At 46.8% G+C, this 115,343-nt stretch carries 104 protein-coding genes, 1 other RNA gene and 1 other annotated feature (2 of these 106 cut by a window edge); of the genes, 8 read left to right on the forward strand and 97 right to left on the reverse strand.

The window, feature by feature from the left end; translation table 11 throughout:
• The 8 genes from WFI24_RS14495 to pyrR all read right to left on the reverse strand — a co-directional run.
• Positions 1 to 243, reverse strand: partial view of an ABC transporter ATP-binding protein gene (locus tag WFI24_RS14495; protein WP_336761829.1) — the 5' end (the start) only. It extends 705 nt beyond the left edge of the window; 243 of the gene's 948 nt are visible here — the first part of the coding sequence; its start codon is at positions 241 to 243; the stop codon falls past the left edge of the window.
• A gap of 271 nt (positions 244 to 514) precedes the next feature.
• Positions 515 to 1,156 (reverse strand): orotate phosphoribosyltransferase, encoded by a 642-nt coding sequence (pyrE, locus tag WFI24_RS14500; RefSeq protein ID WP_336761831.1) that lies wholly within the window; start codon positions 1,154 to 1,156, stop codon positions 515 to 517.
• On the reverse strand, positions 1,153 to 1,893 hold the full coding sequence (pyrF, locus tag WFI24_RS14505; protein ID WP_336761833.1) for an orotidine-5'-phosphate decarboxylase: 741 nt from the start codon (positions 1,891 to 1,893) through the stop codon (positions 1,153 to 1,155). Before pyrF ends, pyrE begins: the two co-directional genes overlap by 4 nt.
• A 103-nt stretch (positions 1,894 to 1,996) precedes the next feature.
• Positions 1,997 to 5,215, reverse strand: coding sequence for a carbamoyl-phosphate synthase large subunit (carB, locus tag WFI24_RS14510; protein WP_145323137.1), 3,219 nt, complete (start codon positions 5,213 to 5,215; stop codon positions 1,997 to 1,999).
• A 1-nt stretch (position 5,216) separates the two neighbouring features.
• The gene (gene carA / locus WFI24_RS14515) at positions 5,217 to 6,359 is read right to left on the reverse strand and encodes a glutamine-hydrolyzing carbamoyl-phosphate synthase small subunit (protein ID WP_336761835.1); all 1,143 of its coding nucleotides are present in this window, start codon (positions 6,357 to 6,359) and stop codon (positions 5,217 to 5,219) included.
• Positions 6,360 to 6,763: 404 nt separating this feature from the next.
• On the reverse strand, positions 6,764 to 8,068 hold the full coding sequence (locus tag WFI24_RS14520) for a dihydroorotase (RefSeq protein ID WP_336761837.1): 1,305 nt from the start codon (positions 8,066 to 8,068) through the stop codon (positions 6,764 to 6,766).
• Positions 8,069 to 8,194: 126 nt separating this feature from the next.
• Complete coding sequence (locus WFI24_RS14525) at positions 8,195 to 9,106, reverse strand: aspartate carbamoyltransferase catalytic subunit (protein WP_336762241.1); 912 nt, start codon at positions 9,104 to 9,106, stop codon at positions 8,195 to 8,197.
• The gene (pyrR, locus tag WFI24_RS14530; protein ID WP_017687330.1) at positions 9,106 to 9,669 is read right to left on the reverse strand and encodes a bifunctional pyr operon transcriptional regulator/uracil phosphoribosyltransferase PyrR; all 564 of its coding nucleotides are present in this window, start codon (positions 9,667 to 9,669) and stop codon (positions 9,106 to 9,108) included. The genes WFI24_RS14525 and pyrR overlap by 1 nt, the downstream gene beginning before the upstream one ends.
• A 711-nt stretch (positions 9,670 to 10,380) precedes the next feature.
• Here pyrR and WFI24_RS14535 point away from each other — a divergent pair.
• The gene (locus WFI24_RS14535) at positions 10,381 to 13,056 is read left to right on the forward strand and encodes a YhgE/Pip domain-containing protein (protein WP_336761840.1); all 2,676 of its coding nucleotides are present in this window, start codon (positions 10,381 to 10,383) and stop codon (positions 13,054 to 13,056) included.
• Between the two features lie 90 nt (positions 13,057 to 13,146).
• Here WFI24_RS14535 and WFI24_RS14540 read toward each other — a convergent pair whose 3' ends face one another.
• The 8 genes from WFI24_RS14540 to lspA form a co-directional block, all read right to left on the reverse strand.
• Entirely contained in the window at positions 13,147 to 14,451 is a 1,305-nt protein-coding gene (locus WFI24_RS14540; protein WP_336761842.1) for a DUF6080 domain-containing protein, read from the reverse strand.
• A 31-nt stretch (positions 14,452 to 14,482) separates the two neighbouring features.
• A complete protein-coding gene (locus WFI24_RS14545) occupies positions 14,483 to 14,803 on the reverse strand; it encodes an EamA family transporter (RefSeq protein WP_336761843.1) in 321 nt (106 codons plus the stop codon).
• Positions 14,790 to 15,119, reverse strand: coding sequence for an EamA family transporter (locus WFI24_RS14550; protein ID WP_336761845.1), 330 nt, complete (start codon positions 15,117 to 15,119; stop codon positions 14,790 to 14,792). The genes WFI24_RS14545 and WFI24_RS14550 overlap by 14 nt, the downstream gene beginning before the upstream one ends.
• On the reverse strand, positions 15,107 to 15,739 hold the full coding sequence (locus tag WFI24_RS14555; protein WP_336761847.1) for an HAD family hydrolase: 633 nt from the start codon (positions 15,737 to 15,739) through the stop codon (positions 15,107 to 15,109). Before WFI24_RS14555 ends, WFI24_RS14550 begins: the two co-directional genes overlap by 13 nt.
• An 18-nt stretch (positions 15,740 to 15,757) precedes the next feature.
• Positions 15,758 to 16,648 (reverse strand): decaprenyl-phosphate phosphoribosyltransferase, encoded by an 891-nt coding sequence (locus WFI24_RS14560; RefSeq protein WP_336762242.1) that lies wholly within the window; start codon positions 16,646 to 16,648, stop codon positions 15,758 to 15,760.
• 203 nt (positions 16,649 to 16,851) lie between these two features.
• Complete coding sequence (locus tag WFI24_RS14565) at positions 16,852 to 18,105, reverse strand: LL-diaminopimelate aminotransferase (protein WP_336761849.1); 1,254 nt, start codon at positions 18,103 to 18,105, stop codon at positions 16,852 to 16,854.
• Positions 18,106 to 18,215: 110 nt separating this feature from the next.
• On the reverse strand, positions 18,216 to 19,178 hold the full coding sequence (locus WFI24_RS14570; RefSeq protein WP_440131281.1) for an RluA family pseudouridine synthase: 963 nt from the start codon (positions 19,176 to 19,178) through the stop codon (positions 18,216 to 18,218).
• The gene (lspA, locus tag WFI24_RS14575) at positions 19,171 to 19,665 is read right to left on the reverse strand and encodes a signal peptidase II (RefSeq protein ID WP_062835441.1); all 495 of its coding nucleotides are present in this window, start codon (positions 19,663 to 19,665) and stop codon (positions 19,171 to 19,173) included. The genes WFI24_RS14570 and lspA overlap by 8 nt, the downstream gene beginning before the upstream one ends.
• Before the next feature lie 219 nt (positions 19,666 to 19,884).
• On the opposite strand from lspA, the gene WFI24_RS14580 reads away from it, so the two are divergent.
• Positions 19,885 to 20,628, forward strand: coding sequence for a TraR/DksA C4-type zinc finger protein (locus WFI24_RS14580; RefSeq protein WP_336761853.1), 744 nt, complete (start codon positions 19,885 to 19,887; stop codon positions 20,626 to 20,628).
• A gap of 29 nt (positions 20,629 to 20,657) precedes the next feature.
• Here WFI24_RS14580 and WFI24_RS14585 read toward each other — a convergent pair whose 3' ends face one another.
• From WFI24_RS14585 to WFI24_RS14765, 37 genes are all read right to left on the reverse strand, one after another.
• Positions 20,658 to 21,017, reverse strand: a complete 360-nt coding sequence (locus WFI24_RS14585; protein ID WP_145323152.1) for a DUF5665 domain-containing protein — start codon at positions 21,015 to 21,017, stop codon at positions 20,658 to 20,660.
• 164 nt (positions 21,018 to 21,181) lie between these two features.
• Positions 21,182 to 24,280 carry an isoleucine--tRNA ligase gene (ileS, locus tag WFI24_RS14590; RefSeq protein ID WP_336761856.1) on the reverse strand — a complete coding sequence of 1,033 codons (3,099 nt, stop codon included), beginning with the start codon at positions 24,278 to 24,280 and terminating at the stop codon, positions 21,182 to 21,184.
• Between the two features lie 598 nt (positions 24,281 to 24,878).
• Positions 24,879 to 25,171 (reverse strand) — a binding site (T-box leader).
• Positions 25,172 to 25,228: 57 nt separating this feature from the next.
• Positions 25,229 to 25,738 (reverse strand): DivIVA domain-containing protein, encoded by a 510-nt coding sequence (locus WFI24_RS14595; protein WP_062835445.1) that lies wholly within the window; start codon positions 25,736 to 25,738, stop codon positions 25,229 to 25,231.
• A 239-nt stretch (positions 25,739 to 25,977) separates the two neighbouring features.
• Positions 25,978 to 26,760: a YlmH family RNA-binding protein gene (locus WFI24_RS14600; protein WP_336761859.1), complete on the reverse strand. Its 783-nt coding sequence runs from the start codon at positions 26,758 to 26,760 to the stop codon at positions 25,978 to 25,980.
• Between the two features lie 20 nt (positions 26,761 to 26,780).
• Positions 26,781 to 27,047: a YggT family protein gene (locus WFI24_RS14605; RefSeq protein ID WP_440131282.1), complete on the reverse strand. Its 267-nt coding sequence runs from the start codon at positions 27,045 to 27,047 to the stop codon at positions 26,781 to 26,783.
• Between the two features lie 7 nt (positions 27,048 to 27,054).
• Positions 27,055 to 27,522: a cell division protein SepF gene (locus tag WFI24_RS14610; protein WP_062835447.1), complete on the reverse strand. Its 468-nt coding sequence runs from the start codon at positions 27,520 to 27,522 to the stop codon at positions 27,055 to 27,057.
• On the reverse strand, positions 27,513 to 28,214 hold the full coding sequence (locus tag WFI24_RS14615; RefSeq protein ID WP_145323160.1) for a YggS family pyridoxal phosphate-dependent enzyme: 702 nt from the start codon (positions 28,212 to 28,214) through the stop codon (positions 27,513 to 27,515). The genes WFI24_RS14610 and WFI24_RS14615 overlap by 10 nt, the downstream gene beginning before the upstream one ends.
• A 6-nt stretch (positions 28,215 to 28,220) precedes the next feature.
• The gene (pgeF, locus tag WFI24_RS14620; protein ID WP_336761863.1) at positions 28,221 to 29,120 is read right to left on the reverse strand and encodes a peptidoglycan editing factor PgeF; all 900 of its coding nucleotides are present in this window, start codon (positions 29,118 to 29,120) and stop codon (positions 28,221 to 28,223) included.
• Between the two features lie 51 nt (positions 29,121 to 29,171).
• Entirely contained in the window at positions 29,172 to 29,564 is a 393-nt protein-coding gene (locus WFI24_RS14625; RefSeq protein ID WP_336761865.1) for a YlmC/YmxH family sporulation protein, read from the reverse strand.
• A gap of 176 nt (positions 29,565 to 29,740) precedes the next feature.
• Positions 29,741 to 30,523 carry an RNA polymerase sporulation sigma factor SigG gene (sigG, locus tag WFI24_RS14630; protein ID WP_017687309.1) on the reverse strand — a complete coding sequence of 261 codons (783 nt, stop codon included), beginning with the start codon at positions 30,521 to 30,523 and terminating at the stop codon, positions 29,741 to 29,743.
• 111 nt (positions 30,524 to 30,634) lie between these two features.
• Positions 30,635 to 31,357: an RNA polymerase sporulation sigma factor SigE gene (gene sigE / locus WFI24_RS14635; RefSeq protein WP_017687308.1), complete on the reverse strand. Its 723-nt coding sequence runs from the start codon at positions 31,355 to 31,357 to the stop codon at positions 30,635 to 30,637.
• An 11-nt stretch (positions 31,358 to 31,368) separates the two neighbouring features.
• On the reverse strand, positions 31,369 to 32,349 hold the full coding sequence (gene spoIIGA / locus WFI24_RS14640) for a sigma-E processing peptidase SpoIIGA (protein ID WP_336762247.1): 981 nt from the start codon (positions 32,347 to 32,349) through the stop codon (positions 31,369 to 31,371).
• Between the two features lie 253 nt (positions 32,350 to 32,602).
• Complete coding sequence (gene ftsZ, locus WFI24_RS14645) at positions 32,603 to 33,718, reverse strand: cell division protein FtsZ (protein WP_145323164.1); 1,116 nt, start codon at positions 33,716 to 33,718, stop codon at positions 32,603 to 32,605.
• Between the two features lie 150 nt (positions 33,719 to 33,868).
• Positions 33,869 to 35,152, reverse strand: a complete 1,284-nt coding sequence (gene ftsA, locus WFI24_RS14650; RefSeq protein WP_145323166.1) for a cell division protein FtsA — start codon at positions 35,150 to 35,152, stop codon at positions 33,869 to 33,871.
• A gap of 293 nt (positions 35,153 to 35,445) precedes the next feature.
• Entirely contained in the window at positions 35,446 to 36,213 is a 768-nt protein-coding gene (locus WFI24_RS14655) for a cell division protein FtsQ/DivIB (RefSeq protein WP_336761870.1), read from the reverse strand.
• Positions 36,214 to 36,271: 58 nt separating this feature from the next.
• Positions 36,272 to 37,555, reverse strand: a complete 1,284-nt coding sequence (gene murA / locus WFI24_RS14660) for a UDP-N-acetylglucosamine 1-carboxyvinyltransferase (RefSeq protein ID WP_145323170.1) — start codon at positions 37,553 to 37,555, stop codon at positions 36,272 to 36,274.
• Between the two features lie 17 nt (positions 37,556 to 37,572).
• Positions 37,573 to 38,478, reverse strand: a complete 906-nt coding sequence (murB, locus tag WFI24_RS14665; RefSeq protein WP_336761872.1) for a UDP-N-acetylmuramate dehydrogenase — start codon at positions 38,476 to 38,478, stop codon at positions 37,573 to 37,575.
• 149 nt (positions 38,479 to 38,627) lie between these two features.
• Entirely contained in the window at positions 38,628 to 39,737 is a 1,110-nt protein-coding gene (gene murG, locus WFI24_RS14670; protein WP_336761873.1) for an undecaprenyldiphospho-muramoylpentapeptide beta-N-acetylglucosaminyltransferase, read from the reverse strand.
• 7 nt (positions 39,738 to 39,744) lie between these two features.
• On the reverse strand, positions 39,745 to 40,842 hold the full coding sequence (gene spoVE, locus WFI24_RS14675) for a stage V sporulation protein E (protein ID WP_336761874.1): 1,098 nt from the start codon (positions 40,840 to 40,842) through the stop codon (positions 39,745 to 39,747).
• A gap of 48 nt (positions 40,843 to 40,890) precedes the next feature.
• Positions 40,891 to 42,312: a UDP-N-acetylmuramoyl-L-alanine--D-glutamate ligase gene (gene murD / locus WFI24_RS14680; RefSeq protein ID WP_336761876.1), complete on the reverse strand. Its 1,422-nt coding sequence runs from the start codon at positions 42,310 to 42,312 to the stop codon at positions 40,891 to 40,893.
• Between the two features lie 3 nt (positions 42,313 to 42,315).
• The gene (gene mraY, locus WFI24_RS14685; RefSeq protein ID WP_047843751.1) at positions 42,316 to 43,284 is read right to left on the reverse strand and encodes a phospho-N-acetylmuramoyl-pentapeptide-transferase; all 969 of its coding nucleotides are present in this window, start codon (positions 43,282 to 43,284) and stop codon (positions 42,316 to 42,318) included.
• Positions 43,285 to 43,296: 12 nt separating this feature from the next.
• A complete protein-coding gene (locus WFI24_RS14690; RefSeq protein WP_336762249.1) occupies positions 43,297 to 44,709 on the reverse strand; it encodes a UDP-N-acetylmuramoyl-tripeptide--D-alanyl-D-alanine ligase in 1,413 nt (470 codons plus the stop codon).
• Entirely contained in the window at positions 44,709 to 46,196 is a 1,488-nt protein-coding gene (locus WFI24_RS14695) for a UDP-N-acetylmuramoyl-L-alanyl-D-glutamate--2,6-diaminopimelate ligase (protein WP_336761879.1), read from the reverse strand. Before WFI24_RS14695 ends, WFI24_RS14690 begins: the two co-directional genes overlap by 1 nt.
• Positions 46,197 to 46,331: 135 nt before the next feature.
• Positions 46,332 to 48,236: a stage V sporulation protein D gene (locus WFI24_RS14700; RefSeq protein WP_440131295.1), complete on the reverse strand. Its 1,905-nt coding sequence runs from the start codon at positions 48,234 to 48,236 to the stop codon at positions 46,332 to 46,334.
• Between the two features lie 141 nt (positions 48,237 to 48,377).
• The gene (locus WFI24_RS14705) at positions 48,378 to 50,711 is read right to left on the reverse strand and encodes a penicillin-binding transpeptidase domain-containing protein (protein WP_336761881.1); all 2,334 of its coding nucleotides are present in this window, start codon (positions 50,709 to 50,711) and stop codon (positions 48,378 to 48,380) included.
• A gap of 12 nt (positions 50,712 to 50,723) precedes the next feature.
• Positions 50,724 to 51,155 carry a hypothetical protein gene (locus WFI24_RS14710; protein WP_336761883.1) on the reverse strand — a complete coding sequence of 144 codons (432 nt, stop codon included), beginning with the start codon at positions 51,153 to 51,155 and terminating at the stop codon, positions 50,724 to 50,726.
• Positions 51,156 to 51,182: 27 nt separating this feature from the next.
• The gene (rsmH, locus tag WFI24_RS14715) at positions 51,183 to 52,133 is read right to left on the reverse strand and encodes a 16S rRNA (cytosine(1402)-N(4))-methyltransferase RsmH (protein ID WP_336761885.1); all 951 of its coding nucleotides are present in this window, start codon (positions 52,131 to 52,133) and stop codon (positions 51,183 to 51,185) included.
• An 18-nt stretch (positions 52,134 to 52,151) separates the two neighbouring features.
• On the reverse strand, positions 52,152 to 52,589 hold the full coding sequence (gene mraZ, locus WFI24_RS14720) for a division/cell wall cluster transcriptional repressor MraZ (protein WP_017687291.1): 438 nt from the start codon (positions 52,587 to 52,589) through the stop codon (positions 52,152 to 52,154).
• Positions 52,590 to 52,863: 274 nt separating this feature from the next.
• Positions 52,864 to 54,129 carry an adenosylhomocysteinase gene (locus WFI24_RS14725; RefSeq protein WP_145323188.1) on the reverse strand — a complete coding sequence of 422 codons (1,266 nt, stop codon included), beginning with the start codon at positions 54,127 to 54,129 and terminating at the stop codon, positions 52,864 to 52,866.
• A gap of 44 nt (positions 54,130 to 54,173) precedes the next feature.
• Positions 54,174 to 55,805 (reverse strand): bacillithiol biosynthesis cysteine-adding enzyme BshC, encoded by a 1,632-nt coding sequence (gene bshC / locus WFI24_RS14730; protein ID WP_336761888.1) that lies wholly within the window; start codon positions 55,803 to 55,805, stop codon positions 54,174 to 54,176.
• 157 nt (positions 55,806 to 55,962) lie between these two features.
• Positions 55,963 to 57,732, reverse strand: coding sequence for an ABC transporter ATP-binding protein (locus WFI24_RS14735; RefSeq protein WP_336761889.1), 1,770 nt, complete (start codon positions 57,730 to 57,732; stop codon positions 55,963 to 55,965).
• A gap of 17 nt (positions 57,733 to 57,749) precedes the next feature.
• Complete coding sequence (locus tag WFI24_RS14740; RefSeq protein ID WP_405173030.1) at positions 57,750 to 58,631, reverse strand: ABC transporter permease; 882 nt, start codon at positions 58,629 to 58,631, stop codon at positions 57,750 to 57,752.
• Between the two features lie 47 nt (positions 58,632 to 58,678).
• Positions 58,679 to 59,611, reverse strand: a complete 933-nt coding sequence (locus WFI24_RS14745; RefSeq protein ID WP_336761891.1) for an ABC transporter permease — start codon at positions 59,609 to 59,611, stop codon at positions 58,679 to 58,681.
• 189 nt (positions 59,612 to 59,800) lie between these two features.
• A complete protein-coding gene (locus tag WFI24_RS14750; protein ID WP_336761893.1) occupies positions 59,801 to 61,498 on the reverse strand; it encodes a peptide ABC transporter substrate-binding protein in 1,698 nt (565 codons plus the stop codon).
• 153 nt (positions 61,499 to 61,651) lie between these two features.
• Positions 61,652 to 62,026 (reverse strand): DUF3397 domain-containing protein, encoded by a 375-nt coding sequence (locus WFI24_RS14755; RefSeq protein WP_336761895.1) that lies wholly within the window; start codon positions 62,024 to 62,026, stop codon positions 61,652 to 61,654.
• Positions 62,027 to 62,043: 17 nt separating this feature from the next.
• A complete protein-coding gene (locus WFI24_RS14760; protein WP_336761897.1) occupies positions 62,044 to 62,985 on the reverse strand; it encodes a ketopantoate reductase family protein in 942 nt (313 codons plus the stop codon).
• 150 nt (positions 62,986 to 63,135) lie between these two features.
• Positions 63,136 to 63,786, reverse strand: a complete 651-nt coding sequence (locus tag WFI24_RS14765) for an RsfA family transcriptional regulator (protein WP_017687282.1) — start codon at positions 63,784 to 63,786, stop codon at positions 63,136 to 63,138.
• 314 nt (positions 63,787 to 64,100) lie between these two features.
• On the opposite strand from WFI24_RS14765, the gene WFI24_RS14770 reads away from it, so the two are divergent.
• Both WFI24_RS14770 and WFI24_RS14775 read left to right on the forward strand, forming a co-directional pair.
• The gene (locus WFI24_RS14770) at positions 64,101 to 64,337 is read left to right on the forward strand and encodes a DUF2626 domain-containing protein (protein WP_076332330.1); all 237 of its coding nucleotides are present in this window, start codon (positions 64,101 to 64,103) and stop codon (positions 64,335 to 64,337) included.
• Between the two features lie 183 nt (positions 64,338 to 64,520).
• The gene (locus tag WFI24_RS14775; protein WP_336761901.1) at positions 64,521 to 65,600 is read left to right on the forward strand and encodes a hypothetical protein; all 1,080 of its coding nucleotides are present in this window, start codon (positions 64,521 to 64,523) and stop codon (positions 65,598 to 65,600) included.
• 2 nt (positions 65,601 to 65,602) lie between these two features.
• On the opposite strand, the gene WFI24_RS14780 is transcribed toward WFI24_RS14775, so the two are convergent.
• Entirely contained in the window at positions 65,603 to 66,868 is a 1,266-nt protein-coding gene (locus WFI24_RS14780) for an ABC transporter substrate-binding protein (protein ID WP_336761903.1), read from the reverse strand.
• Between the two features lie 221 nt (positions 66,869 to 67,089).
• Complete coding sequence (locus tag WFI24_RS14785; protein ID WP_145323205.1) at positions 67,090 to 68,424, reverse strand: PhoH family protein; 1,335 nt, start codon at positions 68,422 to 68,424, stop codon at positions 67,090 to 67,092.
• Between the two features lie 241 nt (positions 68,425 to 68,665).
• On the opposite strand from WFI24_RS14785, the gene WFI24_RS14790 reads away from it, so the two are divergent.
• On the forward strand, positions 68,666 to 69,361 hold the full coding sequence (locus WFI24_RS14790; RefSeq protein WP_336761905.1) for a YhcN/YlaJ family sporulation lipoprotein: 696 nt from the start codon (positions 68,666 to 68,668) through the stop codon (positions 69,359 to 69,361).
• Between the two features lie 7 nt (positions 69,362 to 69,368).
• On the opposite strand, the gene WFI24_RS14795 is transcribed toward WFI24_RS14790, so the two are convergent.
• From WFI24_RS14795 to WFI24_RS14820, 6 genes are all read right to left on the reverse strand, one after another.
• On the reverse strand, positions 69,369 to 69,821 hold the full coding sequence (locus tag WFI24_RS14795; RefSeq protein ID WP_145323209.1) for a pyridoxamine 5'-phosphate oxidase family protein: 453 nt from the start codon (positions 69,819 to 69,821) through the stop codon (positions 69,369 to 69,371).
• Between the two features lie 99 nt (positions 69,822 to 69,920).
• Positions 69,921 to 70,982: an LCP family protein gene (locus tag WFI24_RS14800; protein WP_336761906.1), complete on the reverse strand. Its 1,062-nt coding sequence runs from the start codon at positions 70,980 to 70,982 to the stop codon at positions 69,921 to 69,923.
• A gap of 90 nt (positions 70,983 to 71,072) precedes the next feature.
• Entirely contained in the window at positions 71,073 to 71,369 is a 297-nt protein-coding gene (locus tag WFI24_RS14805) for a YlaH-like family protein (protein ID WP_047843765.1), read from the reverse strand.
• 299 nt (positions 71,370 to 71,668) lie between these two features.
• A complete protein-coding gene (gene typA, locus WFI24_RS14810) occupies positions 71,669 to 73,513 on the reverse strand; it encodes a translational GTPase TypA (RefSeq protein WP_145323213.1) in 1,845 nt (614 codons plus the stop codon).
• A 176-nt stretch (positions 73,514 to 73,689) separates the two neighbouring features.
• Entirely contained in the window at positions 73,690 to 74,184 is a 495-nt protein-coding gene (locus WFI24_RS14815) for a hypothetical protein (RefSeq protein ID WP_336761909.1), read from the reverse strand.
• A gap of 297 nt (positions 74,185 to 74,481) precedes the next feature.
• Positions 74,482 to 75,141, reverse strand: coding sequence for a TerC family protein (locus tag WFI24_RS14820; RefSeq protein WP_145323217.1), 660 nt, complete (start codon positions 75,139 to 75,141; stop codon positions 74,482 to 74,484).
• An 87-nt stretch (positions 75,142 to 75,228) separates the two neighbouring features.
• Between WFI24_RS14820 and WFI24_RS14825 the strand changes: the two genes are divergently transcribed.
• Positions 75,229 to 75,939 carry a TerC family protein gene (locus tag WFI24_RS14825; protein WP_336761912.1) on the forward strand — a complete coding sequence of 237 codons (711 nt, stop codon included), beginning with the start codon at positions 75,229 to 75,231 and terminating at the stop codon, positions 75,937 to 75,939.
• Between the two features lie 121 nt (positions 75,940 to 76,060).
• Here WFI24_RS14825 and thiI read toward each other — a convergent pair whose 3' ends face one another.
• The 6 genes from thiI to WFI24_RS14855 form a co-directional block, all read right to left on the reverse strand.
• Entirely contained in the window at positions 76,061 to 77,302 is a 1,242-nt protein-coding gene (thiI, locus tag WFI24_RS14830) for a tRNA uracil 4-sulfurtransferase ThiI (RefSeq protein ID WP_336762250.1), read from the reverse strand.
• Positions 77,303 to 77,307: 5 nt separating this feature from the next.
• A complete protein-coding gene (locus WFI24_RS14835) occupies positions 77,308 to 78,456 on the reverse strand; it encodes a cysteine desulfurase family protein (RefSeq protein WP_336761914.1) in 1,149 nt (382 codons plus the stop codon).
• Positions 78,457 to 78,628: 172 nt separating this feature from the next.
• Positions 78,629 to 79,384, reverse strand: coding sequence for a lytic transglycosylase domain-containing protein (locus tag WFI24_RS14840; RefSeq protein ID WP_336761916.1), 756 nt, complete (start codon positions 79,382 to 79,384; stop codon positions 78,629 to 78,631).
• 190 nt (positions 79,385 to 79,574) lie between these two features.
• Positions 79,575 to 79,988 (reverse strand): hypothetical protein, encoded by a 414-nt coding sequence (locus tag WFI24_RS14845; RefSeq protein ID WP_442956224.1) that lies wholly within the window; start codon positions 79,986 to 79,988, stop codon positions 79,575 to 79,577.
• 36 nt (positions 79,989 to 80,024) lie between these two features.
• A complete protein-coding gene (locus tag WFI24_RS14850) occupies positions 80,025 to 80,243 on the reverse strand; it encodes a DUF1540 domain-containing protein (RefSeq protein ID WP_076211597.1) in 219 nt (72 codons plus the stop codon).
• Between the two features lie 166 nt (positions 80,244 to 80,409).
• Positions 80,410 to 80,916 (reverse strand): YpuI family protein, encoded by a 507-nt coding sequence (locus WFI24_RS14855; RefSeq protein WP_145323225.1) that lies wholly within the window; start codon positions 80,914 to 80,916, stop codon positions 80,410 to 80,412.
• 282 nt (positions 80,917 to 81,198) lie between these two features.
• Here WFI24_RS14855 and WFI24_RS14860 point away from each other — a divergent pair, with 282 nt between their 5' ends.
• Positions 81,199 to 83,073 (forward strand): S8 family peptidase, encoded by a 1,875-nt coding sequence (locus WFI24_RS14860; protein WP_336761920.1) that lies wholly within the window; start codon positions 81,199 to 81,201, stop codon positions 83,071 to 83,073.
• A 100-nt stretch (positions 83,074 to 83,173) separates the two neighbouring features.
• Here the strand turns inward: WFI24_RS14860 and WFI24_RS14865 are convergent, their stop codons facing one another.
• Positions 83,174 to 83,431, reverse strand: a complete 258-nt coding sequence (locus WFI24_RS14865) for a hypothetical protein (protein ID WP_336761922.1) — start codon at positions 83,429 to 83,431, stop codon at positions 83,174 to 83,176.
• A gap of 86 nt (positions 83,432 to 83,517) precedes the next feature.
• Positions 83,518 to 85,038, reverse strand: coding sequence for a MocR-like pyridoxine biosynthesis transcription factor PdxR (gene pdxR / locus WFI24_RS14870; RefSeq protein WP_336761924.1), 1,521 nt, complete (start codon positions 85,036 to 85,038; stop codon positions 83,518 to 83,520).
• A gap of 108 nt (positions 85,039 to 85,146) precedes the next feature.
• On the opposite strand from pdxR, the gene WFI24_RS14875 reads away from it, so the two are divergent.
• Positions 85,147 to 86,376 (forward strand): aminotransferase-like domain-containing protein, encoded by a 1,230-nt coding sequence (locus tag WFI24_RS14875; RefSeq protein ID WP_145323233.1) that lies wholly within the window; start codon positions 85,147 to 85,149, stop codon positions 86,374 to 86,376.
• Between the two features lie 250 nt (positions 86,377 to 86,626).
• On the opposite strand, the gene rnpB is transcribed toward WFI24_RS14875, so the two are convergent.
• From rnpB to addA, 28 genes are all read right to left on the reverse strand, one after another.
• An RNA gene (rnpB, locus tag WFI24_RS14880) (RNase P RNA component class A) lies at positions 86,627 to 87,035 on the reverse strand.
• Positions 87,036 to 87,117: 82 nt separating this feature from the next.
• Positions 87,118 to 88,233, reverse strand: a complete 1,116-nt coding sequence (locus tag WFI24_RS14885) for a Nif3-like dinuclear metal center hexameric protein (protein WP_336761927.1) — start codon at positions 88,231 to 88,233, stop codon at positions 87,118 to 87,120.
• Positions 88,209 to 88,967, reverse strand: coding sequence for a tRNA (adenine(22)-N(1))-methyltransferase (locus WFI24_RS14890; protein ID WP_336761929.1), 759 nt, complete (start codon positions 88,965 to 88,967; stop codon positions 88,209 to 88,211). The genes WFI24_RS14885 and WFI24_RS14890 overlap by 25 nt, the downstream gene beginning before the upstream one ends.
• Positions 88,968 to 89,151: 184 nt before the next feature.
• Positions 89,152 to 90,291, reverse strand: coding sequence for an RNA polymerase sigma factor RpoD (gene rpoD / locus WFI24_RS14895; RefSeq protein ID WP_062835490.1), 1,140 nt, complete (start codon positions 90,289 to 90,291; stop codon positions 89,152 to 89,154).
• A 43-nt stretch (positions 90,292 to 90,334) separates the two neighbouring features.
• Positions 90,335 to 92,155: a DNA primase gene (gene dnaG / locus WFI24_RS14900; RefSeq protein ID WP_336761932.1), complete on the reverse strand. Its 1,821-nt coding sequence runs from the start codon at positions 92,153 to 92,155 to the stop codon at positions 90,335 to 90,337.
• 47 nt (positions 92,156 to 92,202) lie between these two features.
• Positions 92,203 to 92,670, reverse strand: a complete 468-nt coding sequence (locus tag WFI24_RS14905; protein ID WP_440131283.1) for a YaiI/YqxD family protein — start codon at positions 92,668 to 92,670, stop codon at positions 92,203 to 92,205.
• Positions 92,671 to 92,899: 229 nt separating this feature from the next.
• Positions 92,900 to 94,975, reverse strand: a complete 2,076-nt coding sequence (glyS, locus tag WFI24_RS14910; protein WP_336761935.1) for a glycine--tRNA ligase subunit beta — start codon at positions 94,973 to 94,975, stop codon at positions 92,900 to 92,902.
• On the reverse strand, positions 94,968 to 95,855 hold the full coding sequence (glyQ, locus tag WFI24_RS14915) for a glycine--tRNA ligase subunit alpha (RefSeq protein ID WP_145323243.1): 888 nt from the start codon (positions 95,853 to 95,855) through the stop codon (positions 94,968 to 94,970). Before glyQ ends, glyS begins: the two co-directional genes overlap by 8 nt.
• 410 nt (positions 95,856 to 96,265) lie before the next feature.
• Positions 96,266 to 97,018, reverse strand: a complete 753-nt coding sequence (recO, locus tag WFI24_RS14920; protein ID WP_336761936.1) for a DNA repair protein RecO — start codon at positions 97,016 to 97,018, stop codon at positions 96,266 to 96,268.
• A gap of 33 nt (positions 97,019 to 97,051) precedes the next feature.
• A complete protein-coding gene (locus tag WFI24_RS14925) occupies positions 97,052 to 97,192 on the reverse strand; it encodes a YqzL family protein (RefSeq protein WP_145323245.1) in 141 nt (46 codons plus the stop codon).
• Between the two features lie 104 nt (positions 97,193 to 97,296).
• Positions 97,297 to 98,196: a GTPase Era gene (gene era / locus WFI24_RS14930; protein ID WP_145323247.1), complete on the reverse strand. Its 900-nt coding sequence runs from the start codon at positions 98,194 to 98,196 to the stop codon at positions 97,297 to 97,299.
• 37 nt (positions 98,197 to 98,233) lie between these two features.
• Positions 98,234 to 98,647 carry a cytidine deaminase gene (locus WFI24_RS14935; protein WP_145323249.1) on the reverse strand — a complete coding sequence of 138 codons (414 nt, stop codon included), beginning with the start codon at positions 98,645 to 98,647 and terminating at the stop codon, positions 98,234 to 98,236.
• A gap of 299 nt (positions 98,648 to 98,946) precedes the next feature.
• Positions 98,947 to 99,318, reverse strand: coding sequence for a diacylglycerol kinase family protein (locus WFI24_RS14940; protein ID WP_336761940.1), 372 nt, complete (start codon positions 99,316 to 99,318; stop codon positions 98,947 to 98,949).
• Entirely contained in the window at positions 99,318 to 99,815 is a 498-nt protein-coding gene (ybeY, locus tag WFI24_RS14945; RefSeq protein ID WP_336761942.1) for an rRNA maturation RNase YbeY, read from the reverse strand. The genes WFI24_RS14940 and ybeY overlap by 1 nt, the downstream gene beginning before the upstream one ends.
• Before the next feature lie 113 nt (positions 99,816 to 99,928).
• Positions 99,929 to 102,178 carry an HD family phosphohydrolase gene (locus WFI24_RS14950; protein WP_145323253.1) on the reverse strand — a complete coding sequence of 750 codons (2,250 nt, stop codon included), beginning with the start codon at positions 102,176 to 102,178 and terminating at the stop codon, positions 99,929 to 99,931.
• Between the two features lie 16 nt (positions 102,179 to 102,194).
• A complete protein-coding gene (locus WFI24_RS14955; protein ID WP_017687243.1) occupies positions 102,195 to 103,166 on the reverse strand; it encodes a PhoH family protein in 972 nt (323 codons plus the stop codon).
• Between the two features lie 6 nt (positions 103,167 to 103,172).
• Entirely contained in the window at positions 103,173 to 104,366 is a 1,194-nt protein-coding gene (gene yqfD, locus WFI24_RS14960) for a sporulation protein YqfD (protein WP_336761945.1), read from the reverse strand.
• Entirely contained in the window at positions 104,363 to 104,656 is a 294-nt protein-coding gene (yqfC, locus tag WFI24_RS14965) for a sporulation protein YqfC (protein WP_145323259.1), read from the reverse strand. The genes yqfD and yqfC overlap by 4 nt, the downstream gene beginning before the upstream one ends.
• Before the next feature lie 180 nt (positions 104,657 to 104,836).
• Entirely contained in the window at positions 104,837 to 105,433 is a 597-nt protein-coding gene (locus WFI24_RS14970) for a hypothetical protein (protein ID WP_336761947.1), read from the reverse strand.
• A gap of 13 nt (positions 105,434 to 105,446) precedes the next feature.
• Positions 105,447 to 106,457, reverse strand: coding sequence for a flotillin-like protein FloA (gene floA / locus WFI24_RS14975; protein WP_336761949.1), 1,011 nt, complete (start codon positions 106,455 to 106,457; stop codon positions 105,447 to 105,449).
• A 158-nt stretch (positions 106,458 to 106,615) separates the two neighbouring features.
• Positions 106,616 to 107,950 carry an NfeD family protein gene (locus WFI24_RS14980; protein WP_336762254.1) on the reverse strand — a complete coding sequence of 445 codons (1,335 nt, stop codon included), beginning with the start codon at positions 107,948 to 107,950 and terminating at the stop codon, positions 106,616 to 106,618.
• A gap of 271 nt (positions 107,951 to 108,221) precedes the next feature.
• Positions 108,222 to 108,665 (reverse strand): GatB/YqeY domain-containing protein, encoded by a 444-nt coding sequence (locus WFI24_RS14985; protein ID WP_062835503.1) that lies wholly within the window; start codon positions 108,663 to 108,665, stop codon positions 108,222 to 108,224.
• Between the two features lie 15 nt (positions 108,666 to 108,680).
• The gene (gene rpsU / locus WFI24_RS14990; RefSeq protein WP_005547957.1) at positions 108,681 to 108,854 is read right to left on the reverse strand and encodes a 30S ribosomal protein S21; all 174 of its coding nucleotides are present in this window, start codon (positions 108,852 to 108,854) and stop codon (positions 108,681 to 108,683) included.
• 269 nt (positions 108,855 to 109,123) lie between these two features.
• Entirely contained in the window at positions 109,124 to 109,483 is a 360-nt protein-coding gene (locus WFI24_RS14995) for a histidine triad nucleotide-binding protein (RefSeq protein ID WP_336761953.1), read from the reverse strand.
• 347 nt (positions 109,484 to 109,830) lie between these two features.
• Entirely contained in the window at positions 109,831 to 110,175 is a 345-nt protein-coding gene (locus WFI24_RS15000) for a hypothetical protein (RefSeq protein ID WP_336761955.1), read from the reverse strand.
• A gap of 433 nt (positions 110,176 to 110,608) precedes the next feature.
• Positions 110,609 to 114,028: an SMC family ATPase gene (locus WFI24_RS15005; protein ID WP_336761957.1), complete on the reverse strand. Its 3,420-nt coding sequence runs from the start codon at positions 114,026 to 114,028 to the stop codon at positions 110,609 to 110,611.
• Positions 114,025 to 115,209, reverse strand: a complete 1,185-nt coding sequence (locus WFI24_RS15010; protein WP_336761958.1) for an exonuclease SbcCD subunit D — start codon at positions 115,207 to 115,209, stop codon at positions 114,025 to 114,027. Before WFI24_RS15010 ends, WFI24_RS15005 begins: the two co-directional genes overlap by 4 nt.
• A gap of 59 nt (positions 115,210 to 115,268) precedes the next feature.
• Positions 115,269 to 115,343 carry the 3' end of a helicase-exonuclease AddAB subunit AddA gene (gene addA, locus WFI24_RS15015; RefSeq protein WP_336761959.1) on the reverse strand. The gene runs 4,344 nt beyond the window's last position, so only the last 75 of its 4,419 coding nucleotides appear in the window; its start codon lies beyond the right edge, outside the window; the stop codon is at positions 115,269 to 115,271.

The following is a 115,343-nucleotide window of genomic DNA, read 5'->3' on the forward strand; positions in this document are numbered from 1 at the left end:
GATCTTCTTCTGGGGTTCATCAACGGTAGTGACAGCCGTTGCAGCCACTTCATCCGAACCAATTTCATTTTCAGATAAAGATGCTTCACTTGTCGGGTGCGCAGGTTCACTTATGTATGTATTTTCCCCCGACTCCGTCGATGCCTCCAACGGTGTTTCCTCCTGTTGATGTTCATCGCCTGACTGGCTCTTGGCAGATCTCTTTCTGGAAAATAAATTCTTCATGCCAGCAATCACGCTCATCCTTTCTTAAAATCCCGTTCATTTCTTCAAAAAACCTAAAATTAGTAATCTGTTCCATCCTACACTGAATTATAAACGACCGATCCCAACTAAAAGTTACAAGCTTTTTACAACGGTAGAGGGAAAAAGTTAATATTTTGATGAACAAACGAAAAAAGCATCCCAAAGTGCGGGATGCCTCTTGATATTCGATGGTTTTGCCGTTATGACAGCAAGTATTACAATTTTGATACTGTTCAGTCATGAACATTTTTTTGAGCTATCAATGATATTATTTACCAAATGAAGAAGGATCTTCACGCCAGGATTTGAGCAATTCAAAGTCACTCTCCTGAATCGTTCCCTGAGCCAAAGCCACATCCATCAGAGCCGTGTAATTGGACAACGTCTGAAGTGGAATTCCTGCGTCTTCGAATGCTTTAACACCCTTATCCAGCTGGTAGCTGAAGATAGCAAGCACGGCGAGAGGTGTTGCACCTGCTAGGCGTACCGCTTCTGCCGCTTTGATCGAACTGCCGCCTGTAGAGATCAGGTCTTCGATGACAACCACTTTTTGCCCTTCGGCAATCAGACCTTCAATCAAGTTCTCCTTACCGTGTCCTTTGGCTTTATCACGAATGTAGGCCATCGGCAGATTCAGCTTCTGGGCCACCCAGGCAGCATGCGGGATACCTGCGGTAGCCGTACCAGCAATGACTTCTGCATCCGGGTATTGGTTACGAATGATCGTTGCAAAGGCTTCAGCAATATCGTTACGAATCTCGGGATAGGACATCGTTAACCGGTTATCGCAGTATATCGGTGATTTGATGCCGGATGTCCATGTAAATGGCTGCTGCGGACGCAACGCCACGGCTTTGATTTTCAATAGTTGGGAAGCAATATGATTTGGAATCTCATTTAGTTCGATCATGCGTTCAACATCTCCTTCAAAATGGTTTCTGCCGCTTCTCGCGGATTGGGAGCGCCTGTAATCGGTCTGCCTACAACAATGTAATGACTGCCTCTGGCGATGGCTTCACCCGGCGTCAAGACGCGTGTCTGATCCCCCAGACCACTACCCGCTGGACGAATTCCTGGTGTAACGGTGTGAAAAGAACTGCCACACGCTGCCCGTATTGCGGGCACTTCCAGTGGGGAAGCAACTACTCCATCCAGTCCGGCCTCTTGGGCCAGGCCTGCATAACGAACCACAGCAGCTTCCACACTTCCCGGGATGCCGATCTCGTTATTCATCGTTTCCAGACTCGTACTGGTCAGTTGGGTGACTGCAATGATCTCAGGTCTCTGTAAAGATGGATCAGCAGCAATCGCCGCCTCAGCACCTTCACGTGCAGCACGCATCATAATGGTTCCGCCCGCTGCATGCACATTGAACATGTCTACACCCAGACGCGTGATACTCTCAGCTCCGCCACGAACCGTGTTGGGAATGTCATGCATTTTCACATCCAGAAAAACGGAGTAGCCTTTCGATTTCAACTCCCGAATAAAATCAGGTCCTGCTGCGTAGAACAGCTGCATGCCCACCTTCAGATAACAGGGAATGCCCTCAAGAGCTTGTACCAATTCTTGAGCTTCTTGCGCTCCAGGATAATCGAGTGCCACCATCAGACGGCCAGCCATTTCATTGAAATTCGTGTGATTCATCACCAGCGCTCCCTCCCACTTGCTCATTTTTTCCGTTTTTGCCCGATATAAAGGACATCCCGCCAGCCCACAGGCTGACTGATGTCCTTCATCAGAGACTTATTTATTTAACAAAGACAGGCATTGCTTCTGAAGAGAAGTTGATCGTTTGCAGCATGATCAGCAGCGCACGAATCGTATCCAATGAAGTCATACATACAATGCCGTTCTCTACCGCTTCACGACGGATACGGAATCCATCACGCTGCGGTGTTTTGCCTTTGGTCAGTGTGTTGAAGACAAAGTTCGCTTCGCCGCTACGAATCATATCCAGAATGTTCGGCGAACCTTCACTCAATTTGTTCACAGTCGTTACCGGAATGTTCGCTGCTTCAAGCGCAGCTGCTGTTCCGCCGGTAGCCATGATTTTGTAACCCAGTCTGTAGAAACCTTCGAGCAAAGGTACAGCTTCGTCCTTGTCTTTGTCTGCTACAGTCACGACAATCGCTCCGGTTGCCGGAATTTTCATTCCTGCTCCGATGAGACCTTTGAACAACGCTTTAGCATAATTCGGGTCACGACCCATAACCTCGCCTGTCGATTTCATCTCTGGTCCCAGGGTTGGTTCAACACGACGCAGCTTCGCGAAGGAGAAGACCGGAACTTTGACAGATACATGATCCGACTCAGGCCACAGCCCGTCGACATAACCAAGATCTTTCAGTTTCACACCCAGAATGGCTTGTGTTGCCAAGTTCGCCATCGGAATGTTGGTTACTTTGCTCAGGAATGGTACGGTACGGGACGAACGCGGGTTCACCTCTATAATGTACACTTGGCCACCATGGATAACAAACTGGATGTTGACCAAACCTACCGTTTTCAGTTCTTTCGCAATTTTGATTGTAATCTCTACAATTTTCTCTTTCATATCCTGGGACAGATGTTGAGGAGGATATACCGCGATGGAGTCACCAGAGTGAACCCCTGCACGCTCGATATGCTCCATGATTCCCGGAATCAATACCGTTTCACCATCGCAGATGGCATCAACCTCAACTTCTTTACCCATCATGTAACGGTCAATCAGGACCGGATGCTCCGGATTGATTTTAACCGCCTGTTCCATGTATGTCAGCAATTCAGCATCGGAGTATACAATCTCCATCGCACGACCGCCGAGTACATAGGAAGGACGAACCAGTACCGGGTAACCCAGACTTTGAGCTGTCTCTACCGCATCATCAACGGAAATGACCGTTTTACCTTTCGGCTGTGCAATCTCCAGACGGGAGAGTAGACGCTCGAACTTCTTGCGGTCCTCCGCCTCATCGATGCTTTCCAGATCCGTTCCGAGAATGGTTACACCTGCATTACGCAGTGGTGCTGCCAGGTTGATGGCCGTTTGACCACCGAACTGTACGATAACCCCTACTGGTTTCTCCTGTTCAATCACGTTCATGACATCTTCGAAGAAGAGCGGTTCAAAGTACAGGCGATCGGATGTATTAAAGTCCGTAGACACCGTCTCCGGGTTATTGTTGATAATGACTGCTTCATATCCTGCTTTTTGCAATGCCCATACTGCGTGTACAGTAGAGTAGTCGAACTCGATCCCTTGACCAATCCGGATTGGTCCTGAACCCAGTACCACAACTTTTTTCTTGTCTGAAGGGATTACTTCATTTTCTGTCTCGTAAGTTGAGTAGTAATATGGCGTTGTGGCTTCGAACTCAGCCGCACATGTATCTACCATTTTGTACACTGGGCGCAGGTTCTCTGCTTCCCGACGAGTTCTAACTTCCGCTTCAGTTGTTAATGTGCCTCCTGGTTGACCTTGCGCACGCAGTTCAGCAATGGCACGGTCTGTGAATCCAAGGCGTTTCGCTTGATACAGAATGTCGGAAGACAGTTCAGATTCTTCACGAATGCGATCTTCGAATGCGATTAGTCCTTCGATTTTGTCCAGGAACCACCAGTCGATCTTGGTCAGGTCTTGCAGTTGTTGCAACGTATACCCTCTGCGGAATGCTTCGGCAATCAGGAAGATACGCTCATCATCTGCTTTGATCAGACGCTCGTTCAGGGTAGCTTCGTCCAGCGTTTCTGCATCCTTCAGGTAAAGGCGATGTACGCCAATTTCCAGGGAACGCACTGCTTTGTGAATCGACTCTTCGAATGTTCTGCCAATAGCCATTACTTCGCCTGTTGCTTTCATCTGAGTTCCCAGTTTACGGTTCGCCGAGATGAACTTGTCGAACGGCCAGCGTGGGATTTTGCTCACGATATAATCCAGCGTAGGCTCGAAGCAAGCATACGTTTGGCCTGTTACCGGGTTCACGATTTCATCCAACGTGTAACCCATGGCAATTTTGGCAGCCATTTTTGCAATCGGATAACCCGTTGCTTTGGAAGCCAGAGCCGATGAACGGCTTACCCGTGGGTTTACTTCGATAACATAGTACTGGAAGCTGTGTGGGTCCAGTGCAAACTGTACGTTACATCCACCTTCGATGTTCAGGGCACGGATGATTTTCAGGGAAGCTGAACGCAGCATTTGATATTCACGGTCCGACAGGGTTTGGCTTGGTGCTACAACGATACTGTCGCCTGTATGAACACCTACCGGGTCAAAGTTTTCCATGTTGCAGACAACGATACAGTTATCGTTTTTGTCCCGCATAACCTCATACTCGACTTCTTTCATGCCTGCAATGCTCTTCTCGACCAGACATTGCCCGATCGGGCTGTAACGAATTCCCGCTGCCACCGTCTCGCGCAGCTCTTCTTCGTTCGCACAGATTCCGCCGCCTGTTCCGCCCAGTGTATAGGCTGGACGCACGATGATTGGATAACCAATCTCATTTGCAAATTCAAGTGATTCTTCAAGTGTCGTTACAATGACACTCTCTGGTACAGGTTGTTCCAATTCACGCATAAGGTCACGGAACAGATCGCGATCTTCCGCTTTCTCGATGGATGTCAGTTGCGTTCCGAGCAATTTCACATTTTCACGTTCCAGCACGCCTGCACGAGCCAGCTCCACAGCCATGTTCAGACCTGTTTGACCACCCAGGGTTGGCAACAAGCCGTCTGGACGCTCCTGACGAATGATTTGGGTTACAAAATCCAGAGTGATTGGCTCAATGTAGACTTTGTCAGCCATGTTCGTATCCGTCATAATGGTCGCCGGGTTGCTGTTGATAAGTACAACTTCCACGCCTTCTTCTTTCAGTGCCTGGCAAGCTTGTGTACCGGCATAGTCGAACTCGGCCGCTTGACCGATGACGATTGGACCGGAACCAATCACCAGGATTTTTTTGAGATCTTTGTTAATCGGCATGTTATTGTGCTCCTTTCACTGCGGCTGCCAACACGGCTTGACGCGGCTTTTGCGGGTTAGTGATTTTGTGCTCGCGAATCATATCGATGAAGCGGTCAAACAGATAGCTGTTGTCGTAAGGACCCGGGGCAGCTTCAGGGTGATATTGAACCGAGAATGCCGGGAAAGATTTATGTTTCAGACCTTCAATGGTTTTATCGTTATTGTTGATATGTGTAACTTCCAGGTCCGTACTCTTCACAGACTCTTCGTTTACGGTAAATCCATGGTTCTGGGATGTGATGAAGCAACGTCCACTCTCCAGTTCTTTCACCGGGTGGTTTCCTCCGCGATGTCCAAACTTGAGTTTTTCGGTATCTGCTCCTGCCGCAAGTGCGAACAACTGGTGACCCAGGCAGATGCCGAAGATCGGGTACTCGCCAAGCAGTTCACTGATCATGTTAACCGCGTGAGGTACGTCTTTCGGGTCCCCAGGGCCGTTGGACAGTTGAATCCCGTCCGGGTTCAGGCGACGAATCTCGTCTGCTGTTATATCGTGCGGAACAACGACAACATCACAGTTGCGTTTGCTAAGTTCACGCAAGATCCCTGTTTTGGCACCGTAATCCACGAGTACAATACGTTCAGCCGTTCCCGGGCTGTTGTATACATGCTCCGTAGAAGTCATTGGCACCTGGTTGCGCAGCTCGGCGATAGTGGTGTCTCCCATCATCTCCAGCAGTTCTTCCACAGGCTTCGATCCTGTTGTGAGAATTCCCTTCATTGTGCCGTGGTGACGAATCCGGCGAGTCAACATGCGTGTATCAATTTCGCTGATTCCTACGATACCGTATTCCTTGAGCAGATTGTCTACGCTATACTCCGCACGCCAGTTACTTGGCGTTGGTTCATGACGACGCACCACGAAACCGTGTACGTATGGACGAATCGACTCGAAGTCATCACGCGTAATGCCGTAGTTTCCGATCAGCGGATACGTCATGGTCACGATTTGACCGCAATAGGAAGGATCCGAAAGCACCTCTTGATAGCCTGTAATTCCCGTATTAAAAACGACCTCACCTGTAGTTTCACCTTCAGCACCGAATGCTTTCCCGGTGAACAGTGTGCCGTCTTCCAACAATAATCTTGCCTGTGCCTGCATCCCATTTCACTCCTCTGTGTTTATCAACGTTGAATACTTTGAGTTGAACATGGGGGACGTTACGTTTGGTGCGGCTCCGTGGGCAGAAAACCCTTTGATCGCTGTTATCCCCGGATTACTTTGATCCCAATCTTCAAATGGAGTAATCCGGTGATAAAGGCGAACGCTTTGCTTCTTCGGGTTCTTTCTGCCCTCTCCGCAGTTACGTTGGTGTCCATGTTCAAAAGCATTATTCAACTGTGTTTTGTTTCGTATGTTAGACTCTCGGCATGATTTGCCTCGAGTTAGTTGAAAAGATGTTACTGTTGTGCAAATTGTAGATTAGAGTTATAAAGACTTGTTTTCGAAAATTCAAGTAATAAGGTCTAATGATTTATGATTCATTGAGTTACCAAGGTGCTGTTTTATTGTTGTACAGTGTTGCTCCATACGTTTTTGCCATCCACCCATGTTTGTACGGCCCAGCCTTTCAGCTTCCAGCCTGTGAACGGGGTATTTCTTCCTTTGGTTGCGAACGTTGCAGGATCAACTGTTTTTTCTTCGTTCAGGTCAATCATCGTAATATCCGCTGGTGCTCCCTCTTCGAGCTTGCCTGTATCCAGTCGGAATACACGTGCCGGATCAGCAGTCATTCGTTTCACCAGGAAATCCAAGCTCCACAGTCCTGTTTCCACAAACTTTGTGTACAACAGCGGGAAGGCTGTTTCGAATCCTACGATTCCGAAAGGTGCCAGTTCCATGCCTTTGGCTTTCTCTTCTTCACTGTGTGGCGCGTGGTCAGTTACGATCATGTCCAGCGTGCCATCCAGCAATCCTTCGATACAAGCCTGCACATCGCGTGGTGAGCGTAGCGGCGGGTTCATTTTCCAGTTAGCGTCCATGCCCGGGATATCTTCATCCGACAACACCAGATGGTGCGGACACACCTCAGCAGTTACTTTAATGCCGATGGACTTCGCCAGACGGATCAGGCGAACCGACTGTTCTGTACTTACGTGGCAGACGTGGTAATGAACTCCCGTTGCTTCTGCGAGCAGGATATCACGGCCCACGTGGATGGCCTCGGATTCATTTGGAATCCCTTTGATGCCGTGACGCTTCGAAAACTCGCCTTCCGTCACATATCCACCAACAACCAGTGAGTCATCTTCACAGTGTGCAATAACCGGCATATCCATACTTGCCGCGAGGCTCATGGCATCCTTCATCATTTGGGCATTTTGTACGCCTACACCATCATCCGTGAATCCAATGGCACCAGCTTCTTTTAATGCGGCAAAATCGGTAAGTTCACGACCCAGTTCGTTTTTTGTAATGGCTGCATAAGGCAACACTTTCACCAGATCAGCTTCTTTGGCTTTATCCAATACCAGTTTCACAACTTCCGCTGTATCTGTAACTGGTCTCGTGTTCGGCATGCAAGCGATTGTTGTAAAACCACCTTGTGCTGCTGAACGGGCACCTGTCTCGATTGTCTCTTTGTGTTCGAATCCAGGTTCACGCAGATGCACGTGCATATCGATCAATCCGGGAATGACCAGTTTGCCTGATGCGTCTGTCACATGATGCGCTGACTTTTCGGCATCCAGTACAACTTGGTCTTCCAGACCAGCGATCTTTTTAATTTTACCTTCATCTATAATGATGGTTTTCCGTTCAAGTTCCCCTTGTTGGTTCAAGATGTTCGCGTTCTTTATAATCTGTAGCATAATTGTCCTCCGCTTCGGTTCTGTCCGGCTTACCAGGCAAGCCGGATGATTTTCTTTATCGTGTACTCTCATATTGCTCTATAAGAACTTCCGTACCATCAGCCTATGACCCACAGCCAGACCCTGTTACAGTTTCATCGCACGTTCCATAACCGCCATGCGGATCGGAACGCCGTTTGCCATCTGCGGGAAGATCCGCGATGCTTCACTCTCCACAACCGCGTCATCTACCTCGACATTGCGATTCACAGGAGCAGGGTGCATGATAATCGTACTTGGTTTTAGGCGTGACGCACGTTCTTCCGTCAATCCGTAGTGTTCGCGATAATCCTCAGCTGAAGTAATCAAGCCATGTTGATGACGTTCCAATTGAACACGGAGCATCATGACTACATCTGCATCCAGCGCTTCTTCAAGACCGACATAAGGAGCATGCTCTGCGAGTTCCGATGCTTGCATCGTTGATGGTGCACAGAATCGTACATCTGCACCAAACTTTTGCAGCGCCCAGAGGTTGGAGCGTGCTACCCGACTATGCAGAATGTCACCAATAATGGAGACACGCAAGCCCTTCAATTCGCCAAATGCTTTCCGCATTGTGTAGAGATCCAGTAGTGCCTGCGTGGGATGCTCATTGTTACCATCTCCGGCGTTAACGAGTGGTACATTCACTTTCTGAGCCAATTGTTGCAGAACGCCTGCCGGTTTTAACCGGATCACGCCTGCATCAATGCCCATCGACTCAAGTGTGCGTACCGTATCGTAGATGGACTCTCCCTTTTCCACACTGGATGCCGCTGCCGTGAAGTTCAGCACTTGTGCGCCCAAGCGTTTCTCTGCCATTTCGAACGAGAAGCGGGTACGTGTGCTGTTTTCGAAGAACATATTGGCGACGAAGCGTGATTCCAGTACTGGAACCAGTTTCTCTTTCTGGGCTTCCCAGTGAGCTGCTCTGTTCAGAATCGACTCAATTTCTTCTCGGCTAAGTTCCTTCAGTCCAAGCAAGCTCCGGTCTCTCAATGCTGGTTGTGTAATCATCATGCTTGTTCCCCCCGGTTCTGAGTGATTTTGACTTCGTCCTGTCCATCTGTTTCCATGAGTGCAACCTCGATCTCCTCTGATTTGGAAGTCGGCACATTCTTGCCGATAAAATCAGGTCGAATCGGAAGTTCCCGGTGTCCACGGTCTGCGAGTACAGCCAGCTGAATGTTCTGCGGTCTTCCACAGTCCATCAGGGCATCCATCGCTGCGCGAATCGTCCGTCCGGTATAGAGCACATCATCGAACAAAATCACTTTTTTGTTGTGGATCGAAAGTGATTCAGGTGTCATAATCAACATTTCCTTGCGATTCGCTTTATTTTCGTCCAAGCGGTCATCGCGGTAAGGAGTCACATCCAGTTCTCCCCAGGGGACTTTGGCGCCTTCGATTTCTTCAATCTTGGCGGCAATCCGTTCAGCCAGGTAAACCCCGCGTGTACGAATACCGACCAACACACAATCGTCGATTCCTTTGTTTTTCTCCAATATTTCATGGGCAATCCGTGTTAATGCGCGGCGGATCGCCGTCTCATCCATAATGACATGTGTCTCTGTGCTCATGCGTTCAGCCTCCTCAGGATTTCCCTTCAGCATCATGGCCCCGTGACGAGGAGAACAAAAAAAGACTCCTTGCCGTGTTTATTGGCAAGGAGTCTCCGAACTTCAGAACGCTCTGAAGAAAGTTTACTCTCGGGGATGCATCGCTTCATTTGCCGCAGCAAAAAACGATGTATCGTTCACGTTACCTTGCCAGTCTCACGGGACTGATTTAAAGGTGCTATTCATGTCGTTCATATTGCAGGACCTCACAGGGTTCTGTACTCAATATGTCCGTTTGTCTTCATGAATTATGACAGAAAGACAACCCTCTGTCAACACCTCACCATTGCAGGTGAAAATCCTCTGCTACGTACTTCTTAGAATCAGCAGTTAGGCCGAAAAACATCCATGCACATTACATCTCATTGGTTATTCATAATTATACAACAATTCTGCATATTTATCCATAGGCAAATGAGAAATTTGATATTGCCAAAATAAACCTCTTACTGTACTCAAGAAGAGATAAAACACTTCTTTTAGAACAAACGGTGAGTTTCCATTTTACGCAATAATATGAAGGCTCTGAATTAGTACCAAGTGAAATGGGTACAGTTTATAAACATGAACCCATTCATAGATGCTGCAATAATGCCGATATACATAAGATTCACAAATATGCGACATAGAAATAAGATACGCCCTACATTTATTAACATTTAGGAGGAAGCCATGCGTCACATTTGGCACGTTTACAAAACAGACTGGTTGCATATTTTAAAGGTTCCCACAGGTATATTTCTAATTGTGGCTATTATTTTGCTACCCGGGGTGTATGACTGGGTCAATGTGAAATCCGTCTGGGACCCATACAGTAACACTCAGGGGATCAAAATTGCAGTGACAACCGAGGACGAGGGTGCAACTGTTGAAGGAACCAATGTTAATATCGGAGACGAACTGGTATCCAGCCTCAAACACAACGAAAAGCTGGGCTGGACTTTTGTAGATCGAGCTGAAGCTAGTCGAGGGGTACAAACAGGAGAATATTATGCCAGCCTGCTCATTCCCGGAGACTTTTCGTCCAAAATTACAGGTATCGTTGACGGAAAGCTGGAACGTCCAGAGGTAATCTATACCGTTAATGAGAAGGTGAATGCCATTGCTCCTAAAATCACAGGCTCTGGTGTATCTGCCATAACAACACAAATCAATGAAAATTTCACTGAATCCGTCAGTGAGGCCGTTCTAACCAAGTTGAATGAAGCCGGGGTTGAGATTAATTCCCAGATTCCAACATTACGCAAGATGGAAAATGGCATTTTCACGCTGGAGAAAAATCTTCCGGCCATACAAGCCGCTGGACAAAAGGTTCTGGAAGTAGAAAAAGCCATGCCTGAGATTGTAAAAGATGCTCAAAAGATCGTTGAAATCGAGAAAAAACTGCCTGAAATCAATGAAGCAGCACAGTATGTGCTCAAGGTGCAGGAGTATTGGCCACAAATTAATGATGCGGCTTCCGAAGTGCTGGCTATTCAAGGGCGGATACCGGATATACAAAAAGCGGTAGAACGCATTCGAGAAGTGGATGAAAACTTTGGCCAGGTATCAGATGTCATCCAAACGGCGTTGGATAAAACCAACAAAGCTCTGTCTATCGTAACGGCAGCAGAGCAAGATTTGGACAAAGTATCACAAATCGCTGGCAACGGGATTGAGCTTGCAGAGGGATTAAATCAGTTCGTGGATTCCAGTGAAGAAGCGTTTCAGACAATTGGCCCGGCGATCCGCCAAAATCTGCTGCTGGTGCAGCAGATTACTAATGCTGCAGGAGACGTATTTGCACAATTGCAAAATTCGGATCTTAATAACCTTCCTACAGCAGAAGATCTCGACCGGATTGCTTCGCGTTTAGGGATTGCGGTACAACTCGTCGACAATATGGCAGAACTATTGGGCAACATCAATAAATTGCTTCCAAGCCAACCGCTTGCCGATAAAATTACACAACTGAACTCCATTTCAGATAAACTTCAGTTGCAAATCCGCTTGGCTGGCATCATCAGTGATGCTATGCGTCGTAATACAACTCCACCGACAGACGTCATCGCTCAGTTAAATACACTCTCGAAGGATATCAGCAGCGAGATTGGCAATATCTTAAACACCTATGAAAGTGAAATATCGCCTGCACTTGCAGCTGGTGCGGATAAGCTCAGGTCTACCCTCTCCACTTCAGCAGAAACTCTACAAGGAGCAAAAGATCGTATTCCGGATATTGCGGACATTCTTGCATCTGCCAAAGAAGGAATTACGTTTGGGCAGACCGAGTTGACAAAAATCCAGAGCGAACTGCCTCAAATACAATCTAAGATCCATGAGATATCAGAGACACTCGCGAACAAAAGTGAAGGTTTTATCCAAGCTCTGAACACAGTGTCTTCATTAATTCGAAACGATCTGCCCAAGCTGGGAAACAAACTGAACGAAGCAGCTAATTTTGTTCGTAATGATCTGCCTAATGCCGGGAAACAGATAGGCAAGGCATCGGATTTTGTCCAGAACCAGCTTCCGGAGGTCGAAAAAGGAGTACATCGTGTTGCCACGCTGGTACGTGATGATCTGCCAGCATTGGAAAGTGCCATCAGCAAGGCTGCTGACAAACTTCGGGAGGTCGAAGGTAATAACCAGTTTGCCGAACTTGCCAAACTTTTGCGTGGCGATATCGAAGAAGAAAGTGCTTTCCTTGCAAGTCCGGTGCAAATCAAGGAACAACAGCTTTACCCGATTCCGAATTATGGATCGGCCATGTCACCATTTTATGGCGTGCTATCCTTGTGGGTGGGCTCAACACTGTTGATTTCTCTGCTTCGTGCCGAAGCTGAGAATCCGGGGGGCAAGTTTCGGGGATATGAGTTGTATCTTGGACGTCTCGCTACTTTTCTGACCATTGGGTTACTTCAGGCGATATGCGTCACCCTGGGAGATATCTTAATCCTGGGTACCTATGTCGCAGATAAACTGTGGTTTGTCCTGTTTGCCATGCTGGTGAGTGCCGTATTTGTCACCATAACGTACACCCTGCTGTCCGTTTTTGGGAATATCGGAAAAGGGATCGCCATCATCTTCATGGTGTTCCAGTTCTCCAGCTCCGGCGGTACGTTCCCAATCAGCATGACATCACCCTTTTTCCAGGCATTGAATCCGTTCATGCCCTTCACGTATGCGATCAGTCTGCTGCGTGAGTCGGTCGGCGGCATATTGTGGTCTACTGCCATCAAGGATATTCTGTGGTTGTGTATGTTCATCGCGCTGAGTCTTATCGTTGCACTTGCTTTGAAACGCCCACTCAGCAGTCTCACCAAACGTTCAGCCGAGAATGCCAAGAAGACCAAAATTATTGCTTAACTCATGTGCTGGATACTAAAATAGATAAGGCCATTGGACTTTCCATCCAATGGCCTTTCTTATTTCCTTATATGAATCGATACTTTTTGACTATTTCACTGAGCGCTCCTGTTCCAACTGATCATAGGATTGCTTGATTGTTGTTAATGTTTCTACATGGCGATAGATGTTGTTACTTGCCGTAACGATAACACATAACATGATCAAGCCTATAACCACTTTTTTCCCCAATCCCGGACGAAGACTGATGACAAAACCTCCACCCAACAGGAAGAACGCAAACAGATAATGCCCCGCATACAGGTACATATCATATTGAAATACAGCCAGACCAAAGCCCACGACTACATGAAGCAAAAAAGCAAACAGAATATATGGCACAAGGGTCCACACTTCACGTTCACGAATGCCCTTAATGAAGCCCATGAGTGCCAGTAGTAAAATAAAGATACCTGTAATCTGCACGTAGAATGGATTGGAACGGGACAGATCCGTAACAAAGGCTGCCATGCCAGGGTCCAGCAAATGCATCTTCGGTGTCAGCATCGGATTAATGGTCAGCATGTTCAATGCTTTCCAATGAACAGCGAACTGGAATGGCGTTGCATAGCTGGTTCCGCCATTTTGTATGCCCAACAGCCAATTACTAACCCAGCTCTTACTTCCAAATGCAACATACTGAATCCCGGTAAACACGGCAATGATCAGAACTGCAAACGCCATAATACCAATATATTTCTTCCACCCCGCCTTATTGCGCCATGCATTCATATTGAAGAATGTGGCAGCAGCAAACGGTACGATGTTTGTCGAGGTTAGCCCGAAGTTAATCGATGCAAGCAATGCATTGGGTACATAACGTACGTCCTGACGCTCACGAGTATACTGCATGTAAACCACTGAAAACAGAATAACGAACTGTACATAAGGATACGAATCCGGGATCAACGCGGTATACATCAGGTAGGAACTGAAACCAAACAACAAGGCGAACAGCAACGGTGTGATCGTCGGTTTGTTTTCTTTTTGACTCAAGAACAGATACGCCAGCACCACCGAACCCGCATTGATCAGCGACTGCAAGATTAGAAAGAACCAGTTGCCTCCCAGGAACTTCGCTACAGCCGCAAGGGTAACTGCCAGAAAGGAAATGAGCGGATGGATAACAGAAGAACTGTTGTCCCCATAATACATTGAAGGATCAAAGTTGAATAAATTGATTGGAAACAGCGTCGTGTTAAAAGGGGTATACTTCCCAAGCAGTTCTGCATTATTTTCAATGTACAGAACGTACGAGCCGTTCATTAAGCCATAGAACAAAGCAAATCCCGCAAACAGGTAAAAGGCTGTCCAGTTGGCTCTTCGATTATAAAATAAGTAATCTAAAAAGTTCATGCTTTCATTTCACATCCTGATTAATTAAGTTCTAGAACACCAATAAACATAGGCCACCCATAATACATGCCACACCGATCCAGCGTAAAGGGCCCACTGCCTCTTTAAATACCAGCCGCGCTATGATGAGAGTCCACACATATGTTAATGCGTTCGCAGGCAACACTACGGTTAATGGAAGAAACTTCAACAATACAATATTCAGCAACGCACCCGTTCCGTAGAATCCAAGTCCCATGAGTACATGCAGGCGATTGCGACTAGATGCATAAGCTTTCAGTCCGGCCCCGCCCAGTGCACCACACAACGTCATGACAATTAATACGGCAACCATCCAGCTATCGATCAACACTGGTTAATGTCACCCCGATTCCAAGCAGCACAACTGCTGCCAGCTTCTGCACCGTAATTTCTTCACCGAGCAAGAAATATCCATAGATTAAAGCAAACACGTAGCTGGCACACATTAGAGGATAAGCAACAGAGAGTTTTTCCAGAGCAAAAGCTCTGATCATTAGAATCGCTCCAAGTCCATAACATAGAAAACCAACACCAAGGTAAATCCATTCGGTTAGTCCCCATTTCCAGAACAATTGACCCGTCGCTGTTAGAAAAGCGGAGACGAGCATTAACCATTTACCTGTATGACGTGATTTTATTTTCCCCACGTTAATGCCTCCATGTCCGGAACACGCTTGTTAATAAAGTATCGCTGACTCACAAGCTCCATGACCGGAAGGTCGGATAAGGAGTCCGAGTAGGAACATGACTGATCATAGTCAATTACCATGTTCTTCTCACTCAGATAAGCCTGAATGCGGCGCACCTTCTCTTCCCCTTTGCAATTACTGCCTTCAATTCTGCATGTGTAACCATTCGCATGACGGATGAGTTCAGTCCCAATTACATGATCCACCCAGGGAAAGTTTTTAAAATATTTCATGTAGGCATGCGGAGACGCGGTGACCAGCAAGACATGGTAGCCTGCTTCCTTGCGATGCTGCATCTCCACACTGGCCTCAGCAAAAATGGACGTACGCAAGCGAGTATCAAAGAAATGCTCCAGATCTTTTTCAGACATGCGCTCAATTTCTTGAAAATAGGAACGCTTAACTTCTTCAACCGTCATGAATCCAGCCTTGAATAACACCGTATGTAATGCAATGACAGGCAATCTCCATACCTGCCAAGGGTAACGCCGAACACCATAATGCACAAATTGAAACATGGAATCACTGCGTATAATCGTTTTATCAATATCAAAGATCGCGACTTTCGTGCTTTTCACCCTGATCCCCCTCAGCCTTTATTCAAAGATAGTAAAGATTGTAACAACACTTATCACATACAATATAACCGTAATTAATATGGGCTTGTCCTCAAACAGCACACGATCAGGCGAGCCCCCCTGGTTTTTCATATGGATCAGATACAAGTAACGGAACATGCCGTAAATGACCAGCGGAATTGTCCACATCAGATGAATGGTTCGATCTGAAGTGAATGTGAACAGGGAGTAGCTGATAATCGTAGCTGTCGTCACAATCGTATTAAATTGGTCCAACAAGGTAATGGAATAGTTATCCAAAACTTTACGATGTGATCCTGTGTTCCCTTCAAGCAAGGTAAGTTCATTTCTTCGTTTGCCAATGGCCAGAAATAACGACAGCAGCATTGTACAGATCAAAAACCATGGTGTGAAAGGTACATGAATCAGTACACCACCGGCAATAGCACGAAGTACAAAACCCGCTGCAATAGTCATCATATCCAAGATAACGAGATGCTTCAGCACAAAGGAGTATGACACATTCAACAGGAAATAAACGATACATAATACCCCGAATAGCGGGTTCATTACGAAGGCTATTCCTACGGAAAGGATTAACAGGATAGTGCCGAACAATAAAGCATGAGCCGGATTCACCTGACCCGAAGCAATGGGACGATACTTTTTCACTGGATGCTGCTGATCCCTGTCCCGATCCACAAAGTCATTCAAAATATAAACACTGCCTGCAACGAGGCTAAATAGAATAAAGCCAAGCAACGTCGCAAGAATGGTTTCCGTCCGAATCTCTTCAAAAGAGAAAAGTAACGCAGCAAATAACAGCAGATTTTTAGTCCACTGTTTGGGTCTTAACAATCTGATTAATCCTGAAATTGTACTTCCATTTTCTGTAGTCGGTGAGGACACGGTACTCGTTCGTGAGGATAACAATTGTAATAACTCCCTTCAAAAACAACTTCTGTATATAACAAATAACGTAAAGATCTAATCATATGTTGCTTGTATAATTTTGTAAAGGGAGTAAATGAAAAAAATCTAATATGGACATAAAAAAAGAGACCGTTTCCGGTCTCTTCGTTTGTACGTAATGAAGCTATAGCGTGCTGCAATTAAAATTCGAATTGTACGTCGCTCAGACGACGCTTGATCTCAGCGATAACACGTTTCTCTTCCTCTTCACCTTTAGCTTCAAAGGTAACGGAGAAACGAACAAAGTTACCCGCATCATCCCAAGGTACGGACGAGATCAGTTTCTCACGGATCAGGAATTGGGAGAAATCTTCGCCCGATTCGAAGCGACGTCCGCCAACCACACCTTTTGGTGCTTCAACATACAGGAAGAAGGAACCTTTTGGTTTTTCAGCCTGGAAGCCCAGTTCATTCAGTGCTGCAACGAGCATGTCGTGACGACGGGAATATTTCTCTGCAATTTTTTCCGTGATCTCAGGGTGATTCAAACCATATGCAGCAGCTTTCTGAATCGCGATGAACTGACCGGAGTCGTTGTTGTCCTTCACGTCGCTGAATGCTTTGACTACAAGCGGATTACCCGCTACGAAGCCAATTCTCCAACCCGTCATATTGTAGGACTTGGACAGAGAATGCAGCTCGACGCCGACATCCTTCGCACCAGGTACCGACAGGAAGCTGAATGGTTTTTTGCCATCATACGTCAATGCTGCATACGGAGCATCATGGACCACGACTACGTTGTATTTCTTCGCCCACTCCACTACTTCAGTGAAGAACTCTACTGTCGCACTTGCGCCAGTCGGATTGTTCGGATAGTTCAGATAGAGCAACTTCGCACGTTTTGCGATATCTTCCGGAATAGCCGTCAGATCAGGCAAGAAGTTGTTCTCCTTCGTCAATTGAATGTTGAACACTTCTCCGCCCAGATACTTTGTATGTGTGCCCATAACCGGGTAACCTGGAACGGTCATGATCGTCACATCACCCGGATTGATGAAGCATGAAGGCATCATCGCCAAAGCCGGTTTAGAACCAATGGAGTGCACGATTTCAGCATCTGCATCGATACCTTCTACGTTGAATACGTTTTTCAGGTAAGAAGCAGCAGCAGCTTTGAATTCAGGAATACCATTATCGGCATAACCACGGTTCTCAGGTCTGGAAGCTTCTTCTGCAAGTGCAGCGACAATGCCTGCATCAGCCATCTCGTCTGGTTCACCTACACCAAGGTCAATCAGTTCCACATCGGGAAAATCTTTTTTGGCCGAAGCTTTGGCGCGTTTGATTTTCTCGAATTTATAAATGTTCGTGTCTTTACCATAGTTGGAGCCACCGATACGGTCGGCAAAATTAGTCTGAATGTAAGTTTCTTGATATTTATCGATACTCATAACGTTGTTCATCTCCTCATTTGACGCAAATTTCTACACTTAAATATGAAGGATTTGCGTATTCAAAGCCATGGACAAAGTATCTGAACATTTGTACTTTCTTGGAGCTGTTAACGACTGCGCAGTGAAGCAAGTACGTCTTCCATATCCTGTGGAAGCGGAGCTGTAAATTCAAGATATTCTCCCGTGGTCGGATGCACAAATCCAAGAATGGCAGCATGAAGAGCCTGTCCTTGCATTTTAATTCCTTTATTCCGTCCATACGTGGGATCTCCGACAAGCGGATGACCAATAAACTTCATGTGAACCCGAATCTGGTGGGTACGCCCTGTCTCCAGTTTCAATTCCAGCAAGGTGTAGTCATTGATCCGCTCCGTAACGGTAAAATGCGTAACCGCATGTTTACTGTTGCGTTCCGTGACCGTATACATTTTGCGGTCATTGGTATCTCGTCCAATCGGAGCATCGATGGTTCCTTGGTCATGATTAAGATGACCATGAACGAGCGCGATATAACGTCTGTTCACCGTATGGTCCTTCAACTGAGCAGCCAGCGAGGCATGCGCACGGTCGTTCTTGGCAGCCATAATGAGACCCGACGTATCCTTATCAATGCGATGTACAATACCTGGGCGCAATTCCCCATTGATACCTGAAAGGTCTTTGCAGTGGTACATGAGCGCATTGACGAGCGTCCCAGACGTATGCCCTGGTGCTGGATGCACCACAAGACCACGCTGTTTATTGATCACGATCAAGTCGCTGTCTTCATATACCACTTCCAGCGGAATATCTTCGGCAATGATCTCAACAGAAGTTGGTTCAGGAATCTGTAGTTCAATCAGATCACCTTCGGATAACTTGGCATTGGCTTTGACTACAGCACCATTTACCGTAACGAACCCGTCTCCAATCCACAATTGAACTTGGGAGCGAGATACGTTGTCCACAGCTTCCGTAATATATTTATCAATTCGTTCCTTCTTATGTTCAGCGGCAACGGTCCATTCCATACGCTCATTGCCATTCATTAGTTCTTCGTCGTTGATCTGTTCCTCATTCGGATTACTCATGATGTTCATTCCCTTCAATCTTCGCGGCTGCTTTTTCGCGCCGTCCTTCAAGCAGCGTCTCCACAATGATCAACGCTACACCGATACAGATTGCCGAGTCGGCGATGTTGAAAATGGGAAACGTGTAACTTCCAAAGTTAAGCTGTACAAAATCCACAACTTCTCCGGTCAAAGCCCGGTCAAGGAAGTTGCCGATCGCTCCCCCCAGCACTAAACTAAGCGCCACAGGCAGCAATTTGTGCGGGGTATCTTTTACCTTTTGCAAATACCAAATCAAGGCAACGACTACAATCACCGTAACCACAATAAAGAACCAACGCTGGTCTTGCAGAATGCCAAAAGCTGCACCTGAATTGCGATGTGATGTGATGACAAAGAAATTGCCAATGACCGGAATTTCTTCTCTGAGTTCCATCCGGGTTGCAATCAGGAACTTGGTTCCCTGATCCAATAAAAATACGATAAAAGCGAGGATATAATACACCACGTTTGTTTGTCACTCCGTTCTTGTCTTTTCCAAACGATACCAGGCTTACGCCAGACTTGTTTATTGTAGCACAGCTGTTTGGAAATCGTCCACGACGCCCTGTGTTGCGATGCTCTTGGCAAAAACGATAACATTTCCCTTCTGTAATCCAGTCCTTAATGGTACATCCTACAATAGAGTCAAAATCCGGATTCCACACGGAATAGAAAGGGGAAAACCATGTCGCATTTTACTACTGAACAGCTGCAATCTTTACGATCCCAATTGATGACCGATAAGCGCGATATTGAACATAGACTGTCGGAAAACGAACATTATGGCCTCGGAGACTCACTCAAGCTACAGACGGGTGAACTGTCACCGATTGATAACCATCCTGGTGACATCGCTACGGAGGTCTATGAACGTGAGAAAGATATTTCCCTGCTGGAACACGATGAGTTCCAATTGGAGCGTATCGACTCGGCACTGCACTCCATCGAAGAAGGGCATTATGGTACGTGCGCAGTATGCCAGCAACCCATTCCATATGAACGTATGGAGGCTGTGCCCTACACCAAATATTGCAAAAAACATCAACCCGAAACGGTTGTCTCCGAAAACCGTCCTGTAGAGGAAGAGTTCCTCGCCCCGGCCTTTGGTCGAACAAGTCTGGACGAACGGGATGACCAAAATGGCTTCGATGGCGAGGATGCCTGGCAGATCGTTGAGAGCTGGGGCACATCGAACTCACCAGCCATGGCTGAAGGACGTGATATTGACAGCTATGATGTTATGGCCATTGAAGCCACAGATGAAGTGGAAGGCTGCGTTGAAGCGTACGAAAGCTTTGTGGCAACAGACATCTATGGTCATGACGTATCCATCGTGCGCAATCGGCAATATCGCCAGTATCTGGAGAATCGTGAAGGCGATGGTCTATTAGAACCGGACACGGAGACGGAAACGGATGACATGTATTAATTGCACCTTAATATCAAGCCCTACATGGCTTAGTAGGTGTTCATATCAAGCTGGCGTTGGACAATGCGAACAATATCAGCGATGTAGTCCCCAACAATAGGAAGATTGAGCGCCCCAAGCAGCTGTAAAACATAAATGATCGTTGCTGCGAAAAAGGTGAACCCAATTGCGATCCCCACACCTCGTGCGGCTCCAGACAACAAGTTCAGTCCAATCAGCTTCCAGGGTCTGTTTAGCAATTCCGTGTATTGCGCAATTCGGGAACGCTCCAGTTCATTAGCCAGTCGGTTAGTCAAGGTATGTAACTCTTCAATTTTGTCATGTGAAGTCAGATCATCTGATGTCGATTGTGAAATGGATGCAGATTGCTTGTCATCATGTTCGCTCATGTTTGCTCAGTTCCTTTGATCAATATAGATTGACTGTACAATAGAATCATTTCCTTTTTGCCTAAAAACCAAACGAGCCCAGATACAGGGAATATGTCCCTGCCTCTGCGGCTCGTTAGTTTATGCTCTATATTTTGTCACTGTTGAATGGGACATGCCCCGAATTACGCTCCGATGTAAATACCGATCGATTTGCCTCCGGCTTCAACACGTTCCATGCCCTCATTCGTGCCAAATGTCACTTCGGTCACGAGTACATTTTCACGTAAAACATCATCAAACGCCTGAATAGCTTCCTGAAGCGATGCATCCACATCCAGCGTCAAACGTACTCTCTTCTCAATCGGCAGGTCCAGTCGTTTCCGCGTATCTTGCACGGCACGAACCACTTCACGGACCCAGCCTTCCTGTTCCAATGCTGTCGTGATTTCGGTATTGAGCGCAACCGTCAGACCGTAACCAGATGCTGAGGCAAAGCCTGATTTGGCCTGTTTATCAACCAACAATTCTTCGCTCGTCACTTGTAGCTCTTCGCCTTCCGGAGAAACGATATTCAGCACACCTTCCGAAACGACTTTACGTGTCTCATCTGCGGACATCCCCTTGAAGAAGTTTTGCAGGAAACCTACGTTTTTGCCGTATTTTTTACCTGCGACCTTCAGGTTCAGCTTCAATGTAAAGTCAACGAATTCCGCATCATTATGCTCTGTACGAATTCCTTTCACATTGATCTCTTCCTTGATGATCTCTTCATAACTTGCGAGGTCAAAGCCTTTATCCAGGGAAACGATCAATTCGGACAGTGGCTGACGTGTCTTGATACCTGTTTCGTTACGAACGTTACGGGCAAGTTCAACCACACGGCGAGCCGTCTCCATATCCTGTTCCAGTCCTGCATCAATCAGCGCTTCATTGGCTACTGGATAGTCTTCCATGTGCACACTCTCACCTGTTGCAAGGTTCAGGTAAATATCCTCTGCCAGCATCGGTGTGAACGGAGCAACCAGCTTCGCAGTAGTCACCAGCACCTCAGTCAATGTACGATAAGCGTCCAATTTATCCTCTGTCAGGCCACTTCCCCAGAACCGGTCACGGGAACGACGGATATACCAGTTACTCAACTCATCAACAAACGCTTCAATCGCTTTGGAAGAGTTCAGATAGTCGTTAACCAACAACGCTTTTTCTACAACCAGGATCAGGCTGTTCAGTCTCGACAGAATCCAGCGATCCAGCTTGTGAGCGGACAGTTGGAACGGATGCTCCTGTGGATCAAATCCATCAATGGTCGCGTAAAGCGTCAGGAATGCATGGGTGTTGACCAGCGTATCCACCATTTTGGATTTCGCTTCGCCTACGATGCCTTTGGAGAAACGTTTGCTGTTCCACGGTGCACTGTCAGACAGCAATGCCCAGCGGAATGCATCTGTACCGTATTCTTCAATCACTTCCCAAGGATCGATAACGTTACCTTTGGATTTGGACATCTTCTGTCCGTTCTCGTCGAGGACGTGACCTGTAGCCATAACCGCTTTGTAAGGCGCTTTGCCTGTCAAAAGAGTAGACACTGCCAGCAAGCTGTAGAACCAGCCACGTGTCTGGTCGATCCCCTCACAGATCATATCTGCAGGATACTGCTGTTCGAATACTTCTTTATTTTCAAATGGATAGTGCTGCTGGGCAAACGGCATAGAACCGCTGTCGAACCAGACATCAATCACTTCCGGTGTACGTTTCATTTCATATTTGCCACAAGAGCTCATGACTTTAACGTCATCCACGTATGGTTTGTGCAATTCAAGATTCTCAGGCACGTCGCCTACCGCACGAGCACGCAATTCAGCAATGCTGTGTGGAGCAAATTGTTCGCCTGTCTCCTCACATACCCAGATGTTCAGTGGTGTTCCCCAATAACGGTCACGGCTGATGTTCCAATCCACCAGATCTTCAAGGAACTTCCCGAAACGACCTTCACGAACATGACCCGGGTACCAGTCCACTTCACTGTTGTTGGCAATCAGTTGGTCCTTGATGGCTGTCGTTTGGATAAACCAGCTGTCCATCGCATAGTACAGAAGTGGTGTATCACAACGCCAGCAGAATGGATAGCTGTGCTCATATTTTTCTTTGCTGAACAAACGTCCCTTCTCGGACAGATATCTCACGATATCAATATCACAATCCTTCACGAAACGTCCGGCAAAGTCAGTAACCTCTGCGACAAATTTGCCTTCCAGGTCCACCATGTTGACAAAGCTGATGCCATTCTCACGGCATACCCGGTAGTCATCTTCACCATGGGCAGGAGCCATGTGTACGATACCCGTACCACTGGCATCCGTTACAAATCCTGCGCCCAAAATGATGTTGGCTTTCTCAGCCTGTACGTAGTTGAACGGAGGATCATACGTTTTGCCAACCAGATCGGCACCTTTCAGTGCACCAATGATTTCATACTCACCTTTGGTATCTTTCATCACTTTCTCAACCAGATTGGTAGCCATGATGTACACTTCATCCTCTTGGCGAACACGGGAGTAATCCATATCCGGATTCACGGCAAGTGCGACGTGTGAAGGCAGTGTCCAAGGTGTCGTCGTCCAGGCAAGTACGAATTCTCCACTGTCATTCAGTTTGAATTTCGCTGTAGCGCTCAAGTCTTTGACGTCTTTGTACCCTTGTGCAACTTCATGGGAACTCAGTGTCGTCTGACAAGACGGACAATACGGGCTCACACGGTGACCACGATACAACAGTCCTTTCTCGTGGATCGTCGCCAGGATGTTCCATACACTTTCGATGTAGTTATTATCCAGGGTGATATACGGGTTATCCATATCTGTCCAATAACCGATACCTTCCGTCAGATCACGCCATTGTTGCTCATACTCGAATACGCTCGCTTTACATTCGTTAATGAATTTCTCCACGCCGTAATCTTCGATTTCCCACTTATGGGAGATGCCAAGCTTCTTCTGTACACCCAGTTCTACAGGCAGACCATGTGTATCCCAGCCCGCTTTACGAACGACGCGGTAACCCTTCATCGTATTATACCGTCCAACGAAATCCTTGATTACCCGTCCCAGTACGTGACCGATATGCGGTTTACCGTTTGCTGTAGGCGGCCCTTCATAAAATACGAAGTTTGGCTTACCCTCCCGGTTTTCGATGGACCTTTTGAATGTATTCTCCGTTTTCCATTTATCTAACACGCGTAATTCTCTGGCACGTGCCTTCTCTTTGACGTCAACTCGTTGCATGATGATCAACTTCCCTTTCTTTGGTTAGATTGTGGACCGTCCACAAAAAGCGTTTCAATCCCCCTAAATCCCCCTTACCAAGGGGGACCCCATAGGCGCTCCGCCCTCTGGACACCCGGGATGGGTTGTCGTTGGGGGAACGGTGGCGCTTATGGGCGAGGGTTTATGTGCGTGGTGGCGGCCATTCTGCGGCTGTTCCCTGCGTGAACGCCGCATGGCCTTACTGCGAGGCGGGTGTTGCCGGGTGCTTCGCTCTCCCGGCGGGCGGCTCTCTCCTTGAGGTCCCTTCGGGCCTCATGGACGTTCGCCTTGGCGAACCCGTGTGCCGGGCGCTTCGCTTTCCCGGCGGGTGGCTCTCTCCTTGAGCTCCCTTCGGGCCTCATGGACGTTCGCCTTGCGAAACCCGAGTGCCGGGCGCTTCCCTCCCCCGGCAGATTGGCTCTCTCCTTGGGGTCCCTGCGGGCCTCATGGACGTTCGCCTTGCGAAACCCGAGTGCCGGGCGCTTCCCTCCCCCGGCAGATTGGCTCTCTCCTTGAGGTCCCTGCGGGCCTCATGGATGTTCGCCCTTTTTTGAACACAAAAAAAGCCCCATCCCTGGAAAGGGACGAGACTATACTCGCGTTACCACCCTAATTCTGTTCATCACAAACCACATCCAAGCAAGCCTGGGTATGCTCTGTCATCAACAGCGCTTATGCCCCGCTAAACTACTGCAGGGTGCCGTTATAACGTACGGCTTACGGTTCGGCTTACACACGGCACTCAAGTACACCGCTTCAGCGTCACTTCTCCGGGGAGATATTCGGCTATAACTCATCCATTGGTTTGCACCAACCACCAACTCTCTGAGGGATGAGATCATAACGTACTGAACCCGTCATGGAATCACTATTCATTATGAATATAGTTATAGCCTCTTTGCAGACAAAAGTCAACCAGGCGACAGACTAATAAATTTCTTTCATCTCCCGCTCACGGTCACGCACTTCCTGCTCCCGGCTCTCCAGCACTTCCCAACCATCCTGAGTCAACAGTTCAAGCTGCGCTTCAACAAGCGTGCGGAAACGTGCACGGTAAATCGATGCCTGCTTTTTCAGTTCTTCCACTTCCAAAGCAATTTTACGCGATTTACCCAGCGATTCGTTCACGATTCGGTCTGCATTTTTCTCTGCTTCCTTCACGATCAACTGTGCTTCTTTCTTAGCATTGTTCTTCACATCATCAGCAGCTTCCTGCGCAATGATGATCGTTTTGCTAAGTGTCTCTTCAATCGTGGCAAAATGATCCAGCTTTTCCTGAACGGACAGCAACTGATTGCTCAGCTCTTTGTTCTCGCGAATGACGCCTTCGTAATCTTTGATGACTTGATCCAGGAATTCATTGACTTCATCCTCGTCATACCCGCGCAAACGTCGGGAAAATTCCTTGTTGTGTATGTCCAGCGGCGTTAATGGCATGCTGTCCACCTCCTGTAAAAGTTCCTTCCCGTTCAGAGAAGGTTGCAGCATATGGGTTCCACCCAAGGGGCCGTAGCGTTGATGCCTAACTCTGGCAACTTATACGGAATGCAGGATCCGAATTGCATCCTCAGACGTTCATTCATACCTTTGACTTAATGTATATCGGAAACACCGCGTATTTTTTACACCTTTACGTTAAACATTTCGACAAGAAAGCCAATTTTCCTGCAACAGTCTCAGGCAAATTTGCCGATTTTCACTCGGCAGCGTCCTTTTTTTGTCATCCCTTCCTGTTCAATAACCTTGAATCGGCCAAATCCCTGAATGGATACGACATCTCCGGCTTTTAACGATTTGGAGGGGTCTTCCTCAACCTTCCAGTTCACTCGACAGCGACCGGCTTTGATTGGCACCAGCACCTTACTGCGACTAAGCCGATACACATCTGCACAGATTCCATCCAAACGAAGCGAAGCGACCGTAATATCCATCGTCTCCAGTTTGTTCTCTGACCATCGCATCTGATCCAAAGGAAGTAACTCTGTGAACACGTGTAACCGATGCACCTGATTCAGTTGAAGCGATAAAAAAGCGCCGGTTTCCGCCGCCACCACTGTATGGCAACCGTCCTCCAGCACTTGGATATCTCCGATCTTTCCACGTTTCATCCCAAGCCCGAGCAGGGAACCCATATAGTCCCCATGCTCCAGCTCCGAGATTTTCTGATCATCAGACGTGATACTGAGCACCTGCATACCCATATCCTCTTCATCCAGATACATGTAATCCGGTGCTACCAGCGCACGCTTGCGCTCAGCAGCCTCGTAACCACCATCCAGACGAATCTGAACGTCATTGCGACGATTGGCAAGAGTTTGTAAAATAAAAACCTGTCTTGGGTCAAGAAAGTCAGTTAGCTTCATGTCATGATACTTGCCTGCCCGCTCAACCCAGTCCGAAGCTTTATCTACGAAATCCCGCTCATCATGGCTAAAATGTTCGTAAATTTCACCGCTCATCTATGTCACCCTACCCAACATTATATAAAGTATCGGAGAATGGAGATCAACCCGTTAAGCGCGAGTTGGAGAACGATTAACGCCACAATCGGGGAAATATCCAGCACACCGAACAAAGGTGGTATAAATCGACGGAAAGGTCTTAGATATGGCTCTACTAATTTGCCGAGCCATTCACCGATGAAGCTTTCCCGCGCATTGGGAAGCCAAGACATCAATATGTAGACAATGACCATGTAAAAGTAAATCTGGTATAACGTGTACAACACGCTTTCAATCTGATACAAAAGTGGCTCACCTCATTCTGTTATAATCTTGCTCGCTGTCAGCCAGTATTTCCGTAATTGAGCCCTGAATTTCAACCGTATCTGGCGTACAGAGAAAAATGTTTCCGCCGATTTTGGAAATACCGCCACCCAATGCATATACCGTGCCACTCAAAAAATCAATAACGCGCAGCGCTTGGTCCTGGCGAATACGTTGCAAGTTCACCACAACGGTACGATGCGAACGCAGATGGTCGGCAATTTCCTGAGCCTCGTCATAAGAACGCGGTTCATACAGGACAACTTTAACATTTTTCTGGGAATGAATGCTCACCACATTATTCCCCCTTTGGTTTCTACGTTTATCGAGACTGGAGGTTTCAGCTTCCTGCTGTTCAGGTTCATTTTCCTCCTGCGCAGCCATCCGTTCACGTTCCACAATCTCTTCCTCTTCCTGAAGTCCGAGGAAATTCATAAATTTATTCATTACGCCCATCGTGAACCCTCCTCTTTTCCTACGAGAATCGATCCTAGCCGTACCCAGGTTGCCCCTTCTTCAATGGCCACTTCAAAATCATTGGACATCCCCATCGACAGCTCGGTCAATGGCTCTGCTGTGAGGGCTTGTCCATTCAATTGATCTCTCAGCTCACGTAATCCACGAAATACGGGACGCGTCAGCTCCGGATTTTCCTCATGAGGTGCCATGGTCATCAGGCCGACAACCTTGAGATTGTTGAACGAACGAATATCACGCAAAAATGAACTTGCCTGTTCCGGCTGTAAGCCATACTTGCTCTCTTCACCCGAAATATTCACCTGCAAAAACGTTTCCACTTGAATGCCAAGTGAAGCTGCTTTCTTATCCAACTCCTTCGCCAACGACAAACGATCCAGTGAATGTATGTAACGGAACTTGCCAATTACGTCTTTCACCTTGTTCGTCTGCAAATGACCGATAAAGTGCCAAGTGCCCTGTTGACCAAAAGCTTCCCATTTGGCCTGCGCATCCTGCCACCGATTTTCTCCAATATGCTCAAGACCATGATCCAGCACCGATCCCGTTGTTTCAAGTGAGACGTACTTCGTGACCGCAATCACATTCACATCATCACGTTGACGGTTACTGCGCCGACATGCATCTTCGATCTTCTGATTTACCTGTTGTATACGCTCCTCCAATGACACAGAGGGTCACCTCTCTTCCAGCCCAATCCAGCTAGCCATCCGCCCTGTAACCCCATTTTCCTTCCGGTAGGAGAAAAATAGTTCGGGATGACAACTTGTACACCAAGTTGTACATTCGATATGATCCGGCATTATTCCTGCTTTCATCATAATGTGTCGATTGCATTCTTTCAAGTTTAACATCGTTTTACCGTTATTCACGGGTCGATATACTTGTTTAGAAGCAGAATCCTCGTATTTATCATTAACCGGGGAATCCTCAAACCAAACCCGCACATGCTGCATGACCGCCTCATCCACTTCATAACAGCAATCCCCAATGGACGGACCGATGGCAGCCCGAATATCCTGTCTGCGACTTCCATACTCCCGTTCCATCGTCTCCACCATGGATACGGCAATACCCGCGACTGTACCTTTCCAGCCAGCATGAGCAAGACCTACAGCCTGCTGCACCGGGTCATAGAAATAAAGCGGAACACAGTCGGCATAGAAAGAAGTCAGTAACACGCCAGGCACATTCGTGACCAATCCATCTGTATCCTGCAACGCAGATTGACGATCAAGTAACCCTCTGCTCCGATCTTCAGCGGTAATTACAGCTACATGTTTGCCATGCACCTGCTCTCCACAGGTCCAGGCTTCCGCTGCAAAGCCAAGCTTCTCGGTTACGAGCCTGCGGTTGTTAAGGACAACTTCAGGATTATCCCCCACATGATAAGCACAATTGAGCGAAGCATAGGGAACATTTCCGACTCCACCATGTCTTGTCGTAAACCCAACCGTTAACTTTTCAAACTGATCTCTCCAAGGCGCAACATATAATAATAACGGGTCAGAACCGAAATCTGAATTTGGGCTCACTGTCCGTTCAAGTAATTCCTTATTCAATACAAATGGTTCCATTCTCTCACCTCACCACTTCCAGTGTACCAAATGAGCCACATTCTGTCTCATTTATATCGTTCGACGCTGATTACGTTCCAATCGTTCAATGCGTTCCACACGTTCTGTACGGTTATGCTGCTGTTCATCATACAGACGCGCTTCCCGATCACGCTCGTCATACGTATTTTCCTTAACCTCATCCATCTTCACCAGAATCACATCTGAACCAATCTTCACAATATTTTTCCAGGGAATCACCAGATCTGTTCCCCCTCCAAAGAGTCCCATAAAGCGACTATACCCTGGCACAACAATCGCTTCAATTCGTCCCTGCTTCAGATCCAGCTCCAAGTCACTGATCTGCCCCAGACGTTTGCCATCTGTAATGTTAATGACATCCTTTGTCTGAAAGTCCGAGATTTTCATGCCTCTTGCCGCTAATTCGCTCGTATTCACTTTCATTCATTTCCGCCCCCTGTTATTCCTCTTCTGTCCGTTCATTACACTTCTATACATTATATGTTTCAGGGGCGAAAAATGTCCTGTTTTTCATCGAATGTGTGGAAACCGCCAAAAACAAAAAGACGATCACCGGTATACACTGCCCCGATTGATCGTCCCCCTGTCCTTGCTTCGTATTACGACTTTACATGTTTTTGCATCTGCTGTATTGCTGATTTCTCCAGACGTGAGACCTGGGCCTGGGAAATGCCAATTTCATCAGCCACTTCCATCTGGGTTTTTCCTTCGAAAAACCGCATCGACAGAATCATTTTTTCTCGCTGACCAAGACGATGCATGGCTTCACGGAGCGCAATTTCCTCGATCCATGACACATCCTTATTTCTGTCATCACTGATCTGATCCATGACATAGATCGGATCTCCTCCATCATGATAGATCGGTTCAAAGAGCGAGACCGGGTCCTGAATGGCGTCCAATGCAAAAACAACATCTTCCTTCGGCACATTCAGTACTTCCGCAATTTCGAATATCGTCGGTTCCCGGGAATTTTTATTCGTCAGGCTGTCACGGACCTGAAGTGCTTTGTAAGCAATGTCCCTCAAGGAGCGAGATACCCGAATCGGGTTATTATCACGCAGGTATCGACGGATTTCACCGATAATCATCGGCACCGCGTAGGTTGAAAATTTGACATTCTGGGATAAATCAAAATTATCAATGGCTTTCATCAGGCCGATGCAACCAACCTGGAACAGATCATCGACAAACTCCCCCCGATTGTTAAAACGCTGAATGACACTGAGTACCAGACGCAGGTTGCCATTCACTAATTTCTCTCTTGCTGAGCGATCATGGTGTTGCTGAAGGGAATGAAACAATTCCCGCATTTCAGTGTTGGTGAGGACAGGCAATTTTGCGGTGTCCACGCCACAAATCTCGACTTTGTTTCGGGTCATCGTGATTTACCTCCCAAGGAGAAACATTAATGTACATTATCTCCGGGGCAGGCTTTTTTATTCGTACTTGGCACCCTTGCCAGTAATACCCATTCTGATCAACGATGTATTTCAGACCATTTTATTGAACTCCTTGCGGAGTCTTTTAATGATTCTTTTTTCGAGACGAGAGATGTAGGATTGGGAGATTCCAAGTAGATCAGCTACATCTTTTTGGGTCTTTTCTTCCCCATCCGTCAAGCCAAAACGAAGCTCCATAATCATTCGCTCACGCTCTGTTAATTTTTCCAGTGCCTTGTGCAACAGTTTGCGGTCTACCTGCTCTTCAATATTCCGATAGATTGTATCGTTTTCTGTACCCAATACATCGGATAATAATAGCTCATTCCCATCCCAATCAATGTTGAGCGGTTCATCAAAAGAAACTTCAGTTCGGATCTTACTATTGCGTCGCAGGTACATCAAAATTTCATTTTCGATACAACGTGAAGCATAGGTTGCCAGTTTGATTTTCTTTTCCGGGTCGAATGTATTGACTGCCTTAATCAATCCGATTGCTCCAATGGATACCAGATCCTCGATATTGATACCTGTATTCTCAAATTTACGTGCGATGTATACCACCAGACGCAGGTTACGCTCAATCAGCATCGCGCGAATAGCCGAGTCTCCCGAGGATAATTTTTGCAGCAAAAATTCTTCTTCTTCCCGTGTCAATGGCGGCGGAAGTGCCTCACTTCCCCCAATATAATAAATCTCTTCACTTTTGAGTCCTAGCAGAAATAACAGACGGTAATATTGCAGCTGCGCCACCAGTTTCCATTTCACAAGCATGTACGTTCCTCCTATACCACATTCAGCGGCTTTTCTGTTGCTCCCGCAGAGAGAGCCGTAGACTGCGCAGAAGCAGCGTCTTGCACAAGTTCAGGATGAATCACGGCCTGGTATTTCCCATCCGACGACAAAACACCTCCATCCAGCCCAATTAATACCCGTGTCGTCTCATAACATGTTTCCTCCATCGTTACCTTCACCCGGTCCGGCTTCATCGCCAGCATAAACGCAGTCCCTTTGTTAATGCCCCGATAGGGCACAAGCCGCAGTCGATCCTGCCACTGAAAACTCTCTTGATTAAGCTCCATAATAAGGTTGTCCGGCGCCTCGTCCTTGAGCCTGCCCTTCCATGAAGCAGGTAGCATGTCTTGCCATAACGAAACCTCCATCACCATGACCGGCATACGTGTTAAGGGATCGGTGAGCTGATTGCCCGTATCCAGAAGGCCTGTACAAGAAATAACGACCTCATCGATGCAGACCTCGACTTTACCCAAATAGGTCGTCATGCGATCCGTTTTCTGTTTTGAGCTCTGCACAGCTTTGAATAAAAACAGGACAGCAAAAAATACAATAAACGTGAACCAGAAGGCAATCTTCAGATCAAATGACATTCCACCCGAAGCCGTAAACCAAATACCGTTAAACAGCTCTCCGGAACTCTGAAGCATGTAATGCACACCCAGAATACCTCCTGCAGCGACAAAATTAATCACATAGAAGGTACCAAGCGTTCTCGCAAAAGCCTGCAGCCCCTTAAATCCAAAAGCAATACTGAGCATAGCCAGAGAGAATCCAAACTTGATCAAAAAGGTGAACATAAAGTCAAACTCCGGCACAAACATCATGACTACATATAATGCGCCCACAATGGCTGATAGCAACCATCTCCACCAAACCAGCTTCGTTTTGCGCATCCAGGCGGTCAGTCCGATGAGAGCACCGTCAATACACAGGTTTGTCAAAAAAATAAGATCCACATAAACAACCAAACTCTTCACCTACCTGCATCCAACATATCGAAATAGTGATATTCCGATATTCATGAGCATATTCACAAGTATACGGAGCCCCCTGTTCAAAGTCTGTCTAATCATGGGGGTGTGTTTCCAACTTTTTTTGTCGGAATTGCGCAGACCTGTTGTTCAGAATTTGTTCATTGCTGTATGCTAAGATATCTAAGAACGAAAAAAAACCCGGTTACTCCATCAGGAGCACCGGGTTTTCGATAAATCGATATGAGTATTAATCGTTGTTATTATTGCGTGAACGATTGCGTAAAAATGTCGGAATGTCCAGCTGATCATTGCTCGGCTGATTTCCGAACGGACGCAGGTTCGGTGAACGCGTATCCGTTGTCTCCGTTGTTGCTGGAGCTGGTTTACGTCCTGGTGGTGGTGAAGCAGGTTTGTCTTCAAAACCGGTCGCGATAACCGTAACCTTAATCTCTTCTTTGAGATCTTCATCAATGATGGCACCAAAGATCATATTCACTTCAGGATCAGAAGCAGAAGTAACAATCTCTGCAGCTTCATTAACTTCATAGAGAGACAGGTTCATGCCACCCGTAATGTTCATGATGACACCACGTGCACCTTCAATTGAAGTTTCCAGCAAAGGACTCATGATGGCTTTACGAGCCGCTTCAGCTGCACGGTTCTCACCAGTTGCCTCACCAATACCCATCAGCGCAGATCCTCGCTCGGTCATGATTGTTTTTACGTCTGCAAAGTCAAGGTTGATTAGACCCGGTACTGCGATCAAATCAGAGATACCTTGTACTGCTTGACGAAGTACATTATCCGCTTGACGGAATGCTTCAAGCATAGGTGTCTTTTTGTCTACGATTTCGAGCAAACGATCATTAGGAATCACGATCAGTGTGTCGACTTTTTCTTTGAGGGCTTCAATACCTTGCTCTGCATGGCTGGAACGCTTGCGTCCTTCGAATGTAAATGGACGAGTTACGACACCAACTGTAAGTGCACCACACTCTTTAGCGATTTCGGCAATAACCGGAGCCGCACCTGTACCTGTACCGCCACCCATACCGGCTGTAACAAATACCATGTCTGCACCTTTCAACGTGTTCATGATCAGATCGCGGGACTCTTCCGCTGCTTTTTTACCTACATCCGGGTTGGCGCCAGCGCCAAGACCACGAGTCAATTTATCACCGATTTGCAATTTATGCTCGGATTTTGCCAGGTGTAAAGCCTGGGCATCCGTATTCACCGTAATAAATTCAACACCTTGTACACCATTTTCAATCATACGGTTGACTGCATTGCTTCCGCCGCCGCCTACACCGATGACTTTAATTTGAGCCAAGCTCTCCATCTCGAAATCAAATTCCAACATATTATTCCATCTCCCCCTCAATGTGCATGGATGGCCCGTCCAATTTTTGATTTGAACCGAATCAATTTCATATATCGACGAACGAAAGCGTTTATTTTAGTACCAGCGCATTCAGACGGCTTCAAGAATGTATGAAATGGATTCAACCTGTTATATAAATTCACTGAACATATTCTTCAGCCGTTCGAACAGACCAGGTTTTTGCTCCGATTCCTGTGCCGCATTCGGCTTCGGACGGTTGGTCGGTTTCTTGTTGTTGTTATTATTATTGTTATTTCCACCGCCGTTGTTGATCGAGGGACGAATACGCAAACTGCGAATTACACTGTGCAATATGCCGACTCCGCTTGTATAACCAGGGTCACGCACACCAATATAATCCGGAACTGCAACTCGTACCGAAGCAGCAAGCTCATGCTGAGCGACCTGCAGAACCCCCGGCATAGAGACCGTACCTCCCGTTAGTATATAACCTCCAGGAAGCTCGTTGTAACCAAGGCGCTTCACTTCTTGAGATATCATCTGGAATATTTCCTGAACCCTAGGTTCAATAATAGCCGCCAGATCCTCCTGTGAGAATTCCTTGTCTACATTACTTCCGATTCGAGTTACCTTGAACATCACATCGGCAGCAGCATCATCCAACCAGGCACAGCCGTATTTCAGTTTAACCTTCTCCGCCTGATCCGTTAACGTGCGTAAGCCGTAGGCGATATCATTCGTTACAAACTCCCCGCCAATTGGCAACGTTGATGTTGCGACAAGACTGTCTTCTTCAAAAATGGCGATAGTTGTTGCACCTGCTCCAATATCCACAAGTACTGAACCCATCGTTTTTTCATCTTTGGACAAAGCCAGTTGACCCGCTCCAAGCGACATGAGAACCAGATCGCTTACTTTCAGACCCGCTTTTTCCACGCAGCGCAAAAGATTATGTATCGCGGTTTTTGCACCCGTAATGATTGTCGCTTCAACTTCCAGACGAACACCAATCATACCACGGGGGTCCTGTATGCCCTCCAAGCCATCTACAACATATTGCTTGGCGACAACATCAATAATTTCCCGTTCCGGCGGAACTGCAATCACTTCGGCTGCTTTCAACACCCGCTCCATGTCTTCTTCTCCGATTTCACGATCCTCGTTAGACACAGCCACGACGCCGTGACTGCTCATCAGTCCGATATGATTTCCCGAGATTCCAACATACACTTCGGATATTTGAATACCTACCATACGTTCTGCATGATCCACTGCGTTGCGAATCGACTGCACCGTCTGATCGATATCTACGATTACACCTTTGCGAATTCCCTCCGAGTCGGCAGATCCAACTCCTATAATATTAAAGGTTCCATTATTCATTTCCCCAATAATAGCGCGAATTTTGGATGTACCGATGTCCAAACTAACAATGATGTCATTGTTGCTCAAGTCTGTGGCACCTCCTGACTCCAATAGTAAAATACGTTCGGGTTTAAACACTCTTAAAACATATTCAACACACTTCAGGCTTTCCCTCTTTTTTCTACAATGTTTTTGGGTGTCAAAATCTGGTTGCGAGACATAAAACCTTGAAGAAAAAAGAAGGAGGCAACTCATGTGCCATAAGTTCAAGTGTATCATTTTTTCTTCATCTCAGAAAGAACAAGTTTCATTGCTCTGACCGGGCCAAACCCCGACCTGCCTAGGCTTTCATAATCAATTCGGCCTCATGATGGCAAAGATCAGGGGGTTGCTCCCAGTTCAGCATCATCTTCCGGGTCATCCGGGATGAAAGGCACATAGGTATCTGCCTCAAGCATAGTGATTTTTCCAGGCCGTTCGGTCTCGATCACCTGATTCAGATACTCCACTTTATCGGATAAAAGAGAGACGGTTGTAATCACTTCAAACTGTGATTTGGTATACATCCGAATCTGGTCCGGAAATGAAGGCGTAGGATTCGGGATAATCTCCGAAATATCCGTCGTCAATTCATTTGGAATTTTAGCCAGCGTCTCACTCAGTTTGGCCTTGAGCGGGTCATCAGCCTTCCATTGGGTCAATATTGGCTTCTCTACAGCAACACCGATCGTTGCCGGGACCGTCAAGCTTGTCCCACTGGCCAATATTGCTTTTAGCGTACCATCCGTACCAAGTTCATACGCCACCGTGGCATATTCCTGAACTTTAATATGAATAATGCCCGGAAATTGCTTGTCCACGGTAACGGTCGAAATCGCCTTGATTGTCTTAAGACGCTCAATAACCTCGGCAGAAGTTGTCCCAAAAAATTGATCGCCTTCTCTCAGACCGCTTTTTTCCAGCAGCTCTGGAGCCGCTGTATATACATTACCCGTAATTTCAATTGCCGAAATCCGACTCATGGAAGAACGAAAGAATAATACAGCGAGCAATACAATAAAAAGTAATAACAGAATAATTACAATTTTGCGGCTTGTGTTTCCTTTTGGCCGGTTCTTCTTCAAAACCGGAATTTGACTTTTAGGCATAAGTAGCGCTCCACAAAGCCTCAGGTCCCCTCCCTTCAAGAAGGGGACGCCAAGGACGTTAATTGGCAAAATCCAACTGTTTCGAAACGGGCGACTGTCGCTCAACCGATGCTCCAAGACTCTGGAATAACTTCTCGATCTGATCGTACCCCCGGTCAATATGATGCACTTGCTCCACAACCGTTTTGCCTTGAGCTGCCAGGCCTGCAATAACGAGAGCTGCACCTGCGCGAAGGTCGGTTGCTTCTACTGTAGCCCCGTAGAGACGGGGAACACCACGGATAAATGCTGCGTTCAGATCGACTGAAATATCAGCCCCCATCACATTTAGCTCATCCACATGTTTGAACCGACCCTCGAAAACCGTTTCCTTCATCACACTGAATCCGTCTGCCAGACTGAGCAGCACCATGATTTGCGATTGCAGATCTGTCGGAAACGAAGGATACGGAGAAGTCACAATACGGTCCACTGATTTTGGACGGCTCATACAGCTCACCGTCATTATATCATTGCAGACTGTGATTTGAACACCAGTGCGCTTCAACACATGTATAAGTGAAGTAAGATGAGCAGGATTGCAGTGTGTAAGCGTAACATTGCCTCGCGTTGCCGCAGCTGCAATCATCACGGTTCCAGCAACGATTCGATCCGGTATAATCTCATACGAACAAGGCTTCAGTTTCTCAACGCCATTAATCGTGATCGTATCCGTTCCCGCACCAATGATACTTGCACCCATAGCGTTAAGGAAATGCTGCAGATCCTGTATTTCAGGTTCTCTTGCCGCGTTGCAAATGGTTGTTGTTCCTTTAGCCATAACGGCTGCCATCATGATATTCTCGGTCGCTCCCACACTCGGGAAATCCAAATGAATATCTGTACCCACCAGATTCTTTCCATGACAGATAATCTGTTGGTCCTGCTCTTCAATCAAAGCTCCGAGCGCTTCCAGGCCCCGGAGGTGAAGATCAATTTTGCGTTCTCCAATGGCACAGCCCCCTGGCTGGTACACTGACACTTGCCCAAACTTAGCCAGCAATGGTCCCATCAAAAAAATGGAAGAGCGCATCTGCTTCATTAGATCTTCTGGCACATCATATGACCGGATAGACGAGGTATTAATCGTCACTGTTCCCTGTTCATGCCGACACGTGCATCCAAGCCGTTCCAGGATATACAGCATCACTTCAATGTCCAGCAAGTGTGGAACGTTATGCAGCGTAACTTCTCCATCTGCCAACAAACTTGCGGCCATAATCGGTAAAGCAGCATTTTTTGCTCCATGGATGCGTATGGATCCTGAGAGGGGTTTCCCGCCTTCAATCACCAATTTGTCCAATGTATCACCTCCGGGGTTTACCGCTCACCCACTACGAAGACTTCCGGTACCAGGTTAATACCGTTTTGAGATGATATAGTGCTCTGAATCTGCTGCATTAGGGTGATAACGTCCTCTGCTGTTGCTTGGCCTGTATTGACAATGAAATTGGCATGCATGGAGGATACCTGTGCGCCTCCCTGAGTCAATCCTTTCAGCCCTGCTGCTTCAATCAAGCGGGCTGCATGATCACCCGGGGGATTACGGAACACACTGCCTGCACATGCCATCTGCAGTGGCTGTGTGCGGCGTCGGCGATCTTTGTAAGCCGCCATGGCCTCCGAAATGACTTTGCGCTCTCCCTGCTGAAGTTCAAATGTAGCTTCCAGCACGATGCCTCTCCGGTCATGCAGAACAGAGTGGCGGTAGGCAAAATCCATGTCCTCCTTGCTGTAACGTACCAATTCCCCTGTCTCCAGTACAATCTCAGCGAATTTAAATATCCGTGACACATCCGATCCATGGGCACCTGCATTCATGTACACGGCTCCACCGACAGTGCCGGGGATACCGCTGCCGAATTCCAGACCGGTCCATTCCTTTTTGGCAGCAACCACACTGAGTTTAACAAAAGAATGCGCCGCTCCGGCGGTTACGCCGCCCTCGTGAAATTCGGCATAATCAAAGCCTGCGCCTGGTTTCACAACAACACCGCGTATTCCTTTGTCTGATACCAGCATGTTTGAACCCCGTCCCAGTTGCATCCACGGAATTTGAACCTTGTGAAGCCATTGAACGAGATTCATCATCTGCTCTTTATTCTCCGGAATGACCAGTGCATCCGCAGGACCGCCGATCTTCCATGTGGTGTATTTGGCTAGCGATTCGTTTTCAAGAACTCTGCCAACATTATTCTGGGATAGTAACGATATCCACTGGTGCATGTTTGCTTCCTCCTTTGCTTCAAAACCGATGAACACAATATGTTCTGTTGCTACAGACCGTGTTCTGGCGCCTTGGAACGATGATCACGATTTATACGGTATCTTATGTCAGCCCCGTCTTGTGTGTGACAATCGCCCACAAACTCACTTCACCGGCGTGTAGCAAGACGCTGAATTTCACTTACAAGCACTTCAGCTGCATCGGGTTTCCCCAGTTTACGGGAGGCTTCAGCCATTCGTTTGCGACCCAACTCATCATTCATAATGCCCGCGATGGCTTCGTACAGTACTTTGCCTGTAAGATCCTTCTCCAGCATCGTGAGTGACGCGCCTCCACCTTCAAGCGTGCGTGCATTGGCCTCCTGATGATTGTTGGTCACGTTGGGTGAAGGAATCAGGATAGAAGGAATACCCAGCGATGTAATCTCCGCAAGGAATGATGCCCCTGCGCGGTTTACAATCAAGGATGTGCAGGCAAGTACCTCAGGCATGTTATGTACATAAGGCAAAACATGCAGATGGTTTGGCATTGTCCCGAGTGAACTGCGAATGGCTTCACGCGTTTCATCAAAATAGGTATCCCCTGTCACGTAAACGACATGTACATCATCCAGTTGTTCCAGCATTGGAGCCATGTCCACCATGGCCTGATTGATCGCTTTTGCTCCGCGACTGCCACCAACGACAAGAACAACACGACTGTTCATCGGTACACCTAGCGTGGCAAAACCACGATCACGGCTAGCCTGAGCTACCGTAGTGGCTCGTGGATTACCGGTGTAGATCACCTTTTTTGCACCGGAAAATGATTTTTCAGAACCTTCAAAGCTAACTGCAACGGTGTCCACATAACGCATTAAAAATTTGTTAGTGAGACCAGGAATAGCGTTCTGTTCATGAATTATACTCGGAATCCCCAGTTTTGTTGCTGCATACACCACAGGCCCGCACACATATCCACCCGTACCGATCACAACATCCGGTTTGAATTCTTTCAACATTTTTTTGGATTTGCGTACACCCTGAATGAAACGCATGACCGTTTTCAGGTTGTCGATGGACAATTTACGCCGAAAACCAGTAATGTCAATGGATTTAAAAGGAATATTTTCCTGGGGAACCAGTTTGCTTTCCAGCCCTCTGGTTCCTCCAATATATAGAAATGTCGAGTCCGGGTTCTCCGCCTCGCATTGTCTTGCTATGGCAACGGCCGGATAGATATGTCCACCCGTACCGCCGCCGCTAAGAACGACTCGCATCGCATATTCACCTCGCATAACGGGATAAGTTCACTAAAATGCCCAGTGCTGTGAGCATGAGGGTTAATGATGATCCGCCGTAGCTGATCAGGGGTAAGGTAATGCCCGTCACAGGCATCATTCCAATAACAACACCAATGTTAATGATGACCTGTACGGCGACCATACCTATGATACCAACACCAAGCAAACTGCCAAAGGCATCCGGGACGGTCATTGCTACACGCATTCCTCTCCACACGAGCACCAGAAACAACAATAATACAATCATTCCACCAATAAAGCCGAGTTCTTCAGCCAAGATACTAAAAATAAAGTCCGTCTGCGGTTCGGGTACATAACTGTATTTCTGTCGGCTCATTCCTAGTCCAAGTCCCGCAAGTCCACCCGGACCAATCGCATATAACGATTGAATAATCTGATAACCGGCACCCAGCGGATCAGACCAAGGGTCCAAAAACGCTGTGATACGCTGCAATCGATAGGGAGCTGCGGCGATTAAGGCTGCAAACCCGGCTACGCCACCGAGAGCAAGTAAGGATAGATGTTTCATTCGTGCTCCGGCTGTGAAAATAATAAGCATGGATGCACCCATCATCACGGTGCCTGTCCCCAAATCAGGCTGCAGCATAATAATACCAAAAGCCAACCCGATCAATCCAAGCGGTGGCAGAAGTCCCGTTGTGAAAGTCTTGATTTTGCCAGGTTCCTTGCTCAACCAGTGAGCGAGAAAGAGAATCATGCCCAGCTTCATGAATTCTGAGGGCTGGATACCGAACGAACCTATGCCCAGCCAACTACGTGCGCCGCCACGAACTACACCGATTCCAGGAATAAGAACCGCAATAAGCATAATAAAACAGGCAATCAATATTGGCTTCGCATACTTCCTCCAGACCCGGTAATCTACATTAGCGGTCACGAACATGGCCACAAGCCCAAGCACTGCAAACAAAGCCTGTCTTTTTACAAAATAAAATGAATCGCCATAGTCATGAAAGGCAAGCACCGAGCCCGCACTATATACCATAATAATGCCGATGGCAAGCAATGCCAAAATACAAATCAGCAACCAAATATCTGGTGCCGGTCGCGTCTGTTTCATCAGGAGGCCACCCCTTGCATGGAAGTAGGGGCTTTTCCACCCCCCTACTTACAAGTTATGCGCCGCCTCTTTAAAAATGCGTCCCCGCTCCTCATAGGAAGCAAACATGTCCCAACTTGCACACGCCGGGGATAACAAAACGACATCACCGGCAGTGGCAAGCTTCGATGCTTCCTGCACAGCTACGGTTAACGTCCGGGCAGCGTCCTCCTCATTATCGACGACCTTAATTTGCTTTAATCCGGCAAGTTCCGCGACCTTGGCAATTTTTGTCCGTGTCTCACCAATTGCAACGACAGCTTTTACCCGTTCCTGGAACAAGGGTAACAACTCCATCATGTCTGATCCACGATCCAGCCCTCCGGCAATCAATACGACCGGTTCCTTGAACGAATTCAGGGCCATGACCGTAGCCTTCGAATTGGTTGCTTTGGAGTTGTTGTAGTATGCAGAGCCATTATGCTCCAGAACATATTCAAGTCGGTGTTCAACCGCCTTGAATTCTGCAAGCGGAGCAGCCAGTACTGCTGGATCAGCTCCTGCTGCTACGGCAATGGCCACAGCAGCCATTGCATTTTCCACATTAAATCGTCCAGCGATGCCAATGTTCTCGATGTCGATAATGATGTGGTGATTTCCGTTTTCATCCGCGTAGATAATCTGACGCTTCACATCATCCTCTTCTCCATCCACATAAGAAGGATCTGCGTACACACCTGTATCCAATTTCTCGGTCATGGAGAAAGGGAGCAATCTGCCCTTGATGTAAGGAACCAGACCACGACATACCGCATCATCCCAATTCAGGATAGCTACGTCGTCAGGTCGCTGATTGGCGAACAATTTGGCTTTGGAAGCCACATAATCATCCATGTCCCCGTGATAGTCCAGATGCGTCTCTGCAACGTTAAGCAGGCTCGCAATACGCGGACGGAAATCAGCCGTTCCTTTGAGCTGGAAACTGCTAAGCTCGACAACCATCCAGTTATCCGGAGAAGCCTGCTCTGCCGCTTCACAGAGAGGTGTTCCGATATTACCGGCAACGATCGGCTTGAGGCCGGCATGTTCCAACATTTGCCCCACCCAAGTCGTCGTTGTTGTCTTGCCATTGGAACCTGTAATACCGATCATGGGTGCAGCACATAGATGATACGCGACCTCCACCTCGGTCACCACTTCAATGCCCAATGCAAGAGCTTGCTGCACTGGAGCAGCATGATACGGGATACCCGGGTTTTTGACAACCAGCTTCACATCACTGTGAATCAGATCATCCGGATGTCCACCGCATACAACAGAAATTCCCAAAGCCTCCAATTCGGAAGCTTCGGGACACTGATCTCTCTCTTTTTTATCGTTCACTGTAACCTTTGCTCCGGCACGATCCAGCACTTTGGCGACTTGGACGCCGCTTTTGGCCAATCCCAGAACGACTACTTGTTGTCCGCGATATGATTCAGGATGGTTCATGATTTACAACCCCTTGTTGAGATAAAGTCCAAGAGCGGCCAAAATTGCGCCTACCGCCCAGAAGGTAATGACAACACGCCATTCAGACCAACCACTTAATTCAAAGTGATGATGAATGGGGCTCATTTTGAATACACGTTTGCCACGAGTCTTGAAGGATACCACTTGAATAATAACCGACAGGATTTCGATGACAAAAATACCGCCAATGATGACAAATAGAAGCTCTGTTTTCGTTACGATGGCCACTGCACCAATCGCGCCGCCAATCCCCAGAGAACCTGTGTCTCCCATAAACACTTTGGCCGGATGTGCGTTATATACCAGAAAACCAAGCACGGCTCCGATCATCGCTGCTGCACACACGGCTGCCGGCATCGACGTAGCTTGCATCGCCACAATGGCAAACGCCCCAAAGGCTATCGCACTTACCCCGGACAGCAAACCATCCAGACCATCCGTAAAGTTAACCGCATTGGTAATGGCAAGCATCATGAATACGACAAACGGATAATAGAACCATCCGGTCCAGTCAAACGAGAATGACGTACCCGGAATAGAAATTGCTGTGCTGTGTCCATTCTGAATTAGCAAGAAACACATCACTGCACTGAAGAACAACTGCCCCAGCATTTTTTGTCTGGCCGTCAGTCCAAGCGAACGTTTGAACACAATTTTGATGTAGTCATCAAGGAAGCCTATAAGCCCGAATCCCAGCGTAGCCACAAGCAAGACATAAAAGTCTGTATTCTTGACTGCCGAAAATTTCAAAAAGGCCAATGTGAACGCGACTAAAATGACGACGCCACCCATTGTAGGTGTTCCGCTTTTTTTCAAATGGCTCTGAGGCCCATCTTCCCGAACCTGCTGTCCGAATTTCATTCGTCGTAACAGCGGAATCAGGAGCGGTGCGGCAATCACCGCCAGAATAAATGAAACGCCGATTGTTAACAGTAATACCTGAAAATCCATGGGTTCACCCCTCTAGTCTACTCGATTCTGTAATGGTGCTATTTGTAGTGCTTCGACCACGTCCTCCAGCTTCATGCCCCTTGAGGCTTTGAACAAGACAACGTCTCTTGGATGAAGTTTCTCCAGTAGATAACGGGTCATTTCTTGTTTATCTATAAAAGCATGCACAGCCTCTGCCGGCATATGCTTTCTTGCTCCTTCAGCAATCTTTGCTGATAGCGGACCATATACCAGCACCATGTCCATTTTGGCAGATGTAATATACTCACCGATTCCGAGATGCAGATCCTGCTCCTGAGGACCAAGTTCAAGCATATCACCAAGTACAGCCACTTTCATGCGGTATCCTTTCAGACCCTCTAATACATCAATGGCGGCCTTCATGGAAGTTGGACTTGCATTGTATGCGTCATTCAACATGGTCAGACCACTTACGCCTTGAGTAACCTCAATGCGCATGCCTGTCAGTTTCAAACGAGACAAACCCGCAGCAATCTGTTCTGTCGTCACTCCAAAATGACGGGCTACAGCGAGGGCAGCCAAGCAGTTAACGACATTATGGGTTCCTAACAGTGGAAGCGTAATTGCAAGGTCTCCAAACTGTTTGGTGGTGAAAACGACCCCATTCTGCGCATTCATAAGTCCAGTAGGATAATCATCATTGTCGGTTTGCAGACCGAATGTAAACCGCTGCAATCCCTCCGGTTGGATCGTTGCCGGCTCTTCAAGGACTTGAGCAATTAAAGGCTCGTCTCCGTTGTAGATCAGTAACCCGCCTGGCTTCAATCCCGCTGCAATCTCAGCTTTTGCTCTGGCAATCTCTAATCTGGACCCTAGCTGAAGCAGATGAGATTCACCAATATTCGTAATGATCGCTACATCAGGCTGAGCAATAACCGATAACTCGTTAATTTCTCCGCGGCCACTCATGCCCATCTCCAAAATAATAATTTCTGTATCCGGGTCCATGCTTAGTACAGTCAGTGGCAACCCAATATGATTGTTGAAGTTGCCTTGCGTCTTGTGCACTTTAAACGTAGTCGAGAGAATGGCATCCACGATGTCTTTCGTTGTTGTCTTGCCGTTGCTGCCTGTAATACCAACAACGGCAGCTTTATTCTCCGTTAGATAAGCAGATGCGAGTGCTTGCAGTGCGACAAGTGTGTCGTCAACAACAATGACAGCTCCTTGCGGCGGAATCCCATGATCCTTTTGCCAGATCGCCCCTGCGGCACCCTTCTCTAGACAGGCTTGCACAAATTCGTGTCCGTCAAACCTTTCACCCACTAGCGGGATAAACAAACTGCCTTCCAGGGGTTTACGCGAATCGGTAAACACCCCTTGGACCATTACATTGCCATGAGCAGCAACGTCACTTAATGTTCCTCCACACATCTCGGCCAATTGTGCCAATGTTCTTTTTATCAATTGGATTTGCCCCTTATCGCTTCTTTGGCTATGATCCGGTCATCAAAATCGGTTTTGGTTGTGCCGATAATCTGATAGGTCTCGTGACCCTTGCCCGCAATCAATACTACATCGGTCGGGCTTGCCATTTCAATAGCTTCATGAATCGCCTGGCGCCGATCCACAATCATCGTATAACGTTCAGCAGGAACAGATTCCTCAATCAGGCCCTGTTCAATGTCTTTGAGAATGAGATCCGGATCTTCTGTCCGTGGATTATCGGAAGTAACCAGTACAAAATCACTATACTTTGCAGCAATTTTCCCCATAAGAGGTCGTTTCGTACGGTCTCTGTCACCACCACAGCCAAACACGCAGATCACACGTCCTTCGGCAAATTCCTTCACCGTCCGCAGCACATTCTCCAGTCCATCCGGTGTATGGGCATAATCGACAATCACAGCAAATGGCTGTCCTTCGTCCACTCCTTCAACACGTCCATCCACGCCCGGAACCGTCTCCAGACTGCGCTTGATCTCTTCCAGCGGAATACCTTCCACCAGTGCTGCAGAGATCGCTGCCATTGCGTTGTACACATTGAATTTACCTACCATGCGCAAGCGAATATCCGTACTGCCTGCAAATGTATCCACGTGGAAAGAAGTTCCTTGTGAGGTGATCGAGATTTGGGATGCGCGTACATCCGCCTCTTCACCCATGCCATATGTAATCACTTCAGCCGCAGTCACAGAGATGAAATAAGCCGCCGCCGGATCATCTGCATTGATGACGGCGAATTTACGCTGTGAAGCGTCTTCCGTATATCCGTTACCCAATCGTGCAAAGAACAATCCTTTGGCTCCGCGATATTCTTCCATGGAGTGGTGATAGTCCAGATGATCCTGCGTCAGGTTAGTGAATACCGCTGTACGGAAATTCGTTCCCTTCACACGGCCTTGTTCCAGTGCGTGAGAAGAAACTTCCATTACACAGCAGTCAGTTCCCTTCTGAACCATATCATACAGACTGCGCTGGAGATCAAGTGCCTCTGGTGTTGTTCCTGACATCGGATAGGTACGACCGTCATAACGCATTTGAATGGTACCGATCAACCCTGTCTTACGTCCATAATCGCTCATGATTTTTTCAATCAGATACGTGGTCGTCGTTTTTCCGTTCGTTCCCGTTACACCAATCATATTCATCTTCTGGCTTGGCGAGTCAAAAAAGAAATCTGCCAGAACAGCCATCGCAAACCGGCTGTCCTTCACCAGCAATTGTGGTACAGGCAGATCCAGCTGCCGTTCAACAACCAATGCAACTGCACCAGCATTTACAGCTTTTTCTGCATAATCATGACCATCTACCGTATGTCCCGGAAGACAGATAAACAGATCACCCGGTTTTACCTGCCGGGAATCTGTCTGAAGGTTGTGACATTCTGTATTCGATTCGCCCACAATACGGGCGGTGGTCAGCATCGATGCGAATTGTTTTAAAAGCACATGAATAACCTCACTTTTCCAATTATACTTCTGTTTTAGCTTGTGTCTGTATTGATTAATATCGTCAATACAGACACATAATGAAACGCGCCTGGATGAATTTTGTTGCGCCTGAAGTTGAAACGGCTCCTTCCGTTATTCATCCTTCGTGTGATCATGCGCATCATTCAGTACATCCCCCATGTAAATGCGGATGGTTGAACCCTGATCTACCCGTGCCCCAGGCTTAGGCGCCTGATTAATCACATATTTACCACTGCCGGACTTCGCCAACATAAAATTCATGTTCAGGTCTTCGTATAGATCTTCAACAGTAGCACCTGTCAGATCTGGAACCGTCACGATTTTGGTCTCGCCGTACTTGTATTCTTTGGCGACCTGATCCTTCCGAACAGGGACGTTCATGTAATGCAGTGCATCCTCAAGGATGTTCTGTACAATCGGGGCGGCAACCACACCTCCGAATTGAATACCTTTGGGATTATCCACTGCGGTATAGACCACAATCTGTGGGTCATCTGCAGGAGCAAAACCGATAAAGGATACAATATGCTCCGTCGAGGAATAACGTCCGTTGATAACCTTCTGGGCTGTACCTGTTTTACCACCGACCCGGTATCCATCAATAAATGCCGGACGCCCGGTACCTTTGGCGACAACACTCTCGAGTGCTTCACGTACTTGCTTGGACGTATTCTCCGAAATCACTTGGCGAACGAGCTCCGGCTTGGCTTCTTCCATCACTTCTCCCGTTACCGGATGGACCCAGGCTTTCGTAACATAGGGCTTGTAAAGTTTACCCCCATTGATGGCCGCTGACACCGCTGCTACTTGCTGAATAGGCGTTACAGATACACCTTGACCGAAAGCAGTCGTTGCAAGCTCGACCGGTCCTACTCTGGACAGTTTGAACAGAATTCCACTGGCTTCTCCGCTGAGGTCAATCCCTGTTTTGGTGCCGAAGCCAAAGTCTTTAATATAGGAGAAGAGTGATTCTTTTCCAAGTCTCTGCCCCAGAGCCACGAATCCCGGGTTACATGAGTTCTCCACAACTTGCAGGAAGGTCTGACTTCCGTGACCGCCCTTTTTCCAGCAACGCAGACGAGCTCCCCCCACCTCAACATATCCTGGATCAAAAAACTGATCTTGCTGCAAATTAACCTTTTTCTCTTCAAGCGCCGCTGCCAGAGTAATGATCTTAAACGTGGAGCCCGGCTCGTATGTCATCCAGATCGGTAGATTCCGGTTGTATATCTCTGCGGGATATTGTTGATAATCGGCAGGTTCGTATCCCGGCCTGCTGGACATCCCCAAAATTTCACCTGTTTTGGGGTTCATGGCTATGGCCAGTGCTGAGTTCGCCTGAAATTTCACCATGGCCTGATCCAGTTCTCTCTCCATGATGGACTGTATGGATTTATCAATGGTCAGCTTGAGGTTAAGGCCGTCCTTCGGTTCCACATACTTCTCGGATGAGCCCGGCATTAGCCTTCCGGCCGCATCGGACAAGTAGGACACACTGCCATTTAAACCATTCAGCTTGTCATCATATTTCTTCTCGACGCCCGTTAAGCCCTGATTATCGATGCCCGTAAAACCAAGTATATGAGCAGCCAGATCATCATAAGGATAAAAACGTTTATTGTCCTCAGCAACAACGATACCCGGAAGCTTCAAATCACGGATGCGCTGAGCTTTCTCCATCGTAATTTTGCGGCCACCGGGTTGTAGTCTTACAATCAATTCTCGTTTTTTAATGGTTGCCAGCACTTTCTCTTCTGTCATCCCGAGCAATGGAGCCAGCGCTCTGGCTGTCGTTTCAGCTTCCTTGACTTGTGCCGGAATGGCCATAATGGTCGGTGTTGTGACATTATAGGCCAGAGAGGTTCCATTACGATCCAGAATCTCCCCTCGCTTAGCAGAGTAAGGAATATTGCGCCGCCAGGATTCTTCTGCTTTTGCTGACAATTCAGGGCCTTTCCCGAGTTGTACATAAGCAAGCCTGATCACCAGGGCCGAAAATAACAGAACTAAAATCATTAAACTCCATAGCAGCCTGCGCCGCAGATTTACGCTTGTTCCCTTCACGAAAAGATCCCCCCACTCGTCCCAAAATCATGACATTCGTTCCATTCATGAATATTCAGGACAACCGGGGGTTAGAACAAGCTGTCAGAGCTCCTATGGAAGAGAAGCCCCGTTTGTTGCTGGATCGCTAGAGGATTCGGAGTCAGTAGTAGAAGCATTGTTGTTATCTGTTTCTTCTGTTACATCGCTTTTACCTTCTCCGCCCGACGCCTCTTGTTCCTTCACTTCGGCTTCTGACGACGGATCAGAAGAAACTGGAGCCTCATCCGCTATGCCAGTCACTGCGGCTTTGGCAGTCTGCAAACTCAGCTGAACGGTTCTCTGCTCACCTGCGACCTGCTCCGTTTGCTTCACGACATAACCTTCCCCCTTGACGGTAACTCCAACTTTCATGAGAGAAAGCACTTCAAGAGCATCGCGGAGAGATTCACCTGTCAGGTCAGGAATCTTCATTTTGCTACTTTCTTCCGTTAGCAAGTAGATTCGTTGGCCTGGATTCATCGATGCGCCAGCCACCGGATACTGCCGAATTACATTATCACCTTGACCAAGAGTCACATATGCAATACCTGCGCCTAGAAGTTGGCTTCTGGCCTGTTTGGCTGTCTTGCCACTCAGGTCCGGTGCCTTAGCTTGCACGACAGGGGCTTCTTTTGACTTTTTGTCAGCAGTTTTGGCTGTATCCTTCGGAACTCCCATATATTGAAGAGTTTGGCTAACGATTTTTTTGAATACAGGGGCAGCTGCAGTTCCTCCCCCAATATTGGTACCGTCAGGTTGGTCAATGACAACTAGTATCGCAATCTTCGGATTATTCACGGGTGCAAATCCAATAAACGATACAACGTCTTTTGACTTGCTGTATGCCCCGTTAACTACCTTTCTTGCCGTACCTGTCTTACCAGCTACACGATAACCCTCGATATAAGCGTTGCGACCTGTACCAATCGTTTGGTCTGCAACCACTTGTTCCAGATAACCGCTCACCAGTTTGGAAGATTCCTTGGAGATTACCTGACGAACAACTTTAGGTTTGATCACTTCCGTTGTCCCATCATTCGGATTCTTGATCTCCTTCACCAGATGTGGCTCAAGCAACTTGCCGCCATTGGCAATCGCCGAAATCGCTGCGACCTGTTGAATTGGTGTTACCTGTACGAGACCATGACCATAGGCAGCAGTAGCAATCTCGGATTTGTACACCAGTGGCTTGATCGGTGAAGCTGCCTCACTCGGCAGATCAATACCTGTCTTTTTGCCAAAGCCGAATTCGTCTATGTAATGACGCAGACGCTCACCACCAAGCATGTTGTAACCCAGGTTAACAAAGGCAATGTTACTTGATCTTTTGACACCTTCGAGATAAGAGATCCAACCATAGGCATGTCCATTATCACTAATTGGGAAACCACCGATATACATACGCTTCGATTCAAAACTTGCATTGGGATCGAAGAGTTTTTCTTCCACAGCTCCTGCGAGCGTTACAATTTTGAATGTAGAACCCGGCTCATAGATCGATTGCGTCGCATGATTAATAAAGTTCTTTTGATCAGGCGTACTCGCATACGTATTCGGGTTAAAGGTTGGCCAGTTCGCCATCCCCAGAATCTCCATTGTGTTCGGATCAGCAGCAATAACCGTCATGCTCAGTGGATTATACTTGGCAACGGCTTCCTTCATGGCGTCCTCAATGTAAAACTGTATCGTATCGTCAACGGTCAACGTAAGGTTTTTCCCGTTCTGAGGCGGCAGATAGTTATCCTGTGAATCCGGAAGTTTAATGCCTTTGGCATCCTTCTGGTAATTCAGATATCCATCTGTGCCTGTCAGTGCTTCATCATATGAGACTTCAAGTCCATTGACAGCTTTCCCATCACGGCTCATATACCCCAAGAGGTGAGAAGCAAGTGTTTCTTCAGGGTAAAAACGCTTCGACTCTTGAGCCATCACAATTGCATTACGGGCCTTGTATTCATCTTGCAACTCTTCACGCAGCTCATTGACTTGTGCCGCAAGCTCAGGACTGATCTTATATCCTTCACTACGCACTTCACGTTGCTGATAAAATTCCCCATCTTTGTTTTTTGCTGTAACCAGAGCACGCATCTCACTCTCATTTTTACCTAGAAGATTAGAGAGCTTCTCCGTGACAACATCCTGTATCCCGAGTTCATCGATCAAGAGGGGATTAACAGAAACTGTGTATGCAGGCGCATCGGTTGCCAGGACGTTACCATTTCGATCCGTAATCGTCCCACGTGCTGCCTTAATCGTCTGTTCCCGCTCTACCAGACCCGCCGCCCGTTCCTGCCATACACTACCATTCACCACTTGGATGAAAAAGATTCGGGTTACGAGTACAAGAAAAAAGAGGGTAATACATCCCCCTATAAGCAACGTGCGCATCTTTATTCTTTTTATCATCGGAACACCTCTTTACTTACTGCTCGCTGTATTCGAGGACGATTCAGTACCTGTTGATTTAGTTGAACTTGTTGAGCGAGGTACAAAAATGACATCCTTGTCGGAAGCTTCAACGTAACCAAGTTGTTTTGCATTTTCAATAACCTGGTTGTTCAATGTTTCTTTTTCCACCTGCAGGTCTGCAATCGTCTTCTCGAACCCCTTAACTTCCAAAATCGTGGCCTGTGCCTGCTTGTTCAGATCATAGATATGAGCATAACGAGACATCAAGGCTCCTCCAACAAGAATCACTGCAACCAGGGTAATCAGATACAAAATCTTCTCGCGTGCCGGAAGACCCGTACGACGGGTCACCACTTTGGTGGTTTCTTTGTATCGTTGCTGGGTCACACGTTCCTGGGACGCTTTTTCTTTTACAGCGAGATTACCACGTGTATATGCCATACTCCGATTCTCTCCTCCACTCTTGATCTACAATTTCTCGGCTACGCGCAGTTTGGCTGAACGAGCACGTGAATTCTCGGCCAATTCCGTTTCCGTTGGAATCAGCGGTTTTCTGTTAACTAAACGCAGGGTACCCTTACCGCCGCATACACACAACGGAAAATCGGGTGGGCATGTACATTTCTCCAGATAACTGCTGAAAATCTGTTTACATATCCGATCCTCAAGGGAGTGGAAGGTAATAACAGATACACGTCCTCCTGGTGCTAGACAACGAACAGCCTGATGCAGGCCTTCCTCAAACGCGCCCAACTCATCGTTGACGGCAATCCGTAATGCCTGGAAGCTGCGTTTGGCAGGATGTCCACCGGTACGGCGGGCTGCCGCCGGAATGCCTTCCTTGATCAGTTCTACGAGTTCACCAGTGGTCTCAATGGTAGACTGAGCTCGTTTTGCAACGATTACACGGGCAATTCTTCTCGAAAACTTCTCTTCGCCATAGCGATAGAAAATCCGAGCAATCTCTTCTTCTGACCATTCGTTTACAATCTCTTTGGCTGTAAGCATTGCATCCTGGTCCATTCGCATATCAAGCGGAGCATCGTGATTGTAGCTGAATCCACGTTCTCCTTCATCGAATTGCGGAGACGACACACCCAAGTCATACAAAATACCATCGACCTGTGGTACACCATCCTTCATCGGTACATCCAGATCCTTGAGTACCTGTTCCAGATCTCGAAAATTGGTTTTCACCAATGTTACACGTTCTCCATAGGCAGCGAGCTTCTCGCGAGCATTATCCAAAGCCCAATCATCCTGATCAAGTGCGATCAGACGTCCCCCTGGACCGAGCTTGGAAGCAATCACGGAGCTATGTCCGCCACCGCCTAAAGTGCAGTCCACGTATATACCGTCCTGCTTGATGTTTAATCCCTCTGTTGCCTCTTCTTTGAGTACGGTTATGTGGTGAAACAACCTGCACCCCTCCTGACTTTATAAATCAAAATTAAAATCGACCAGCTTTTCGGCAATGTCGTTGAATGCTTCTTCGGATTGATTGAAATAACTCTCCCATATGCCTTTGCTCCAAATCTCCACCCGGTTCGACACACCAAGAACAACACAATCTTTGTCCAGCTTGGCATACTCTCTTAAATTGCCCGGCAGATTTACCCTGCCCTGTTTGTCCAGTTCACATTCGGTTGCACCCGAGAAAAAAAACCGGGTAAACGCACGTGCATCAGATTTCATCAATGGCAGTGCTTTGAGCTTCTGTTCCATGACCCCCCACTCCTCCATGGGGTACACGAAAAGACACTGGTCCAAACCCCGTGTGACAACGAAAGACGGTCCCAGAGATTCGCGGAATTTAGCCGGAATGATAACCCGACCCTTATCATCAATGCTATGTTGGAACTCCCCCATAAACATTGGCCCACTCACTCCTCACCCGATTCTCCCACTTTGCCCCACTTTCCACCACCTAAGCATAATAGATTCGCACAAAAAAATCAAAACCCTTCTTGCATTGCTTGATTATTTAATTTATAAGCATAAAAAAAACGTCTTTGATCCTGTCACTCAGGATCAAAAACGTTTACCGTAAACGGACAACCGTATGTCTACCCGCACATGAGCCATATCATCAATAAACCATTCTATACCCTTTGAATCAGTTCATCAGCTTGTAAATATTGGATCGAGCTTAAAACTTCCAGCTATCCAAGTATTTTTCCTGCTCAGCTGACAAGGAATCAATGCCAATATTCAGACTTTCAAGCTTATAACTGGCAACCTGTTGGTCGATATCATAAGGTACATTAACCACGTTCTTACCCAGTTCAGCATAATTTTCACTCACATAACGCAGACCAAGCGCCTGCAGAGCAAACGTCGTATCCATAATTTCGGCAGGGTGACCATCTGCTGCACCGAGGTTCACCAGACGCCCCTCTGCAAGAAGGTACATTTTACGACCATCTTTGAAACGATATTCCTCAATGTTGCGGCGAACTGTACGAATGGATTCCGAACGTTTAGCCAGTTCAGGTTTATTCACTTCAACATCAAAGTGACCGGCATTGCTCAAGATTGCTCCGTCCTTCATCACATCGTAGTGCTCACCTGTGATAACATCCTTATTGCCCGTTACTGCGATAAAGAAATCGCCCAATTTAGCCGCCTCAACCATCGTCATGACGCGGAATCCGTCCATATGTGCTTCTACCGCTTTGATTGGATCTATCTCGGTTACGATCACATTCGCTCCAAGACCTTTGGCGCGCATCGCTACACCTTTACCACACCAGCCATATCCGGCAACCACTACATTTTTCCCTGCTATCACCAGATTGGTTGTACGAATAATACCGTCAAATGCCGACTGTCCTGTGCCATAACGGTTATCAAACAGATATTTGCAGTAAGCGTCATTAACTGCTACCATCGGAAACTTCAATTGGCCCTCTTTCGCCAATGCTTTCAGACGAATAATGCCCGTTGTCGTTTCTTCTGCTCCACCGCGAATGGTCGCTGCAAGGTCAGGACGCTCGGATGCAATAATGGTCGCGAAATCTCCGCCATCATCAATAATGAGATCAGGTTTCACCTCAAGCGCACGAAGTTGCAGTGATTTGAATTCTGCAGGTTCCGGGTTGTACTTCGCATATACAGTTACGCCGTCCTCTACCAATGCTGCACAGACATCATCTTGTGTGGACAATGGGTTACTGTGCGTAATCGTCACTTCTGCTCCACCGGCTTGGATCACTTTTGCCAGGTAAGCTGTTTTTGCCTCCAGATGAAGACATATAGCAACCTTCAAACCTTTAAAAGGTAGATCCTGTTCAAACTGGCGACGTATACGGTTCAATACCGGCATATGTGCTTCTACCCAGTCAATTTTCAGATGACCCTCTGAAGCGAGTCCCATATCTTTAACAATACTGTTTTGCAATGCAGGTGTAGTCATTCCATGTCCTCCTCGTTTATGTGTTTCTTCTATTATAAAGGTCTCTACAGTGCAATAACCTTGTGCTCTCCACGGAATTCGCTTGAGGTCTTAATTAGTTCATCAATCCACTCGGTGCCATAACGATTCAGGTAAAAGAGTGCATTATGTACTCGTTCCTGCGGTTTGCCCGTTGGGAATAAGGAGTTTTGAATGCCGTTCCAGTGCCTTAGACTCACATTATGTTTATCTTCGATGGCTTTGTGAGTCTGCTGCTTCAGATAATGCATTTGCTCGGTGATTTTACTCAAATTGGTATCCCCAATTCGTTCCAACCCCGGATGAATCTCCGAGATTTCATCCAACAATGGACCATACAGATCAAGAAAGGCTTCCTGAACCTTAGCAAATTGTTCCTCCACCTGGAATGTCTCCTGCTGCGCAAGCCACTGCTCCTTCTTGTCTTCCATATGATACTGAACATCCTGAAAGGAAAGTCCATATTGTTTCATATGTTTGTGATGAACATCTTCCATAATGGTGAAGGACAACCGCGGCAACAAAATAGGCATTTGCAGCCCAAACTGACGGAATGCTTCGCGAGTCAAACCCCAATATGCAATTTCACCTTGCCCCAGAATAACAGCAGTTACAGGCAAAACGGAATCCTGCATCAATGGCCGGGTTAATACGTTGTTACTAAAGCGCTCAGGATGTTCCTCCAGCTCCTGGAGCAGACGCTCCTCTGTGAAAGAAACCAGACCTTTACGGTCAGTATACAAGCCATCCTTCAACGTCAAAAGCAACCGCGCGCCTTCATGGATATAGAACAGATTGGCTCCATCCTCCGCCACTTCGGCAGGCATAGCATAACCAGCTTGTTCTACCAACGAAGATCCTTGCATATAAGCGTTACGCAACACTTCATTACTACGGATCAGCCGTTCAAAAACAGGCTGTTCCAGTCTGCGCAAGTCTGGATCTGATGCATCCATTAGAACAAGTCCACTGCTGGCAAACAAAGCAGATATCATGCGGGCAAAGGCATCACTTAGATTCGAACTGGATTGATGAATTTCTGTGATGCATTTCATCAATCCTGGTTTATGTATCGTATCAGGTAACAGATGTTCCACCTGTTCGATTACATTCATCCATTGTTCCGTATCCACTTGAACATTACTCACAGAATCCCTTCCTGCGAATCGTCCTTGTAACTTAACTTTCTTCATGTCTCCCTGGCGATCAGGCAGATACGTATGGTTAACTTCGTCCCAGTCATGGTCTTCACCCGCGATCCAGAATACTGGAACTACCGGGCGTTGAAGCCTCTCTTCGGCTTCACGCGCAGCTGCCACTACGCTGGCGGCTTTGTATATGACAAACAGTGGTCCGGTGAGCAAACCACTTTGCTGTCCTCCTGTAACCACCAATGCACCTTGTTCTGCCAAACGTGTGATGGACGCATGAACCTCCCCATGGTCGTTCACCCGTTTATTATATATACGTAAATACTCTGCCAGATCACGACGATCAATACGTGTGTTTTCCGATTGGTCCAACCACTCGGCACGCGCCTGAAGTCCTGATTCCCAGCGAATGTCATACTCGTAAAGGCCACGCGCAGCATCTCTTGAACAGATATAATCTTCTGCAAGTTTAGATCCGCTGCGGAGTGCCTCGGTAATACCGTTCATGAGGTCTGCCTCCTATTCTGCTTCAAAGAGCCTTTCTTGATTGTACCGAATTCAGGGTCGCTTCGTCAAAAGAAAGTAATTAAAAAAACAAAAAAACCGCCGAACAAGTCGGCGGCAATTAATACATCAATAATAGCATATCACTTTAGAAATTCTATTATACGTAAGGTTCTGCAACCCAGTGACCTTTGGAAACCTCAATCAATTGAGCATTTTCCAGGTTGTACGGGTCATTAGCAGGACCGCCAGATCCATTCTGAATCGGGCTCATATGCTCATCCGGCAGCAAGATGCGACGCTTGTTCGCTTCCACTTCCGGATCAGGTACAGGGATCGCTGAAAGCAATGTTTTGGTGTAAGGGTGAACAGGGTTCGCATACAGTTCTTCACTTTCTGCGAGCTCAACCACTTTACCCATGTACATTACAGCTACACGGTCACTGATATGTTTAACCATCGACAAGTCATGCGCAATAAACAGGTATGTCAAGCCGAGACGTTGCTGAAGTTCTTCAAGCAATTTAACGACCTGCGCCTGAATGGATACATCCAGTGCAGACAATGGCTCATCACAGATGATGAATTTAGGGTCTACAGCAAGCGCACGCGCAATCCCGATCCGTTGTCTTTGACCACCGGAGAATTCATGTGGATAACGCAGTGCATGACTTGGGTTCAAACCTACCAGATCAAGCAGCTCCTCCACTCGTCTCTTACGCTCTTTAGAGCTGGAAGCCAGGCCATGAATATCCAGGGACTCCCCGATAATATCCATTACGTTGAAACGCGGGTTAAGGGATGCATATGGATCTTGGAAGATCATCTGCATATCTTTACGCATTTCTTTCATTTTGCGCGGGGACAACTTGTAGATATCCGTTCCGTTAAAGTTAACATTTCCACCAGTTGGCTCGTAAAGACGCAGAATAGTACGACCTGTTGTGGATTTACCACAGCCGGACTCGCCTACAACGCCAAGTGTTTCACCTTCAAAGATATCAAAGCTTACATCATTGACCGCTTTGAGAATGTTACCTTTACCCAAATTAAAGTACTGTTTCAAGTTTTTCACTTGTACCAGAGGCTTGTTGCTGCCTTTGATAATACCAGCCGGAGCTGGTTTTTCCTTTTTGGGCTCGTCCAGGCGAGGCAAAGCATTTAGCAATTTAATCGTATATGGATGTTGAGGGTTACTAAAGATTTCAGCAGTTGTTCCTGTTTCAACAACTTCGCCTTCTTTCATAACAACCACACGGTCACACATACCTGCTACGACACCAAGGTCATGCGTAATCAGCATGATCGATGTTCCAAGCTTTTGCTGCATGTCTTTCATTACATCCAGAATTTGAGCCTGGATTGTAACGTCAAGTGCAGTTGTCGGCTCATCTGCAATCAGAAGAGACGGACGACAAGCAAGCGCGATTGCAATCATGGCACGCTGACGCATACCACCAGAGAATTGGTGTGGGTAATGATTCATGCGGATAGCCGCATTTTTGATACCTACAAGTTCCAGCATTTCCAACGCAGCTTTATCCGCCGCTTGTTTGGACATGTTCTGGTGCTTGCGCAATACTTCGGTAATTTGTTTACCAATTTTAATGGTAGGATTCAAAGAAGTCATTGGATCTTGAAAGATCATACCGATATCTTTACCACGAATCGCTTCCATTTGTTTGTCCGTCTTATTCAGCAGGTCTTGCCCGTGAAAAGTAATTTCTCCGCTTTTGACCTTCGAAGGCGGGGAGGGAATCAATTTCATGATGGTTTGGGCGGTAACACTCTTACCACTACCAGATTCACCTACGATCCCCAGCGTCTCTCCTTTGCCAATTTCAAAACTCACATTTTTAACGGCATCAAATTCACCAGAGCGCGTTGAGAATGATACGCTCAAGTCCTTGACTGTTAAAATCGGCTCCATAATCCCACCTCCTATTTCTATTTACGTAATTTCGGATCGAGCGCGTCGCGCAAACCGTCACCGAGCAAGTTAAATGCAAGCATAGTCAGAACCATCAGACCTGCCGGGAACCACATCCGCCAAGGATACAGCGTCCAGCCTGTGAGTGCGTCATTGATCATGGATCCCAGGGATGATCTCGGTGCAGATACGCCAAGTCCGAGGAAGCTCAGAAACGCCTCAGCAAAAATCGCATTAGGAATTGACAATGTCAAAGTTACGATAATCGGGCCAATCGCATTTGGCAACAAGTGGCGGAACAATTGACGTCCTGTACTTGCACCCATGGAGCGGGCCGCGAGAATAAAATCTCTGTTTTTGAGTTGCATAATCTCACCACGTACAATCCACGACATACTGATCCAGCCTGTAATGGTGAGGGCAATGATGATGGTTGTCAGACTTGGTTCCAATACAACCAGCAACAAGATAACAACGAGCATGTAAGGCAGGGAGTACAGAATCTCAGAGAACTTGTTCATGATACCATCAACACGTCCGCCGTAGTAACCCATAATTGCACCATAGATTACACCAATAACAAGGTCAATCAGAGCTGCTGCCAAACCTACAGTAAGAGATACACGAGCACCAACCCATGTTCTTACCCAAACATCACGACCCAGGTCGTCTGTACCAAACCAGTGCTCGGCACTAGGTGCTGCGTTGGCATTCATCAAATCATTGGAATAATAATTATAACTTGTAAACAAAGAAGTTGGACCAATCAAAGCGAAAATCACGACAAGAACCAACACACTCAGACTGATCATTGCAGCCTTATTGGTTGCAAGTCTGTACATGGCATCTTTAAAAAGGGATACACTTTCTTGCGGTTTAACCGCTGCCTGACTAGTCAGGTTCGTGTTCGCCGTTTCATTCTTTTTATTATTCGTGCCAGACAACGTTATGCCCCCTTCCGGCTTTCCAGCTTAATTCTAGGATCAATTAGTACATAAGCGATATCCGTCAGGAAGCGTGCCAACATGAGGAGAATACCATAGAAAATCGTGATTCCCATAATCATGGTATAATCCCGGTTAGTGATGCTTTCTACGAATACTTTACCAATTCCCCCGATGTTAAAGATCTGTTCAATAACAACGGAACCTGTAATGATGTTTGCTGTCATTGGACCAACATAAGTTACTACCGGTAAAATACCATTACGTACAACGTGTTTAAACATAATCGCTGGCCATTTCAAACCTTTGGCCTTAGCCGTTTTGATATAATCGGCATGTAAAACTTCCAGCATGCTGGAACGCGTCAAACGTGCAATAAAGGCAATTGGTGATGCGGACAGTGCTGCAACAGGGAGCACATAGTCAAGTGGTCCGTCGAAGCCCATAACGTTGAACCATCCCAATTTGAAAGCAAAGACATATTGCAATAACGATGCAAGCAAGAAGCTCGGAACAGCAATACCTATGACAGCGACGACCATGGTGACATCATCAATCAATTTGCGGTGATAAACTGCTGCGAGAAGACCCAACAATACACCAACAATAATGGAGATAAGGATTGCAAAGATCCCAAGCTTCAGTGAAGCTGTGAATGTTTGAGTAATCATGTCCGTTACATCCTGGTTCAGATACCTCATAGAAACGCCGAAATCCCCTTTAAGGATTCCTCCCATATACTTCAGGTATTGTTCATACATCGGTTTATCCAAACCGTACTTAACTTCTAAAAGTTGACGAATTTCTGGCGATAGTTTCTTTTCTGCTGTAAACGGGTCACCAGGAATGGCCTTCATCAGGAAGAAAGTCAGCGATGCGAGTATGAAAAGCGATAGCAGCATAAATAATAGTTTTTTCAACACATACTTAACCAACCCTTGCACACCTCCACAAACAATATTTTGTATACAAATCGATTGTAGAATTAGACAGAAATAAAGTCCAATCCATTTATCGGAAATTTCAAGAATTATAAGGAAAATCGGTGCACATACAAAAAATCGGGATATATATGGAATTCCACATATATATCCCGAAGTATTCATATTAGACTTCAGAACAACTTATTTCTCTTCCAGATATGCACGCGTGAAGTCAATAGCTCCACTGAAATCAAGTTGTACGCCTTTCAGGTAAGGCTTGGTCAAAGATACGTTAGTGTAGTAATAAATTGGCAAAACGCCCATTTCATCTTGAATCAGGATTTTCTCAGCGTCAGCAAATGCAGCCATACGTGCAGCTGGATCAGCAGATTTTACAGTGTCTTTAACATCTTTGTCATACTGTTCGTTGCTGAATTTGGAATCATTGTTTGTGTTTCCAGTAGTCCACATTTCCAAGAAGTTGTATGGATCGTTGTAGTCAGCAGACCAACCTGCACGAGCTACTTGGAAGTTTTGATTTTGACGATTCTCAAGGAATACGCCCCACTCTTGGTTTTCTGTTTTCACATCAACACCAAGATTTTGTTTCCACATGTCAGCAACCGCCAAAGCGATTTTTGCGTGACCATCACTAGTATTGTAGATCAAAGTAACAGCTGGCAATGTTGTGTAACCTTCTTCTTTCATACCTTCAGCAAGCAATGCTTTTGCTTCGTCCACATTTTCTGTGAAGTAATCATCTTTGTGTTCATCACGGAATTCGCCGTTTTCACCACGGATACCTGGAGGTACAAAGCCGAATGCCGGAATTTGTCCACCTTGTGTTACTTTGTCAACGATCAGTTGACGGTTAATAGACATCGCAAATGCTTTACGGATTTTAACGTTGTTAAATGGTGCTTCGTTTACGTTGAACTGGTAGTAGTAAGTACTTGCAATACCAGTAGCTTTGAACTCGTCCGGCAATTCCGCTTTTACAGAAGGAATTTGGTCGGATGGAATTTCACCGTTAGGTGCACCAGTGTAGTCCAATTGTCCTGATTTGTAAGCTTGCAGTTCGGAAGCACTGCTGTTAGTCAGAGACATATCGATTTGAGCCAATTTAATATCGGCAGCTGCATGGTAACTATCGTTTTTCTTCACAACAATTTTTTGACCTTTAGCGTATTGATCCATTACAAATGGACCGTTAACGATCATGTTTTTGTAGTCTGTGAAGAATTTGTCATTCGTGTCAGCAGATGCATGTACTGGGTAGTACGTGTAGAATGCTGTCAGACCCAAGAAGTAAGGTGTTGGGTTTTCCAACGTTACTTCCAATGTGTGCTCATCAGTAGCTTTAACGCCTACTTGTGAGAAATCTGTGATTTTAGTACCAGTGTATGTTTCATCTTTGCTGAGGTTGTAACCTTCAGCTCCTTTGATGTAGTACAATTGGTATGCATATGGAGAAGCTGTTTCCGGTTTCAAAGCACGTTCCCAAGAACGAACAAAGTCTTCGGCAGTGATTGCATCACCGTTGCTCCATTTAGCTTCCGGGTTCAGGTTGAAAACATATTTCAACCCATCTTCGGAGATTGTCCAGTCTTTAGCAACACCTGGAGCTTCTTTACCATCAGCATCGATGCGAACAAGACCTTCATACAAGAATTTCAGAACTGTGTTGGTTTGGCTATCTTTTGCTTGAGCCGGGTCCAACGTAGGAGGTTCAGCTGACAGGTTGATTTTCAGGATTTGATCTTTAGCAAGACCATTTCCTTCGTTTGCAGAACCAGTATCGGTGTTACCTGTGCCTTCGTTTTTCGATCCGCACGCTGCAAGTACGGTACCGAACGCCAAAATCAGCGTCAAAAGGACTAATAGACTTTTCCTTTTCATCTAACACGTTCCCCCTAAATTGATATGGTTTATATGTTTATAGATTATACAACCACCGGTCAAAAAAATCTACATTACTTTTTCAGAAAGTAATGTTTTTTTCAGTTTTCGACAAAATCGACACATTTTTTAGCTCTTTTGCGTTATGTATCCTCACATCTGTTGCATGAAGTATCTAATTAATCCAAATAAAGTAAACAAAACATACCCGAAACTCATGATGATGAAGGCCATGCGCCATACGGCCCGGAACATTCTACCCCCATCAACCTTCCCCTTTAGTCGATTTTGCGCACTCCCGATGAATCCAAGTGCTAGTAGTATGAGTAATAGTGTCAGATAAAAACCAAAATTCGATTCAAATGTTAAGTTGAATAACGCCGAAACTGAAAATACAAGAAAAAAGGTGGTTACATCCATTGCCATCCGCAATGCTGTGCGTTTGTCTTTTTTCCATGCGTACATGCCCCAATATACAAGAAAGAACGGAAAAAAGGGTAGTATGCTTAGTACAATAAAAAGTCCCATTAACTCACTCCTTCCGGTTACAATCCTTCAATCAGATCAAGCAGTATTTTATGTGTAGGTGCAGCAAGGCCTGACTTATGTGCCATCCTTACAATATGTCCGTTGATTGATCCGACTTCTGTACCACGTCCTTGAAGAACATCTGCAAGCATAGAGGAAGTATTCGAGGCTGTGGAACGACAGACACTAATCAGTTGCTCCCACATATCCTGATCTAGGTGTATACCACTTGCGGAGTAGATCACCAATGTTTCATCATATAACTGGCGCATAAACCGCTTGCGTTCTTCCTTGTTGATTAATTCACCATTGGGAATACGCCATAGTGCCGTAAGCGGGTTAATGACCGCGTTGATCAACAGTTTCCTGTATATCAGCTTATCGATTTCATTCGACACTGTACAGTCAAATCCTGCCTGTTGCATAAGTCTCGATAGAGTAAATGTTTTCTCCATCTCTATAGATGTAGAAGCTTCTATATCTATGTTACGTTTTCCTAGTCTGGTTTCACCTGTGCCTGCACGAGTCACCTGGTACTCGGTACGCTTTGCCCCCTCTGTGGTAATCGCGCTACATATAAGTGAATTCGGCAAAGCAGCTTTTAGTTTCTCCAGATGGCCCATCCCATTTTGAAAACACGCGATATTCAGCACCTGATCTTTCAATAGACTAATCTCATGAATGAAATCGTCAATGCTTGTTTGCTTAACCATTAGCAATAACCATTCTCCAGGCGTGCGCTCCCATGTGCCAGACAGCTCATTGATCGGTTTGGCCTGTATCTGATCCGGTTGAATATGTATCTTCCTATCTTGTTCCACGATAGTTACTCCAATACGGTTTAGTAGGTCTGCCTGAGCAGTTGTTCGGGTCCAAAATCGAACCTGATTACCCGCTGCGAGCAGTTTTCCGCCATACAAAAGACCCAGCGATCCTGCTCCTACAACGTCAATGATCATAAGATTCGCTCCTCTCGGCTTCAGTAGTTACTCTCATTTTATCTATCATAGAACAAAAACAGCAAACTAAAAACCCGTCATACCTACCGTCATGTAACGGAGGTGTGGCGGGTTCATATCTGAGTTTCGCAAATCAAACACCTGTTCTTACTATTCAATCCGTTCCAGGTTCCCGTTGGCATCCATCTTGAAACGTGTTTTGAGTTCCTCTTCTTCTTCGGACAAAAATGCGAGTCTGCGAGCCCGATCCATAATCTGAATCAAAGCCTTATAATCGTCATTCACCACACGGTAATCCGTCTGTACTTCGTTCACTTCCTTGGATAGACGGTCATTCTCGCAGCGCAGTTCAAGCAATTCATCTTCTTTCTCCCGAAGTTCCTTTTCCAGCATCTTGAGCTGACGACTACTCTCCTGCACTGTTCCTTTCCATTGTCGCAGGAAACGAATTACTGCATCCATAGATAATGAATCGTCCGAGATCCCATCTGATTTGTACAGATGTTCTTCGGTATCCAGTGTAGATAGAGCTGCAACCTGCGGTCCCAGCATAGCCGGCTGCTTTCTGAGATAGCTACGTTTTTGCCGTTGTGCCTTGGCATTACTGATGGCAGACTCATACTTTTTACGCACACAACTGTTCCAGCGAAAACCGCATGCGGCAGAAGTTCTGCCTATTTTTTCGCCCACCTCTTCAAAAGCGGCCAGTTGTGTACTTCCTTCCCGAATATGACGCAAAGTTACCTCAGCCAATATCAAATCGTCCTCTGTACTCCAAGCATCCTGTCTCACTGCAGTCATGCTATAATACCCTCCTAACAACATCCTAAAATAACCGTCCGCATTACCGGAAGCCCGGTATGTGAATTAGGTATAAAAGCTGCTTCATTCATTCTTATGCCTCTCATAGAGTTCATAGAATTGATTTCATACTAAAATGTATTTCCACATTCAGGCTTGCTCATACGTAACATCTGTAAAACTACTCCCGTTATACTTGCTTTGGGGTAAAAAAGAATTCGCTTTCATATCCAAATTTGTTTACACGTTTTTCCTTTCCCGGTATAATGTTGTGTAGACAATCTATGATCGTACTTAGGAGAGGAGGATTTACCGTGGCACGCATGTTTCGGGTACTCGGGTTCTTCACGCTTGCGATTGGCCTGATGGCTTTTGCGGGAGATCTGGTCGAAATGGCTTTGCTTTTTTTCCTGCAGACTGCGTTTTTTGTCATTTTGGGATACTTGAAATTCACTGAACGGACGTACATATTGCTCTTCTGGGGTTATATGATCGTGACCTTCACGGGGTTCAGCTACTGGACCGTATTCCAAATGGGGTTGCCGCTCTAATCCACCTGCAACATTAAAGTGATCCGGCATCAGTCGGATTGCTTTTTTGTTGTTTTCAGATTACATGTTTGTTCATGGTGTTATGTAACCACTAAGGATATTTTACGAACTTGTTTCATATATTGTCTGGAAGGCAACAGGCCTGTACTATTGTTATTTAGGAAATGGAAAGGAGAATGATCAGTGAAACGTCAATACGGCATTGCCGCCTTTTTATTATGCATCATTTTATTCATACAGCCACCTTCTACCTATGCCTATGGAGAGTCTTCACCCGAGGATACACGTGAAATATTGCAAAAAAGTCTATCCATCGTCGAAATCGATCATGAAATCGAACGCATCGCAGAAAGACAAAAACTGCTGGCTCAACAATACGAGACATTATCCGTCCAGCTTCAGGAACAGGAGCAACAGATACATATTCAGCAAGATCGGGCCGGGGCTGTGGTGAGGTCCTACTACACGGGAGAACGTGACAGTCTTCTCATGACTGTCCTGGGAGCCAGGTCATTTAAAGACCTGTTCGTATTGTATGATTATTACCAGATTATTATTGGACGCGATCAAGCTGTGCTGGACAAGTATCAGGACCGTTATCGCAACTTGCAGCAGACTTCCACTCAGATTCGTCAAACTACATCAGAATTATCTGAAATGAAGACTAATCTTCAAAACCAGCGGGAACGTGTAGTCGCCTTGCAAAAAGAAATGGACGCCCAAATAGCCACCAGCGGAGATGCGGCAGCAATTCAAAAACTGATGGACGAATTGACCCTTTATTGGGAGAACATCGGCATCTATGAGGTGAAACGATATTTCAAAGCATTGGCATCTGCCATGCAGAACCTGCCCGATTTTATTCAAGAGCACAATGGAGGCATATCCACAACCGGAACGACGTATACGATTCGAATTGGTCAGGATGAGCTTAATGCTTTTCTTCGTTCTCAGAATCCCATTTTTGAAGACTTTGCGTTTGAATTCAATCAGGACAAAATCACAGCTTCCGGTCAGCGAGATCAATTGCAATTAAGCATTGAAGGACATTATACAGTAGAAAATGAACCTCAAAACTCCATTCGTTTTCATGTGGATAAACTTGTGTTCAATCAGCTTGAATTACCAGACACCACTCGCCGAATGCTGGAAAGAGAGTTCGATCTCGGATTCTATCCGCAGAAAATTTTATCCTTTGTCAAAGCCACCGATGTTTCAACGAGTGAAGGCGTACTGGAAGTACAACTTGCTATATCATTTTAAGGTTAGTTTGTCGTTCTGATACTATCTACGTATTGATTGGCAGTAATCTCTCCCTTTAGAAACTGTTGCACTTTTTGATGAAAACGGATAATCAAAGCACGACTTTCAGGCGTTGCAGCCGGGACATCTTCGGTTGAAAACCAGGATTGTCCCTTGGTCATATCATAATGTTCCGCGAGTTTCTCAGACTCTACATCCAGTTCCTGTTGCTTTGCGGGCAACCGATTAGTCTGTTGGTACCATTTCAACTGTGTACCAGCAGATGTCATGCCTTCAATCCACCTACTCGCTTCCTCCGCCTCAACCGAACCTGCAGTAATGACAAGACTTCTGGAGTTTACAGGTTCCAACGCTTCGATAGAAATACGCTCCATGGAATCTTTATCAACTGTACTTTGTTCTGCATTTAATAATTGAGATAACAATGTTACAATCATCGGCGTTACTTTCTGATCAGCAGATGAAGAGAAATCCGGATTGTCAGCCTGAACCATGATATACGGTTGAATCTGATTCATTAACTGCATTCCTTGTTGGAAATCCCCCGTTTGCGAAGAAATCTGCGCTCCCTTAACTTGATCCGGTGCCATCCCCGGTTCCAAATGATGCAACCACCCACTTGTTCCGTACACATCGTTCAGGTTCAATGCAATTAGAGGTATTCCTTCCGCAATGGCTTGTTGAGTCAATTTGGCCCACTGATCTTTACTATGAGGTAACGTCTGCAGACCCGCTTTTTTCAGAAATGAAGAATGTGCTGCCATAATGTATGGATCAAAATCAAAGGGCATGCCCCACTGATAACCATTCCACTCTGTCATTCCACGTAACCCGGCAACCGTCTCTCCAAGCGACTTCGACAATGTTGTGCCGTTCAGCGGATACAGATACCCTTTTTGGGCATAGTATTGCACTTCCTCACTATCAAGCAGAACAATATCCCCGTTCTCCCCTAGCGAAAATTCTAGATCCAGAACATGTTTATATGTATCAGGCTTCTCATTCCGAAGATTGATCTCTACCAGCTGAGAAGCAGCAACTTCTTTAGCTATCTTTTGAAAGGCTTTAAACTCTTCATCCGACATGGCGACTACAATCTCCAGTGGAGCTTGAGCATCCTCATTACGGGATGAAGAACCAGGAAAGGTATCTTTTTCCTGATCACGTTCCTGATTAAGCTGTGAACCTCTGAAGTCAAAACTCGGAGACAGGATCGTTAACGAAAGCAGCAATACCGCGAATAAAACAACCTGATGTCTACGCTTCATTAACTTCCCTCCCTGCTCACCTCGTTTTTTCCTGCAGCAATTATTGTAACAAATAAGTAGTGCTCTTGTCCTACCCTGCCAAAAAACACTTTTTCGGCTTTTTGCATAATAAGAGGATATCGAGTTCTGTGTAATAACGCTTTCTCATTTTTTCAGCAAAAAGCCGACTCCAAGAGCCGGCTTCCAAGGTAACATTTTCCGGGAAATAAATAACCTAAATTTTACAACAAATCAGCTGCAAGCTGTGCCAGCTTTGAGCGTTCTCCTTTTTCGAGCATGATGTGTCCGCTGATTCCCTCTTGTTTGAACCGTTCCACGATATACGTCAGGCCGTTACTTGCGGAATCGAGATATGGATGGTCTATCTGCTCAGGGTCTCCCATCAAAATAATTTTGCTGCCTTCACCGACCCTTGATACGATCGTTTTCACTTCATGGCGGGACAGGTTCTGAGCTTCATCAATAATGATAAACTGTCCAGGTATCGATCTTCCACGAATATATGTTAGAGCCTCCACCTGAATACTGCCAAGCCCCATTAGAATTTTATCGATATCTCCGGATTTTTTGGTATCAAACAAGAACTCCAGATTATCATAAATCGGTTGCATCCATGGCCGGAGCTTTTCTTCCTTCTCACCAGGCAAGTAACCGATATCTTTCCCCATCGGAACGACAGGACGAGCAATCAACAGTTTTTTGTATTTATGATCATCCTCTACCTTAAGCAGACCTGCTGCTAGCGCCAGTAAGGTTTTCCCTGTTCCAGCTTTACCAGTAATGGTAACCAGCGGGATATCATCATTTAAAAGCAGCTCCAGTGCCATACGTTGTTGCGCGTTACGAGCGCTAATGCCCCAGACATTATCATTACTGAGGAAAAGCGGCTCAAGCTTCGTCCCCTCTGTATTTACTTTTAACAAAGCCGATTTATTGGTTCCCATCTCATCCTTGAGAATGACAAATTCATTCGGGTAGAGCGAATATGACAACTGCAACGGCTTGATTGGTAAAAAACGATATGTGTAAAACTCATCAATCACTGACGGATGAACTTTTAGGGCTGTATAGCCTGGATATAATTCACTGAGTCCTGCCGTCCGATCTGATAAGTAATCCTGTGTGAACAGACCAAGTACATCCGCTTTGATACGCACGAGTACATCTTTGCTGACAAGCACTACTTGACGTTCAACTATCTCCTTTTCGTTTTCCTCAATCTGATAATTCAGCGCGACAGCCAAAATCCGATTATCATTGGACACCTCACCAAACATTTCCTGAACTTTCACGAAACTCCGATGATTCAACTCTACTTTCAGATTACCTCCATTAGCCAAAGGCACCCCACTGTGCAGGTGACCCAGCTCACGTAATCCATCCAACAGTCTGGATACATTGCGGGCGTTACGCCCAATTTCATCGGCATTTCTTTTTTTGGAGTCGATTTCCTCCAGTACAACCGCGGGAATGATTACCTCATGTTCCTCAAAGGCAAATATGGCATTGGGGTCATGCAGAAGCACGTTGGTATCCAATACAAAAATCTTTTTCATTCAATCCCCTCCAAAGCGGCGTCGTTAAAGGCATGGGCTGGAACGTAAAACTCGGGAATGTCGGATTAATCCTTGTAATATCCTCGAAGGAAGCCCGTTTCCCTTCATTCCCGAGTTCATCTTGATCGTATGATCTTATCAGCAGCGGCATGGACAATCATGCTCCCATACATAAATGTATTCGACTAGGACAAAATAATTGTCAACCATTCTGAAAAACTCCAAGAAAGGATGAACACTTATGAAAAAATGGGTTTGCACGTTGCTTCTAATCTTCTTAATTACCGGTTGTAATAACACTTCACGAAGTGCTTCACAAGAGCCGCATACGTCACATCCCAGAAGTTATGGAGGCAATATTGAAACACGAGAGAATCAACAGAATGGGACCCAACCGATCTATACACAGGACGATCGAATGAACCCTTCACGTCTGGACCGTTTCAACGAAAATACAGGTGAAGTCCATGACACGAACATTGTTGAAGATGATAAAAGTGGACGAATGCCAAATGAGAAACGAGTCAATCACCTGAAAGCCCTTGCCAAGCAAGTGGAAGGTGTTGAAGATGCGAACTGCGTTATACTGGGTAATACTGCCGTAGTTGGTATTGATGTTGATGGTGAACTTGAACGTGCACGGGTGGGTACGATTAAGTACTCTGTTGCCGAAGCGCTTCGCAAAGATCCCGAAGGTGTAGATTCTATTGTTACTGCCGATGCCGATGTCACTGAACGAATTAAAGAAATTGGTGAACATATTCGTCAAGGACACCCGATATCCGGTTTTGCTTCAGAACTCGCTGACATGGTGGGACGAATTATTCCCCAACTTCCGAAAGACGTCAAAGTCCGTCAAAATCCGGATGAACACGAGGATCAAGAACAACAAATGCAGCAGCATTCAACGGACAAAAGACAACAAAAAGCCCAGTGATCTCTCACTAGGCTTTTTTCATGGCAGCAAAAACCTGCTCATCTAATTTCTCAGCAGCACGCTGATCATATATTTTGACATATTGAGGCACAGAGGACAGTTGAGCGCCGTAAAACAGGGCATTCCTCACTGCTTCAATCGTGATGTCGAAACAACACATATTAAATGGAACATCCTGCAGCGGATCTTGTCGTACCGTCGCACGTCCGTTCACTGCGTACACCGTCTCTTCTCCAAAGACAGTAACCGTAATGAGCGGATTAGTGAGCATGTTGTTCACCAGGCGTGAACGATGATCGATCGCCACACGAAAAGTAGAAGCATTCTCCGCATAGATCCAGGAGATGGCTGTTGAAGTCGGACCTCCGGATTCTGCATCCACGGTGCTCAGAAGCACAAAGGTCTCATTCTTGAATTGCTGTAAAAGAGATTCAGTTAATTGTGTGACGGCTTCGGACATTCAACCAGCCCCCCTAAACTTCTTTATGCAATTCTTAAACTTGGTTTATGTTATTATAGCATACCGATTAATGTGCTTCCAATCCCAAAAGAATGAAGGTTATTCACCTGAAGGTGAAGTTGTTACTTTACCAGAAAGTGTATCTTGTAAAGCCTGCTTCGCATTGGCCAGTTCCGTCTCATTAATGTACACATACGGACTTCTCCACTCTCCGGTAACCGGAGTAAAATGCACATCTGAGGTAGAGATATTCCAATACGTCGAGATAAAGTTTTTCATTTGTTCCGATTCCACATCTGTCGTCATGTTCTTATCAACTGCACCAACCACTTTGCTAATCTTCGTAATACCGCCAAGAGATTTCATCTGATCCAGCATGGAATTCAGCACTTGGTTTTGACGTTTGTTCCGATCAAAGTCGTTAGACTCATCCGTCTTTGGATTACAATTCGATTTGCGGTAACGAACAAAATCCAGTGCCTCTTTACCATCGAGATGTTGTGCGCCTGCAACCAGATTGATATCGGTACCGTCGGCTGTATCTCTGTAACACATATTTTTATCCACAGTCACATCTACGCCACCTACGGCATTGACAGCATCACGGAAAGCCTGGAAATTCAGGACGGTGGTGTAATTAATGTCTACATCCAAATACTTGCCCATCATCTCTTTCATCTGATCCTCTGCATTTTTGCCAGTAGTCTTTTCCTGTGCCTTGAACCTCGGATAATAGGAGTTCAGCTTGTTAGATTTATACCCATCCAGTTGAATACGCGTGTCTCGGGGCAAAGATACAATCGTTGCCGTCTTCGTCTCCGGATTCAACGAAGCCACCATAACGACATCCGAGAGATACGTGCCAGTTTCCGGACGGTTATCTGTACCAAGCAACAGCATCGTGATTGGTTTCGTTGTGGCTGACATCCCCGGAGGTACCGGTTTGTCGATACCTGTATCCACGACTTGATTGTATACCCAATACGCATATCCGCCGCCTACCACAATGGCAATAACCAATAGACTTAAAAGGATTCTGCCAAACGCATTCTTTCTTTTTTTCTTCTTAGGCTGCTTACCCTTGCCATTCTTCGATCCAGAAGCGCCGGATTGCGTCGGTGCCTGTCTCCGTGGAGGCAGTCCGTTCGAATTCGAGTTCATATCTTCAACACCTTTATCACATCTGTTTTTGTCTAAATAAAAGACAACCGCTTTCCCTAAGGAAAACGGATGGTCTGTACAAGACAGGATTTATGAGTTTCGAGCGGCAGCTTCCGCTTTTTTCTTTTGACGACCTTCAATAAAATAGCGCACTCTCACTAACAACATCAAACCAACTGCCACCAACAAACATTGAATGATGGGAAGCTTATCGATTTGAAAAATAAGAAGCATGAATGTGCCCATCGCCATCAATATATAGAGAACGATTTCCTTACCAAGCGGTAATTTCTGACGTACCCGAAACACCTTGTTATATACGTAAGTAATCAATACAAAGATGACGATGTAGGCTACGATCGGGTTTGACGCGAACCATGCTTGCATGCACAGCCAGCTCCTTTCGTTATCATGCTAGGATATAAGTTAACTATTGTGAAACCCTTTTGATAACTCTGAGTAAAACACACATCGGAGGTGACCGTTCCGGTATCGGATCGTTCTTTTGATCGCTGTTATCCCCAGATTTTTTTGATCCATTTACTCAATGGTAAAATCCGGAGATAAAGGCGAACGCTTCGCTTCTGCAGAATCGATTCCGATCCCTTCACTACTTCCACTGTGCATAACATCGTTAACTTCTGTGTTCCATCAAATGCTAACTTATATAAATTATTTTGTTGTTATTAAGATTTTGAAGCCATTTTGCGTTGTTTCTCTGCACGTTCACGCTCGGATTTGTTCAGAATCTTCTTACGAAGACGAATAGATTTTGGTGTAATCTCACAATATTCATCGTCATTCAGATATTCAAGCGCCTGTTCCAACGAGAAGATAATCGGAGTTTTAATTTTAACCGTATCATCTTTACCTGAAGAACGAACGTTAGTCAGTTGTTTTTCTTTGCAAATGTTGACAACGATATCATTGTCACGTGTATGCTCACCAACGATCATACCTTCGTAAATTTCTGTTCCAGGCTCAAGGAAGAGCGTACCACGATCCTCAACGCCCATCATTCCATAGAACGTAGATGTACCCGTTTCAGTTGAGATCAGTACACCTTGGTGACGTCCACCCACTTGACCGGACACTACCGGAGCGTAGCTGTCAAATGCATGGTTCATAACACCGTAACCACGAGTCAATGTCAGGAAGTTTGTGCTATATCCGATCAAACCACGTGCTGGAATCAGGAACTCCAGACGAACTTGACCACTACCTGTGTTGACCATGTTAACCATCTCTGCTTTACGTGCGCCCAGGCTCTCCATTACGGAACCCATGCTCTCTTCAGGGATATCAATCAACAAGCGCTCAATAGGCTCTGTTTTCTTACCGTCAACTTCTCTTACGATAACTTCTGGTTTGGATACTTGAAGCTCATATCCTTCACGACGCATATTTTCAATCAGGATACCCAAGTGAAGCTCACCACGTCCCGAAACGACAAATGCATCCGGGCTTTCCGTTTCGTCAACACGAAGAGAAACGTCTGTTTCCAACTCTTTGAACAAACGTTCACGAAGTTTACGGGAAGTTACCCATTTACCTTCACGACCTGCGAATGGACTGTTGTTCACGAGGAACGTCATTTGCAGTGTAGGCTCATCAATTTTCAAAACTGGAAGTGCTTCTGGGTTGTTCGGATCAGCGATGGTTTCACCAATGTTGATGTCCTTGATTCCTGCAATCGCAACGATGTCGCCTGCTCCTGCTTCTTCTGTCTCAACACGCTTGAGACCTTGGAAACCAAACAGTTTCTCGATACGTGCAGTTTTACTTTTACCATCACGCATAATAACCGTTACCGATTGTCCTTGACGGATCACACCGCGGTTAACACGACCAATGGCAATACGGCCAAGGTATTCATTGTAGTCCATCAAAGTAACGAGGAATTGAAGTGGCTCTTCAACATTCTCTGTTGGGTGAGGGATATGACTAACGATCGTATTGTAGATCGCCATCATGTTGTCGTCCTGTTTCGCAGGATCATTATCCATGCTGGATGTTCCGTTCAATGCGGAAGCATATACAACAGGGAATTCAAGTTGTTGATCGTTGGCACCCAGTTCAATGAACAGGTCCAGTACTTCATCAATAACCTCAGTCGGACGAGCCGCTGGACGGTCAATTTTATTTACAACAACGATTGGTGTCAGGTTGTGCTCCAGGGCTTTACGAAGTACGAACTTCGTTTGTGGCATACAGCCTTCATATGCATCAACAACGAGCAATACGCCGTCAACCATTTTCATGATACGTTCCACTTCACCACCGAAGTCGGCGTGTCCTGGTGTATCCACAATGTTGATCAGGTAATCTTTATAAGTTATAGCCGTGTTTTTGGCCAAAATCGTAATACCGCGTTCACGCTCCAAATCGTTGGAGTCCATTGCGCGCTCCTGTACCGTTTCGTGATCACGGAAAGTACCGGATTGCTGGAGCAACTTGTCGACGAGCGTAGTTTTCCCGTGGTCGACGTGGGCAATAATCGCAATATTGCGAATGTGTTCTCTTGAATGCATGGTTTGTATCCATATCCTTTCCAATTTCAATTCTTATCTACTAAACTTCCCGCAATTTCGCAGGTTACTCACAAAATAAGCGTCGGTGATATCCCGACGCATGTCTATATCCCTTATATTATAGTTTATTATAGGTAAAAATCAAGATATTTCGCACGAAAAGACCACTGGGAATGTTACCAGCCTCTCCCTTGATGCCCTCGACCAAGCAATAACCAGGCTCCGCCCAAGATCAAAAGGACAGCCAGCACATAGATTATTCCCGTTTGAAGCAGGGTGAATCCGAATAATATGATGGACACCGCACCAAGGATTAAAGCCGCAGGTAATATAAATTCCGGTCTTCTCCGCTCAGCCATTGCATATTCGAGTAAACCTATGGCAATCCCCAGCAAGAATGCTGGCCACAGCCTGCTCATGAGTCCTGCACCCCATGTATTCGTTATACTGAATAAAACACCATACACCGTTAGTATGCCGGCAGGAACAAGTGACCACGATGGTGAAATACGCGCATAATATAACGCATGAAGGGCGATGCCTGGTAGCAGGATCAGCAAAGGCCAGAAATTACGACCAATGAATCCAAACACACCAAACTTGCCAAGCAGAATAATAATCCCCGCAACTACAATAAATAATCCAATCGCTTTTTCATTTCTCATCCTCATCTGCAATCACCTCTTATACCATTGGCTATGTACTTTTACTCTTATAATCGATGCGCATTCCATGATGACTGTTGGTTTCCTAACCTGTAATCCTGCTTCTAGTGTATCCGATGTTTCGGCAAAAAACTATACTTTATGTCGCACCTTGCTTGCTCCCTTTACCTGTATTACCCTAAAATCTGCAACTTATGACTAGCCCAATGAGAACTCTATGGAAAAGATATTTCTCTCCACACAAAACCGCCTAAACCAGATGGTTTAGACGGCCCTATGTCCAAGCAATTATTCAAAATCAAACTAGGCGTTCTTCCGCACAAATTTATGTGCGCCTCCAACCGCAACTACCAGACAAGCCATCGCTGTGGGTAGTAGCGTATGCACCTCTGATGCCATTCCTCCCAGCCATTCTCCCAACTTGGGATCTTTCATTACCATCTCACCTGCTGTGAAGGCCAGAATGCCTGAGCCGACGAATACCAGAATCGGAAATCGCTTCAACAAACCAACAATTAGACCGCTCCCCCATACGACAATAGGAATACTGATGGCAATCCCGATGACGATCAAAGCCAGATCCCCATCCGCCAAAGCTGCTATAGCCAAGACATTATCCAGACTCATTACAAAATCGGCAATCAGAATCGTTTGGATGGCTTTCCAGGTCGTCGAAGCCTCTCTAATATGTACTTCATCATCATTTTGAAGCAACAGCTTCACTGCAATCCACAGTAACAGCAGCCCACCTGCGGCCTGGATAAACGGAATTCCCAGCAATAATACTGCTACGAAGGTTAATACGCAGCGTAACACTACCGCACCAAAAGCCCCCCACCATACCGCCTTTTTACGTTGTATCGGTGGCAGATCCTTGCTGGCAAGCGCAATAACAACCGCATTATCTCCACTTAGTACCAGATTGATCATTAAAATCTCAGTTAACAGCCATAGCGTATCCATGTCCTCATCCCCCCACATTAACTTGTATGTCAGAGTTGTCCATGCTATTCTTAATGATTGAACAGTATATAAGGAGTGACATATCCCATGGAGCTATTTAGTCCCACATTCTGGCTGGCTTTGTTGAACGTTGTCTTTATTGATCTCATTCTGGCTGGAGACAATGCTATCGTCATTGGCCTGGCAGCTCGAAATTTGCACCCTTCCGTGCAGAAAAAGGCGATTTTATACGGAACTGGCGGTGCTCTTCTGATTCGAATTTTGGCAACGGTTGTTGTGTTATGGTTGCTTAAGGTTCCTTGGCTCTTGCTTGTAGGGGGCATACTTCTGATCTGGATTGCCTATAAATTATTGGCGGATCAGGGGGATGAACACAATGATATTCAGGCGGGAACTTCCTTATGGACCGCTATTCGTACCATTGTGATCGCGGATGCAGCCATGGGATTAGATAACGTGATTGCAGTCGCTGGAGCTGCGCAGCAGCATCTCGTGCTTGTTATTCTCGGACTCTTAATCAGCGTACCGATCATTGTCTGGGGTAGTACCCTGTTTATCAAGCTCATCAATCATTTCCCTTGGATCATCTATGTTGGAGCCATCGTTCTCGGGTATACGGCTTCCAATATGATTACTGAGGAGCAGCGACTCTTGCCTTACTTTACTGAACATCCGGCATTGCGCATTCTCTTCATCGTTGTCGTTATTGCAGGTGTAGTCTTTGCCGGTTATCGCAAACGCTCCAGCTGCTCCAGCAACAAGGGATCTGGAGGAGAACAGCAGCGCTCCTATTCATAGGGGTATCTAATCTAAAATGTCTTCTGAATACAGCAAAGGACTGAACGATATTACATCGGACAGTCCTTTTTTGTAGTTAACATAGCCCTTATTATGTCAGCCACGCTAATTTTTATTGAGTTTAGAACCAATCATCCTTCAATCCATTATCACCTGTTTGATTGGATACCACGGAAGTTTCACCAGCATGCAGTGTGATCGTTTCTGTCTGCTCTACCGCCTGATCCAGCCACTCCGGCAACAGGCTCATTGTCGATTCAATTTTATCCACAATCCGAAGATTTGGATTGGTTGAAGGTGACTTTGGCACAAAGAGAGTACAGCAATCCTCATATGGCAAAATAGATATGTCATACGTTCCGATCTGTTTCGATAGGGTGATGATCTCCTGTTTATCCATCATAACCAGTGGTCGCAACAATGGCAGATCCGTCGCACGACCAATGACATTCATACTCGGAAGAGTCTGACTCGCTACTTGCCCCAGGCTATCCCCGGTAATCAGTGCGAGTGCACGCTCACGCTCGGCAAGTTTGGAGGCAATTCGTAGCATTGAACGTCTCATCAGCGTAATAATCAGGTTATCCTGACCCAGTTGGGTAAATGCCGTTTGAATCTCTGTAAATGGAACCAGATGCAGCTTAATTGTTCCTGCATGATCAGCAAGGGCACGCGCCAAATCAATGACTTTCTCTTTGGCACGCTCGCTTGTGAACGGGTAACTGTAGAAATGGACACATTCCACTTCCAGTCCACGGCGCATGGAAGACCAAGCTGCAACGGGACTGTCTATTCCACCTGACAGCAGCACCATCGCTTTTCCATTCGTACCCAGTGGAAACCCACCTACTGCCGGAATGGTTTCATTGAAAATATAGGTGCCCTGATCCCGAATTTCCACTCGCAGTTCAATATCAGGTTGACGAACATCAACACTTAATTGCTGAAATTTCCGAAGGATCGGGGAACCAACCAAATGATTCATTTCATGTGAAGAGTTCGGAAACTCCTTCCATACTCGTCTTACATTCACCTTGAATGTGGTGCCTTCCTTGAATTCATCTTCTCTTTCGTCCATAAACGCAACTGCTGTTTTCACAATTTCATCAAGCTCGGATGGAGTGACTTTAACCGGACTAATCGACATTACACCGAATACCCGCTTCAGCACCTTAATCAGTTCAGTATGTGATTCACCGCCGAGATCTACATAGACACGGCCATATTCTTTACGAAGGCTCGCTCCTGGATAAGGTTTAAGCAAAGCTTTCACCTGTGTAATGATCGTTTTTTCAAATCGGGCACGATTCTTCCCTTTTAACATAAACTCTCCGAAACGGAGAAGCAGCATATCATATTTCATATCCATTACATCCGCCTTTCGAGGGGCCGCAACTGCGCCACCATCTGATGTAAAGCCTGTTCAAGCAAGGCTACATCTTCTTCTGTATGTTCATCTCCAAGACTAATACGCAATCCGCCACCAGCACAAGCTGCATCTCTGCCCATCGCAAGCAGAGCCCGACTCGGTTCAGCCGAACGTGAAGAACAGGCCGATTGGGTGGATATCGTTACGCCCAGTTGCTCCAAGGTGTGCAGCGCCACTTCTGCCTTCATCCCAGGATAGGAGAAGTGCACAATATGAGGTGCCCCCCCTTGGTGACTGTTCAATTCAAATTCAGGAATGGCACGTATCGTTTCCATTAATCGATCACGGAACACCGTTGTACGCCGGGCAAAATCAACCTGATCTTCTGCTGCCATCCGCATGGCCTTTGCCATACCTACCAGCAAGGCCACGTTCTCTGTGCCTGCTCTTAGGCCCTGCTCCTGTGATCCACCTGACAATAATGGCGTAAGCTCCACTCCACTTCGCACATACAGGAGGCCAGCTCCCTTGGGTCCACGGATCTTGTGAGCAGACAGACTGTACAGATCTGCCCCCCAAGCGGCAGGTGCTGCTTCCATTTTTCCAAACCCTTGCACACCATCCACATGGAAGAGCACGCGTGGTGCTTTCTTTTTGAGTTGTTTGCCGATCTCTCCAATCGGATGAATGGCCCCTGTTTCATTGTTTACATGCATCAGACTCACAAGCACCGTGTCTGGCCTAATCGCCTCTACAACCTGCTGAGCATTCACCACACCATCGGAATTGACAGGAATTAGCGTCACGTCCCATCCCCACTGCTGCAATTGCATAAAACTTTCATACACCGAGGCATGCTCGGTAGCTGTTGTGATGATGTGTTTGCCACGTGACTGATAACGTAATGCCGCACCTTTTATCGCGAGATTATTACTCTCGGTCGCACCGGAAGTAAACACAATCTCTTCAGGCTTAACACCTATTGCGGCAGCACAGCCGGATCGAGCACGACGCAACAATTGATCTGCACGCTCTCCATATCCATGAATGGAGGACGGATTTCCGAATTGTGTCTCCATAATTTCGGCCATCGTACGAATCACATCCGGATGGGGAGGTGTGGTTGCAGCATAATCAAAATATTTCAAATGAGGTTAGACCTCCCTTATCTCTTCGTTCATGAATCTACTGTGAGCATTGTAACACGATACCCATACAACACAAAAAGACCAACTGGGAACAGACGGTTTTAAGCGCCACTGTCCCCACATTTGATCTCATCCTGCCTATGATGGTTATCGCCAATGTCTTTCTGTGATTTTAGATCACATATTTAGACTGTGCCTTCTCCACCTTGGAGATATAATTTTGAGTTTCTGAAGGCAGACGGTTAAGCACACTCATCAGTTCGCTATCACTCGACACACCCAGACGTGAAACACGACCCGGTCCTGCATTATATGCTGCAAGTGCCATCTTCACTTCTCCACCAAAACGCTGGAGCTGAAGGGAAAGATATTTAGTACCCGCATCAATGTTCTGGGCAGGATCAAATGAATTACTCACACCCAGCCCTGCAGCCGTGCCATCCATTAATTGCATAAGACCCTTGGCACCTGCGGAGGACACCACATTCGGGTTAAAATTGGATTCTGTATCAATGACGGCTTTGATCAACGATTCAGGAACACCATACTTGGCGCTTGCCTCCGCAATCAAAGATTCAAAATCCGTAGGTACAGATGCCCCGGAATCCACCATGCCGGTATTGGATAAAGTTAATACAGAATCAACGATGTTATTGGAGACAGAGGACGCCCCTGCCGTATTCATATCCGGATTGTACGTGCTTCCAAGTTGCAGCCACAAAAGACCATCACTGGATCTTTTGGAGACCGTTTCGGTTGAACCATTCATGTTCGTCGAATTGGAACCCGTGCCTAACAGCCCGTCCATCATATTGGCAAAATCCACTGTTGAACCAGCATCTGGGGCTGATCCATTGGTTTGGTTATTATTCACATTGGACAATTGCAGTTCCAACAACTGCCGCGATCCGCGTGGATCAATCTGCATGCGTTATATCCACTCCCGTATAATTAAGCGTATTATGACCTTATTCTACATCGTTTTACAGCAAGGTTCCATTGTTTTCAAAAAAATAAATGAATCACGCCGCCTAACCTGCACATATACGAAAAAAACCTTCTGTATATCACCACATTGGGGTGAGAACAGAAGGCTGTTGAATGAACAATTGTATACTCTAGCGAGCGAATGGAATCATGAAAAAATAACTGAGCGTGGCTACAATACCCAGTCCAATGGACCAAGCTCCCGCTGTTTTCCGGCCATTCACATAGGCATAGTAACCCAGTACGGCTGCTGCCGGTCCAAGTACGATTGACCACATGAATAAGGACGCGATCCCGAAGGCAAGCCCCATGTAACCCGCGACCTTGCCTGTTGACTCCATAACACGGTCTGCCTCATGCTTCTCAGGTACGTGTTCAGAACGCTCGGTGCCTCCAGTTCTTACCACAGTCGGAGGAGCGACCTCTGCCCCATATTCTTCCCGATGTGTTTTTCTTGGATAATCGACACGCATACGCTGTTTTTCACCTTCTACATTGGTTTCAGGGCGATCTTTAAAATTAAACTTATTATCGTCATTTTCCATTTGGAAGCACCTCCGTTATGAAATAGGGATGACTGCTCACTTAGGTTTGAACGTGTGACAGCATGTTGCAGAGGATGTACGTGCATGATCATGGTGGTCAGAGTCAAATGTTTCACCGGCAAATTCTTCATGCAGACGACGGGTGGCATGTTGGTCAATGTCAATCATGATGGCATCAGCTTGGCAGAAGTTGTTTTCTCCCCAAAAGTTGCAGTTGGAGACGCTGCATTTGACTATAGGTTTGTCTTGGCTCATTTTTTATCACCTCGAGTACTATTGTCTCCCCGCCACAAAACCGATATTCCCCGTCGAAATGCCAGATGATGACATGATCTCATCCTGATCTGATTCTTATATAAAGACACAAAAAAACCGCCACAAGGGCGGTTTTGTCCAATTTCATATCAGGTTTTAACAGGAATTAGGCGTGATTACGCTGATTCTGCATACGGCGCTGAGTCAGGTAGTCACTTTCATAATATGCCAGATCATCGCGCAATTCTTCGTACGTTTTGGAAACCTCAAGAATGACATCCCGTACCGAACGAATTGGCTTGTCACGGAAACGAATGGCATCTTGTCCCGTATAAGCATATCTTCCGTCTTCAGAATAACATTCATTTTTAGGATAGAAAAAGCTGTTTACGCATTGGTGATACGTATTATAAAGAGCCTTTTCGGCAAAATCGACATCAAAGTTGGCACGACGCAGCACAACGCCAAGTTTTTCGTAAGAAACTTCAGAAAAAACGAGCAAATGACGGAGATCTGAAAGAAATCCTTTGTAGAAGGCTGTTGATTCTTCCGTCTGATTCTGATCCAGTTCAGGCAAGGCATTTTCATTCAAAAATTTTTCGATCCGATCGATAGCCGGTTTTAACTTTTCCCTAGTTGACTCACATGTTTTCTGTACATTGGCTGCTGACATAAAGGTAGCTCCCCCTTAAATAAGTCCTTACATATAGGTCGGCCAACGGTGGTTTTCCCCTGACCTTTGAATTCTCAGCTATAATCCTACCATAAAAAGATGACGAGCGGTATCCCTTAATCAGGCTTTCCGTTTCTACCATCAAACATGCCTATTATGTGCAGTTAGACTCGAACTCGGTTGCATAAAAATATCCGCTTATCCTAACGATAGATACAACCAGTGACAATGATGAAGCACTGTTGATGATTGTCCAAAATGAACGAAGGAGGTTCCATCCCCATGTCCAGACCGAAATGGATTAACTGGGCCATAGCAGCTGGTGCGGGAGCACTCGCCCTGACTCTTCTGCTTCCAACATCCAATCGTCCCGAACCTAAGCCAAGCGCCCTTTCCGACTCTGCCCATGATGAGCACACGAACAAACAGCGACTGAAAGTACAGGATGTCAAAGCAACAGATCTTCTGACCCGCATGGATGCCAAACAGCACCTCAGTATCATGCTGGAGAAAACCTCCACTATGAATACTGCGCAGTTTAATCAATACGTGAAGGATCTCCAACGTTCGCATAAACATATTCGATCCATTCATCTCATGGATACCAACGGATCATTCAACAAGCCATTTGATCAGGCATCCAAGCAAGGTAGCAAGCTGGAGCAACAGAAGCTTGAACATGCTCTAAACCTTGCCAAAAAAGCGGTAAACAAACGTCAAAGCTTCGAATCCTCTTCTTTCCCTTTGGGAAAAGAAAAATACTTTGTGATGGGGCAACCTTCGAAAGATGGTAAAAGAGCTGTGATTGCCTTGTTCAGTCAGAACGTATTGAGTGCTGTTGAGCAACACCAACGCAAAAATCTGCGCATGATCCCATATCCGCGTGAAGGTAAGTTCAAAATTGAGTCCGTTCACCCGGATACCCTTAACGAAATCACGGTAAAAACAGGGCACGACAATGCCAATGCCAGTCATTTTTACGAAAATGAAATTGTTATCCGTTTTCGGCAGGATCCTGGTGACCGGGATATGCGTATCATTAAATCTGATCTAAGAACGCAGTCTGCGCGTAAGCTGGGATACACGTATGTTTTTCGGTCAGAACACATGAATTACAAGCAATTGCATAACTATTTCGAAAGCAAATGGAATCCACTCTATATGGAACCCCACTACATGTATTTAACCAATGACACTGTAACTGAACAAACAGATGTAACGATACCCAACGATATTTTGTTCTCCGATTATCAGTGGAACCTGCCTGCAATTGAGACAAATCGCGGCTGGAATATTAGCAAGGGAAACAAGGACGTTATCGTTGCAGTGGTCGACACAGGGGTTGATTTGAATCATCCTGATCTGAAAGGCAAGCTCCTGGAGGGATATAATGTGGTCGATCCGGGAAGCCAACCGCTGGATGATGTGGGACATGGCACACACGTTGCCGGCATTATCGGCGCTATTGTTAACAATAACGAAGGCGTGGCAGGCATGAGCTGGTATAACAAGGTACTTCCGGTCAAGGTACTGGACAACTCTGGTTCAGGCACCACGTATGCCGTTGCTGAAGGAATCATTTGGGCAGCTGATCATGGAGCCAAAGTCATCAACATGAGTCTTGGCAATTACGCTGATGCCCAATTTCTTCATGACGCCATTAAATACGCTTTTGACCGGGATATCGTCTTGATTGCAGCTACAGGGAACGATAATACCGAGCGTCCAGGATACCCTGCTGCCTATCCGGAAGTATTTGCCGTGTCCGCTACGGACCCGGATATGAGCAAAGCTTCCTATTCCAATTACGGGGATTATGTGGATGTGATGGCCCCAGGGTCCAGTATCGCAAGTACGTATCCGGACAATCAGTATGCAGCTTTGTCTGGTACATCCATGGCTAGCCCGCATGTAGCAGCACTTGCAGGATTGATTCGTTCCTTGAACCCGGACTTAACCAACACGGAAGTGATGGATCTCATGCGCCAAAGTGTCATTGACCTCGGTGATCCGGGTCACGATAAGTATTTCGGCTATGGGCAGATCGATGTCTATAAAGCACTGCAAGCCGCATCAGGCAACAGCGCTCCTCTGCAGTTCTGGCCCCAGCATGTCAGACAACAAATGGATAATACGATGAAAAAGTATACGCAGTAAGCGTAATGTGGATAATCTGTAAAAAATACAAAAGCAGCTGCGCCCCGGGGCGTACGCTGCTCTTTGGTTTATATCCAATTCCCCGGGGCACCCGCTGCGATTAGCGTTTGCGAGAAGTTGTGCGGGCTTTGCTTGATTTTTTCATGGATTTTTTCTTCGCGTTGTGACTGGATACATAGCAAGAATCTTCCTCTTTGACAACAACTGGGTACATGTGGTGGTGAATGGGAACGCAGTGATGTTTTTTAATAACTTCAATCGGGTGAATTACAGGCACGATTTGTGGGATGTAGTAATCCTCAACAACCTGGATCGGGTCACAGACAATCGGACAAAGCGGTGGACAGTAATGGTTCATTTCAAAACCAACTCCCTTTCTGGTGATACTATAACCTATTGCAGCAGGTCGAAAGTGGATTGGATGTATGTCCATACTCCGAAAAATTATATAAGCGGTAGCCTGTCCGCCATTGTCCCACCTTCCCGAGGTGTAACCTTGTCAATGACATCGCACAGTACACGCAGCCCTTCACACAAAAGCTCAGCGCTCGTCACGGTGAAGCAAATACGCAGACTTGATGTATCCGTCTCACCCACATAACAGGCGGAACCCGGCAGGAAAGACACCCCGGCGGCAAGTGACTGACGATGAAGTTCACGCATATCCAAGTTATCCTGCAGTTGGAGCCACAGATTGAGTCCCCCATCCGGCAAACGCCAGTGCATCCCCGGAGGAGCATGCTCTTTCAGTACTTCAGCTGCTGCACATAAGCGAGAATACAGTTCATCCCTCAAGCGGGATACATACACTCCGTACTGATTCTGAATAAAGGATTGCAATGCCTTCTGTGTAAGGAGCGGGCTCCCCAAATCGGCCGTAGATTTCGCAGCCACAAGCCGGGTCAATACACTTCCGTCTGCAATAGCGCAGGCTATACGGCAACCAGGAGATAACACCTTGCTGAAGCTTTTGATGTACACAACGTGACCTGTCCCATCCATCGATTTAATGGAAGCCGGGGGAGGGTCACGGAAATAAAGATCTGCAAACGGGTCATCCTCCAGAATGAGGCAGTGGTAACTTTGCGCGAGATTCAGGAGCTGTGCTCGTCTTCTTGCACTCATCGTAATGCCTGTTGGATTATGATAAGTCGGGATTGTATAGATCAACTTGGGAGGGTATGTATCACATAACCGGGTTAACAGATCAATACGCATACCTTCGTCGTCCATCGGGACCGTGATGATCTTCGCACCTCTACTTGTAAACACATCAATGGCTCCAGTGTAACTCGGCGCCTCCATGTACACTACATCGCCGGGTCCAACAAAAGTCCGTGCCACCAGATCAATTCCTTGTTGGGCGCCACTTGTAATCAGCATGCGTTCAGGTGTCACCTGTAGTCCACGCTCGGCAAAATGTTCCGCAAAGGTCTGTCTGAGTTCCCGATCTCCCTGAAAAGATCCATACGCCGCCATACGCTCTGCATGATCCGAGGAAAGGCGGTAGGCACTATCGATAATCTCGCGTGTAGGCAAGAGTTCAGGCTGAATCGCTGACATATGAAGTTCAACCCGTACTTGAGGTGACGTATCAAAATGTCTCCAGAGTTGTGCTCTTGGTAAATAATCCACCAGTGCCATCTGCCAATTCCAAGGCGTACTGGATTCACTATTACCATTCAACCGCTGCGTCCGGTCCAGCTCCTCCGTCTGATCCGTGTGCAACGAACCTCTTACATAACAACCTTTACCCTGGGAGCAGGTGATCAATTGAATGGCCTCGAGTTCAGCATACGCTTTGGATACAGTGACCAGACTGACACCCAGATCGGCGGTCATTTTACGAACAGAAGGAAGTCGGGTTCCGGGTTCAATGAGTCCTGATCTGATGCGATCGGCAATCGTTAGCGCAATCTGCACGTACAATTTGGTACTGCTTCCCCGTTTTAATTCAATATGCATACGTGCTCCCCCCAACTGTTATGATCTTCATTTTACTGTTATAGTGCAGTCCGTCTATTATAGTTTATAATATCAGTATAACAGTGAATAACAGGAGATGAGAATAACATGAGTATCCCTTGGTCCAAAATGGCACAAAACACCCCGTCCTCTGTCGTTCGCGACATGCTCCAGGCCGCCCAGGCACCTGGAATGATTTCACTTGCAGGTGGATTACCAGCCCAAACTTCGTTCCCGCTGGAAGCCATCCGCGTTGCATATGAAAAAGTATTTATGAGCGGAGCAGCCGCTCTTCAATATGCGGAGACTGAAGGATACCGTCCTCTTCGCGCCAAAATTGCCGAGCGTCTTGAATCCAAGGGCATTCCCGCTTCACCAGACCACATGCTTCTCACTACAGGTTCACAACAATCCATTGATTTGGTGTGCCGCATCCTTCTCGACCCGGGTGACCGCGTACTGGTTGAATCACCAACCTACCTCGCTGCTCTGCAAGTTATCCATTCCTATCAGGCTGAATCTCACGGTGTAGCCTGCGATGATCATGGCATGTTGCCTGAATCTCTGGAGGAACAGCTTCAACTTCATCGTCCAAAGCTTGTTTATATCAACCCAACATTTTCCAATCCTACGGGTAAAGTGTGGTCAAGAGAAAGAAGACAACAAGCTGTGGATCTGTGCCGCAAGTATGGTGTGCTCATTCTGGAAGATGATCCATATGGCGAAATTCGATTCAATCCGGAACATTTGGATGTCCCTGCTCTCGCAGAACTGGATGCAGCCTCCTATGGCGCCCCTTCCAATGTTATCTACACCAGTACGTTCTCCAAAACGGTAGCACCAGGCCTTCGTACCGGCTGGATACTGGCTGCTCCCGACATTGTCAAAATGGCAGCACGGGCCAAACAGGGTGCCGACTTGCATTCCAGCAGCATCGACCAAAGAGCTCTTCATGCATTGCTTGAATCTTTCGATCTGGATGCGCATATCCGCCATATTTCACAGGATTACGAGCAACGCATGAAAACACTGACTACACTCATGGCAGCCAAATCATGGGAAGGTATCTCGTGGAATTCACCTCAAGGTGGCATGTTCTTGTGGCTACAGCTGCCTGAAGGCATGCTGGCAAGCAATCTTTTCACTTACGGTATCCAAGAGAAAGTGTGCATTGTCCCAGGTGATTCCTTCTATGCGGGCACACCAGAGTTGAACCGGATGCGAATCAACTTTACGCATACAGATCCTGAGCTTCTCCCTGAAGCCGTGGAACGAATGGATCGGGCCATTCAGCGCTGGCATGCCGAATTACAATCTGACCGTGTGGTTACACTGTAATTCACTGTCATTCAACTGTTTCCATTCATTGAATGTGAAAGTGTACGAAACATTTACTTGATATAACACAAATACGGCGGCAGACCGAGAATCTCGGAACTGCCGCCGTATTTTATATGACCTGTCATGAACAGGAAGTATGCGATTGTGGTAAATTTCATGGGTCCTTCTGATCAGTCAGGCCATCGGTGAATCTCACGGATTGTCCTCGACTGATAGGTGGACTACACTGTAAAGCTGTTGTTGCAGTTAGGAAAGCTTACCGTAAGCCGGGTTCTGTGCTCTTCGTGGTTCATACGGGAACTACCCTCCCACCAGAAGCGACAATCATCTATCTAGGCCATACATTGCTGCACAGCTCAAGCGACCAACCTAGACACACCTCGGGCTAAGGCTGTCTCCTCCGAAGAGTTGACTGTGTCCCATTAGGTCTTGCTCCAGATGGGGTTTACCAGGAACGAAGTCACCAGCGTTCCTCGGGGTCTCTTACACCTCGGTTCCATCCTTGCCTGTGCCGGAAATCCGGCCATCGGCGGTCCATTTCTGTGGCACTATCCTTCAACTCGCGCTGACTGGACGTTATCCAGCATCCTGCCCTGTGGAGCCCGGACTTTCCTCTCGTGGCAACAAAGGCCACCAGCGATTGTCTGTCAAGCTTTCCGAACAACATTACATAGTATACAGGCATTTGGGTTCCCAGACAAGCTTAATATTACTGGGAATCCGACATCACCTGTCCTTTTAGATAAACTGGAATACTTCCGTATTAACCTCAGAAGCTGTAACTTGCGTTTCATATCGTTTATCTTCCAATCGAGAACGAAGCCAATCCGCTGTTTTCGGTTTCATGATTTTCTCAGAATTATGCCCTGGATCAATGATGCACATACCTGCCATTAACGCATCATGTGCCGTGTGATAATCGATATCCCCGGTCACAATAACATCCGCACCTTTGAAGCGGGCTGTGAGCGCATAACGACTGCCAGAGCCGCCAAGAACTGCTGCCTTTTTGATTGTCTTGTTCAGATCTCCAACAACACGAACATGAGACACGTTGAATTGGGTCTTCACGACCTCCACCAGTTCACCTAATGTCTTAGGCTCCCTAAGGGGTCCCAAGCGTCCCAGGCCGAGCGTACGGCCCTTTAAATCCATTGCATAGAGGTCATAAGCGACTTCTTCATACGGGTGAGCCTTAAGCATCGCCTGTACGACCTTACTGCGCAGACTTTGAGGCACGATTGTCTCAATCCGCATTTCTTCTACACGTTCCATCTGCCCTTGGGTACCAATATACGGTTGTGTCCCTTCACCGGGTACAAATGTTCCTGTACCTTCCGTATTGAAGCTGCACTTGTTGTATTGACCGATACTTCCTGCTCCAGCTTCGAGGATCGCTTGAAGCACCTGTTCATGATGCGTTCGTGGTACGAATACCGCCAGCTTGTACAGATGATCTGTATGTACATCCTCCAGCGATTCCTTGCTCTCAATGCCGAGCGCTTCGGCCATCCAGTCATTTATGCCACCTTCGGCTACGTCCAGGTTCGTATGACTGATATAGACAGCAATATCATGCTTAATCAGCTTTTCATACAATTTACCCATAGGCGTATCCGTACTCAGTGACTTAACCGGTCGGAAAATGATGGCATGATGGGCAATAATCAGATTGGCACCGATACGAATCGCTTCGTCCACCACTTCATCCGTCACATCCAAAGCAACAAGCACGTGACTGATTTCTTTTTGCAAACTGCCGAGCTGCAGACCGATGCGGTCATCCGGCACAGCCAGATGTTTTGGAGCGAGCTGCTCCATCAGTTGAATTACAGTTTGACCTTTGGCAAACATGCCAAAACCTCCTTCAAGTTTGCGATAAGCCGTTCTACCTCAGCCGCCTTGTCCCGGGAAGAATCCTGATCCGATTTGGAGATGGAGTTTACAACCCCTTGCAGTTTGATGATCTCACTTTCCCATTTGGCAAAGAATACATCCGTTGGACGATCCACCAAATATGGTCCCATCCGCAGCAGCAAATCTTCAGTCAATTCCGCCCCGCCTTGAAGCGGACGTGCACGATACACCTCAACATTGGCAATCGGGCTTACGGATTGTGGCATCGCCGTTATAATCTCATAGATCTTGCCATCTTCTTCGAGCAACTGTTCTGCTACAACCACCCAGTGATGCTCCAACAACCAACGTCTGAGGATGTCCTCTCCCACATTCGGTTGCAAAATAAGTAACTGAACTCCTTCCAGTTTGGATATACCTCTGTCCAAAATAGAAGCAATCAACGCCCCACCCATACCTGCAATGGTGATGACATCCACTTCACCCGCAGAGATCACCTCAAGCCCGTCTCCACGTCGCACCGTAATGTTTTCTTTCATGCCAGCATCGCTGACTTGTTTGCATGCCGCATCATAAGGGCCAGGGTTGACTTCCCCAGCTACGGCACTTGCGGCTTTTCCACTGCGGATCGCGGCTACTGGCAGCAACGCGTGGTCTGAACCGATATCAGCCATGCGGCTACCATCGGGAATTTGATCATGTATTCGCTGTAATCGATTCGAAAGTTTCATGAAGCACCTACACCATTCATTTAATTTATTGATTTGCATTGAACAAGGAAAAGCGATAAAATAAAATCCAATCAAACATTTCAAGGATGAATTTCCAAAACCAAGAAATCAAGACGTTCAAATTAAAAATAAAGGAGACCCCGCCGCCGCTAAAGCGTCTTGCGGAAAGTCTCCCATAGTTGGATTATTCGAGGAAATCCTTGAGTCGTTTACTACGACTCGGGTGGCGCAATTTACGAAGAGCCTTGGCTTCAATCTGACGAATACGCTCACGCGTAACACCAAATACCTTGCCCACTTCCTCCAACGTTCTCGTCCGTCCATCGTCCAGACCAAAACGTAGACGAAGAACATTCTCTTCACGCTCAGTCAAAGTATCCAGTACATCTTCGAGCTGTTCTTTCAGCAACTCATACGCAGCAGCATCTGCCGGAGCAAGTGCTTCCTGATCCTCAATAAAGTCACCCAGATGGGAATCATCTTCCTCACCAATCGGTGTTTCAAGAGAAACCGGTTCCTGTGCAATCTTCGTAATTTCACGAACTTTCTCTACACTCAGATCCATCTCAGCAGCGATTTCTTCTGGAGTCGGTTCACGCCCAAGTTCCTGCAACAGCTGACGGGATACCCGGATCAGCTTATTAATCGTCTCCACCATGTGCACAGGTATACGAATTGTACGCGCCTGGTCAGCAATAGCACGAGTGATCGCTTGGCGAATCCACCATGTAGCATACGTACTGAACTTGTATCCTTTTTTGTGGTCAAACTTCTCAACCGCTTTGATCAGACCCATATTACCTTCCTGAATCAAATCAAGGAACAACATTCCACGTCCAACGTAACGCTTGGCGATACTGACTACGAGACGCAGGTTCGCTTCAGCGAGACGACGCTTGGCTTCTTCATCCCCGTTCTCAATCCGTTTGGCCAGTTGAACTTCATCATCTGCCGACAACAATGGCACACGACCAATTTCCTTGAGATACATACGGACAGGGTCATTGATTTTGATACCTGGCGGCAAGCTCAGATCATCATCAAAGTGGAATTCGTCCTCTCCCTCTCTGGTGTTGTTCTCGGAATCTTCACTAGGACGAAGTGTAACCTCTTCATCATTTTCATTCACTACATCGATACCCAGATCGCTCAGTTGCTCATAGAACTCATCCATTTGCTCTGCATCCTGCTCAAAAGGAGAGAGTTTCTCTATAATTTCCTTGTAATTCAGCGAAGCTCTTTTCTTACCTGATTCAATCAATTGATCTTTAACCTGATCCAGTGTCAATTCTGTTTCTAGTTCAGTATGCTGATCATTCGCCATAACTCGACTCCCTCCTCCCTAGAAACATCCAATAATCAGACGTTCACTGTCTCTCTAGGGCAATCATTTCAATTGCAATCTGTGCCGCGCGTACAGAATCACCTGCCCGCTCTGCAGCAATCATTTCTTCTTTTTTCATATCGTACTCTTTCTTACGCGGATACTTCAGCACTTCCCTGATGCAATCATCGAGCATTTGAATACTCCATTCACCTGGACCATCCATCATCGAGATTGAACTGACCGTTTTTTCCAGGCGATCGTCATGCAGTGAAGACATAAAACGGCTTGTATCCGACGGTTTGCCTTGCGCATAGTAGGCATATAGATAAGCAGCAATAGCTGCATGATCATCCAAGTTAAAAGCTTCACCAAGATGCTCGTTCACGTACTGGGCGGCCTCATCATCCTGCAACATCCAGGCGATCAGTTTGCGTTCCGCAGCGTGGTAAGCTGGCAACAGATTGGGTGTAGGCACCTGCCTATTTTGTTGCCTACCATTATTCCACCTTTTCGGGTTATTATCCCCAAACTGGAGGTTATTTTTCATTGCTTCCCGCTCTTCATTACACTCCTGCTTCAATGTTTCGAAGGATACGTCCACTTCAGCAGCCAGTTCACGAAGATATACTTCCCGCTCTGTTGGAGAAGGTAAGGGGGCAATCAATTTTACTGCTTCTTTCGAATAGGCGATTTGTCCGCCACCCTCTAGCAGTATATGGCTTTTTTTTAGGTTTATAAGTTTAAATTTTGTAGTGGTCACAGCACCGTCCACAATCTGGTTTCGGAACCGCTCCCCACCATGCTTCCGGATAAAATCATCCGGGTCAAGTCCCTCAGGAATGAGAGCCACTTTGACCTGCAATCCGGCTTCCTCAAGAATCGGGAAGTTTTTGAGTGCAGCAGCCTGTCCTGCACGGTCACCGTCATAACATATGATGACCTCGTCGCACATGCCTTTGAGCATCAGTGCCTGATTCTCAGTTAGCGCAGTACCCATTGCCGCAACACCATTCTGGATATCCTGATCCCATGCGGAGATGACATCACCATATCCCTCGAACAAAATGGCTTGCCTTTGTTTGCGAATTGCATTTTTGGCATGATGCAGATTATAGAGAACACGGCTTTTGTTAAATAACCGGGTTTCCGGTGAATTTAGATACTTCGGTTGCCCGTCTCCCAATATGCGCCCTGCAAATGCAATTGGCTTACCGCTCCTGCCGTTAATCGGAAACATAATCCGGTCGCGGAATCGATCCACATATCCCTGACCTTCATTTCGCGGTGAGAGAAGCCCACCCTTTTCCATCTCTTCGAGCGGATAGTTACGTTTTTCGAGAAATTGTACCAATGTATCCCATCGATTTGGTGCAAAACCAATCTGGAATTGGTCAATTAACTTGTCGCCAAAACCTCGTGAGCGTAAATACTCCATGGCTGACTTGCCGTGTTCTGTATTTTTCAACAAAAAATGATACAGCTTCGCGGTAAGCTCATAGGCCTCCAACAGACGTTCCGTCTCCGGATTCACATGAGCAGATTCACGCCCTTGCCAGTCCCCCATAGAGATGTGGCTTTCTTCCGCCATCGTCTTGACAGCCTCGGGAAAGGATAACCCTTCGATTTCCATCCTGAATTTGATGGCATTTCCGCCCGTGCCGCAACCGTAGCAGTAGAAAATTTGTTTCTCAGGTGTAACGGTGAACGAAGGCGTCTTCTCGGAATGAAAAGGACAGAGGCCTTTCATATACTTCCCCTGCTTGGTCAGATGCACAAATCGGCTCACCGTATCGACGATATCATTCTGCTGTAACACCGATTCAATAATACTTTCGGGTATACCGCCTTGTCCGGTACTCATCACTGGCCACCTTCATCTCTTCAACACGTAAATATAATTCGATAAACTTACACATTCTCCTGCAAATCTTTTAAAAGTTTTGTCAGTTTATGTTGAAAAATTTCTCGATCCTGCTCTGTGAAAGGCTTTGGGCCTTTCCCGTAATGGCCTCTTTTTCGTGCTTTGGCCGCAGTATGACGAGAATCCAACATGAAATCAATGTCCCGATCGTTAAATTCACGACCACGAAAGGATAAAACATAACAACGTTTGCCAAGCGCAAGTGCCGCAAGTCCATAGTCCTGAGTAATAACCACATCGTATGGCTTAATATGATTAGCAATATAGAGGTCTGCGCTCTGATCACTTCGATCCACTTGCACGGTACGCACCCCTTCTCCTCCTTGAAGCAAATGATCAAATGAAGAGACTAACAGTACAGGGATGTTGAAAAGGCGAGCGGTTTGCGCAATCTCGGTTTTGACCGGACAAGCATCACCATCCACAACAATGTGGCGTATATTTAACTCACTCAAACCCAGACCACCCGGTTTCATAAAATAGCTGCATATTGTAATATACGACCTCGGCCAGGCAAAATCCTTCTGCCGGAACAAGGGAAATCAAAGGCTAAAATACGGAGCGGTTGTAAAAAATACATTTCACAACCCGTTCCGTATATTTATACCCTCATATATCCTTCTTTAATACTGAATTTTAGCTTTGCTCCAAGTCTGTGGAAAAGGGCTCATGATTTACGCCCAATTACCAAACCAACTTGGAAAAATCAGCAAATCCTTTCAAGTCACGATCAATAGCCGCGAGCAAGGCAAGTCGATTCGCACGGACAGCCTCATCTTCAGCCATAACCATGACCGAATCGAAGAATGAGGTAATACCATCCTTCCAAGCGGATGCAATAGCCAGTGCTTCAGCAGCATCATGCTGAGTTAACGCCTGACGATATTCTGCATTCGTTTTGCTCCATGACTCATGTAGCTGACGCTCTCCATCTTCTGTGAACAGTTCTGGATGTACGGAAGCATTGGATGCTTTGGCAGCCAAATTACCCACACGGTTGAACGATTCAACCGTTGTTTTGAATGCGTCTCCTGTCAGAACAGCCGCCATCAACGCTTCACCTTTTGGAACCACAGCGCTGATATCATCGAATCCGGAAGAAATTACGGCATCCACTACATCGTAACGGACGGTTTCGGACAACAATTTTTTCACACGAAGACCGAAGAAGTCTTGCAGATCTTTACGAACCTCTTCATCTGCACGTTTCAACAGGTTCATCTGGGCATGCACTTGAAGTGCCACTCCGAACACGTCTGACAATGTCAGCGGAAGCTTGTGATCCAGCAAAATCTGTACAATACCTGCAGCCTGACGGCGCAGCGCATACGGATCCTGAGAACCCGTTGGAATGATGTTGATGGAGAAACATCCCACGATTGTATCCATTTTATCCGCAGCACTCACAATGGCACCGACAAGCGAAGCGGGGGATTGATCTCCGGCAAAACGTGGCTGATAGTGTTCAAATACGGCTTTGGCCACCTCTTCTTTTTCACCAGCTTTACGAGCGTAATCCTCACCCATCACACCTTGCAGTTCCGGGAATTCACCCACCATCAGTGTCACCAGATCGAATTTGCAGATATCTGCTGAGCGGCTAACGGATTCGGCAACATCACCGGATACTTGCAGTTTGGCAGCAATTCCATCGGCAATTTTGCGAATGCGTCGTACTTTATCTCCAACCGTACCAAGCTCTTCCTGGAAGACGATACTTTCAAGCTTCGACAGTGCATCCTTAATCTGTAGCTTCTGGTCTTCCTCATAGAAGAACTTGGCATCAGACAGACGTGCACGCAGTACTTTTTCATTCCCTTTTGCAATAACGTCCAGTGAATCACTTCCACCGTTACGTACCGTCACGAAGAATGGCAACAATTGTCCCTCATTGTCCAGTACAGGGAAATAACGTTGATGCTCACGCATGGAAGTAATCAATACTTCTTGTGGAATATTCAAAAATGATGAGTCGAATGTCCCGAACAACACTGTAGGTGTCTCCACCAGGAACAGGACTTCCTCCAGCAAGTCTTCCTTGATCGCAATATCCCATTTTTTCTCAGCAGCTAATGCCTGAATCTGGGATACAATCATCTGTTCACGTTCCTGGATATCTGCAATAACATGTTCGGAACGCAGCACTTCCACATATGAAGACGGATTGGAAATCAGGGCCTCCTTACCGAGGAAACGATGTCCTCGAGTTACATTACCAGACTTGACACCTGTCACTTCCAGATCGATGACATCACTGCCGAGCATAGCCACAATCCAGCGGATTGGACGTACAAATTTGAAATCATAGGAAGCCCAACGCATGAATTTCGGGAACGTCATGGCATGTAATACAGAAAGCAGTCCTTCGCCAATCACAGAAGCCGTTTCCACACCTTTACTGCTCTTCGTTGCATAGATATATTCGACACCGTTCAATTCCTTGAACGTAAACTGGTCCGGTTCAACACCTTGACTGCGGGCGAATCCGAGTGCTGCCTTGCTCCAATTGCCACTGTCGTCCAGTGCAATTTTGCGTGAAGGACCTTTCACTTCTTCCTCGATATCTTCCTGCTTTTCAGCCACATTCTGAATCAAAACAGCCAGTCGGCGAGGTGTGGCATACGCATTCACTTCACCATAAGCAATACGGGATGCGTCAAGCCATTTCACGACACGCTCTTGCAGCTGTGCGATTGCTGCGCGCATGAAGCGTGCAGGTACTTCTTCCAATCCGATTTCAAACAACAGCTCCTTAGACATGCTCGGCTCCCCCTTTCTTGATTAGCGGGAAGCCTAGCTTCTCACGCTCTTCCATATATGTTGCAGCGACTTGACGAGCCAGATTACGGACACGAGTGATGTAACCCGTACGTTCCGTTACACTGATGGCCCCACGTGCATCCAACAGGTTGAACGTGTGGGAACATTTCAGCACATAGTCATATGCAGGGAATACCAAATGTTGCGCCATGGCTTTGTTTGCTTCTTCTTCGTGCATGTTGAAGAGTGTAAACAGCATTTTGACATCAGATACTTCAAACGTATATTTGGAATGTTCGAATTCTGGCTGACGGAATACATCACCATAAGTGATACCTTCCACCCATTCCAGATCAAACACATTTTCTTTTTCCTGAATGTAAGAAGCCAAACGCTCCATACCATACGTAATTTCAACAGCTACCGGATTCGTCTCGATTCCACCAACCTGTTGGAAATACGTGAATTGCGTAATCTCCATTCCGTCCAACCATACTTCCCAACCAAGACCTGCACAACCAAGGGAAGGATTCTCCCAGTTATCTTCAACAAACCGAATATCATGTTTAAGCGGATCAATGCCCAGACGCTTCAGACTTTCCAGATAAATTTCCTGAATATTGTCCGGAGAAGGCTTGATGATTACCTGGAACTGATGATGCTGATACAGCCGGTTAGGGTTCTCACCATAACGTCCGTCCGAAGGACGACGGGAAGGCTCTACATAGGCCACTTTCCAAGGTTCGGGTCCAAGCGAACGTAAAAAGGTCATCGGGTTCATCGTACCTGCCCCTTTTTCCGTATCGTATGGCTGGACAATAATACAGTTATGCTCGGCCCAGAATTGTTGCAGCGTTAGAATCATCTGCTGAAAATTCATAATCATGCTCCTTTTCAATGGTTTGTTAGCAAGCTTAGAACGGCGCAGACAACAATAAATAGCCCCCGTCCTACGCCTGTTGTACAGACGTAGGGACGAGAGCTATTCCCGCGGTTCCACCCTACTTGGCTTGGATCCAACAGGATAATCCTGTTGATTCCAGCCCACTTTTCCGTGTCCATTCATGCTCCCGAGTGCCGTTTCAAAGACCGATTCAGTCAGGCTCCCACCATCCCCAACTCGCTTATTCATGATATCCAAGTGTTCTACAACGACTTGTCCCCATAAATGCAATAAATCCAGTCTTTTACTTTCTCGTTCAATGCATGTCTCATAAAGAGAAATTATATTTCATAATATATAAAATCTAGTATGAAGTCAAGATATAGTTTCACTTCCACATAAACGCCTCAAATCCCGTACTTCTCCATCTGATCGAGGAAAGAACGGGATTTAAGATTCAGACCAAGCTGATGATCCATAAAGGCACGCATCAGCTTTTTGATCTCATCACGGGTAGACTCACTCACTGATATATTCCCCAAGCGCTGCAGATCCAACTGCGCGAACAAGCGCAACAACTTCAGAGCCTTTGGACTGACTGACATCGCCGGAGGATCGAAATGCTTGCATGCACGACACAGGGCGCCGCCAAGTCTTGGACTGATAAACAACTGCTCATCCGGTCGCTCCTGGTTACAGGAGATACACTCATCGAACTGCGGACCATAACCGGATGCCTGCAATATTTTCATTTCGTACAGACTTGTAATGACAACCGGATCTTTCTCTTCCTTCAACGCCTGCAGACACGCCTTTAACTGTTTGAACCAAAATGTACCTGTCTCTTCATCCTGAAGCACGCGATCCAATAGTTCACACGCATAAGAGGCATAAGAGGCCTTGACCAGATCTTCACGCAACTCATGATAGGATTCAACAATTTCTCCAGCATTCAGTGTGCCTAGACCCGTATTGCGAAAATATACATATTGACCATACGTAAACGGCTGCACCAGTGCAGCATGTCGGCTCTTGGGCTTTTTGGCACCGCGGACGAGTACGCCTACTTTCCCGCCGCTTTCGGTGCAAAGCGTAATAATTTTGTTCCCTTCGCCGTAATCCATGCTGCGGATGACAATCCCTTCCACCCTGTATAGCATGACTCGTCACCTAACCATTCCCGAATTAGCCAGTTATCCTTCGGCTTCTTCATCTTCAATCACTTCCCTTGCAGGTTCCGACTCCTGTCCTAACGAGTTACACGCCTCGGTATATAACAAATAGGACTCCACATCCCCCGTCATCGCAAAAACCTTCCACGAAAAATCTCGCATCGGAATTTCATCCTCTCTTCGGAAATGACGTCTGCATCTACCAAATAGGATGGAGTCTTGCAAGGTAAACTATGTGTTGCAATTACTGGATAAAACTCAAATCATTAATCGCGGCCAAAGCCAAGGTCACGCAGAACCCGATCCTGATTTCTCCAGTCTTTTTTCACTTTAACCCATAGATCCATGAAAATTTTGGAACCGAGGAGGTTCTGAATGTCGTGTCGAGCTCGTTTACCCACTTCTTTCAGAAGAGCACCCTGCTTCCCGATAATGATCCCTTTTTGTGAGTCCCGTTCCACAAATATGACGGCTGAGATATAAACGACACCGTTATCCTGTACTTTCATATCTTCAATCGTTACAGCAATGGAGTGAGGTACTTCTTCACGAGTCATCTGTAGAATCTTCTCACGAATCAACTCTGCACATACAAACTGTTCCGGATGGTCAGTGACCTGGTCATCAGGATAGTACTGTGGACCTTCAGGCAAATACTTCCCAAGCTGTTCGAGCAAGGTGCTTACATTGCTACCCAGCTTGGCAGATACAGGCACGATTTCAGCGAAATCATGCAGTTTGCGATACTCCTCCATAAGGGGCAGCAATGCTTCCGGCTCAATTTTGTCAATTTTATTCATGACGAGAATGACAGGAGTACGGATATTTTTCAACTGTTCCGCAATATAACGATCACCGCCACCCATTCCTTCCGAAGCGTCAATCAAGAACAGTGCTGCTTCCACTTCTCCGAGCGTGTTCAGAGCAGTCTGGTTCATGTAATCGCCAAGTTTGGATTGACGTTTGTGAATACCCGGTGTATCCAGGAAAACGATTTGCTGATGTTCTGATGTATACACACCATGAATCTTATTACGAGTGGTTTGCGGTTTGTCCGACATAATCGCGATTTTTTGTCCGATAACCTGGTTCATCAATGTGGATTTACCTACGTTCGGACGTCCAATAATGGCTACAAAACCGGATTTAAATGCTTGTTTTTTCATATGTTCCTCCTCAGGCGCCTAGGCCTGGAATATTGGTTTATTTTTTGGCAGAATTCAGATCAGATGGCCCAAAAGCCCAAGGTAACAGTTCCGCAACAGTCGTCTCTTGCAGATCACCTTTCATGTTCCCCAAGATGACTTTCATATCCGGTTCACACAGCTCGTACATGACCTGACGACATACACCACAAGGAGCAATCGGACCATCCGTGTCTCCTACAATGGCAATCGCTTTGAAGCTGCGAGGCTTCTGTCCACCTGCAATGGCACTGAACATCGCTGTACGTTCAGCACAGTTACCTGGGGAATAAGCAGCATTCTCAATATTACAACCATGATGCACATGTCCTTCACTGTCAAGCAAAGCCGCACCTACACCAAAATGGGAATAAGGCGTATACGCCTTCGTACGTGCCTTAATTGCTTCCTGCATTAACAAACCGTTATCCATCAATATTCTCTCCCTTAGGGTGCAATATAAAGTTACTACCTACGAATTAAGTTCAAACAAAGCCAAATTTACACTAGTCACTCCGAGTCCAGAATAACCCTTCGATCACTGTTATCCCCAGATTTTTTGATTCACTTTTCAATGTGAAAATCCGGGGATAAAGGCGAACGCTTCGCTTCTACAGGTTTATTTCTGTCCTCTTCGTTATCGTGTAATGACTACATGTTCAACTTAAACAAGGTCTAACTCCACAAAGTTGTGTAGTATTAAAATCAAATCCAAACAAAGTTAATACAGAATCAATACAAACCTAGACAGCTCATCACCGGCTTCATGAAAACGATACAACCGATGATGACGGCGAATACCGCAGCCAGCAGAACTGCACCAGCCGCGGTATCCTTCGCCGCTTTTGCCAGCGGATGGATATGGGGATGTGCCAAATCAACTGCAGCTTCTACAGCCGTGTTCATCAATTCAGTCACCAGGACCAAAAAGACTGCGGTCAGCACAAACATCCAATCCGTTCTTGAGATTCTGAAATAAAAGCCGGCTACACACATCAAAACAGCCACTCCCGTGTGAACTCTCACATTACGCTGAGTCCGCAACCCATATGCGATTCCTTCCGCAGCATTGCGGAATACCAGACCCCAGGAGCGCCTTTTCATTATCGTGTCAACCCGGCCTGGGCCAATACCGCTTCTTGTTTGCCCATCATTTCAGCCTCACTAGCTTCATCCTGATGGTCGTATCCGAGCAGGTGCAAGAAGCCATGAACAAACAGAAAACCAAGTTCACGTTCAAATGAATGTCCATACTCCTCACTTTGCAGGATGGTCCGTGGTACGGAAATGATGATGTCTCCAAGAACATCCGGCATTTCTTCCATTTCTTCATCTTCGTCCAGATCATAGATAATATCGAGCTCTTCATCCACCGTCTCGTTCATCGCAAAAGACAATACATCCGTTGGACGGTCAATGCCGCGATAATCACGGTTCAACTCATGAATCTGCTCATCGTTCACAAAAGTCAGAGCCACTTCCCCGTCTGCAACACCTTCTGCTTCTCCCGCAAGGTTCAGCAACTGTTCCAGCATTGCAATCATCGGTTCTGTAATTTCTTTATCCTGTTGTTCATTATTCCATGCCAGATTAAGACTCATTCTTTCATAACTCCTGTCTGCTCATATTAGAGGTTGTTCAAAAAGCCTTTCTAGCTTCATCCCATCTTCTCAGTACTGAAAACCGACCTTTTTGAACACGAACTATTATTAAATTAGCCTGCTTCGGGCGAAGTCGGCTTCGGTTTCTTAATCTCCTCCGGATATTCTATCCTGGAGTGGAAGATACCCATCACCGTTTCCTTCAATGTTCTGGCGACGATATCCAGTTCACGCATCGTAAGATCACAATCGTTGAACTGATGATCGTCCAATCGCCCTTTAATAATTTTCTCAATCATCGACTCCACCTGCTCCACTGTCGGTTTGCGCAAAGACCTCACAGCAGCCTCCACACTATCGGCAATGCCAACAATAGCAGATTCCTTGGACTGAGCCTTCGGCCCAGGGTAACGGAAATCCTCTTCCGTGAAATCAGGCTCAACGCCTGCTTCCTCTGCTTGGCGCAGTGCTTTGTGATAGAAATAGTGGAGAAATGTTGTGCCGTGATGCTGTTCCGCAATATCCCGAATAGGTCTTGGCAGTTTGTAATCCTTCTGCATTTCCACACCATCACGTGCATGGGCAACGATGATGGATTTGCTCAGTTTCGGATCGATCGAATCATGCGGATTCTCCATATTATTCTGATTTTCAATAAAATAAATGGGTCTCTTGGTCTTGCCAATATCATGATAATACGATCCCACTCGGCAGAGCAATCCGTTAGCTCCAATGGCCTCTGCCGCGGCTTCGGACAGATTACCTACCATAACGCTGTGATGATAAGTACCTGGTGTCTCCGTCAGCAACTTGCGGAGAAGCGGATGGTTCGGATTGGACAGTTCCACCAGTTTGAGCGCTGACAAGATGCCAAATGAAGTTTCGAAAAATGGCATCAGTCCAATGACCAGTATGGCAGTCAGCACGCCACCAGCAAATGCAAATCCTACGCCATACAGTGTCGTGGTTCGATTCCAATCGCCCGAGTCAATCAAAGCCAAGGTGAAGACGGCTATGGACCCGAACAGACAGACCATAATGGCCCCTTTCAGGATCGTTGATCGCTGGCTGGCCTTATGAGTTGCGAAGATCGCAACAAATGAAACCAATACAGCGAAGAAACCCAGTTCAAAGTCAAAAAGCTGACCCTGATGCGTGTTCAAAATAATGCTGGACAACATACCGATCAAAATCGAACATACAAAGGCAAGTGAGGTATCCAGCAGAAGTGCAATTAACATCGCCCCTACCGCAACAGGAGCAAGGAAACCTACATAAGACCTCTCATTGGTCTGGATAATCGCCGTCACATGCATAACCACAATCGTAATAATAAAAATGAGAACAAGCATCAACAGTTGCGCATTATTATATTTAAAGTGCGTTCCGCTGCCTTGCTGAATATACATCAGAATTGCTGCCGACAACAGGCAGGAAAACATAAGAAGTCCAAGCTGCGGCCAGTAGTTCACTTCATTTTTCAGCAAGTCATTCTCATCCAATAGCGTATACATTTCCGGGGTGATCATTTCACCCTTGGCAACTAATGTGTCCCCTTGCTTAATGAAGACCGTTTGTGTGTTCTCACGCGCCTGAACTTTCGCTTCTTTGGTTCCCTCTTCATCGTAGAAGCGGTTAGCGGTCACCACGAGGCGAGCAAGTTCTTGCACCACCTCACGTTGCGTACGCTTACTAAGCGAGCTCACACTCACCATCTCGGCTACTTTCGCACGCGCAGTGGTTGCATCGTTGATCTGATCGGTCATTAACCGGGCAACAATATCCCTCGCAACTGGTTTCATCTCTTGGATATCATCTGATGTCAGACGCGAGATTTTGATGTAAGTTTCTTCAGGAATACGATAACTTTGTTCCTGAACCACGTTTCTGATCTCTTCCAACAGAGTCTCGGAGTATGTACCGGCTTTCCGATTGTTATTGATATAGTTGGTTACAAAATCCTTCTGACGCTGCGGGATTTCATCCCGATAAATATCAATCTTGTCCTGACTTGAAATCTGATCATCCTGATTCAATCGATCTACACGATCAAGCAGGGTTGTCATCAAATTTTCGTTTCGCATCTGCACGATCTGAAATATCGGCTGTACCCGTTCAGCAGCTTCTTCCTGCGCTTTGAGTGTGGCCTTGTTATTTGGAATCTGCATGGGCGCAGCAATATCAACTTCGCTCCGTGTACCTTCCTGGATATCATATCGCTCGGGGAGCAGCTTGGAAGCCAGACTCACGTAGAAAAGAATCACCAGAAACAAAAACAGAAGATAGCGTGCCCACACGCTATACTTCCATCCTGTAGCCTTATTCTGAAAAGATTTGCCTTTTGACGGTTCCTTCGAGGTCACTTTAGACAATCCCTTTCTATGCTTGATTTTCTGCGGCGTGGTTGTAAGCCACGATAATTTTCTGGACAAGGGAATGCCGCACAACATCTTGCTCGGCAAAATACACAAATCCAATCTCGTTAACTTCGTTCAAGATCGTATTCGCTTCCACAAGCCCGGATTTCTTACCACGCGGTAAATCAATCTGTGTCACGTCTCCGGTGATGACCATTTTGGAGCCAAAACCAAGACGGGTCAGGAACATCTTCATCTGTTCCGGTGTTGTGTTCTGTGCTTCATCAAGAATGATGAAGGAGTCATCCAGCGTACGCCCCCGCATGTAGGCGAGTGGCGCGATTTCGATTAACCCTCGCTCCAGTGCCTTCGCGGTCTGTTCCTGTCCCATAACGTCATACAGGGCATCGTACAGCGGTCTCAAGTACGGGTCTACCTTCTCCTGCAGATCACCTGGCAAAAACCCAAGACTCTCTCCTGCTTCAACAGCAGGCCGTGTAAGCACAATGCGTTTGACGCTGCCTTCCTTGATTGCGGCAACAGCCAGTACAACAGCAAGGTAGGTTTTACCTGTACCAGCAGGACCAATGCCAAATACAATATCACGTTTTTTAATTGTAGTTACATAGTGCTTCTGCCCAATGGTTTTAACACGGATTGGTTTACCTCGGTATGTCGTCGTAATCTCACCCTTGAACAGGTCCAATAGCTGGTCTGCCCGCATATCCTTGGCAAGTTCAATCGCATACTTCACATCTCTCTCGGTTAACACATATCCATTGCGTATCAATTGCAGTAACACATCAAATAATTGTTCAAGCGATTCCACCTGCTGTGCATTGCCGAAAATCACAATCTCCGCTTCACGGGATGCAATCTGGGCAGGAATCTCGGATTCAATCAGTTTAAGAAAAGTATCTTGGGGTCCAAACAGAGATTGGCCCTCTCCCGCACTCTGGAGGGAGATTTGTATACTGCGTGTTTGCTCTGACAAATATCCTCATTCTCCTTGACTATGGACTAGCGGAAGTTCTTCCGCAATGCTTTCTTCTACTTCAAATAAGACTTTCATATAAACTTTACCATTCTCTTTCTTCTCATGCAAAATTTTTTCACTTATAATTTTCGTTCCTTTGCCATTTTTGGCAATAATATCGTTCCTTGCTCCTTCCAATCCTTTCGCTCTGGCCCACTCTATGGTCTGTTGTTCCTCATGTTCACGGGTCTCCACATCCTTCTCTGTCAACCAGCCCATGGGAAGTGTAAAGGATCTCCAGGTCAGTGGTTTATGATTACTCTCGGTATCAAAAGAAGTGAACGGAGTATTTCCGTATCCCCACAGCTGGATCGCCCATTTTCCCAGCACCATGTAAAAGCGCTCTTTGCTCTCACCGGTCATCGTGTTATGTTTTTGCACAAGCGGGACTTCTACCTGATACTCACGCCATACCAGACCACGAACTTCTCCTTTGGCAACGATAGTCTTGGTGTTCTCCTCATCTCCGAGAATACCTGAGATCAGTACCTGACCCTTTTTGACACGCATGTCCTTCTGAACGACAGGACGCCCCTGCTCCGCATAGATTTGAGTGACGACAGCATCTGCTTTGCTGATCAGATGTCTCGGGTTCAGTAACGGTTCGCGCTTCGGTTGTGCAGACTCCACGACTTGAATGGTAATGGTTGTCCCCTCTTTGCTCACCCCGATCCAGGTTACATCCGGCAGAGCAAGTGCAAGTTGCCTGGAGAGCTTGTCTTGGCTTTGCAAGCGGAACGCCCACTGGAAAGGGTATACCCCCTCTTTCTTCGCTGCTGCGAGCACTTCGTCCGTAGGAATGGTGACGTTACCCTTGACCTCCACATTCCATACCATAGACGACAACGCAAACAAAGCTGCCACAAAAAACAGCATTCCTCCGAGAAAAAACTTCCTTCGCAATAGTCGGGCTGCAAAAAAAGGAAAACCGCTGCGGTGGGTTACTTTCACTCTGCAGCCTGTCCGTTTCAACACAGGACGCAACCTGAAAAAATGCGGCAGCAGAATGTTCATCTCTGCCACGCGTCCATCGTGAGCACGCAGGTTCCACACTTCCAGTCCCTGCTCTGCCACCGTGTTGATCAATGCTTCAATGTCTCCCCCAGTGACCGTGATTCGGACTGCTCCCCGCAGTTTGTACAGACTGGGCTGCTTCATGCGTTCCCCTCCACTCCATTCATATGAATATCCAGAATCGTTCCTTCAACAGCTACTTCATCCGGTAAAATGTTGCGTATCACCAAGGCAGTTCCTTTGATCTCCAACTGGCCTTGTGAAAGAGCCAGCACGATACGATCCGGCGTGAAATGGATGACACCGCGATGATTCTCTATATACAGTTGCTTGCTGCCGATCAGGGTTAACCGTGGCATATCATAAAGCACATCCTGCGGCAGATCCAACACTTCACTGGTCCATCTGCGCAGCTTGCGGCTGATCCGGGTCATTCGAAGGTCTTCCCCCTTCCTCTACAGTTCAACTTATGCGCAGATTCATGAATTTATGAAAATTCCGGGTCGTGTTAGGGGCGAATGTTGAGAAAAAAGTAAAGAACACAGAAAAAGCCGTCTCCGGCGGCTTTCTGCACACCAGAGACGGCTCTATTTCTGTTCATTATGAAGACTTGGTTACAGTTTCCCTCTTGTACCAAACGGCTGTTTGGAACGAGGAGAACCCAGCACTTCTGCCCACAGGACACCTGTGCGAATATCTTCAGGTCGAAGTGGAGACACTTGTTCACCTGTGTCGGGTATATCCCAACTGGAATCAGACACAACAGGTTTATTTGCAGAAGAGAAGCGATTTAATCGCTCTTGAATCAATCGTTCCTGTCGTTCCAGGTCTTTCTTTTGTTGATCAAGTGTGCTTTCCATGCTGCTCAAAGAGTTCTCACTTCTGTAGTCACTTGCGGACGGAGAAGAAGGAGCAGGCTCCGAATATGGCTGACCATACTGATTCTCATATTGTTCGTCTTCGTACCGATCGTCATACTGTTCATCATAACGGGGATCAGTATGTCCGGAAGACTGCTGCGGAGATGAATTGTCTCTTGAGCGTTCTTCCCGATCTGAATCACCGCCGCCTCCAAACGTAGGCATCCCGTTGGCAGGACGCTTTTTGTTCGGATCAGCCGATTTGGCAGCTTTCCCCAAGAACGAGAAGAGCGCAAAACCGACTACAGCCACAATGTACAGATTATCAAAAATCCATTCAAATAGGCCCATATGCACTCACCGCCTATCTTCCGTTTTTGGAATCACCCTGATCGTTGGAACTCGAACCTTCAACAGGTTTTCCCAATGAATTGCGCATTTGAGTATCTGCTTCAATATTTTTGAGATTCATGTAGTCCATAACTCCAATTTTCCCACTACGCAAAGCCTCTGCCATTGCAAGTGGTACTGCTGATTCTGACTCAACAACACGCGCTCTCATTTCCACAACGCGCGCTTTCATCTCTTGTTCTTGGGCTACAGCCATCGCACGACGCTCTTCTGCTTTCGCCTGAGCAATTCGCTTATCAGCTTCTGCCTGCTCGGTTTGCAGGAAAGCACCAATATTTTTACCGATATCCACGTCCGCAATATCAATGGACAGGATCTCAAAGGCAGTTCCAGAATCCAGTCCTTTGGACAAGACTGTACGAGAGATCAGATCGGGATTTTCCAACACCACTTTATGCGTTTCTGCTGAACCGTTGGTACTTACGATACCTTCACCGACACGGGCGATGATTGTTTCTTCACCAGCACCACCAACGAGTCTATCAATATTTGCACGAACTGTAATTCTTGCTCGAACATTAACTTCAATACCATCTTTTGCCACCGCAGATACAACAGGCGTTTCGATAACACGCGGGTTAACACTCATTTGAACCGCCTGCAACACGTCACGACCAGCAAGGTCAATCGCAGCAGCACGTTCAAATTCGAGTGGAATATTTGCACGCTGGGCAGCGATCAGGGCGTTAACCACACGGTCAACGTTACCACCGGCCAGAAAGTGACTTTCCAGTTGGTTCATCGACAATTGAATACCTGCTTTGGTTGCTTTAATCATAGGATTTACAATTCGACTAGGTGTTACACGTCTAAGTCTCATCGCGACCAGGGTAATAATACTAACACGCACACCGGATGCAATTGCCGATATCCAGAGCATTACTGGGAAAAAGCTGAAAAATACGCTCAATACGATAATACCTACTACCGCAATGAGCAAAATCGTGATCATAGATGTGTCCATGTGATAATTCCTCCATTTGTTTTTTGAATTTGATGAATACAACCGAGCAGATCTTATGAATTACTGCTCGTTTGAAGAATGCACCACATCGCTGACAGTTTAAGCTAAGTGGTTATGTACATTGTCGAAGCGTTAATCCGCTTCGACAACAGAGCGAGTTACACCGGCAGAGCTTGCTGAACTACAATCCGAGTACCTTCCGCTTTGATCACAATAATCGGTGTATCGATGGGAATAAAGTCTCCGTCGGTCACAACGTCAATTCGTTCCCCTTCAAACATCGCTGTTCCAGAAGGTCGAAGCGGTGTGAGACTGATGCCTTGCAGTCCAATCAACTCTTTACGTTCGGTCGCAGATGAGTATCCACGTTCCGCAGACAAACTGTCACTCAGTATGAATCGATTCCATATCCCTCGATCTTTAAACAATACTGCGATAATCGCAATGACTACCAATGCTGCTCCAAAAGCGATACCCAAAGAAACGAATGCATCACTCGTATCATAAGCAGCCCTCACAACACCGGCAACAAGCGCAATTGATCCCAGAATACCCAAAATACCCATGCTTGGTATGAACATCTCCAGAATCATCAAGATGAGTCCGACAGTGAACAATACCCACGTCTCTGCTCCTGCAAAACCGGCAACGTAATTTCCTGAGAAATACAGGACAAAACACACAATACCGACAATACCAGGTACTCCAAACCCAGGAACGATCAGTTCAATGGCCACACCTGCGATTCCGAGGAACAACAATATGGTCATAACAACAGGATTGGTAAGAAAGGATGAGATATTCTCTGCTGTCGTCCGTTCTACCTTGAATACATCATCCTGACTGTAACCGAGCCAGGTTGCCGCTTCTTCCGGTGTGTTGCTGATGTGGTCGGCATAACCGACTTTCAGCGCTTCTTCAGCCGAGAGAGCAATAATTTCACCTTTTTGCTTGGTTTTATTAATCTCCGGCATTTCCACAACCATGTTAACCTCCGTCATTCCAGCTGCGATCTTGCCATCACGGCCACTAATTTCAGCCGCTCCCTGCATTTTACTTTTCCAGAACGCAACAAGCTTCGGATCATCAACATGTTTGCCCGAACTGTCCACCATTGCTGCCGCACCGATCATACTGCCTGGTGACATTACGATCTTATCTGCATTCAGGGCCAGAAAACTTCCGGCTGAAGCAGCATCTCCACGAACAAATGCAATAGTTTCTATCGGACTGTCCTTAATCAGGGTACCCAACGCTTCCGCAGTGTCGACACGGCCTCCCGGCGTATTGATATCAAGAACGATCAGGCCAGCATTCATCTTCTCTGCTTCCTTGAAGCCGCGTTCCATGAACTTGCCAAGTCCCTGCTCGATTGGTTTGTCAACCGGAATAATATATACGGCGCCACTCTTCTCAGCTGCATGCGCTGACGGTGATCCAATCCAGACAGGAAGCAACAGCGTCAGCAGCATTAAGAGCATCAATGGCCCCATAAGCTTCTTCCGGCGCTTTCCCTTCACAATAGTCCCCCCTTTTCCATTAATGTTATACTGTCCAGCTTATGGTATTTATTACGTACAATGCAACATTTCGTTTCAAAATCTTAAAATTATATTTGAAAACTGGAGCAATTGCAAGAATTTAAAACCATAATTCTATATATTAACCATTTAAAAGAAATAATTGCTATCAGAAGGACATCATGCGTTCATGAAAATGGAAAAAACACCTCCTGACAGGTCAGAAGGTGTTTATTAGTTTGCTTTATTGCAGAAATTGTTGAACTGCTTGATTTACCAGTTTGCCGTCCGCTTTGCCTTTAACTTTCGGCATAAGGGCCGCCATGACTTTCCCCATCTCGGCTTTCGAAGAAGCACCGGTTTCCTGGATGGTCTGCTGTACAATAACTTTAATTTCTTCTTCGGAAAGCTGTGCGGGAAGGTACTGGATGAGTACTTCAATTTCCGCTTTTGCATTTGCCGCGAGGTCTTCACGGCCCGCTTTGTCAAATTCTTGGAGGGCATCTTTGCGCTGTTTGATTTCACGACTCAGGATATCAAGCACTTCGTTGTCATCCAAATCTCTTTTCAAATCTATTTCAAGATTCTTGATCGTCGAACGAATCAACCGAATGTTGGAGAGTCTGAACTTGTCCTTACTCTTCATCGCTTGCTTCATATCTTCGTTCAATCGTTCGCTAAGATTCATGTAGTTAAAATCCTCCTAAAACTTTCTCTTACGAGCAGCCTCGGACTTTTTCTTGCGCTTTACGCTTGGCTTCTCATAATGCTTACGTTTCTTCACCTCAGCCAATACGCCATCTTTAGCGATGGAGCGTTTAAAACGACGAAGTGCAGCATCAATAGTCTCGTTTTTGCGAACTTTAGTTTCAGACACCAGTTTTCCCTCCCTCCGACCAGACCGTCCAAGAGCAATAACACGGTTCATCATCTTTCATTATAGGCGAAAGGTAATAAAGGTGTCAACCTCAATGTAATGATCACTTATTTGAATCAATTTCATAACTCATTAAAAATAGATTTTGTACCCTGATTAAAGCAGCTAAAGGTATTATGAAATTGATTCATTTATATGAGCGTTAAGTCACATATTCATGGATTTAATACATATGTCTAAATCCTCGATATTAGTACACATTAGCTCGTTTATTTGTGAGAATCAGACAAACTTGTCAGTACACCAAGTCTGGTACCGCCAAGCAAATGGTAATGCAGATGGTGGACAGTTTGCTCTCCATCCTTACCACAGTTGTTGATCAGGCGATATCCTGTTTCGTGCACGCCAAGACGTTTGGCCGCTTCTTGAGCAGCCAGATGAATCTCACCGATAAAAGGCAGATCTTCTGCGGTCACTTCATTCATGGAAGCAATATGTTTCTTCGGAATGACGAGAACATGTGTAGGCGCAGCGGGCTGGATGTCATGAAAAACGATAACATGGTCATTCTCCAGTACTTTATTGGAGGGGATGCTGCCCTCTACAATTTTGCAAAATAAGCAATCCATAGTTCATACCCTCCTTTTGTTTTGAAAATTATGTATTCCTGTACATCATAACCGAAGTAAAAAGTGTAGTCCAATTTTCTTGACTACGGGTGAACATCTTTTTCGCTACAGGTGTCAGCATGTTAAAGACTTTTCTTTCCATACTATTCAAGTGAACTTACCCATTAGGAATAAATAACAGATATTGTATAAAAGCAAAAAACCTTTCTGCATCTCAGTGAGTTCCATTCTTGCACGTGGAGATGAGAAAGGTTCTATGCTTGATCCATCCTTTAATAATTTTTTTATTCAGTTGAAGCCAATGTCACTCCATATAAGCAACTGATCCGATTACGCCAGTGCATGGTTCAATAATAAGGCAGCAACGTTAATGCAGTGAGTGCAAATAACGGGAGCACGAGTCGGTTAAAACGTCTGCGGCCGTAACCATAATAAGGATAAGGCGTAGGGTACCCGTATCCTGGATAGAATCCGCGGGTATGACCTATAGGATAATTCGCACCCGGCATTGCATTTGGAGCCCAGTTCGCATGATGTGCGACAGCTTCAGGCCCAACTGGAACAGCAAGATAAATCATTTCATCATCCACGTTTTCCATAATGCCATCATATTGCATGCCGTCATTCATCTGCACACATACATATCGGTGCATGTGTTCCTTGCATATTTTCTTCGCTTCCACCTTTTCCACTTGCCAACGCCTCCCTGAATCTGCTCTTGATCACCTTTTCATGGTATTCAGATCTGGGCGAATTGACACAACGTTGAAAATACAAAAAAAGAAGCACCCCGTAGCGGCTTCCTTGGAAGGCTGCTGCGCGGACATCTATTCAGGAAGCGTCCTGATCAGATGTCCGCCGGGGTACTTAAAATAAAGTTTGTCGGCTTAACTGTAGTATAACAGCGGGATGAACCTGTATCTGTGATGTAACTCACTACGCTAAGTTATAAAAGCAAGAAAAGAAATATTTTTACAATAACATTCGATTCATCAAAAATGAAAGTCATTCTGACGACAGGTCTAGTCTCTAAATAAACTTAAGTCCAGCGCCATATTCTTCGACCATCTCGCAAAATCTTGGATCATGAGCCCGGCACATATAACAGATTATACATCTTGCTCTCTACAGGGTCTCCAAGACCACCCGCGAACCGCCTCCGCCTTCACCTGCCGGGATCACCACAAGCTTACGCGGCAAGCGTGCGCGCAGTTCAGGAACGTGACTGATTACACCGACAGCCAATCGGTCGTCATGCAGTTTTTCCAAAGACGTGATAACGGTATCTAATAGCTCCGGGTCAAGTGTACCGAACCCTTCATCCAGGAAGAAGAATTGAAGTGGGTACTGGCCTCGCAGCTGAATCTGGGCTGACAGTGCCAACGCCAATGACAATGAGGTCAAGAACGTCTCGCCACCTGACAACGTTGATACTGGTCGTTTGACTCCCCCATTGGCATCATCACAGATTACAAAACCACCACCGGAGTCCACCTCCAGTGAATAGCGTTGTTTGGTCAGGAAACGCAGACGCTGAGAAGCCGCATGACTAACCTGCATCAGTTGCTCTTCGGCAATATACTCGACAAAAGCATTGCCTCTGAACGCGGATTGAAGTTTGCTGAGCAGTTCGCCTTGACGGCTTACCTCCACCCGCTTGTTCTCCAGTTCGGTCCAGCGAACATGTCGCTGCTCTACATCCTCGAGATCACGTTCTGCCCGTGCTTTGGCACGAAGAGCCGCCTCATCCTCAGTCCGGACTTGCTGCAAACGTTCAGTACAGGCGAACCACTGTTCATTCGATACATTAGCACCACCCAACTTCTGTTCCAGTTCGCGCAATTGGGATGCCAGTTCACGCTCACGTTCACGGTGCTGCTGGATCTCTCCTGCCAGTCGTTCCGCCTCCTGGGATGGAATCGCCGCGGACACGACAGCATCGTCCGAGTCAAACGGAGATTGTTCCAGCAATTGCTGCCACCGTTCCTGTGCCTGTTGCAGATGTTCTGCGGCCGAGACGGCGGCTTGCTGTGCCATGACATCTTTCTTGGCTGACTCCTGCTTCAGCGTGTCCGCTTCTTTGAAGCGTTGTGCCGACTCCGCAGCTGCTTTTCGCAGTCCATCCAGACGAACCTGAGCCGAAGTAATCAGATCTTCTACCCGCTGCTCCCCAACCCACTGACGCAAGCGTTCTTCCTTCTCGGCCAGTTGTTTGCTGTTGCCCTGCCATTCCGTTTGCCACTGAATCAGTTGTTTATCCAATTCAACCAGCTTCTGTTGGAGAGATTGAATGATCTGGTCTTTTTCCTCAAGGAACGTCACGCTTTTGTTCAGACGTTCCTTGATGTCCTCGGCGCGCGCATCGCGCTCCTGCATCGCCTGATAGAGGGCCTTGGCCTCCTCCTGAGCGATGCCCGGCAGTTCCGTGGCCCAGCGGCCCTGCAAGGCAGCCACTGCGGCCTCGCTCTCGGCCAACTTGCGCTCCGCCTGGGCAAGACCGGCACGGCCGGCCTCCTGCGCAGCTGCCGCTTCCATGCGGCGCTGCTGGGCGCCTACAGCCGCCTGCTGCAACGCGGCGGCTTCCGCCTGCAATGGCGCTGCTGCGCCAGCCAGCGCCTGCGCGGCTTCGCGCAGCGCAGCGGCACGCGATGCCCAGGCTGCCGGGGAGCGCCCGTGTTCGGGCGACCCGGCGGGCTCGGGCTCCGCTGCCGCAGGCGCGGCCTCGACTGCGGCCGGAGCTTCGCCGGCCGCAGCGCCAAGCTGCGTCAGCAGACTGCGACGTTCGTGCAGCTGCTGGCGCAGCCCAAAGCGCAGCTCCTGCAGCTCCGCATGCAGGCTGCGCAGCAGTTCCAGGTCCGCATCGCCTGCGTGCGGACCTTCTCCCGGCGGCGCAGCCGGGAGCGGGTGATGCGGCGAGCCGCACACCGGGCATGGCTCGCCGTCGTGCAATTCGGCGCGCAAAGCGGAGGACAGCCGGTGCAGCTCCTGCTCTCGCATCGTGCCACGCAGCTGTTCCTCCGCAAGGGCCAGCAGGCTCTGTTCGCGGCTAATGTCCTGCTCACAAGCAAGCAAGGCCTCAAGACCTGCTGACGCCTGTTCTACCAGATGCATACGCTGATCACTCAGGCGTCTTTCTTCCTCAGCCGCCGCTTTCAGCTTGTCGGCTCCCTGTTCTGCTGACTGCTTGTAGGCTTGCATGTCAGCCTTGTTTTGCTGCAACTGCTCCGCGGCAGTATCCACACGATGCTTCAGCTCAAGCGCAGCCTGAAGCTGCCTGCGTTCCTCTGACTTCACTTCATTCGGCTTGAGGCTCTCCTGTAGTTCCTCACGCCGTTTGCGCCCGCGCTGCTGCAATTCCTTTTCTTTCTCAAGCTGCTGTCCCAACGCACTCTGTTCGCCCTGTCCCTGTTCCAGAAGTTGCATGAGGCGCGAGCAATCCACTTGAAGACCGTCCCGTTCCCTTTGCAGCTCTTTCGCTTGTTCAAGCTGCTCCAGGCGCAACAGCAGTTTCGGTTCTTCCTCAGCCATTTGCGTACGTGCGATCTCGGCCTTCTCTGCTTGCTGAACGGACAGACGCTCATGTTCCAATGCTTGCTGTTGAGCTGTCTCTGCGATAGCCTGCCGTTGCTTCTGCATAGCCATAGCATCTCGAACCGTCTGCAACGCAGGCAGTATTGCATCTGCTGCTACAGATTGTTTCAGCCGTTGTTCGCCTGCCTCAATCTGTGGTTCCAGTGCTTTCAGCTTCTGCTGTTCATCTGTACGGGCCTGCCGTTCGTTACTTAACTCACGTATTTTACCCAGTTGTTCGGCTTCCTTCGCCGCTTCATCCAGCGCTTTGCGAGACAATTCAGACTGTTGCACTGCGATTTGAAGAAGACGTTTGGTCTCTTCCAGTGTCTCCTTGCTGGCATTGCCAAGTCCCTGTTGCTCGGCAGCAAGAGATTGGTGAACCATATCATTATCCTTGACCCGCCGACTTAATTTGATGGCTAGCTGATCCCCATACTTCTCCAAATGGAATAAGCGTTGCAGCATCTGGCGACGTTCACTGCCTTTGAGTGACAAAAACTCGGCAAACTTTCCTTGCGGAAGCACCACTGCACGTGTAAAATCATCCATCTTCAAACCGATCACATCTTCAACGCAGCGATTAACATCTGCCAATTTGTCGGCAAGTACCTGTTCTTCGCCATTAACCGTCTCTATGAATTTACTGATCGTGTTACTCACCGACACTTCATTAGTTCGTTTGAACCGTCGCTCTACGCGAAACCTTCGAGTGCCTTCCGCAGACATCAGTTCGAATGTAAAAGCAACAGACAATGAATCTTCTGCATGATTCATAATGCCCTGCGTGCCGTTCACCGCACGTTCCACTTTTCCGTACATGGCGAGTGTGATTGCATCGAGCAAGGAAGATTTACCGCTGCCTGTTGGACCGAATATACCGAATAGCCCCGTTTCCGTCAGCACGGTAAAATCAATCTCCTGCATCTCCCGATAGCTTTGCAGTCCGGCAACTTTTAATAGAATCGGCTTCATCTTTCCTCAACCTCCTCACGCACACCCGGCTCATCTTCATCGACAAGTTCCAGGAAAAGCTGTACCAGGCTGTCTTCCGGTTGTGCGCCACCCGTCTGACGCTGATAGAATTTACGGAACAGTTCGTGGACCGGCAGTTCGGATCGTTGCTCCAAAAGTCCTGCTGCAGCCATCTCGGGATACACGGGGCGTATGTGAATGATACCCTCATGTGATTTTCGCAGCTGCTGAATCTCCTTCAAAGACATCGCCTCGTCCAACCACACTTCCATGTCGATAAAAGCCTGCGGATCACGTCCCTCGTCCAGCCAACGGTATACTTCCGCCAGACCACCACGCGCCTGCCAACGAACGAGCGGACGCCCGGACGTTAACAAGACTTCCTCTACCTGTGCAGCTCCGCCTGGTGCAAGATCAACCATCGTGACAGACTTGCTCTGCCCCGCTTCCGAGAAGCTGTAGGCCAGCGGAGAGCCACTATATCGAATCAGACCGTCTCCCTTGACAGCCTGTGCACGATGAAGATGCCCGAGTGCCGTGTATTGCGCACCAGTCGATAAAGACGAAGGGTCCACCGTGTAAGCCCCACCGATCTGAATCGGACGTTCCGAATCACTCTCAAGTCCGCCAAGCACATAGATATGGCTCATGGCCAAGTTCACAGTATCCGGGCGAAAAGAAGCTGCCAGACGCTGCATTAACATGCCCACCCGGTGGCTATATGCCTGACGAAGCACATTTTCATCCCCATCCGTTGTCAGCAATTCATTCAATCTGGCTTCAGAAGGATAAGGTAATGCCGCAATCTGTGCAGTCTCTCCGGTCCGCTGTGCATGGATGGTTACGGCTTCTGAAGTAGGCATGCCTACGAGTGTAATACCCTGTCTGTTTACAAGCGGAGTCACAGAAGCCACCCGCTCTGGCTGATCATGATTTCCTGCAATCACCACGAGGGGTCTTCCATGCTCCGTCAGACGCGCTGCCGCTTCATAAAAAAGTTGTTCCGCCGCTGCGGGAGGATTGACGGAATCATACACATCTCCGGCCATCAATATGGCATCCGCCTGCTGCTCATCAGCCAGCCTGACGAGTTCATCAACGAACTCTTCCTGTTCACGCAGTCGACTTCGTCCTTCCAGCGTTTTTCCCAAATGCCAATCTCCTGTATGCAAAATACGCATCGTCCGTACCACCCCTCTCCCATGTGAGATCCATGGTTCTGAATTCCAATCCGTTTCTTTTACAATTTCACTGCATGTCCACCGTCAAAAAAGTACAGCCATTTCCTGTCAACTTTCCGACCCAGTATATCTTC

Source organism: Paenibacillus sp. USHLN196, assembly GCF_037144955.1.
Classification (GTDB): Bacteria; Bacillota; Bacilli; order Paenibacillales; family Paenibacillaceae; genus Paenibacillus; species Paenibacillus xylanexedens_C.

Coding starts and splice junctions, on each gene's coding strand:
- WFI24_RS14850 (WP_076211597.1), bottom strand. CDS start 80,243: ATGAGCCAAGACAAACCTATAGTCAAATGCAGCGTCTCCAACTGCAAC.
- WFI24_RS14925 (WP_145323245.1), bottom strand. CDS start 97,192: ATGCGAGATTTTTCGTGGAAGGTTTTTGCGATGACGGGGGATGTGGAG.
- WFI24_RS14580 (WP_336761853.1), top strand. CDS start 19,885: ATGTCGCATTTTACTACTGAACAGCTGCAATCTTTACGATCCCAATTG.
- bshC (WP_336761888.1), bottom strand. CDS start 55,805: ATGAACGGTATTACCGAGGCACTCCGCAGCGGATCTAAACTTGCAGAA.
- WFI24_RS14710 (WP_336761883.1), bottom strand. CDS start 51,155: ATGGCATATACACGTGGTAATCTCGCTGTAAAAGAAAAAGCGTCCCAG.
- WFI24_RS14625 (WP_336761865.1), bottom strand. CDS start 29,564: ATGAAAGTGAATACGAGCGAATTAGCGGCAAGAGGCATGAAAATCTCG.
- ftsZ (WP_145323164.1), bottom strand. CDS start 33,718: ATGTTGGAATTTGATTTCGAGATGGAGAGCTTGGCTCAAATTAAAGTC.
- WFI24_RS14750 (WP_336761893.1), bottom strand. CDS start 61,498: ATGAAAAGGAAAAGTCTATTAGTCCTTTTGACGCTGATTTTGGCGTTC.
- murG (WP_336761873.1), bottom strand. CDS start 39,737: ATGCGAGTCGTTCTTAGCGGCGGCGGTACGGGTGGACATATCTATCCG.
- floA (WP_336761949.1), bottom strand. CDS start 106,457: ATGGACACATCTATGATCACGATTTTGCTCATTGCGGTAGTAGGTATT.
- WFI24_RS15010 (WP_336761958.1), bottom strand. CDS start 115,209: ATGCGTATTTTGCATACAGGAGATTGGCATTTGGGAAAAACGCTGGAA.
- WFI24_RS14855 (WP_145323225.1), bottom strand. CDS start 80,916: ATGTCAGCAGCCAATGTACAGAAAACATGTGAGTCAACTAGGGAAAAG.
- WFI24_RS14935 (WP_145323249.1), bottom strand. CDS start 98,647: ATGGATAACGGTTTGTTAATGCAGGAAGCAATTAAGGCACGTACGAAG.
- murD (WP_336761876.1), bottom strand. CDS start 42,312: ATGAACCATCCTGAATCATATCGCGGACAACAAGTAGTCGTTCTGGGA.
- WFI24_RS14780 (WP_336761903.1), bottom strand. CDS start 66,868: ATGAAGCGTAGACATCAGGTTGTTTTATTCGCGGTATTGCTGCTTTCG.
- WFI24_RS14800 (WP_336761906.1), bottom strand. CDS start 70,982: ATGAACTCGAATTCGAACGGACTGCCTCCACGGAGACAGGCACCGACG.
- carB (WP_145323137.1), bottom strand. CDS start 5,215: ATGCCGATTAACAAAGATCTCAAAAAAATCCTGGTGATTGGTTCCGGT.
- WFI24_RS14610 (WP_062835447.1), bottom strand. CDS start 27,522: ATGGGCGTAATGAATAAATTTATGAATTTCCTCGGACTTCAGGAAGAG.
- WFI24_RS14795 (WP_145323209.1), bottom strand. CDS start 69,821: ATGTCCGAAGCCGTCACACAATTAACTGAATCTCTTTTACAGCAATTC.
- WFI24_RS14520 (WP_336761837.1), bottom strand. CDS start 8,068: ATGCTACAGATTATAAAGAACGCGAACATCTTGAACCAACAAGGGGAA.
- WFI24_RS14840 (WP_336761916.1), bottom strand. CDS start 79,384: ATGCAGATTGATCCACGCGGATCGCGGCAGTTGTTGGAACTGCAATTG.
- pyrE (WP_336761831.1), bottom strand. CDS start 1,156: ATGATCGAACTAAATGAGATTCCAAATCATATTGCTTCCCAACTATTG.
- rpoD (WP_062835490.1), bottom strand. CDS start 90,291: ATGGCGAATGATCAGCATACTGAACTAGAAACAGAATTGACACTGGAT.
- WFI24_RS14765 (WP_017687282.1), bottom strand. CDS start 63,786: ATGACTGCAGTGAGACAGGATGCTTGGAGTACAGAGGACGATTTGATA.
- WFI24_RS14700 (WP_440131295.1), bottom strand. CDS start 48,236: ATGATTTTAGTTCTGTTATTTTCGGCCCTGGTGATCAGGCTTGCTTAT.
- spoVE (WP_336761874.1), bottom strand. CDS start 40,842: ATGAAACAGACGCGACCGGCACCAGATATTTGGTTGCTGATTTGTATT.
- WFI24_RS14875 (WP_145323233.1), top strand. CDS start 85,147: ATGAGTATCCCTTGGTCCAAAATGGCACAAAACACCCCGTCCTCTGTC.
- WFI24_RS14820 (WP_145323217.1), bottom strand. CDS start 75,141: ATGGATACGCTATGGCTGTTAACTGAGATTTTAATGATCAATCTGGTA.
- murB (WP_336761872.1), bottom strand. CDS start 38,478: ATGCACCAGTGGATATCGTTACTATCCCAGAATAATGTTGGCAGAGTT.
- WFI24_RS14980 (WP_336762254.1), bottom strand. CDS start 107,950: ATGGGGCCATTGATGCTCTTAATGCTGCTGACGCTGTTGCTTCCTGTC.
- WFI24_RS14755 (WP_336761895.1), bottom strand. CDS start 62,026: ATGGGACTTTTTATTGTACTAAGCATACTACCCTTTTTTCCGTTCTTT.
- recO (WP_336761936.1), bottom strand. CDS start 97,018: ATGCTATACAGGGTGGAAGGGATTGTCATCCGCAGCATGGATTACGGC.
- WFI24_RS14655 (WP_336761870.1), bottom strand. CDS start 36,213: ATGCCTAAAAGTCAAATTCCGGTTTTGAAGAAGAACCGGCCAAAAGGA.
- WFI24_RS14805 (WP_047843765.1), bottom strand. CDS start 71,369: ATGCAAGCATGGTTCGCGTCAAACCCGATCGTAGCCTACATCGTCATC.
- WFI24_RS14535 (WP_336761840.1), top strand. CDS start 10,381: ATGCGTCACATTTGGCACGTTTACAAAACAGACTGGTTGCATATTTTA.
- glyQ (WP_145323243.1), bottom strand. CDS start 95,855: ATGAATTTTCAGCAGATGATTCTAACGCTGCAACAATTCTGGGCCGAG.
- dnaG (WP_336761932.1), bottom strand. CDS start 92,155: ATGAGTACCGGACAAGGCGGTATACCCGAAAGTATTATTGAATCGGTG.
- pgeF (WP_336761863.1), bottom strand. CDS start 29,120: ATGGAACCATTTGTATTGAATAAGGAATTACTTGAACGGACAGTGAGC.
- WFI24_RS14735 (WP_336761889.1), bottom strand. CDS start 57,732: ATGGAGCCGATTTTAACAGTCAAGGACTTGAGCGTATCATTCTCAACG.
- carA (WP_336761835.1), bottom strand. CDS start 6,359: ATGCAGGCACAGGCAAGATTATTGTTGGAAGACGGCACACTGTTCACC.
- WFI24_RS14785 (WP_145323205.1), bottom strand. CDS start 68,424: ATGAAAAAGATTTTTGTATTGGATACCAACGTGCTTCTGCATGACCCC.
- yqfD (WP_336761945.1), bottom strand. CDS start 104,366: ATGAAGCAGCCCAGTCTGTACAAACTGCGGGGAGCAGTCCGAATCACG.
- mraZ (WP_017687291.1), bottom strand. CDS start 52,589: ATGTTTATGGGGGAGTTCCAACATAGCATTGATGATAAGGGTCGGGTT.
- thiI (WP_336762250.1), bottom strand. CDS start 77,302: ATGAAATATGATATGCTGCTTCTCCGTTTCGGAGAGTTTATGTTAAAA.
- WFI24_RS14860 (WP_336761920.1), top strand. CDS start 81,199: ATGTCCAGACCGAAATGGATTAACTGGGCCATAGCAGCTGGTGCGGGA.
- era (WP_145323247.1), bottom strand. CDS start 98,196: ATGAAAAAACAAGCATTTAAATCCGGTTTTGTAGCCATTATTGGACGT.
- sigG (WP_017687309.1), bottom strand. CDS start 30,523: ATGACCCGAAACAAAGTCGAGATTTGTGGCGTGGACACCGCAAAATTG.
- pyrR (WP_017687330.1), bottom strand. CDS start 9,669: ATGAGCACAGAGACACATGTCATTATGGATGAGACGGCGATCCGCCGC.
- WFI24_RS14585 (WP_145323152.1), bottom strand. CDS start 21,017: ATGAGCGAACATGATGACAAGCAATCTGCATCCATTTCACAATCGACA.
- yqfC (WP_145323259.1), bottom strand. CDS start 104,656: ATGACCCGGATCAGCCGCAAGCTGCGCAGATGGACCAGTGAAGTGTTG.
- WFI24_RS14570 (WP_440131281.1), bottom strand. CDS start 19,178: ATGAGTAATCCGAATGAGGAACAGATCAACGACGAAGAACTAATGAAT.
- WFI24_RS14970 (WP_336761947.1), bottom strand. CDS start 105,433: ATGGGCCTATTTGAATGGATTTTTGATAATCTGTACATTGTGGCTGTA.
- WFI24_RS15005 (WP_336761957.1), bottom strand. CDS start 114,028: ATGAAGCCGATTCTATTAAAAGTTGCCGGACTGCAAAGCTATCGGGAG.
- WFI24_RS14825 (WP_336761912.1), top strand. CDS start 75,229: ATGGAGCTATTTAGTCCCACATTCTGGCTGGCTTTGTTGAACGTTGTC.
- mraY (WP_047843751.1), bottom strand. CDS start 43,284: ATGGATTTTCAGGTATTACTGTTAACAATCGGCGTTTCATTTATTCTG.
- WFI24_RS14790 (WP_336761905.1), top strand. CDS start 68,666: ATGAAAAAATGGGTTTGCACGTTGCTTCTAATCTTCTTAATTACCGGT.
- WFI24_RS14725 (WP_145323188.1), bottom strand. CDS start 54,129: ATGACTACACCTGCATTGCAAAACAGTATTGTTAAAGATATGGGACTC.
- pdxR (WP_336761924.1), bottom strand. CDS start 85,038: ATGCATATTGAATTAAAACGGGGAAGCAGTACCAAATTGTACGTGCAG.
- WFI24_RS14845 (WP_442956224.1), bottom strand. CDS start 79,988: ATGGAAAATGACGATAATAAGTTTAATTTTAAAGATCGCCCTGAAACC.
- WFI24_RS14885 (WP_336761927.1), bottom strand. CDS start 88,233: ATGTTTGCCAAAGGTCAAACTGTAATTCAACTGATGGAGCAGCTCGCT.
- WFI24_RS14985 (WP_062835503.1), bottom strand. CDS start 108,665: ATGAATCTTAGCGAACGATTGAACGAAGATATGAAGCAAGCGATGAAG.
- WFI24_RS14760 (WP_336761897.1), bottom strand. CDS start 62,985: ATGATCATTGACGTTGTAGGAGCAGGATCGCTGGGTCTTTTGTATGGC.
- WFI24_RS14890 (WP_336761929.1), bottom strand. CDS start 88,967: ATGAAACTTTCGAATCGATTACAGCGAATACATGATCAAATTCCCGAT.
- typA (WP_145323213.1), bottom strand. CDS start 73,513: ATGCATTCAAGAGAACACATTCGCAATATTGCGATTATTGCCCACGTC.
- WFI24_RS14995 (WP_336761953.1), bottom strand. CDS start 109,483: ATGGATTGCTTATTTTGCAAAATTGTAGAGGGCAGCATCCCCTCCAAT.
- ileS (WP_336761856.1), bottom strand. CDS start 24,280: ATGCAACGAGTTGACGTCAAAGAGAAGGCACGTGCCAGAGAATTACGC.
- WFI24_RS14940 (WP_336761940.1), bottom strand. CDS start 99,318: ATGAAAAGGCGCTCCTGGGGTCTGGTATTCCGCAATGCTGCGGAAGGA.
- WFI24_RS14540 (WP_336761842.1), bottom strand. CDS start 14,451: ATGAACTTTTTAGATTACTTATTTTATAATCGAAGAGCCAACTGGACA.
- WFI24_RS14815 (WP_336761909.1), bottom strand. CDS start 74,184: ATGAGGATGAGAAATGAAAAAGCGATTGGATTATTTATTGTAGTTGCG.
- WFI24_RS14705 (WP_336761881.1), bottom strand. CDS start 50,711: ATGATAAAAAGAATAAAGATGCGCACGTTGCTTATAGGGGGATGTATT.
- sigE (WP_017687308.1), bottom strand. CDS start 31,357: ATGCTTGTGAAATGGAAACTGGTGGCGCAGCTGCAATATTACCGTCTG.
- WFI24_RS14595 (WP_062835445.1), bottom strand. CDS start 25,738: ATGCCATTAACGCCGCTGGACATACACAACAAGGAATTTTCCCGACGT.
- WFI24_RS14565 (WP_336761849.1), bottom strand. CDS start 18,105: ATGAGTATCGATAAATATCAAGAAACTTACATTCAGACTAATTTTGCC.
- WFI24_RS14600 (WP_336761859.1), bottom strand. CDS start 26,760: ATGAGCGGTGAAATTTACGAACATTTTAGCCATGATGAGCGGGATTTC.
- ybeY (WP_336761942.1), bottom strand. CDS start 99,815: ATGAGTCTTAATCTGGCATGGAATAATGAACAACAGGATAAAGAAATT.
- WFI24_RS14525 (WP_336762241.1), bottom strand. CDS start 9,106: ATGATTACACAACCAGCATTGAGAGACCGGAGCTTGCTTGGACTGAAG.
- glyS (WP_336761935.1), bottom strand. CDS start 94,975: ATGTCTAAGGAGCTGTTGTTTGAAATCGGATTGGAAGAAGTACCTGCA.
- WFI24_RS14865 (WP_336761922.1), bottom strand. CDS start 83,431: ATGAACCATTACTGTCCACCGCTTTGTCCGATTGTCTGTGACCCGATC.
- pyrF (WP_336761833.1), bottom strand. CDS start 1,893: ATGAATCACACGAATTTCAATGAAATGGCTGGCCGTCTGATGGTGGCA.